103 protein-coding genes, 11 pseudogenes and 1 riboswitch (1 of these 115 only partly in view) are annotated in these 115,343 nt (G+C 39.6%); of the genes and pseudogenes, 86 read left to right on the forward strand and 28 right to left on the reverse strand.

Annotated features, from left to right (window positions below; translation table 11 throughout):
* The 9 genes from purQ to CZ382_RS22345 form a co-directional block, all read left to right on the forward strand.
* On the forward strand, positions 1-396 hold the 3' portion of the coding sequence (gene purQ, locus CZ382_RS22305) for a phosphoribosylformylglycinamidine synthase subunit PurQ (protein ID WP_088053263.1). The gene continues 288 nt to the left of window position 1, outside the view; the window shows 396 of its 684 coding nt (coding positions 289-684); its start codon lies off the left edge, out of view; the stop codon is at positions 394-396.
* On the forward strand, positions 380-2,623 hold the full coding sequence (gene purL, locus CZ382_RS22310; protein WP_088053264.1) for a phosphoribosylformylglycinamidine synthase subunit PurL: 2,244 nt from the start codon (positions 380-382) through the stop codon (positions 2,621-2,623). The genes purQ and purL overlap by 17 nt, the downstream gene beginning before the upstream one ends.
* Positions 2,599-4,005, forward strand: a complete 1,407-nt coding sequence (gene purF, locus CZ382_RS22315; RefSeq protein WP_088053265.1) for an amidophosphoribosyltransferase — start codon at positions 2,599-2,601, stop codon at positions 4,003-4,005. Before purL ends, purF begins: the two co-directional genes overlap by 25 nt.
* Positions 4,006-4,026: 21 nt before the next feature.
* Positions 4,027-5,040 carry a phosphoribosylformylglycinamidine cyclo-ligase gene (purM, locus tag CZ382_RS22320; protein ID WP_088053266.1) on the forward strand — a complete coding sequence of 338 codons (1,014 nt, stop codon included), beginning with the start codon at positions 4,027-4,029 and terminating at the stop codon, positions 5,038-5,040.
* Positions 5,040-5,615: a phosphoribosylglycinamide formyltransferase gene (gene purN / locus CZ382_RS22325; RefSeq protein ID WP_088053267.1), complete on the forward strand. Its 576-nt coding sequence runs from the start codon at positions 5,040-5,042 to the stop codon at positions 5,613-5,615. The genes purM and purN overlap by 1 nt, the downstream gene beginning before the upstream one ends.
* Positions 5,615-7,138, forward strand: a complete 1,524-nt coding sequence (gene purH / locus CZ382_RS22330) for a bifunctional phosphoribosylaminoimidazolecarboxamide formyltransferase/IMP cyclohydrolase (protein WP_088053268.1) — start codon at positions 5,615-5,617, stop codon at positions 7,136-7,138. The genes purN and purH overlap by 1 nt, the downstream gene beginning before the upstream one ends.
* Positions 7,139-7,283: 145 nt before the next feature.
* Positions 7,284-8,546 carry a phosphoribosylamine--glycine ligase gene (purD, locus tag CZ382_RS22335; RefSeq protein WP_088053269.1) on the forward strand — a complete coding sequence of 421 codons (1,263 nt, stop codon included), beginning with the start codon at positions 7,284-7,286 and terminating at the stop codon, positions 8,544-8,546.
* A gap of 117 nt (positions 8,547-8,663) precedes the next feature.
* Complete coding sequence (locus CZ382_RS22340; protein ID WP_088053270.1) at positions 8,664-9,752, forward strand: sensor histidine kinase; 1,089 nt, start codon at positions 8,664-8,666, stop codon at positions 9,750-9,752.
* Positions 9,753-9,754: 2 nt separating this feature from the next.
* The gene (locus tag CZ382_RS22345) at positions 9,755-10,438 is read left to right on the forward strand and encodes a response regulator transcription factor (protein ID WP_088053586.1); all 684 of its coding nucleotides are present in this window, start codon (positions 9,755-9,757) and stop codon (positions 10,436-10,438) included.
* Positions 10,439-10,624: 186 nt separating this feature from the next.
* On the opposite strand, the gene CZ382_RS22350 is transcribed toward CZ382_RS22345, so the two are convergent.
* Genes CZ382_RS22350 through CZ382_RS22360 form a run of 3 tightly spaced genes read right to left on the reverse strand, consistent with a single transcriptional unit; the run spans position 10,625 to position 12,720 of the window.
* Entirely contained in the window at positions 10,625-11,239 is a 615-nt protein-coding gene (locus tag CZ382_RS22350) for a DUF2306 domain-containing protein (RefSeq protein WP_088053271.1), read from the reverse strand.
* A 25-nt stretch (positions 11,240-11,264) separates the two neighbouring features.
* On the reverse strand, positions 11,265-11,699 hold the full coding sequence (locus CZ382_RS22355) for a hypothetical protein (RefSeq protein ID WP_088053272.1): 435 nt from the start codon (positions 11,697-11,699) through the stop codon (positions 11,265-11,267).
* Between the two features lie 16 nt (positions 11,700-11,715).
* Positions 11,716-12,720 (reverse strand): DJ-1/PfpI family protein, encoded by a 1,005-nt coding sequence (locus tag CZ382_RS22360; protein ID WP_088053273.1) that lies wholly within the window; start codon positions 12,718-12,720, stop codon positions 11,716-11,718.
* A gap of 295 nt (positions 12,721-13,015) precedes the next feature.
* Between CZ382_RS22360 and CZ382_RS22365 the strand changes: the two genes are divergently transcribed.
* From CZ382_RS22365 to rlmD, 28 genes and pseudogenes are all read left to right on the forward strand, one after another.
* The gene (locus tag CZ382_RS22365; protein WP_088053274.1) at positions 13,016-13,702 is read left to right on the forward strand and encodes a response regulator transcription factor; all 687 of its coding nucleotides are present in this window, start codon (positions 13,016-13,018) and stop codon (positions 13,700-13,702) included.
* 1 nt (position 13,703) lies between these two features.
* Positions 13,704-15,029 carry a sensor histidine kinase gene (locus CZ382_RS22370; protein WP_088053275.1) on the forward strand — a complete coding sequence of 442 codons (1,326 nt, stop codon included), beginning with the start codon at positions 13,704-13,706 and terminating at the stop codon, positions 15,027-15,029.
* Positions 15,030-15,544: 515 nt separating this feature from the next.
* Positions 15,545-15,952 carry a DUF6220 domain-containing protein gene (locus CZ382_RS22375; RefSeq protein ID WP_102415861.1) on the forward strand — a complete coding sequence of 136 codons (408 nt, stop codon included), beginning with the start codon at positions 15,545-15,547 and terminating at the stop codon, positions 15,950-15,952.
* Position 15,953: 1 nt separating this feature from the next.
* The gene (locus tag CZ382_RS22380) at positions 15,954-16,139 is read left to right on the forward strand and encodes a DUF5957 family protein (RefSeq protein WP_088053277.1); all 186 of its coding nucleotides are present in this window, start codon (positions 15,954-15,956) and stop codon (positions 16,137-16,139) included.
* A 205-nt stretch (positions 16,140-16,344) separates the two neighbouring features.
* Positions 16,345-18,087, forward strand: a complete 1,743-nt coding sequence (locus CZ382_RS22385) for an adenine deaminase C-terminal domain-containing protein (protein ID WP_188725427.1) — start codon at positions 16,345-16,347, stop codon at positions 18,085-18,087.
* A gap of 42 nt (positions 18,088-18,129) precedes the next feature.
* Positions 18,130-19,161: a DUF3048 domain-containing protein gene (locus tag CZ382_RS22390; RefSeq protein WP_088053278.1), complete on the forward strand. Its 1,032-nt coding sequence runs from the start codon at positions 18,130-18,132 to the stop codon at positions 19,159-19,161.
* A 62-nt stretch (positions 19,162-19,223) separates the two neighbouring features.
* Positions 19,224-19,535, forward strand: coding sequence for a YerC/YecD family TrpR-related protein (locus CZ382_RS22395; RefSeq protein ID WP_088053279.1), 312 nt, complete (start codon positions 19,224-19,226; stop codon positions 19,533-19,535).
* 522 nt (positions 19,536-20,057) lie between these two features.
* Positions 20,058-20,465 carry a YwqH-like family protein gene (locus tag CZ382_RS22400; RefSeq protein ID WP_088053280.1) on the forward strand — a complete coding sequence of 136 codons (408 nt, stop codon included), beginning with the start codon at positions 20,058-20,060 and terminating at the stop codon, positions 20,463-20,465.
* Entirely contained in the window at positions 20,466-20,747 is a 282-nt protein-coding gene (locus CZ382_RS22405; protein WP_088053281.1) for a YwqI/YxiC family protein, read from the forward strand.
* 57 nt (positions 20,748-20,804) lie between these two features.
* Positions 20,805-22,535, forward strand: coding sequence for a ribonuclease YeeF family protein (locus tag CZ382_RS22410; RefSeq protein WP_159457863.1), 1,731 nt, complete (start codon positions 20,805-20,807; stop codon positions 22,533-22,535).
* Positions 22,536-22,548: 13 nt separating this feature from the next.
* Entirely contained in the window at positions 22,549-23,010 is a 462-nt protein-coding gene (locus tag CZ382_RS22415) for an Imm30 family immunity protein (RefSeq protein WP_088053283.1), read from the forward strand.
* Between the two features lie 203 nt (positions 23,011-23,213).
* The gene (locus tag CZ382_RS24585; RefSeq protein WP_268811338.1) at positions 23,214-23,345 is read left to right on the forward strand and encodes a hypothetical protein; all 132 of its coding nucleotides are present in this window, start codon (positions 23,214-23,216) and stop codon (positions 23,343-23,345) included.
* 83 nt (positions 23,346-23,428) lie between these two features.
* Positions 23,429-23,719, forward strand: a pseudogene (locus CZ382_RS22425) (ABC transporter ATP-binding protein); the annotation flags it as partial.
* 270 nt (positions 23,720-23,989) lie between these two features.
* Positions 23,990-24,661 (forward strand): heptaprenylglyceryl phosphate synthase, encoded by a 672-nt coding sequence (gene pcrB / locus CZ382_RS22430; RefSeq protein WP_088053588.1) that lies wholly within the window; start codon positions 23,990-23,992, stop codon positions 24,659-24,661.
* Between the two features lie 263 nt (positions 24,662-24,924).
* Complete coding sequence (gene pcrA, locus CZ382_RS22435; RefSeq protein ID WP_407701335.1) at positions 24,925-27,135, forward strand: DNA helicase PcrA; 2,211 nt, start codon at positions 24,925-24,927, stop codon at positions 27,133-27,135.
* A gap of 15 nt (positions 27,136-27,150) precedes the next feature.
* Entirely contained in the window at positions 27,151-29,154 is a 2,004-nt protein-coding gene (gene ligA / locus CZ382_RS22440) for an NAD-dependent DNA ligase LigA (protein WP_088053286.1), read from the forward strand.
* 203 nt (positions 29,155-29,357) lie between these two features.
* On the forward strand, positions 29,358-30,599 hold the full coding sequence (locus CZ382_RS22445; protein ID WP_102415853.1) for a CamS family sex pheromone protein: 1,242 nt from the start codon (positions 29,358-29,360) through the stop codon (positions 30,597-30,599).
* A 115-nt stretch (positions 30,600-30,714) separates the two neighbouring features.
* Positions 30,715-32,268 (forward strand): L-glutamate gamma-semialdehyde dehydrogenase, encoded by a 1,554-nt coding sequence (gene pruA / locus CZ382_RS22450; protein ID WP_088053287.1) that lies wholly within the window; start codon positions 30,715-30,717, stop codon positions 32,266-32,268.
* A gap of 245 nt (positions 32,269-32,513) precedes the next feature.
* On the forward strand, positions 32,514-33,779 hold the full coding sequence (locus tag CZ382_RS22455; protein ID WP_088053288.1) for a helix-turn-helix domain-containing protein: 1,266 nt from the start codon (positions 32,514-32,516) through the stop codon (positions 33,777-33,779).
* A 13-nt stretch (positions 33,780-33,792) separates the two neighbouring features.
* A complete protein-coding gene (locus tag CZ382_RS24590; protein ID WP_268811339.1) occupies positions 33,793-33,927 on the forward strand; it encodes a hypothetical protein in 135 nt (44 codons plus the stop codon).
* 325 nt (positions 33,928-34,252) lie between these two features.
* Positions 34,253-35,773 carry a sodium/proline symporter PutP gene (gene putP, locus CZ382_RS22460; RefSeq protein WP_088053289.1) on the forward strand — a complete coding sequence of 507 codons (1,521 nt, stop codon included), beginning with the start codon at positions 34,253-34,255 and terminating at the stop codon, positions 35,771-35,773.
* 173 nt (positions 35,774-35,946) lie between these two features.
* Positions 35,947-36,237 (forward strand): Asp-tRNA(Asn)/Glu-tRNA(Gln) amidotransferase subunit GatC, encoded by a 291-nt coding sequence (gene gatC / locus CZ382_RS22465; RefSeq protein WP_088053290.1) that lies wholly within the window; start codon positions 35,947-35,949, stop codon positions 36,235-36,237.
* A 12-nt stretch (positions 36,238-36,249) separates the two neighbouring features.
* Positions 36,250-37,725, forward strand: coding sequence for an Asp-tRNA(Asn)/Glu-tRNA(Gln) amidotransferase subunit GatA (gene gatA, locus CZ382_RS22470; protein ID WP_088053291.1), 1,476 nt, complete (start codon positions 36,250-36,252; stop codon positions 37,723-37,725).
* Complete coding sequence (gene gatB / locus CZ382_RS22475) at positions 37,722-39,152, forward strand: Asp-tRNA(Asn)/Glu-tRNA(Gln) amidotransferase subunit GatB (protein WP_088053292.1); 1,431 nt, start codon at positions 37,722-37,724, stop codon at positions 39,150-39,152. Before gatA ends, gatB begins: the two co-directional genes overlap by 4 nt.
* Before the next feature lie 191 nt (positions 39,153-39,343).
* Positions 39,344-40,252, forward strand: a complete 909-nt coding sequence (locus tag CZ382_RS22480) for a diacylglycerol kinase (protein WP_088053293.1) — start codon at positions 39,344-39,346, stop codon at positions 40,250-40,252.
* 411 nt (positions 40,253-40,663) lie between these two features.
* Positions 40,664-41,218, forward strand: a complete 555-nt coding sequence (locus CZ382_RS22485) for a nucleotidyl transferase AbiEii/AbiGii toxin family protein (RefSeq protein WP_088053294.1) — start codon at positions 40,664-40,666, stop codon at positions 41,216-41,218.
* A complete protein-coding gene (locus CZ382_RS22490; protein WP_235000489.1) occupies positions 41,197-41,574 on the forward strand; it encodes a hypothetical protein in 378 nt (125 codons plus the stop codon). Before CZ382_RS22485 ends, CZ382_RS22490 begins: the two co-directional genes overlap by 22 nt.
* A gap of 125 nt (positions 41,575-41,699) precedes the next feature.
* A complete protein-coding gene (gene rlmD, locus CZ382_RS22495; protein WP_088053295.1) occupies positions 41,700-43,079 on the forward strand; it encodes a 23S rRNA (uracil(1939)-C(5))-methyltransferase RlmD in 1,380 nt (459 codons plus the stop codon).
* 378 nt (positions 43,080-43,457) lie between these two features.
* On the opposite strand, the gene CZ382_RS22500 is transcribed toward rlmD, so the two are convergent.
* From CZ382_RS22500 to CZ382_RS22515, 3 genes and pseudogenes are all read right to left on the reverse strand, one after another.
* Complete coding sequence (locus CZ382_RS22500) at positions 43,458-43,898, reverse strand: hypothetical protein (protein WP_235000490.1); 441 nt, start codon at positions 43,896-43,898, stop codon at positions 43,458-43,460.
* A pseudogene (locus tag CZ382_RS24460) lies at positions 43,898-44,716 on the reverse strand (SAR2788 family putative toxin). The gene CZ382_RS22500 and the pseudogene CZ382_RS24460 overlap by 1 nt, the downstream one beginning before the upstream one ends.
* A 186-nt stretch (positions 44,717-44,902) precedes the next feature.
* Positions 44,903-46,246, reverse strand: coding sequence for an IS4 family transposase (locus tag CZ382_RS22515; protein ID WP_088053299.1), 1,344 nt, complete (start codon positions 46,244-46,246; stop codon positions 44,903-44,905).
* A 129-nt stretch (positions 46,247-46,375) separates the two neighbouring features.
* On the opposite strand from CZ382_RS22515, the gene CZ382_RS22520 reads away from it, so the two are divergent.
* Positions 46,376-47,785 carry an ISLre2 family transposase gene (locus CZ382_RS22520; protein WP_088049780.1) on the forward strand — a complete coding sequence of 470 codons (1,410 nt, stop codon included), beginning with the start codon at positions 46,376-46,378 and terminating at the stop codon, positions 47,783-47,785.
* A gap of 248 nt (positions 47,786-48,033) precedes the next feature.
* On the opposite strand, the gene CZ382_RS22525 is transcribed toward CZ382_RS22520, so the two are convergent.
* Positions 48,034-48,957 (reverse strand): S8 family peptidase, encoded by a 924-nt coding sequence (locus CZ382_RS22525; RefSeq protein ID WP_140392762.1) that lies wholly within the window; start codon positions 48,955-48,957, stop codon positions 48,034-48,036.
* Between the two features lie 1,080 nt (positions 48,958-50,037).
* Positions 50,038-50,256 carry a hypothetical protein gene (locus CZ382_RS22530; protein WP_088053301.1) on the reverse strand — a complete coding sequence of 73 codons (219 nt, stop codon included), beginning with the start codon at positions 50,254-50,256 and terminating at the stop codon, positions 50,038-50,040.
* Positions 50,257-50,460: 204 nt separating this feature from the next.
* Here CZ382_RS22530 and CZ382_RS22535 point away from each other — a divergent pair, with 204 nt between their 5' ends.
* The 11 genes and pseudogenes from CZ382_RS22535 to CZ382_RS22595 all read left to right on the forward strand — a co-directional run bounded on the left by CZ382_RS22535 (position 50,461) and on the right by CZ382_RS22595 (position 58,302).
* The gene (locus CZ382_RS22535) at positions 50,461-50,703 is read left to right on the forward strand and encodes an RNA polymerase sigma factor (RefSeq protein ID WP_088053302.1); all 243 of its coding nucleotides are present in this window, start codon (positions 50,461-50,463) and stop codon (positions 50,701-50,703) included.
* Between the two features lie 445 nt (positions 50,704-51,148).
* Positions 51,149-51,439: pseudogene (locus CZ382_RS24465) on the forward strand (nucleosidase); the annotation flags it as partial.
* Between the two features lie 113 nt (positions 51,440-51,552).
* Entirely contained in the window at positions 51,553-52,164 is a 612-nt protein-coding gene (locus CZ382_RS24470; RefSeq protein ID WP_235000491.1) for a lysozyme inhibitor LprI family protein, read from the forward strand.
* Positions 52,165-52,206: 42 nt separating this feature from the next.
* Positions 52,207-52,329, forward strand: coding sequence for an NUDIX hydrolase (locus tag CZ382_RS24595; protein ID WP_268811340.1), 123 nt, complete (start codon positions 52,207-52,209; stop codon positions 52,327-52,329).
* Between the two features lie 57 nt (positions 52,330-52,386).
* A complete protein-coding gene (locus CZ382_RS24950; protein WP_407701336.1) occupies positions 52,387-52,659 on the forward strand; it encodes a MarR family transcriptional regulator in 273 nt (90 codons plus the stop codon).
* A 697-nt stretch (positions 52,660-53,356) separates the two neighbouring features.
* On the forward strand, positions 53,357-53,896 hold the full coding sequence (locus CZ382_RS22565) for a TetR/AcrR family transcriptional regulator (protein WP_088053304.1): 540 nt from the start codon (positions 53,357-53,359) through the stop codon (positions 53,894-53,896).
* 101 nt (positions 53,897-53,997) lie between these two features.
* The gene (locus CZ382_RS22570) at positions 53,998-55,125 is read left to right on the forward strand and encodes an MFS transporter (protein ID WP_088053305.1); all 1,128 of its coding nucleotides are present in this window, start codon (positions 53,998-54,000) and stop codon (positions 55,123-55,125) included.
* A gap of 239 nt (positions 55,126-55,364) precedes the next feature.
* Complete coding sequence (locus CZ382_RS22575; RefSeq protein WP_088053306.1) at positions 55,365-55,904, forward strand: TetR/AcrR family transcriptional regulator; 540 nt, start codon at positions 55,365-55,367, stop codon at positions 55,902-55,904.
* A 96-nt stretch (positions 55,905-56,000) separates the two neighbouring features.
* Positions 56,001-56,303 carry a transporter suffix domain-containing protein gene (locus CZ382_RS22580; RefSeq protein WP_088053307.1) on the forward strand — a complete coding sequence of 101 codons (303 nt, stop codon included), beginning with the start codon at positions 56,001-56,003 and terminating at the stop codon, positions 56,301-56,303.
* 427 nt (positions 56,304-56,730) lie between these two features.
* A complete protein-coding gene (locus CZ382_RS22585; protein WP_088053308.1) occupies positions 56,731-57,321 on the forward strand; it encodes a GrpB family protein in 591 nt (196 codons plus the stop codon).
* A gap of 249 nt (positions 57,322-57,570) precedes the next feature.
* Positions 57,571-58,302, forward strand: coding sequence for a class I SAM-dependent methyltransferase (locus CZ382_RS22595; RefSeq protein WP_088053309.1), 732 nt, complete (start codon positions 57,571-57,573; stop codon positions 58,300-58,302).
* Between the two features lie 111 nt (positions 58,303-58,413).
* Here the strand turns inward: CZ382_RS22595 and CZ382_RS22600 are convergent, their stop codons facing one another.
* Positions 58,414-59,127: a MerR family transcriptional regulator gene (locus tag CZ382_RS22600; RefSeq protein ID WP_088053310.1), complete on the reverse strand. Its 714-nt coding sequence runs from the start codon at positions 59,125-59,127 to the stop codon at positions 58,414-58,416.
* Between the two features lie 172 nt (positions 59,128-59,299).
* Between CZ382_RS22600 and uvrA the strand changes: the two genes are divergently transcribed.
* From uvrA to pepV, 6 genes are all read left to right on the forward strand, one after another.
* A complete protein-coding gene (gene uvrA, locus CZ382_RS22605) occupies positions 59,300-61,756 on the forward strand; it encodes an excinuclease ABC subunit UvrA (protein WP_088053311.1) in 2,457 nt (818 codons plus the stop codon).
* Between the two features lie 41 nt (positions 61,757-61,797).
* Complete coding sequence (locus tag CZ382_RS22610; RefSeq protein WP_088053312.1) at positions 61,798-62,136, forward strand: VOC family protein; 339 nt, start codon at positions 61,798-61,800, stop codon at positions 62,134-62,136.
* Positions 62,137-63,147: 1,011 nt separating this feature from the next.
* Complete coding sequence (locus tag CZ382_RS22620; RefSeq protein ID WP_088053314.1) at positions 63,148-64,023, forward strand: YitT family protein; 876 nt, start codon at positions 63,148-63,150, stop codon at positions 64,021-64,023.
* A 317-nt stretch (positions 64,024-64,340) separates the two neighbouring features.
* Complete coding sequence (locus CZ382_RS22625; protein WP_235000492.1) at positions 64,341-65,105, forward strand: aminoglycoside adenylyltransferase domain-containing protein; 765 nt, start codon at positions 64,341-64,343, stop codon at positions 65,103-65,105.
* 963 nt (positions 65,106-66,068) lie between these two features.
* A complete protein-coding gene (locus CZ382_RS22630; protein ID WP_407701318.1) occupies positions 66,069-67,025 on the forward strand; it encodes a tRNA dihydrouridine synthase in 957 nt (318 codons plus the stop codon).
* Positions 67,026-67,226: 201 nt separating this feature from the next.
* Positions 67,227-68,642: a dipeptidase PepV gene (gene pepV / locus CZ382_RS22635; protein ID WP_088053317.1), complete on the forward strand. Its 1,416-nt coding sequence runs from the start codon at positions 67,227-67,229 to the stop codon at positions 68,640-68,642.
* A gap of 115 nt (positions 68,643-68,757) precedes the next feature.
* On the opposite strand, the gene CZ382_RS22640 is transcribed toward pepV, so the two are convergent.
* Positions 68,758-68,949, reverse strand: coding sequence for a hypothetical protein (locus CZ382_RS22640; RefSeq protein ID WP_088053318.1), 192 nt, complete (start codon positions 68,947-68,949; stop codon positions 68,758-68,760).
* A 208-nt stretch (positions 68,950-69,157) separates the two neighbouring features.
* Complete coding sequence (locus CZ382_RS22645; RefSeq protein ID WP_088053319.1) at positions 69,158-69,442, reverse strand: hypothetical protein; 285 nt, start codon at positions 69,440-69,442, stop codon at positions 69,158-69,160.
* Between the two features lie 108 nt (positions 69,443-69,550).
* On the opposite strand from CZ382_RS22645, the gene CZ382_RS22650 reads away from it, so the two are divergent.
* From CZ382_RS22650 to gpmA, 6 genes and pseudogenes are all read left to right on the forward strand, one after another.
* Positions 69,551-70,816 (forward strand): YqiA/YcfP family alpha/beta fold hydrolase, encoded by a 1,266-nt coding sequence (locus tag CZ382_RS22650; protein ID WP_088053320.1) that lies wholly within the window; start codon positions 69,551-69,553, stop codon positions 70,814-70,816.
* Positions 70,817-71,093: 277 nt separating this feature from the next.
* Positions 71,094-71,961, forward strand: a pseudogene (locus CZ382_RS22655) (protein phosphatase 2C domain-containing protein).
* A complete protein-coding gene (locus CZ382_RS22660) occupies positions 71,954-72,439 on the forward strand; it encodes a hypothetical protein (protein WP_088053321.1) in 486 nt (161 codons plus the stop codon). The pseudogene CZ382_RS22655 and the gene CZ382_RS22660 overlap by 8 nt, the downstream one beginning before the upstream one ends.
* A 209-nt stretch (positions 72,440-72,648) precedes the next feature.
* Positions 72,649-73,530, forward strand: a complete 882-nt coding sequence (locus CZ382_RS22670) for a GNAT family N-acetyltransferase (RefSeq protein WP_088053323.1) — start codon at positions 72,649-72,651, stop codon at positions 73,528-73,530.
* A gap of 329 nt (positions 73,531-73,859) precedes the next feature.
* Positions 73,860-74,631: pseudogene (locus CZ382_RS22675) on the forward strand (nucleotidyltransferase domain-containing protein).
* 386 nt (positions 74,632-75,017) lie between these two features.
* The gene (gpmA, locus tag CZ382_RS22680; RefSeq protein ID WP_088053324.1) at positions 75,018-75,707 is read left to right on the forward strand and encodes a 2,3-diphosphoglycerate-dependent phosphoglycerate mutase; all 690 of its coding nucleotides are present in this window, start codon (positions 75,018-75,020) and stop codon (positions 75,705-75,707) included.
* Positions 75,708-76,061: 354 nt separating this feature from the next.
* Here the strand turns inward: gpmA and sstT are convergent, their stop codons facing one another.
* The gene (sstT, locus tag CZ382_RS22685; protein WP_088053325.1) at positions 76,062-77,291 is read right to left on the reverse strand and encodes a serine/threonine transporter SstT; all 1,230 of its coding nucleotides are present in this window, start codon (positions 77,289-77,291) and stop codon (positions 76,062-76,064) included.
* 376 nt (positions 77,292-77,667) lie between these two features.
* Entirely contained in the window at positions 77,668-78,057 is a 390-nt protein-coding gene (locus CZ382_RS22695) for an SLAP domain-containing protein (RefSeq protein ID WP_088053327.1), read from the reverse strand.
* 192 nt (positions 78,058-78,249) lie between these two features.
* Between CZ382_RS22695 and CZ382_RS22700 the strand changes: the two genes are divergently transcribed.
* The 3 genes and pseudogenes from CZ382_RS22700 to CZ382_RS22710 all read left to right on the forward strand — a co-directional run bounded on the left by CZ382_RS22700 (position 78,250) and on the right by CZ382_RS22710 (position 80,389).
* Entirely contained in the window at positions 78,250-78,663 is a 414-nt protein-coding gene (locus tag CZ382_RS22700) for a DnaA N-terminal domain-containing protein (RefSeq protein WP_088053328.1), read from the forward strand.
* A 29-nt stretch (positions 78,664-78,692) separates the two neighbouring features.
* Positions 78,693-78,995: pseudogene (locus CZ382_RS24955) on the forward strand (DnaA ATPase domain-containing protein).
* 284 nt (positions 78,996-79,279) lie between these two features.
* Positions 79,280-80,389, forward strand: a complete 1,110-nt coding sequence (locus tag CZ382_RS22710) for an AbrB family transcriptional regulator (RefSeq protein ID WP_088053330.1) — start codon at positions 79,280-79,282, stop codon at positions 80,387-80,389.
* An 863-nt stretch (positions 80,390-81,252) separates the two neighbouring features.
* Here CZ382_RS22710 and CZ382_RS24960 read toward each other — a convergent pair.
* From CZ382_RS24960 to CZ382_RS24600, 6 genes and pseudogenes are all read right to left on the reverse strand, one after another.
* A pseudogene (locus CZ382_RS24960) lies at positions 81,253-81,486 on the reverse strand (DUF4158 domain-containing protein); the annotation flags it as partial.
* A 524-nt stretch (positions 81,487-82,010) separates the two neighbouring features.
* Complete coding sequence (locus CZ382_RS22720; RefSeq protein WP_235000493.1) at positions 82,011-83,945, reverse strand: FtsX-like permease family protein; 1,935 nt, start codon at positions 83,943-83,945, stop codon at positions 82,011-82,013.
* Positions 83,929-84,732 (reverse strand): ABC transporter ATP-binding protein, encoded by an 804-nt coding sequence (locus CZ382_RS22725; RefSeq protein ID WP_284732549.1) that lies wholly within the window; start codon positions 84,730-84,732, stop codon positions 83,929-83,931. Before CZ382_RS22725 ends, CZ382_RS22720 begins: the two co-directional genes overlap by 17 nt.
* A gap of 158 nt (positions 84,733-84,890) precedes the next feature.
* Positions 84,891-85,925 (reverse strand): sensor histidine kinase, encoded by a 1,035-nt coding sequence (locus CZ382_RS22730; protein ID WP_088053332.1) that lies wholly within the window; start codon positions 85,923-85,925, stop codon positions 84,891-84,893.
* Positions 85,926-85,961: 36 nt separating this feature from the next.
* Positions 85,962-86,645: a response regulator transcription factor gene (locus CZ382_RS22735; RefSeq protein WP_188725832.1), complete on the reverse strand. Its 684-nt coding sequence runs from the start codon at positions 86,643-86,645 to the stop codon at positions 85,962-85,964.
* Positions 86,646-86,827: 182 nt separating this feature from the next.
* Positions 86,828-87,398: pseudogene (locus CZ382_RS24600) on the reverse strand (recombinase family protein).
* A gap of 140 nt (positions 87,399-87,538) precedes the next feature.
* Here CZ382_RS24600 and CZ382_RS22745 point away from each other — a divergent pair.
* From CZ382_RS22745 to CZ382_RS22755, 3 genes and pseudogenes are all read left to right on the forward strand, one after another.
* Positions 87,539-87,739, forward strand: a pseudogene (locus tag CZ382_RS22745) (DUF4158 domain-containing protein); the annotation flags it as partial.
* Positions 87,738-88,118, forward strand: a pseudogene (locus CZ382_RS22750) (GrpB family protein); the annotation flags it as partial. The pseudogenes CZ382_RS22745 and CZ382_RS22750, both read left to right, overlap by 2 nt.
* A 63-nt stretch (positions 88,119-88,181) precedes the next feature.
* Positions 88,182-88,529, forward strand: a complete 348-nt coding sequence (locus CZ382_RS22755; protein WP_088053334.1) for a DUF4260 domain-containing protein — start codon at positions 88,182-88,184, stop codon at positions 88,527-88,529.
* Between the two features lie 103 nt (positions 88,530-88,632).
* Here CZ382_RS22755 and erm read toward each other — a convergent pair whose 3' ends face one another.
* The gene (gene erm / locus CZ382_RS22760; protein ID WP_088053335.1) at positions 88,633-89,499 is read right to left on the reverse strand and encodes a 23S ribosomal RNA methyltransferase Erm; all 867 of its coding nucleotides are present in this window, start codon (positions 89,497-89,499) and stop codon (positions 88,633-88,635) included.
* Between the two features lie 612 nt (positions 89,500-90,111).
* Between erm and CZ382_RS22765 the strand changes: the two genes are divergently transcribed.
* The 4 genes and pseudogenes from CZ382_RS22765 to CZ382_RS24695 form a co-directional block, all read left to right on the forward strand.
* The gene (locus CZ382_RS22765) at positions 90,112-90,573 is read left to right on the forward strand and encodes a DinB family protein (RefSeq protein ID WP_088053336.1); all 462 of its coding nucleotides are present in this window, start codon (positions 90,112-90,114) and stop codon (positions 90,571-90,573) included.
* A gap of 251 nt (positions 90,574-90,824) precedes the next feature.
* A complete protein-coding gene (locus CZ382_RS22770) occupies positions 90,825-91,715 on the forward strand; it encodes an Rpn family recombination-promoting nuclease/putative transposase (protein WP_088053337.1) in 891 nt (296 codons plus the stop codon).
* A gap of 221 nt (positions 91,716-91,936) precedes the next feature.
* Positions 91,937-92,236 carry an aminoglycoside 6-adenylyltransferase gene (locus tag CZ382_RS22775; RefSeq protein WP_268811352.1) on the forward strand — a complete coding sequence of 100 codons (300 nt, stop codon included), beginning with the start codon at positions 91,937-91,939 and terminating at the stop codon, positions 92,234-92,236.
* Positions 92,237-92,938: 702 nt separating this feature from the next.
* Positions 92,939-93,109, forward strand: a pseudogene (locus CZ382_RS24695) (DUF6688 family protein); the annotation flags it as partial.
* A gap of 160 nt (positions 93,110-93,269) precedes the next feature.
* On the opposite strand, the gene CZ382_RS22785 reads toward CZ382_RS24695, so the two are convergent.
* The gene (locus tag CZ382_RS22785) at positions 93,270-93,755 is read right to left on the reverse strand and encodes a hypothetical protein (RefSeq protein WP_235000495.1); all 486 of its coding nucleotides are present in this window, start codon (positions 93,753-93,755) and stop codon (positions 93,270-93,272) included.
* 320 nt (positions 93,756-94,075) lie between these two features.
* Between CZ382_RS22785 and cyoE the strand changes: the two genes are divergently transcribed.
* A complete protein-coding gene (cyoE, locus tag CZ382_RS22790) occupies positions 94,076-95,011 on the forward strand; it encodes a heme o synthase (protein ID WP_088053340.1) in 936 nt (311 codons plus the stop codon).
* 60 nt (positions 95,012-95,071) lie between these two features.
* Here the strand turns inward: cyoE and CZ382_RS22795 are convergent, their stop codons facing one another.
* On the reverse strand, positions 95,072-95,272 hold the full coding sequence (locus CZ382_RS22795; protein ID WP_088053341.1) for a hypothetical protein: 201 nt from the start codon (positions 95,270-95,272) through the stop codon (positions 95,072-95,074).
* A 118-nt stretch (positions 95,273-95,390) separates the two neighbouring features.
* On the opposite strand from CZ382_RS22795, the gene CZ382_RS22800 reads away from it, so the two are divergent.
* The 6 genes from CZ382_RS22800 (at position 95,391) to CZ382_RS22825 (ending at position 98,537) form a co-directional block, all read left to right on the forward strand.
* Positions 95,391-95,672, forward strand: coding sequence for a GNAT family N-acetyltransferase (locus CZ382_RS22800; RefSeq protein ID WP_088053342.1), 282 nt, complete (start codon positions 95,391-95,393; stop codon positions 95,670-95,672).
* A gap of 194 nt (positions 95,673-95,866) precedes the next feature.
* Positions 95,867-96,097 (forward strand): excisionase family DNA-binding protein, encoded by a 231-nt coding sequence (locus CZ382_RS22805; protein WP_088053343.1) that lies wholly within the window; start codon positions 95,867-95,869, stop codon positions 96,095-96,097.
* Between the two features lie 76 nt (positions 96,098-96,173).
* Positions 96,174-97,025 carry an RluA family pseudouridine synthase gene (locus CZ382_RS22810; RefSeq protein WP_230856181.1) on the forward strand — a complete coding sequence of 284 codons (852 nt, stop codon included), beginning with the start codon at positions 96,174-96,176 and terminating at the stop codon, positions 97,023-97,025.
* Between the two features lie 132 nt (positions 97,026-97,157).
* Entirely contained in the window at positions 97,158-97,304 is a 147-nt protein-coding gene (locus CZ382_RS24965; protein ID WP_088053344.1) for a MerR family DNA-binding transcriptional regulator, read from the forward strand.
* Between the two features lie 77 nt (positions 97,305-97,381).
* Positions 97,382-97,723 (forward strand): hypothetical protein, encoded by a 342-nt coding sequence (locus CZ382_RS22820; RefSeq protein ID WP_159457865.1) that lies wholly within the window; start codon positions 97,382-97,384, stop codon positions 97,721-97,723.
* A gap of 163 nt (positions 97,724-97,886) precedes the next feature.
* Positions 97,887-98,537: a VC0807 family protein gene (locus CZ382_RS22825; protein WP_088053346.1), complete on the forward strand. Its 651-nt coding sequence runs from the start codon at positions 97,887-97,889 to the stop codon at positions 98,535-98,537.
* A gap of 36 nt (positions 98,538-98,573) precedes the next feature.
* Here CZ382_RS22825 and CZ382_RS22830 read toward each other — a convergent pair whose 3' ends face one another.
* Both CZ382_RS22830 and CZ382_RS22835 read right to left on the reverse strand, forming a co-directional pair.
* A complete protein-coding gene (locus CZ382_RS22830; protein ID WP_088053347.1) occupies positions 98,574-99,566 on the reverse strand; it encodes a DmpA family aminopeptidase in 993 nt (330 codons plus the stop codon).
* A gap of 97 nt (positions 99,567-99,663) precedes the next feature.
* Positions 99,664-101,022: an alkaline phosphatase gene (locus CZ382_RS22835; protein ID WP_088053348.1), complete on the reverse strand. Its 1,359-nt coding sequence runs from the start codon at positions 101,020-101,022 to the stop codon at positions 99,664-99,666.
* 366 nt (positions 101,023-101,388) lie between these two features.
* A riboswitch (FMN riboswitch) is annotated at positions 101,389-101,538 on the forward strand.
* 392 nt (positions 101,539-101,930) lie between these two features.
* Here CZ382_RS22835 and ribD point away from each other — a divergent pair.
* The 5 genes from ribD to CZ382_RS22860 all read left to right on the forward strand — a co-directional run bounded on the left by ribD (position 101,931) and on the right by CZ382_RS22860 (position 107,307).
* Positions 101,931-103,046 carry a bifunctional diaminohydroxyphosphoribosylaminopyrimidine deaminase/5-amino-6-(5-phosphoribosylamino)uracil reductase RibD gene (ribD, locus tag CZ382_RS22840; RefSeq protein ID WP_188725454.1) on the forward strand — a complete coding sequence of 372 codons (1,116 nt, stop codon included), beginning with the start codon at positions 101,931-101,933 and terminating at the stop codon, positions 103,044-103,046.
* Positions 103,027-103,614, forward strand: coding sequence for a riboflavin synthase (ribE, locus tag CZ382_RS22845; RefSeq protein WP_088053349.1), 588 nt, complete (start codon positions 103,027-103,029; stop codon positions 103,612-103,614). Before ribD ends, ribE begins: the two co-directional genes overlap by 20 nt.
* Before the next feature lie 29 nt (positions 103,615-103,643).
* Positions 103,644-104,843 (forward strand): bifunctional 3,4-dihydroxy-2-butanone-4-phosphate synthase/GTP cyclohydrolase II, encoded by a 1,200-nt coding sequence (locus tag CZ382_RS22850; protein ID WP_088053350.1) that lies wholly within the window; start codon positions 103,644-103,646, stop codon positions 104,841-104,843.
* 9 nt (positions 104,844-104,852) lie between these two features.
* Positions 104,853-105,332, forward strand: coding sequence for a 6,7-dimethyl-8-ribityllumazine synthase (gene ribH / locus CZ382_RS22855; protein WP_088053351.1), 480 nt, complete (start codon positions 104,853-104,855; stop codon positions 105,330-105,332).
* A 94-nt stretch (positions 105,333-105,426) separates the two neighbouring features.
* Positions 105,427-107,307 (forward strand): ABC-F family ATP-binding cassette domain-containing protein, encoded by a 1,881-nt coding sequence (locus CZ382_RS22860; protein WP_088053352.1) that lies wholly within the window; start codon positions 105,427-105,429, stop codon positions 107,305-107,307.
* A gap of 125 nt (positions 107,308-107,432) precedes the next feature.
* Here CZ382_RS22860 and CZ382_RS22865 read toward each other — a convergent pair whose 3' ends face one another.
* A complete protein-coding gene (locus CZ382_RS22865) occupies positions 107,433-109,148 on the reverse strand; it encodes a DNA-binding protein (protein ID WP_088053353.1) in 1,716 nt (571 codons plus the stop codon).
* 445 nt (positions 109,149-109,593) lie between these two features.
* Here CZ382_RS22865 and CZ382_RS22870 point away from each other — a divergent pair, with 445 nt between their 5' ends.
* Entirely contained in the window at positions 109,594-110,646 is a 1,053-nt protein-coding gene (locus CZ382_RS22870) for a C45 family autoproteolytic acyltransferase/hydolase (RefSeq protein ID WP_088053354.1), read from the forward strand.
* A gap of 35 nt (positions 110,647-110,681) precedes the next feature.
* Entirely contained in the window at positions 110,682-111,623 is a 942-nt protein-coding gene (locus CZ382_RS22875; RefSeq protein ID WP_371871331.1) for a DMT family transporter, read from the forward strand.
* Between the two features lie 362 nt (positions 111,624-111,985).
* On the opposite strand, the gene CZ382_RS22880 is transcribed toward CZ382_RS22875, so the two are convergent.
* The 3 genes from CZ382_RS22880 to CZ382_RS22890 are packed head-to-tail and all read right to left on the reverse strand — an operon-like array spanning position 111,986 to position 114,864.
* A complete protein-coding gene (locus CZ382_RS22880) occupies positions 111,986-113,002 on the reverse strand; it encodes an ABC transporter substrate-binding protein (protein WP_088053355.1) in 1,017 nt (338 codons plus the stop codon).
* Between the two features lie 17 nt (positions 113,003-113,019).
* Positions 113,020-113,781, reverse strand: coding sequence for an ABC transporter ATP-binding protein (locus CZ382_RS22885; protein WP_088053356.1), 762 nt, complete (start codon positions 113,779-113,781; stop codon positions 113,020-113,022).
* Positions 113,782-113,784: 3 nt separating this feature from the next.
* Positions 113,785-114,864 carry a FecCD family ABC transporter permease gene (locus CZ382_RS22890; protein ID WP_088053357.1) on the reverse strand — a complete coding sequence of 360 codons (1,080 nt, stop codon included), beginning with the start codon at positions 114,862-114,864 and terminating at the stop codon, positions 113,785-113,787.
* 253 nt (positions 114,865-115,117) lie between these two features.
* Between CZ382_RS22890 and CZ382_RS24045 the strand changes: the two genes are divergently transcribed.
* On the forward strand, positions 115,118-115,264 hold the full coding sequence (locus CZ382_RS24045; RefSeq protein ID WP_188725447.1) for a hypothetical protein: 147 nt from the start codon (positions 115,118-115,120) through the stop codon (positions 115,262-115,264).
* The last annotated feature ends 79 nt before the right edge of the window (positions 115,265-115,343 follow it).

Raw genomic sequence — 115,343 nt, forward strand, 5'->3', positions numbered from 1 at the left:
CTGCTTCCAGGAGCAATGCTGTGCAACAAAAATCTCGCGTTTATGTGTCATCAGGAAAAGTTAAGAGTTGCTAACCATACAACATTGTTTACCAGTGAATATGAGGAAAATGAGATCGTTCAGTTTCCAATTGCTCACGGAGAAGGCAATTATTTTTGTGATGAGGCGACAATTAAAGAATTACGGAAAAATAAACAAATCGTTTTCACATATGAAGCGAACCCGAATGGATCGACGGAGGATATTGCCGGGATTATCAACAGAGAAGGGAATGTCCTAGGCATGATGCCACATCCGGAGCGTGCGGTGGAGGCATTGCTTGGCAGTGCTGACGGCTTAAAAGTCTTTCAGTCAATCGTAATGAATTGGAGGAATTCCTATGTTGCAAGTGTCTGAGATCAGCCCGGAACAAATTGAAACGGATAAAATCTATCGAGGCATGGGCCTCTCCGAACAGGAATATAACATGGTGAAGGCGATTCTAAAACGCCGGCCCAATTTTACGGAAATAGGGATTTTTTCTGTCATGTGGTCAGAGCATTGCAGTTATAAAACGTCAAAGCCTTTACTGAAGAAGTTCCCGACGAAAGCAGCCAATGTTCTACAGGGTCCTGGTGAAGGGGCTGGAATCATTGATATTGGTGATAACCAGGCAGTCGTATTTAAGGTGGAAAGCCATAACCATCCATCGGCAGTGGAGCCATATCAAGGTGCAGCAACAGGTGTTGGTGGAATTATTCGTGATGTTTTTTCGATGGGGGCACGTCCTATCGCTCTGCTTAACTCGCTCCGGTTTGGCAATTTAACGTCGGACCGGGTGAAGTATTTATTTCAGGAAGTCGTTCACGGAATTGCCGGATATGGGAACTGTGTCGGTGTGCCAACGGTTGGTGGTGAGGTACAGTTTGATGATAACTATGAGGGAAATCCACTTGTTAATGCGATGTGCGTTGGGCTAATTAACCATGAAGACATTCAAAAAGGGGTTGCAGCAGGAGTCGGTAATACGGTTATCTATGCTGGTGCGGCGACAGGCCGTGACGGTATCCATGGAGCAACGTTTGCTTCCGATGATCTTGCCGAAGATGCGAATAAGGACCGTCCGGCAGTTCAGGTCGGTGATCCATTTATGGAAAAACTGTTAATTGAAGCTTGTTTAGAAGTGATTCATTCCGATGCATTAGTGGGCATGCAGGATATGGGGGCGGCAGGATTGACTTCATCAGCGAGTGAGATGGCAAGCTCAGCAGGAACAGGTATGGAAATGAATCTTGACCTTGTGCCACAGCGAGAATTAAACATGACCGCCTATGAATTAATGCTATCCGAATCCCAGGAACGGATGCTGCTTGTTGTTAAAAAAGGCCGCGAACAGGAAATCATTGATGTTTTTGAGAAATATGGGCTACAAGCAGTTGCGGTCGGTGAAGTGATCGAAGAAAAAACATTTCGCCTGATTCACCATGGGAATATTGTAGCGGATATACCAGTGGATGCTTTGGCGGAAGAGGCACCAGTCTATCATATGTTGTCTGAAGAACCGGAATATTTCAGGAGGTTCCAGCAGATGGAGGAAAGTATCCCCCATGTAGAAAATTTTACTGGAACACTAAAAGCGCTATTGGAACAGCCGACAATTGCCAGTAAAGAATGGGTTTATGACCAATATGATTCCATGGTCCAGACTAATACTGTTATTACCCCGGGATCGGATGCAGCAATCGTCCGGATAAAAGGAACGGATAAAGCACTTGCCATGACCACAGACTGCAACTCCAGGTACATGTATCTGGATCCGGAAACCGGCGGGAAAGTCGCGGTTGCCGAGGCAGCAAGGAATATCGTTTGTTCCGGTGCAACGCCGCTTGGGCTTACGGACGGATTGAATTTTGGTAATCCAACAAGACATGAGATTTTTTGGCAAATGGAAAAAAGTGTTGCTGGTATGAGTGCTGCTTGCCGCTTATTGAAAACACCGGTCATCAGCGGAAATGTGTCCCTGTATAACGAATCAAAGGGAAAAGCAATTTTTCCGACACCGGTTGTCGGAATGGTTGGTCTGATTGAATCATTAGACCATGTAACATCTAGCTTTTTTCAGCGAGCAGGAGACGTGATTTTCTTAATTGGCGAGACAAAGCCGGAATTTGGTGGTAGTGAACTACAGAACATATTGGCAGAAGGGGATACTGATGAAATCTATTCCGGCAAAGCGCCAGCCATTGATTTAGAAGTGGAGGCAAAACGGCAAAGCCAGTTGTTGGATGCTATCCGCCAAAGTATCGTTCAATCGGCACATGACCTTTCTGAGGGTGGCCTAGCGGTTGCTTTGGCTGAAAGTGTGTTTACGGATAAAGGTTTAGGTGTACGTGCAGCTTTATCTGGTGATATGACCGTTGAACTGTTTAGTGAAACACAATCCCGGTTTCTTGTTTCGGTAAAACCGGAAGATGTGGAACGCTTTAAAGAAATTATTGATGATGCACGGCAAATTGGAGTTGTCACAGACGATGGTCAGTATACCATATTCGGCAATGGCAAACAGGTAATTGCAGAAGATGCTGAGGCACTTTGTCAACGTTGGAAAGGAGCTATTCCATGCTTGCTGAAATCAAAGGTATAAACGAAGAGTGCGGCGTTTTTGGAATATGGGGTCATGAAAAAGCAGCCGAGCTTACGTATTACGGATTGCATGCATTACAGCATCGCGGCCAGGAAGGTGCCGGTGTTGTTGTGAGCGACGGTGAGGTGCTAAAGGCACATAAAGGCTTGGGATTAGTAAACGAAGTATTTAAGGATGCCAACTTTGCTGAACTTTCCGGACGTGTAGCTGTCGGTCATGTCCGTTACACGACACAAGGTGGCAGTAGCTTGGAGAATGTACAGCCGTTATTATTTCGTTCCCAGGCGGCGAGCCTTGCTTTGGCGCATAATGGTAATATTATGAATGCTCATCAGCTGCGCGGAGAGCTGGAGAACATGGGTAGTATTCTGCAAACAACATCAGACACTGAAGTGCTTGCCCATTTGATTAAACGTGATGGGCAAGACACAACGACGGAAACCATTGCCCGGGCACTTAATAAAATTGTTGGTGCCTATGCGTTCCTTATTTTAAAAGAGGATAAAATGTTTGCAGCGCTTGACCCTAGTGGGATACGTCCGTTATCCATTGGCAGGCTGGGGGATGCATATGTCGTCGCGTCGGAAACATGTGCGTTTGATCAGATTGGTGCGACATTTGTTCGTGAAGTTTTACCGGGAGAGCTTGTGACAATTAGTGATGCCGGCATTGAATCCGAGCGGTTTGCCATTCGTGAACAGCGAAAAATGTGTGCGATGGAATATGTTTATTTGTCAAGACCCGATAGTGATGTGAATCGGGTCAATGTACATGCGTCAAGGAAGCGCATGGGTATGGAACTAGCCAAGGAAGCCCCAGCCAATGCGGATATTGTGGTTGGTGTCCCGGATTCCAGTATTTCGGCTGCAATTGGATATGCAGAGGAAAGCGGTTTGCCATACGAAATGGGCATCATCAAGAATCGTTATGTTGGCCGAACGTTTATTCAACCATCCCAGGAATTGCGGGAACAAGGGGTGAAAATGAAGCTCGCGCCAGTTCGGGGAATTGTCGAAGGAAAACGGATTGTGATGATCGATGATTCGATTGTAAGGGGAACAACGAGTAGGCGAATTGTGCAAATGCTAAAAAGTGCAGGTGCTAAAGAGGTACATGTGCGGATCGCCTCCCCTTCCATTCAGCACCCATGCTATTACGGAATTGATATGTCGACGAGAAACGAGCTCATTGCAGCGAATTATACCGTTAATGAAATTTGCGACATCATTGGTGCGGATAGTGTTGCCTATTTATCGGAAAAAGGGTTGGAAAAGGCAATCGTCAAGGATAAAAGCCTTAATCAGGGTATCTGTACAGCTTGTATGACTGGCAATTATCCTGTTAAGGAACAGGGGCAGACACCTGTAATGGTAACACACTAAGGGGGGAAAAGGAGGAGAAACATGTCCAATCGGTATAAAGAAGCTGGGGTCGATGTGGAAAAAGGCTACCAAGCTGTAGAATTAATGAAAAAGCATATTGCCAAAACGAACCGTAAAGAGGTGCTTGGCGGGATCGGGGCATTTGCCGGATTATTTGATCTAAGTGACTTCCGTTTTAAAGAACCCGTACTTGTCTCCGGAACTGATGGTGTTGGCACGAAGCTGAAACTAGCCCACCAGCTCGGGAAACATGATTCGGTCGGTATTGATTTAGTTGCCATGTGTGTAAACGATATTGTCGCACAAGGGGCACAGCCGCTATTTTTCCTGGATTACATCGCCTGTGGAAAAAATGACCCAGCGATGATTGAACAAATCGTAGCGGGTGTTGCTGCAGGTTGTGTTCAGGCAGGAGCTGCATTAATCGGCGGTGAGACTGCAGAAATGCCTGGGATGTATCAGGATGATGAATACGATCTTGCCGGATTTACGGTCGGTATTGCGGAAAAAGCACAGCTGATAACTGGTAAATCAATCAAGGCAGGTGATGCGATCATCGGGTTGCCGTCAAGTGGAATCCATTCCAATGGGTATTCCCTTGTCAGAAAGTTAATCGCTGACCTTGATGTAACGCAAAATGCTGCCGGGATGAAGCAGCCTTTACAGGATGTACTGCTTGAGCCGACAAAAATATATGCTAAACCGATTAAAGCCCTCATGGAGAAAGTAGCGGTAAAGGGGATTTCCCACATTACCGGTGGTGGATTTTATGAAAATCTTCCCCGCATGTTACCACGAGGACTCGGTGTTTCGATTGATCGTGCAAGCTGGGATAAACCAGAAATCTTCACGTTATTGCAGGGTCTGGGGAATATGTCCGATGATGAAATGTTCGGTGTCTTTAATATGGGCATTGGTATGGCTGTTGTTGTCGATCAACATGATGCACTTCAAGCTGTTGATCTATTACAGGGAAATGGTGAGAAAGCCAACGTAATTGGGTTTGTTACAGCCGATGAAGGGGTGCAATTTTGATGGAACGCAAGAAGGCAGCAGTATTCGCATCGGGTGCGGGGAGCAACTTTCAGGCGATGATGGAAAATAAGCTTGTCTGTGACATTGTTTTGCTAGTTTGTGATAAACCCGGTGCAACCGTAATTGATAAAGCTAAGAAATTCGGTATACCCGTTTTTGTCTTTGACCCGAAACAGTATCCGACTAAACTTGATTACGAGCAGGAAATACTGGCAAAATTGCAGTTTGCTGAAGCCGAGTGGATCTTTTTGGCCGGATATATGCGGATAATCGGACCAACCTTACTAAAACACTACAGGAAAAAAATCATAAATATTCATCCATCATTATTACCAGCATTTCCGGGGAAAGATGCAATTGATCAAGCTTATGTGGCAAAGGCTAAAACGACAGGTGTAACGATTCATTATGTTGACGAAGGAATTGACACCGGTCCGATCATTGCACAGCGTCAGGTCGAGATTTTACCCGGTGACACAAAGGAAACACTAAAGATGCGAATTCAGCGGGTTGAGCATCAATTGTACCCACAAGTAATCAATCAAATTTTAGGCAAACAACAGGGAGTGTCTTGATGAAAAAGCGAGCATTAATCAGCGTTTCAGATAAAACAAACATCGAAGTTTTGGCAAAAGGACTTATTGACAATGATTACGAAATTGTTTCAACCGGTGGCACGTTAAAAGCGATCCAAAATGCTGGTATCAAAGCTAGGGCTGTCGAAGAAATTACCGGATTTCCGGAAATATTGGATGGCAGGGTAAAGACGCTTCACCCATTTATTCATGCGAGTCTTTTAGCAAAAAGAGAAAACAACCGTCACCAGGAACAGTTGCAAGAAATTAGTGTCACCCCAATTGATTTAGTCGCTGTCAATTTATATCCCTTCAAAGCAACTTTAGAAAAAGCGGGCGTGACGGAAGATGAAATTGTGGAAAATATCGATATTGGCGGACCTACTATGTTGCGTTCGGCTGCAAAAAATTACCCAGACGTAACAGTAGTTGTTGATCCTGATGATTATGAAGCCGTACTTGCGGCGATCCAAACAAATACGCTAGACGAAGCAAAGCGAAAAGAACTTGCCGCCAAGGTGTTTCGCCATACGGCAAACTATGATGCGATGATTGCAAACTATTTCACAGAAGAGCCTTACCCTGAAGTCCTTACGAAAACATATGAAAAGGTGCAAACATTGCGTTATGGGGAAAATCCGCATCAGACAGCAGCATTCTATCAGGATGTTCGTCATACAGCAGGAACACTTGCTGGCGCGAAACAGCTTCACGGCAAAGAGCTTTCCTATAATAATATTCAGGATGCCAATGCAGCACTTGAAATTATTGCCGATTTCGACGAGCCAGCTGCTGTAGCGGTTAAACATATGAATCCATGTGGGATTGGCATTGGTGATACGGCTGAAACCGCATTTGCCGGAGCATATGACGCTGATCCGGTTTCTATTTTTGGTGGAATTGTAGCTGTCAATCGTGAAATTGACGTAAAGATAGCGAAAAAACTGAGTAACATATTCCTGGAAATTGTTATTGCACCAGATTTTAGTGACGATGCATTTGCCATGTTAACGAAAAAGAAAAATATCCGGCTGCTGGAATTGGATAAGACGAACGGGAATACCGGCAAGCAAAAAATCACAAGTGTTATGGGCGGCATGCTCATTCAGGATTATGATACAGGAAAGGTGACCGAAGCGGATCTGGAATTCACGACGAAACGGAAGCCAACTGCACAGGAATTGGAAAACCTGTTATTTGCCTGGAAAGCGGTCAAACATGTAAAGTCAAACGCGATTGTGCTGGCAAACGATAAGCAAACGATTGGTGTTGGTGCCGGACAAATGAATCGGATTGGCGCCGCGAATATTGCCATTGAGCAGGCTGGTGAAAAAACAAAAGGAGCCGTCATGGCATCTGATGCATTTTTCCCAATGCCAGACACGGTAGAAGCAGCTGCAAAAGCAGGAATTACAGCTATTATCCAGCCTGGTGGATCGAAGCGGGACCAGGATTCAATTGATGTTTGTAATGAGTACGGCATTGCCATGGTCTTTACTGGAATGAGGCATTTTAAGCATTGACGAGGAAGTTCAAAAAGTGCCAAACGATAAGCGTTGATCGCTTCGTGGGCTTGGTTCTAATTTGGCGGCTTTTTGCACCCAACTTAAAAAGATATGCATTTTCACCAGATTTTTTAACACTCTATTGAAACCAAGGAGGTTGCAGATGAATATATTAGTAGTCGGTCGCGGCGGCCGCGAACATAGTATTGTGATGGCACTTGCTAAAAGTGAACGGGTGACAAAGCTTTATGCTGCACCTGGAAATGGCGGGATGGAAGAGCAGGCCACCTGTGTTGCGATTGATGAAATGGATATTGCCGGATTAGTCAAGTTTGCCAAGGAAAAGGCAATCGATCTAACCGTTGTTGGTCCGGAAAATCCACTGAATGCCGGGATTGCAAACCGCTTTCAGGAGAATGGTTTAGCCATTTTTGCACCGACGAAGGAAGCAGCCCTTTTGGAAGGAAGTAAACGTTTTGCAAAGGAATTTATGAAAAAATACGATATTCCAACAGCTGATTATGCTGCGTTTACCAATGCCGCTGATGCTAAGAAATATATTATGGACAAAGGTGCTCCAATTGTGATTAAGGCAGATGGACTTGCAGCGGGAAAAGGCGTTATCGTTGCGGAAACAGAGGTACAGGCTTTGCAGGCGGTTGATGATATGCTTGTTGGGCAAAAGTATGCCGAGGCAGGTGCGATGATCGTCATTGAAGAATGCCTAACTGGCCGGGAATTTTCACTAATGGCGTTTGTTGATAAAGGAGATGTCTATCCGCTGCTTCCAGCAAGAGATCATAAACGCGCATTTGACGGAGATGAGGGGCCGAACACTGGTGGAATGGGAGCATATGCACCAGTTCCCGATATTTCCGGAGATGTACTTGATTACACCTACAAGGATATCCTGAAAAAAGCAGCAGATGGGTTAATTGTAGAAGGACGTCCGTTTACCGGGATATTATATGCAGGTTTAATGATGACACCAGATGGTCCGAAAGTTATTGAATTTAACACCCGCTTTGGTGACCCGGAGACACAAGTGGTATTGCCATTAATGAAAAATGATCTGCTTGAAGTAATGGTGGACGTAATGGATGGAAGGGACCCTAATCTGGAATGGAACGATGGTTTCTGTACCGGGGTTGTTGTAGCTTCGAAAGGTTACCCAGGTTCCTATCAAAAAGGTGTGGAATTACCGGAAATTGCGCTTGGTGAAAATTCCTTTATCGTGCATGCAGGAACAACACGTGTGAATGAAACATATCAGTCCGATGGCGGCAGGGTATTGCTCGTTGGCGGCCAGAGTAACTCACCAGAAAGTGCTGCCAATATCGTATATCAGACATTAGCCAATGTGGAACCAATGGATGGGTTTTTTTATCGAAAGGATATTGGGAAACATATATTGGGCATCCTCTAGAAGGGTGTCTTTTTGCTTTGTGAAGATATTATTTGTAAAAACGGGTAACATGTTTCTGCAACTTAATAAATTTTTAATAAGTGTACTGTACAATGTATCATGAAAGCAGGTGAAAGCGTGTCGATAAAAAAGCGGCTAATTTTATCAAATATCGGTATGGTTTTGATCCCAATTGCTGCCTTTCTGTTAATTGAAATTCTGCTGGGGTATGTTGTATTTCATTTAGTTAACGGCAACGCAGATGGGAATCAATTACGATTTTTTATGATACTAAGGTTTATTGGGTTACTGGTTGTTTTAATTGTTACCAATGGGCTGCTGACATATTTCGTTGCCAGAAGTATTATTCTGCCGGTTAAGGAGCTGGTAAAAGCAGCAAACGAGATAAGCGAGGGAAATCTCGATTATCATATACAGCCAACAGGAAAAGATGAACTTGGACATTTATCGGAAACATTTGAGATGATGCGGCAAAGGTTAAAGGAAGCACGGGATCTCCAAGTCCGTTACGATGAAAACCGTAAGGAATTGATTGCCAGTATTTCACATGATTTGAAAACACCAATCACATCAATAAAAGGGTATGTAAAAGGGATACGAGATGGGGTAGCAAGTACTCCGGAAAAGATGGACCGTTATATCGAAACGATTTATTCGAAGGCAAATGAAATGGATCAATTAATTGATGAGTTATTTATGTATTCCAAGCTAGATTTACAGCAGCTTCCATTTGATTTAGAGGAATTAGATTTGCAAGCCTATTTAGCCGATTTTATTGAAGAGCTTAGTTACGAACTGGAGCAAAATAATGGATCCGTTTCATTTATGGTCAATCCGGAAGAACGTTATATTGTCAAAGCGGATCGGGAAAAATTGGGACGGGTCATATGGAATATAGTCCAAAACAGTTTAAAATACATGGATAAACATGAAAAAAAGATTAGTATCCGACTTACTCAGGAATCCGATCAGGCAGTTGTGCAAATAAGCGATAATGGAAGCGGGATATCGAAGGATGCTGTTCCTTTTGTTTTTGATCAGTTTTATCGTACCGATGCATCAAGAAATTCAGCAACTGGTGGAAGCGGGTTGGGATTAACAATTGTAAAGAGCATAATAGAGGCACATGGCGGCAGCGTTTGGGCGGAAAGTGAACTTGGGGAAGGAACAAGTATTTGCTTTACCCTTCCGAAAGGGGTGATGTGATGGTGCGGAATATATTAATTATTGAAGATGAGGCAGCTATTGCGGAGTTAGAACGTGATTACCTGGAAGTAAGCGGCTTTTCCAGTGACATTGCCGGAACTGGTGAGGAAGGATTACAGAAAGCTAAAGCAAATACGTATGACTTAATATTGCTTGATTTAATGCTACCGGGGATGGATGGATTTGAGCTATGTCAACAAATTAGAAAAATAAGGGATATTCCTATTTTAATGGTTACCGCAAGAAAAGAGGATATTGATAAAATACGCGGATTTGACCGGGGTGCTGATGATTATATTGTAAAGCCATTTAATCCAGCCGAACTTGTGGCAAGGGTAAAGGCACACATAGCAAGGTATGACCGATTAGTTAATCGAAAACAGCTAAAACATGAAATCCATGTCAGGGGATTGCACATTGATCAAAAGGCACGGAAAGTCTATGTGAATGAGGAAGAAAAAATATTAACTGCAAAGGAATTTGATTTGTTAACCTTTTTGGCAACACATCCCAATCAAGTGTTTAGTAAAGATCATCTTTTTGAACGGATATGGGGGTATGATTCAATGGGAGACATTTCAACCGTCACCGTTCATATCCGAAAAATACGGGAAAAAATTGAAGAAAACCCAGCTGAACCAGACTATATTGAAACCATTTGGGGTGTTGGCTATCGCTTTAAATAAAGAAGTACACTAGTGCCGGTGCCGGACATGGAATATCTGGGCAATAACTTAATATCATTAAAAATCATATGGAAAATGCTGAAGTTATAGTTGAACTTCAGCATTTTTTTCTAGACATTGGGATTATCGTGTGGAAAAGTTAGTATCACAGATTTCTTCAAACACCACATTAATATTAATATCCAATTATATAAATACTTTTTTTCGTATCATGGTTTCTGCAATGCATAAACTGATTATCCAGCATAACCATACAGCAATTGTGTAGGAGGTACCATATGAAAATTGCAAGGCATTGTGTGAAATGGCCACAATGATGTAGATAATCATATTGGCAAAGGCAAGAAAGAAGCTTCTTGACATCCATGAACTATGCTTTATCACGTTTTTTCTTCTAATATTGATATAGCCTAGAATTGTTGTACCAAACCATAGTGTATTTAAAACGAGAAATCCAATGGTGCTCAACCATCCTCCTGTTGCAAAAAAAGAAACGTAAACACCAGGGATAAAGTTTAACAAAATAGACAGCACATATACTCGACCATTCCAACGATGAAACTGGATATATTTCATACGCAATTTCTTAATTACGCCCAAGGGTCCAGTGATAAGGGAGATAATAGCAAAGATAATATGTAACCTGATCATCAGTACCCACAACGATTCGTTAGTTAGAACTTTATCTTTTTTAGCAAGAAAATCCTGAAAAGTGGGATCAACCATGAAGTTTTTTGAAAATGTATGCATGACCCACATGAACGACACGATTAAAAAAATGATCCAAATGTTCTTTTTCATTTATCGTTATCCTTTCCTCTTATATTTAGGCAAATAAACCATGATTTGTCATAACAAATACAACGGTAACAATAAGGAGAAATGTAAACCAGCCCAGTATATTTAGTTTGGCCATATTTCGTTGCAACACTTTGTCGGGATTCTTTGCTGGAATAACGCTTTTCAAGCCTTTTTGTATCATACCTATCAAGGCCCCAATAAGCATCAGCTGGATCAATGATAACACCACCCATAACAAGGAAGGATAAGTGGCATATCCCATTACCATCCATCCTCCAGTAATGATTAACAAAATTAATGCATAATGGCCAAAGCGGGTAAAGCCTACCAATGTTTTAACAGATATTTTTAATTCATTACCTGAACGTGACAAAAGAGATTTAAACGCAACTGGAAAAGCTAGAAAACTACCGAGCAATAAAGCACCTATTACATGAACAAATACAATAAATGAATACATAACTACAACTCCATTCTTAAGAAATACGATGTCCAATTAATTTTGATGAGGGAAGCATACCAGCCTTTGCTTCACCATACATACTGTTTCCATCTACAGAAACGATAAATTTTAAAGAAAGTCTTATAGGCTTCTTCACTTTCATAGACCACTTTAATTGATTCCCTACCTGTACAATATTGTTCAAAGTGACAATATCTCCTCCTTGCTTTGCAATTCCCGCTATACGACCATCTTCAGAAGATAAATCTAATAAAACGGAAAGATGGCCAATAGGAGTGGAAATTGTAGTATCCCATTTTCCTTGGAAATTAAAGCTCTTATCAGTTTGATTAGAGGAGCGGGAACTTGTCGCTTCCATTGGATTTTCATGTTTGCTTTCTTTAGGTGCATTTCCTTCAGCTTTCCAAACTGTGCCCCTGCGCTCGTACTCAAATAGTTGTTCCACAGCATGTGCTATACGGGGACCTAACTCTCGCTCAACTAAATAAAGCGCAACATCAAGTCCCGAAGTAACGCCACCACCAGTGATAAGATCACCGTCGTCTACAACCCGGGCATGAACTGGAATCGCATTTGTAGCTTGCAAAAGCCCTATACCCATGTGATGTGTAATTGCATGCCGATCTTCTAATAAACCACCCATTGCTAAAATGAGGGAACCACCGCAAACTGTAGATAGCAAAATATCTGGCTTTTTAATAGCTTCATTTAGTAAATTACTTAATTCTGTTTCAGTTACTTGTTGTAATTTAACTGGTATTGATTCTGGTCCATTGTCATGAACAGAACCAGATGCTCCCGGAACAAGAATAATTCCTTTACTGCTTAAATCAAGTTCACCACTTGCTTGAACCTGTAATTGATTTACTCCACTTGTCACCTTTCTCTGACCTTCAGCAGATACAAGTTTAACTGTTACTTCCTCGTTTGAGTACATTGCAGCAGCAGTAAACACTTCATAAGGAGCAATAGCGTCTAATAAATCAAATCCATCAAATAATACAATTTGAACATTCATACATATTACCTCCATTTTTCTAAATTTATATCAAGCCTTCTGGTGCTTAATTTGAACTTACGTGTCAAGGAAACTTTTTTTATTTATATAGTGGATACTCGTCTGATTGGTTCGCAATTAAAGAATAACCTTTAAGTGTCTCAAATGATGGTACATAAAGGTCACAAACTAATCACAATCCATCACAAAACATGTAGTGTCAGCTTGTTCCTTGGTGAAAAAATGATAAACTAAAAGTAGATTTCGATGGGAGATTCGTCTCTTTAGTGAGTGTCAAAGGGAAGGTGGGATTTTCGTGAGGGAATTACAGACGATTTTGGTGGTGGATGATGACAAAAGCATTGTCGAACTATTAAGAGACTTCTTGGAGAATGACGGTTTCTATGTAAAAACTGCTTATGACGCCGATCAAGCACTGTCCGCACTTAAGCAGGTTACAATTGATTGCATCATTCTTGACATCATGATGCCGGGACAAAATGGTTTCGAGTTCTGTCGGCAGGTACGAGAGGAAAGTAACATACCTATCCTTTTCTTGAGCGCCCTCAGTGATGATGTAGATAAGATTCGCGGGCTGGCACTTGGAGGGGATGATTATATAGTCAAAACCGCTACTCCGGGTGAGATAATTGCCCGAGTGAAGGCTGTATTACGACGTTCTGGTTCTCGGAAGGAGTTTAGCAGGAGGGTCTTGAATTATGGGAGCCTCACGTTGGATTTATCCACAAGAGAAGTGTTTGTGGAAGGAGGCTACATCTCCCTTACACCGAAAGAATATGAATTGTTGCGACTGTTTGCCGAGCATCCGCAAATTGTTTTTACATATGATCAATTACTGGAAAAATTTTGGGATGGGATTGGCGACAAGCATACTGTCCGCGTCCATATTAGCCGGCTACGTGAGAAAGTTGAGTCCAATCCAAACGAACCAAAATATATAGTTAACGTCTGGGGTATAGGCTACCGTTTTAAAGGAGAATAAAATGAGACCAATTCGCATTCGTACATTTTCTATACTTAGCTTGCTTTTAATCTTGATGCTGCCATGGGTATTTTACGTAACGGCCCACTTACTAACAACGAAATCACTCAGTTTCGATACGACTGATGCTCAGCAAGTAGATTTGAAAAAAATGAGTCAATTCATTGAAACAAATACAGAAAACTGGACTGATCCCAAATGGCAAGATGATCTAATAGAAAAGTTACAAGCATTGGACATGGGTGTAGAAATTTTAACAGAATCAAATCAAGAGATTTTTCGATTCTTCCCTGAGGAGGACCGCTCATTTATACGATCGGAACAGTTTTCAATTATGCAAGATGGTCGCCTATTTGGAAGAGTAATAATTTTTCAGCCGAATTCAAGAGTGGTTCAGATGATTATGGCATTTACGGGATTATTGTTAGCTTTTTTTATCATCGGTTATGTCATGAGAAGGTTCATTCTCAAACCGCTTGAGAAAATGAGCCTGGCAGTCCGACAAGTCGCAGAAGGGGATTTGGACGTCCAATTACCTGAGTCCCCGATCAAAGAAATTACGGAAGTTCATGGCGGAATTCAAATAATGACAGATAGTCTCCAAGAATCCATGCAAAAACAAGTGGAATTGGAGGAAGAACGCCGATTTATCATTGCTGCAGTCGCCCACGATTTACGGACACCATTATTCGCCTTACGAGGTTATTTGGATGGCTTGGAAAAAGGAATTGCTGATTCACCGGATAAACAAGCAAAGTATCTGGCGGTTTGTAAGGAAAAGTCAGCACAATTGGCCCGTCTTGTAGAGGAGCTTTTTACATTTACAAAGACGGAATATTTGGAGATGGAACTCAAAAAAAACACGGTTAATCTTCCGCTTTTATTACAGAAGTCGATTGACAGCCTGAATCCACTAGCTAAGCAAAACAACATCTCTATCATCGAAAAAAATTTTGGGGATGATTGTATGATCATGGGCGATTCGTATTTATTAGAGCGTGCCATGAATAACTTATTGGATAATGCTGTCAGACATACACCACACTCTGGTAAAATTTTTATCCAATGCTATAAGGACGGTAACAAAGTGGCCTTTACTATTCACGATACGGGGAAAGGTTTCTCTTCAGATGAGATTCATCATGTTTTTGAACCACTATATCGTGGTGAAGCGTCGCGAAATCGTTCAACCGGGGGGATAGGGTTAGGGTTGACTATATCAAGAAGGATCATTAGGCGACACGGGGGTGACCTTGTCGTAGATAACCATTCAGAAGGTGGTGCACTCATAAAAGGTTGGATACCAGCTCACTGTTCTACCATTTAAGGTGTTGGCTATCGCTTTAACTAAAGAAGAAGAAATACAGTAGCGCTGGAGCCGGACATGGAATTTCTGGGCAATAACTTAATATCATTAAAAATCATATGGAAAATGCTGAAGTTAATAGTTGAACTTCAGCATTTTTTTAAAGGGTAAGAAAGTATAAGAATCCCTACACTATTCCGCTCATGTCAGGGTAGGCCACGTCCGGCTCCAGCGCCCAGCGGCTAGTATGCTTCCTTCACCTCCGTACGATAAGTCAACATCGACTCCCTCTGGTCGTCGTGTTTCCTTTATCTCCTACGGCTCAGTCCAGCATATACGCCGCTAACCGGGCGCTTACGCCTTTGTTAAAGGCACGCAGGTGGTAAAACATCCCGGGAATTGGAAACACGATAAACGCATCTCCTTCCAAATATTTAATAAATCGTTAATAATTCCATAAGCAATATTTTAGAAGTGCCTTGTATGCTGGGAGTGTAGTTTAAAAGGAATGAACGATTTTGGAGGAGGAAGAGGAATTGAATGTAAAAAACCGGATTGGTCAAACGATTTATTTCGTTTTGGCGCTGCTTTTTTTACTATGTATAATGATACAAATTTTCTTAGCGGGTTTAGCCATATTTGCAAACCCTGTTCATTGGATAAAGCACACGATGTTTATCCATTTATTTGGATTTAATATTCCTTTGTTTATGCTTTTGTCTGCATACATTGGACGTATGCCCCGATGGAGTTACTGGTCCATTTTCGGAATGTTTGTTTCTGTGTTTTTGATGTATTTTACGGCAAACATGTCAGCACAATTTCCTTGGATTGCAGCGGCGCATCCGGTAGTGGCTATGCTGTTGTTCATTATTTCACTTGTTACCGTTTTAACAACCTGGAAATTAATAGTTAGTTCAGCAAGTAAGAAAGGTGGGGATTAAATTGAGAAACTTTTTGGCAATCATTGTTGGCTTAATTGGCGGCTTCATCTTGGGGATTGCATTGTCCAGTTTCATTGGGGTGTTTGGTATGATCGTGTTTGATAAACCTATTGGCATAAAGTATTTGCCATATTTCACCGCTCTTCTATGCGCTATTTTGGTACCGCTCTGGTCAAATAAGAGATAGCTATGTTTTACAATTTTATCAGGGAATAGGAGTGGCAAGGCTGGTTTTTGGGATCAGCCTTTTTGCATGTGCTCTTTAATAGGGGTAAAAAATCTTTAAGTAACGAAGTGTCACAAAAAATTCACTTCATTTAACAAAAACTTTACAGTATGAAAGCGGATTATATGGTAAAATAAAGGAAATCATAAATTTGGAGAGTTGTTCTATGCTGGAAAATGGTTATTACTGGAGAAATCGCGAACTGCGCAAACATGTTGCTGTGATTGATGGAAAAGTAGCACCTACTATTGTTTTAAAAAATAGTACTTATTTAAATATATTCACGAAGCAATGGCTAACCGCAAATATTTGGATTTCGGATGACCGGATTGTCTACGTTGGTGACAAAATGCCGGAAAAACAATTAACAACCGAGATCATAGATTGTAAGAATTATTATCTTGTTCCGGGCTATATTGAACCACATGCCCATCCATTTCAATTGTACAATCCCGAAGAGCTGGCAAACCATGCAGCGGCATTCGGTACGACAACATTGATAAATGATAACTTAATGTGGCATTTTTTGGCTAACAAAAAGAAAGCGTTTTCTTTGCTGGCGGAGTTTAATAAACTACCTGTTTCCATGTACTGGTGGGCACGGTTTGATTCGCAAACTGCCCTGCAGGACGAAGAAGCTTTTTTTAACAGTGAGGAGGTATTAGATTGGCTGTCCCACCATTCCGTTATTCAGGGTGGAGAGCTGACTGCGTGGCCAAGTCTGCTTGCTGGTGATGACCGGCTGCTCTATTGGATGCAGGAAGCGAAATCCAAGGGTAAGCCTGTCGAAGGGCATCTCCCTGGAGCTTCCGAACGAACCTTAACGAAAATGAAGCTGCTTGGTGTTTCAGCAGATCATGAGGCGATGACCGGTGCTGAAGCAATTGAACGTTTGCAGCTCGGGTTTCAGGTAGGACTGCGCCATTCATCTATCCGACCTGACCTGCCAAAGCTTTTGGATGAAATGCTTGCTGCAAATATAACCTCATTCGAAAACGTGACGATGACAACGGACGGGGCTACACCGGCGTTTTACGAACGCGGGATGATGAATATTTGTCTGGAAATTGCCATTGAAAAGGGGGTTCCGCTTGAAGAAGCGTACCGGATGGTGACATATAATGTGGCAAATCATTATAACCTGGCAGAAGAATTAGGAAGCATTGCACCTGGGAGAATCGCCCACATTAATATTTTGCAACAAAAGGATGATCCACATCCTGTTAGTGTGCTAGCGAAAGGCCAATGGATAAAAAGGAAAAACAATGGTAAGACATTGACAACCCATATCGATTGGGAGAACTATCAAATAGGACCGCTAAATCTTGACTGGGATTTGCAAATGAGTGATCTGCAGTTTTCAGTGCCAATCGGCCTTGATATGGTGAATGACGTTATCATCAAGCCATATGCGATTGAAACAGATGTTACCCTCGATGTGATACCTGAGCAATTTGCTGATGCCTTCCTTCTGCTGATTGACCGTGATGGCAATTGGCGGGTGAATACGACATTACGCGGATTTACCAATCGTCTGGGCGGGCTTGTGAGTTCTTACTCTACGACCGGCGATATAGTTTGTATTGGAAAAAATAAATATGATATCCAACTAGCGTGGAAACGGTTAAAGGAACTAGGCGGCGGAATTGTTTTAGCTCATCAAGGCGAAATATTATTTGAATTACCGCTTACACTTGGCGGAATTATGTTTGATGGAAAGATGGAGCAGCTTATTGAAAAAGAAAAACAGCTAAAGGCTACACTTAAAGAATTTGGCTATCGTTTTGACGATCCAGTTTATTCCGTGTTGTTCCTGTCAGCAACCCATTTACCGTATATCCGTATTACCCAGCAGGGCATCATTGATGTAAAGAAACGGGAGGTACTCTTTCCAGCAATAATGCGTTAGCGTATAATAGAAGAAAGACATAAATAAAAGGTGTGTTTTTGTATGAAAAAAACTTTCTTCTTTATATTACTTGGACTATTTGTACTCCTTGCCGGATGTTCCAAGGATAAAGAGAATGTGGAAAACAATGGTAAAGAAGAAAATGCGGCAGAAGAAATGAAATATGTCTACCCTCTGACTGGAATGAAAACAGATAAACCAGCTGATGACCGAATTGTTGGGGTGATGGTAAACAATCATCGGAAAGCACGACCGCAAACAGGTCTGTCTAAAGCGGATGTCGTTTTTGAAATTTTGGCTGAAGGACGAATTACTCGATTTCTGGCTTTGTTTCAAAGTGAAAAATCTGATGTAGTCGGTCCTGTCCGCAGTGCCAGAGAATATTATTTTGAATTGGCAAACGGATATAATGCATTATATGTTTATCATGGAGCAGCAAATTTCGTCAATGACATGATTGCTGATCGTGGGATTGAACATTTAAACGGGTCAGAGCATGATAATGATGGGAAATTGTTTAAACGGGAATCATTTCGGAAGGCACCGCACAACTCCTATTTACTTTTCGATGGCGTTGATGAAGCAGCCGAAGCTAAAGGGTATGATGTAACAGCATCATATAAACCATTACCGTTTTTAACAAATGATGAAACGCAGCAGCTTTCTGGTGAACCGGCACAACATGTACAGATTGATTACTCATTACGTGATATAATGAACATCGTGGAGTTTGACTATGATGCAGCAAATGAAAAATATACAAGATTTAGTGATCACGAAAAAACAGTGGAATTGGATACAGAAGAACCGATCCAGGTAGATAATGTATTCATTATCGAGACAAAGCATGGAGTGATCGACGATGCTGGCCGCCGTTCTGTGGATATTGAATCAGGTGGTGATGCCTTGTTGATCCGAAAGGGACAGGTACAACAAGTCCAATGGGAAAACAGAGATGGCAGAATCATCCCAGTTAAAGACGGGCAATCAGTTGGTTTTGTGCCAGGTAAGACATGGATTAATGTCATCCCGGAAAGTCCGGGACTGGATACTGCGGTTACGGTTTCCAATTAAAAAAATGTCCCAATTGAAAAGTTAGTTATGTTCTTATTTTTAAAAGGGCAGGAGGAAAAGATGTGCAAATTGATAAATTACGAGGAGAGCAATTAGATCAATTGTTTGACGCGATTTTGTCACTACAAACAAGAGAGGAATGTTATCGTTTTTTTGATGATATTGCTACAATGTCAGAAATCCATTCCATCGCACAGCGTCTGCAAGTAGCAAAAATGCTAATCGGTGGTCATACCTATAGTGTCATTGAAAAGGAAACAAAAGCTTCAACCGCAACCATTTCCCGTGTCCGCAGATGTATTAACTTTGGCAATGATGGGTATAAGATGGTTTTGGACCGTATTTTGGCGGAAGATATGGAAAGTGATGATTAAAAGTCGTACCTTTGATGGTGCGGCTTTTTTTAAAATAAGAAACCAACATGGCTCCGCTCCGCGTAGCTACCATCTATCATGAAAAGGAATATAGCCTAGATATGAGGTAAATCACATTCATTTATGCCAAACAATACAACCAGGTCGAAAATACTATGGTGGGTCCAGAAAGAGGATACCCTGTATAAGAAACGGGTTATGACAGTATAAAAGTACCATCTATTGTGACTATAGCGCGTTTTCCGGTCACCTCCTTAATAATGTACATGTTTTTGTGATTCTCCGATAAATGCCGCAAGTCGATTAGGGCACAAGAAAAATCAATCGAATGGTTTTTGACGACAGGGTACTATTTTAACGATCCCTGATTATATCCCTGTCACCAGTATAAATGTAATACACTCCAAAAAAACAAATAGTCCAAAAGACACCTCGCATGTGTACCGAATGTATCATATAATTTAGTATAATTGGTTTATTTTTCCCGTTCGGAAAATATCACGGTATGTAGAGGTGAAACTAATGGATGCGGGGACCCTTAGTAGTATAGCGTCAGTTCAAGGTTCAATCAGTAGCTTGAGTCTACAGTTAGGGGCGAAAAGAGAAGAAATGGAACGGCTTAATCAGGCTTCATCTGAATTGTTAGATTGCCAAGGTGACTTTCATGCGAAAAAACCGCTTTGTCTAAAACCAGAATTAACAGTAACCACCTGGTACGGGGAGTTGGCTGATAACTTTGACACCCTTAGAGAAGATGAATTGTATGGGAGCTATGTCGAGATCTCCGATGAACAATTGGACGAGGCGATTTCCAAGTTGGAAGCAAAAATCCAGGAAGTCAAACAGGAGATTCAGAGCTTGGAGGCAAGTATCGCAGCCCAGCGAGCCATGCTTGCCAGCTTGTATGCACAAGGAAAGGGGGCAAAGTAAATGGGTGAGGAGATTAAAGTAGTTCCGTTCTCAATTAAGTCGGCGTTGGCGGAATTGCAGGCGGCTGGTGAATCGTTGGAGACGGCCTTTGCCAAGGAAATAAATGGAGAGAACGTTCTTGAAATGGTCGATAAAATCAACGAGATGCAACAAACTTATGAAGCAATTTTAACCTCCTACAAAACGCTGCTAAAGAATAATGCTGACGAGACCGGGGTAGCAATCGATTCATTTGTGGAAAACGAAAAAGTGATTGCGGACGCCATTCAATTTATTAAATAGTTTTCAAAATTGTATCGGTGCCTGGCACGTGCATAATTTCGGAGAGGAGGGGAATTGGTGAAAATTTTAGATGCCGAGCATTTACATAAGGGGATTGATAATATAAAGAATGAGATCCCCGATTTTCAAAATCAAATCTCGGGCGTACAACAGGCTGTTAATGGCATTGTCTCATTAAATGATACACTAAAAGGAGAAGGCGGCGAGGCGATTCGCACTTTTTATGAACAGTGTCATCAGCCATTTTTAATTTATATGCAACATTTTTTAACGGATTATGAGGAGCTGTTTGATCAAGTTAAAGAAGCAGTATTATCCTTTGAACCGAATGAAAAAGCGATGATTAGAGAAGAATTTTTGGAAGATGATGTGACATCTGGGCTTGAAAAGGTAGAAGATGTGACTGTTAACCTGACAGATGAAGCAAATGCGATCATGGATAGTATCCGAGATATTGTGGCTTTGCCCAAAATGGATGATGAGGAATTTTTGCATAACGTCCAACGCGGGAAAAAGAAAACAAAGGAAACAGTTGAGGGACTTTATGATTTGGATGATTCGCAGACAAGTGCATTGGAATCGGTTGAAAAACAGTTGGAAACAATGAAGGGTTATATTACAGATATACAGGCCGTATTTACAAACGGTGAAATCTCATTGCAGAATATGGATGGATATACTGCGGAGGGCATGGGATTCTATCGTAACACGTTGGTAGATAAGCCAGCAGAATTCACAGCATTGCAAAAGCAGAACCAGTTCAATCGGGGTGCGTGGCCGTTTGTGGCGATGATGTATCCGAATATGATGTTTCCGATTACGTATCGGAATCATGGCAAATATATAAACAATGTTACGCCAAAGGATATAAGTGAACAGAGGTTTATTCAGGAGCTAGCGGAACAAAACAGGATGACAGACGAGGAAGCAATACAAATACAACAGTACCTGCAAAAAATAAGTGGAGAAGAAGTAACGACAACTGGGGTAGGAATTGCACCTCATAGTTCCTATAATCAGGAATTGGCACAAAAGGAAAAAGAGATAGAAGATCTGCAAAAAATGATCAACTCCTATCAAGCGTCAGCTTCACAAGGCGAGAGGGAAAATTATGCGAGAGAGCCGATTACTTTTGAGGATAAACGAAAGGTAATGGGTGGTAACTCGGACTTGGCTGGGGATCCGTATATGATGGGGCATATTGCTAGTGCGGGATTTGACTTTGCTTTCGATGATATTGAGACGATAGTTGATCCGGATGCAACGGCTGCTGATAAGATGATGGCTGGTTTGTTTTTAGGTGTAAAGCCAGCTAAATTAGTTGGTAAAAGTGCAGAGGCGTTTAAGGCTGGGGAAAAGGTTAAAGATGTCGGGGAAGCTAATAAGAGCATCTCAAATTCATTGTTGCCTTCAGAAGGAAAAGTAGATACGTTTAAACAACTCACTAAACAAGGTACAGCGTTTGACAATATTACACCGCACCATATGCCTTCCGCGAAAAAGATGAAGCAAGCCGGAATTAAAAGAAATAATGGTGTAGGAATGAATATGGAACAACCCCACCCTGGTGTAGGAGGAAGGCATAGAGAGACCTATACGTATGGTCTTAACGGAAAAAAACTAGAAGAATATTTAAATCTAACCTATCGCGATGCCCTTGCCCATGATATATTAGATGCTAGAAGAATATATATGAATGAGGGCTTGTACACACCACAAATAAGAAACGGGCTGAGTGAAGTAATTAGAAAAAATAATGAATTATATCCTGACCTATTTAAAAAATAAATGAGGTGTAATTATGAATGTTAAATTAGAATTAAATAAGATATATACTAATCGACTTTTACAAACTAGTGACGAAATTACTGAATTTGAACAGGCGTTGGAAAATGTTGTTAGCTTAGATGATGTATCGTTAATTAGTGATTTATGCTACAGTCTTGATGATGACACTGATAATTATGAGGTTATGTTCGGTTTAATTCATGGAATAGAGCATCTATATAAATATAGAATAGAAGAAGGACTTAATTTATTAGCATTGGCTGTTCCAAAGGTTATCGATAGAGCCGAGGAATGGATGGAAGTTCTACATTATAGGATATTAAATCATCCCAAGGTACGAGTTGCTTATGGAAGGGTTCTTTCTAAATTGGACGTTCAAACAAGAAAAATAATTATTGAATTATTAAATGATATTAAAAACGAGGATCCCGATATGTTTGGCGGTTCTGTAGATGAAGTTTTTAAAACCATGTAGATCTAACACCTTGAATGGCTTTATGCCATTCAAGGTGTTTTAGTGTTGTGTTGGTCAATATATAAGGTAGAACCTCACATTTTGTTTGATAAGGGGTAATGGGAAAGGATTTGTCCTCAAGCTAGGCTTGACAAGGTGAAAAACTGGATTTGGGGACAAAAAGGCATTATCTAATTTCTATTTTATACCCCGCTACGGAGGGCATGGGATTCTATCGTAACACGTTGGTAGATAAGCCAGCAGAATTCACAGCATTGCAAAAGCAGAACCAGTTCAATCGGGATGCGTGGCCGTTTGTGGCGATGATGTATCCGAATATGATGTTTCCGATTTAATCAGGAATTGGCACAAAAGGAAAAAGAGATAGAAGATCTGCAAAAAATGATTAACTCCCAGCAAACATCAGCGTCACAGGGCGATTATAATGCTGGATGAACATACTGCTGCTCTTGATCCTGCCCGGGCAGAACTGATTACGAATCTCACTGAAAAAGTGGTGAAACAATCGGGTTTAACAACAATAATGGTAACACACAATATGCAGCAAGCCTTAGATTTAGGCAGCAGACTCATTATGATGGATAAAGGACAAATTATTTTTGATGTACGAGGAGAAGCGAAACAAAAGCTGAGCCTGGAAGACTTGCTGCATGAATTTAGGCGGATACGCGGGAAACAATTTGAAAGTGATCGGGCTATATTAAGTTGATGTTTGGCACTGTAATTGCCAAACGAATAATGAAGCTAAACCCTGTCTAGTATGGCAGGGTTTTTGTGTAGACGGAATAGAGAATTTATGTAAGGATACTGTATATGGAACGTATATTCCTGTATAATGAATTTTATTATACTAGATGAATATTTCCCAAAATAATTTCCGCCAAAAACATTCATATTCACCCTAATCTCGAGGCAAAATTTTTGCTATAATAGACTAATGGGATTACGAAAATGGAGGTTAAAACCTTTGTATAAAGAGATGAATGAATGGAAGCATATATTCAAGCTGGATCCGGCGAAGGAAATAACGGATGAAAACCTGGAAAAACTTTGTGAATCCGGGACCGATGCAATTATTGTCGGAGGGACGGATAATATTACATTAGACGGGGTGCTGGATCTACTATCGCGAATTCGCCGTTTTACGGTCCCATGTATATTGGAAATATCTGATATGGATGCCATTACTCCGGGATTTGATTTTTACTTTGTCCCTATGGTGATGAATTCAACTGAGAAAAAATGGATGATGGATATACAGCATCAAGCCATTAAAAACTATAAAGATATCATGAACTGGGACGAAATTTTCGTTGAAGGGTACTGTATTTTAAATGAAGAAGCAAAAGCTTTCAGAAAAACCAATTGTGAACTGCCAGATACAGATGATGTGACTGCCTATGCTTTTATGGTTGAGCACATGTTTCATTTACCAATTTTTTATTTGGAATACAGCGGCACATATGGTGATCCACAGCTTGTCCGGCAAGTAAAAAATGAACTGAACAACACATTGCTTTTTTATGGGGGCGGAATTGAAAATAGCCAGCAAGCAGTTGAGATGAAAGAACATGCTGATGTGATTATTGTAGGAAACAGTATTTATACAGACTTCAAAAACGCGTTAAAGACAGTTAAAGCAGTAAAGTAATGTGTGCAGATAAAATATCAAGGAGTTTGGATAGTATTTTGCAATTTCGGATAGTATTTGTCCAGTTTTGGATAGTATTTCGCAATCTCGGATAGTATTTGCCCGGCTTTGGATAGTATTTACTCATTTTTGGATAGTATTCCGCAATCTGGATAGTACTACCCCATTCCGGAAGTTACCGACAGGCAGTTGTACAGTGTCAGATTACTTGAACAGACTCTGACAAGAAATAAAATAAGGTGGTGTCACCCGTGAGTCAAACAATGAACGATCTACTAAACGGATTAAATAAAGAACAGCAGGAGGCTGTCAAGCATACAGACGGACCGTTATTAATTATGGCGGGAGCAGGAAGTGGAAAGACCCGCGTACTGACACATCGAATTGCGTATTTATTAAGGGAAAAAGATGTTGCCCCCCGGAATATTTTAGCGATTACGTTTACCAATAAGGCTGCACGAGAGATGAGGGATCGTGTCCATAGACTGGTTGGCGCGGGAAGTGAACAAATTTGGGTATCTACTTTCCACTCGATGTGTGTACGAATTCTGAGACGCGATATTGACCGGATCGGGTACAACCGGAATTTTACCATTTTGGATAGCAGTGATCAGCTGTCCGTTATCAAACAGATACTGAAAAACCTAAACATTGATCCGAAAAAAATCGATCCTCGAGCCATGCTAGGGCAAATAAGTTCGGCAAAAAACGAACTTGTTACGCCTGAAGAATACAGTAATAATGTTGGCAACTTTTATGAACGACAGGTTGCGCAAATCTATCAGGCATATCAAAAAATGCTGCAAAAAAACCAATCACTCGATTTTGATGATCTGATCATGCAAACGATCCATTTGTTTAAGCGGGTTCCGGAGGTACTTGAATTCTATCAGCGCCGGTTCCAATACATTCATGTGGATGAGTATCAGGATACCAACCATGCGCAATACTATTTAGTAAAACAGCTAGCAAGCAGGTTCCAGAATCTTTGTGTGGTCGGTGACTCTGACCAGTCCATTTACCGTTGGCGCGGTGCGGATATTCAGAATATCCTCTCGTTTGAAAAGGACTATCCAACAGCACGGACTATCTTTCTCGAACAAAATTATCGTTCAACCAAAGCGATCCTGGAGGCAGCCAACAATGTCATTCATAACAATCCAGGACGCAAACCGAAAAATCTGTGGACCGAAAATGCAGACGGAAAACAAATCAGCTATTTCCAGGGAGCAACGGAGCAGGAAGAAGCATTGTATGTAACGGATAAAATTCAGGAATTGACACGCGAACAAGGTTTTTCGCCCAGAGACATTGCCATCTTGTACCGGACAAACGCTCAATCCCGGGCCATCGAGGCAACCTTGATGAAATCGACCATTCCTTACCAAATGGTTGGCGGGCAAAAATTCTATGAACGCAAAGAAATTAAAGATTTAACCGCATATTTACGGTTAATTACCAATCCTGACGACGATATCAGCTTTGAACGAGTCGTAAACGTACCAAAACGCGGTATTGGCAAAACGTCTATTGACCGGCTGCGTGCTTATGCGACTGAACATGGTTTATCTTTTTACGAGGCAGTGAAGGATGTTGACTTAACCGGTGTTTCTAAAAAGGCTGCTAATCAATTAGAGCAATTTACAACGTTAATCCGATCACTAGCACAGCAGCAGGAATTTTTAACGGCAACAGACATGGTGGAAGCGGTACTGGAACGAACAGGCTATGAAAAAATGCTAAAAAACGAAAATACAATTGAATCACAAAGCCGGCTGGAAAACCTGGAGGAATTCATGACGGTTACGAAGGACTTTGAAGCGGGAAGTGAAGACAAAACTCTTGTTGCATTCTTAACCGATTTGGCTTTGATCGCGGATATCGATCGGGTTGATGATGACTCCGAGCAGGATGAAAAGGTTACACTGATGACACTGCATGCCGCGAAAGGACTGGAATTTCCAGTTGTCTTTTTAATCGGGATGGAGGAAAACGTCTTTCCACATAGCCGTTCCATGTTTGATAACGATGAAATGGAAGAAGAACGCCGCTTAGCCTATGTCGGCATTACCAGGGCGGAACAAGAGCTTTATTTAACCCATGCCAAAATGCGAACGCTATACGGACGGACAAACATGAACCCAATCAGCCGCTTTATTCAAGAAATCCCGGAAGAACTGATTGATGGGATCGAGCAGGCAAGAGAAACCATGTTTGGTGGTGGAATGTTTGCCCAAAAAAACAACGAGCAGCCGAAACAGCTCAAAAGAAAAGCGGAAAGATTACAGAAGACAACTGGTGCTGAAAGTCAAACCTGGATGCCGGGCGATAAGGCCAACCATAAAAAATGGGGTGTTGGCACGGTCGTCAAGGTACAGGGGGAAGGCGAGGCAATGGAGCTTGATATTGCGTTTCCGGCCCCGACCGGGATTAAGCGGCTATTGGCAAAGTTTGCACCGATCACGAAGGAGTAGGATGGTGTTTGATGGATGAACAAACAACAAGCACAAGAAAAAATAGATGCATTAAAAGAACTGTTGAATCAATATGGATATGAATATTACGTACTCGATAAACCTAGTGTTCCAGATTCTGAATATGATGAAAAGCTACAGGAACTGCGAAAACTGGAAGAGGCATACCCGGAGCTTATTACCGCCGATTCCCCGACCCAGCGTATCGGCGCAGAACCGCTTGCTGCTTTTCAAAAAGTCCAGCATAATGTACCGATGTTAAGTCTCGGAAATGCCTTTAATGCGGGTGATTTACGTGACTTTGACAGACGGGTAAGGGAAGGAACCGATCAGCCGGTAACCTATGTTTGTGAATTAAAAATTGATGGATTGGCGATTTCTTTACTCTACGAAGACGGCAAATTTACCCGTGGGGCAACCCGTGGAGACGGAACGACCGGTGAAGATATTACGAGCAATTTACGAACGATCCGCAGTATCCCGTTAACCATTAAAGATACCGAAACAATTGAAGTTCGCGGGGAAGCATATATGCCGCATAAATCGTTCCTTGCTCTAAATAAAAAGCGTGAGGAAAACGGGGAAGAACCCTTCGCTAATCCACGAAATGCTGCGGCAGGTTCACTACGGCAGCTTGATCCGAAAATTGCCGCAGAACGCAATCTCGATATCTTTTTATACGGTGTTGGGGAATGGGAAGCTGGAGCAATCGAATCCCACAGTGAACGGCTGGAGTATTTGCAACAATTGGGATTCAAAACAAATCCCGAATGGCGCAGATGTCAAACTATTGAAGCGGTCATTGAATACGTGGAATATTGGACAGCGGAACGTCCAAATTTACATTATGAAATCGATGGCATTGTTGTGAAGGTGGATAATTTGGACCAGCAGGAAGAGCTAGGCTACACAGCCAAAAGTCCACGCTGGGCAATTGCCTATAAATTTCCGGCTGAAGAAGTGATCACAACGTTACGAGATATTGAACTAAGTGTCGGACGCACAGGAGTCATTACCCCCACAGCGGTATTAGATGCCGTTAAAGTTGCTGGAACAACGGTCAAACGTGCATCATTGCATAATGAAGATCTTATTCGTGCCAAAGATATTCGCATTGGGGATAAGGTTGTTATTAAAAAGGCTGGCGATATCATCCCGGAAGTTGTTCGGATTGTTGAGGAAAAAAGGACGGGTAATGAGCAAGAGTTTCACATGCCGACCGAATGTCCGGCATGTGGCAGCGAATTAGTTAGACTTGAAGGAGAAGTGGCGCTTCGCTGTATTAATCCGAATTGCCCCGCCCAGTTGAAGGAAGGGCTTATTCACTTCGTGTCACGGAATGCGATGAATATTGATGGGTTAGGGGAAAAAGTGATTATCCAGCTTTTCCAGGAGAAACTGATCCATACCATTGCGGATATCTATCGGCTAAAGCGCGACGAATTATTAAACTTGGAGCGCATGGGTGAAAAATCAGTCGATAATTTACTACAAGCAATTGAAGCGTCAAAAACGAACTCACTGGAGCGACTTTTATTTGGTCTGGGAATTCGCTTTGTTGGAGCCAAGGCAGCCAAAACGCTTGCCGAGCAGTTCGAGACAATGGAAAAATTGCAGCATGCTACACTTGATGATTTGATTGCGGTTGATGAAATCGGCGAAAAAATGGCTGATTCCATTGTGCAGTATTTTTCCGAAGAGGAAGTGATGGATCTGCTCAAGGAGCTAAGCGGACTTGGTGTAAACATGGAATACAAAGGGATAAAGCGATCGGAACAAACGGCCGATACAATTTTCTCCGGTAAAACCATTGTGCTGACAGGGAAGATGGAGCATTATACACGCCCGGAAGCAAAGGAAATTATCGAGAATATGGGTGGAACTGTTACAGGTAGTGTCAGTAAAAAAACGGACATTGTCATTGCCGGAGAAGATGCCGGATCGAAATATGAGAAAGCACAAAAACTTGGTGTAACCATTTGGGATGAACAACAGCTAAAAGAAGCCTTAGATGTATAATTTTTGGTTAGCGTATCAATGGAAATGGAAAATAAACACATCCAGCTCCAGCGCCCAGCGGCTAGTGTGCTTCCTTCACCTCCGTACGATAAGTCAACATCGGTTCGCTCACGCTCACCGTGTTTCCTTTATCTCCTACGGTTCAGTCCAGCACATACGCCGCTAACCGGGCGCTTACGCTTTAGAATTAGGGAGTTGAAATCGTGAAGAAATTATGTGTAAGTCTCCTCTGCACGCTGCTTTTACTTGCGAGCTGTGCACCGAAAATGAACGAGGATGAAGTAGTTCAAAAAAAGAATGAACAGGCAAATCAGGAAAAATCCATTGTCCCAAGCTATCAATTGTCTGAGGAAACCTATAAAATGATCCTGCCATACAAAACCAGCGCCGCCAGAGGAGTTATAACGAATCAAATGGGGAATCGCCTCGATATCGATGAAATGGAAGAAGGACTAAGGCGCCATTCCAAATCCGTTTACGACCCGAAAAAGTATTATTTTCAGGAAGGCCAATATTTAAAAGAAGACATGGTTTATAAATGGCTGGGCAGATCACTTACAAAGGAACAATTAAATGAAGCAGCCAAGGACAAGGTTAAATCGCTGGAACTAGGAAAGGGCAGAAAAGCAAGTAAAGACGAAATAGAAGAGGTTAAACAGGATCTGCAGCTTGGTTTGAACCCTCAACTTGCAGATGACGATGAGTATAGTGAGGAAGCAAATAGGAAAAATCCGACATACCTATCCCATATTCTGGAGCAGGATTATTTGAAGAAAAAGGAAGATAATAGTGCTGAACTAGTAGGAATTTCTATTGGACTTGCCTTGAAGTCAGAATATCGTTTTCAAAAGAAAAAAGACGGTCCATACTATTATGAAAAAATTTCAGAAAAACGAATGCTTGAGCATGGGAAAGAGATGGCAAAAACTGTCCTGGAACGTATTCGGAAAATAGATGGATTACAAAACGTTCCGGTTATGATCGGCTTGTACCGTGAAGAAGGCCAAGGTTCACCTGTACCTGGAAACTACGTAGCCAAAACCGTTGTAAATGGGGGCGAATCGGCAATTGACGATTGGGAAGCCATCAAGGAAGACTATGTTTTATTTCCAAATGAACAATCTGCGGAGAAATACTTTGATGATAACAAGCTTGTGGAAGACTTCGGAAAAGAAATTCAGCAATTTTTCCCTAACTATGTTGGTGTCATCGGAGAAGGGTTTTATATTAATAAAGATTTAAAAAAGCTGACACTGGAAATCCCTATTGAATTTTACGGAAAAGGGGAGGTTATCGGGTTCACCCAATACGCGTATGGCCTGATAAAGGAAATGTTCCCAAAATATTATGATCTGGAAGTTAAAGTCACCGCAAATAATGAAACAGAAAGTTTGATTTATCGTAGCGCTGGCGTTGATGATCCTACTGTTCATATTTTTCATTAGATCATTTCTAATGATTGAACTGTTTACAGAGTTCGGGTAAAATATGGGATGGACATACTCCATCCCATATTTTACTGAAAACGGAGTCACAGGATAATTTAAGGAGGTTTTTTTAATGGCAGTAGTACCATATAAACATGAACCTTTTACGGATTTCTCGGTAGAAGAAAATAAGCAAGCTATACGGGAAGCTATTAAGCAGGTTGAAGCTGATCTTGGCGGGGAATATCCGTTAATTATCGGCGGTGAACGCATTACTACCGAGGATAAAATTGTTTCGGTAAACCCTGCTAATAAAAAAGAAATAATCGGCTATGTATCCAAAGCAAATAAGGAATTAGCCGAAAAAGCGATGAAGGTTGCCGATGAAACATTTGAAACGTGGAGAAAATCAGATCCAAAATTTCGTGCAGATATTTTGTTCCGAGCAGCCGCAATTGTCCGTCGCCGCAAACTGGAATTCACTGCTCACTTGATTAAAGAAGGCGGAAAACCTTGGAAAGAAGCGGATGCTGACGTTGCAGAAGGCATTGATTTCATGGAATACTATGGCCGGCAAATGCTTAAAATAAAAGATGGTGCCGAAGTAAACAGCCGCCCGATCGAACATAATCAATTTCATTATATTCCGTTGGGCGTTGGTGTTGTTATTTCCCCATGGAACTTCCTTTTTGCGATTATGACTGGTACAACGGTTGCCGCAATGGTTACCGGAAACACAGTACTCCTAAAGCCGGCAAGTACAACACCAGTTATTGCGTATAAATTAATGGAAGTATTAGAAGAAGCAGGTATGCCAAAAGGTGTTATCAACTACATTCCCGGACCAGGAAGCGAAGTTGGGGATTATTTAGTTGATCATCCTCGTACACGTTTCGTAAGCTTCACCGGTTCCCGTGATGTGGGAACACGTATTTTCGAACGTGCGGCGGTCGTACAGGATGGTCAAAAATGGCTGAAACGGACGATTATTGAAATGGGTGGGAAAGATACGATCGTTGTGGATAAAGAAGCAGACTTGGAGCTTGCTGCAGAATCGATTGTGCAATCTGCATTTGGCTTTTCCGGTCAAAAATGTTCAGCATGTTCACGTGCGGTTATTCATGAAGATGTTTATGATCAAGTGAAAGACCGTGTTGCAGCGTTAACAAAGAAATTAACGGTCGGTAACACTTCAGATCCTTCCAATATCTTTATGGGCCCTGTCATTGATCAAGGTGCATATGATAAGATTATGAGCTACATCGAAATCGGTAAAAAAGAAGGCGAACTGCTTGTCGGTGGTACAGGCGAGGATAGTAAAGGCTGGTTTATTAACCCGACCGTATTTGCTGATGTTGATCCGGAAGCACGCATCATGCAAGAGGAAATCTTTGGCCCTGTTGTTGCATTAACCAAGGCTAAGGATTTTGACCATGCAATTGAAATTGCCAACAATACGGATTATGGGCTAACTGGTGCAGTCATTACGAATAATCGCGCACACCTGGAACAGGCTCGTGAGGACTTCCATGTCGGTAACTTATACTTTAACCGTGGCTGTACAGCGGCTATTGTTGGTTATCAGCCATTTGGCGGTTTCAATATGTCCGGTACAGATTCCAAAGCCGGTGGTCCGGATTACCTAATCCAACATATGCAAGGAAAAACCACATCTGAAATGTTGTGAGTAAATAGACACAATTTAACAAAAAAATTACACAAGACCTTTTTCTGGTAAAATAATGCAGAAAAAGGTCTCTTTTTTGCATAACTTTCCTCATTTTAGGAAAGTAGGCAAGTTTTTAGATGGATAATCGCCCAAAATACCCCTCAACTTTCCCAATATGAATTTTTGGAAATTCATGCTATTATATAAGTATAGAAATATCATGTAACGCCTTTTCGGATTCTGTTAGTGAGGTGGGTAAATAGATGGAAATTGGTTCTTATATCAAATTACACCGTATCAAACAGGAAATGACCCAAGCAGAACTTGCTGAAGGAATTGTATCTTTTGCCTACTTATCCAAGATTGAAAATGGGAAAACCGAAGCAAGCCCGGAAGTTATCAGCTTACTATGCACACGGCTTGGTATTCAGCTTGATAATGAAAAGGACATTACCATTAAGAATAAGTGCCAGGAGTGGTACAGCCAGCTATTTGAGGTCAATGACAAGGATGAAATTGAAAGAGGTTACAACGAGCTTGAGGCATTGATGGAAGACACGCATTCGGAAAGCATGGTAATGTTTGAGATACATAAGATTAGATACTTCTTAATATTAGGACAGTATGAAGCAGCATTGACGCAAATTAACAGCCTTGCTGATTTGTCAAGCACGTTTGATAGTTTGCATCAGTTTTATTGGTATAAGTTTAAAGGGAACTATAACTCCCAGGTTGGTGAGTTTAACCAAGCGATGCGGATGTATAAGCTAGCAGAAGAAAAGTTAAATCATCTTGAACTGGCTGAAAGTGAAATTGCTGACTTGCAGTACACAATTTCGGTAACACACAGCAAACTGCGAAATACGCTGGATTCGATTGAGTATGCGAATAAAGCATTGGATGTTTTCCAGAGGAATTATAACTTTTTACGATGTGCACAATGCCATATTTTGCTTGGTATTTCTTATCGCAGGCTTATGATGTATGAAAAGGCAATCAAGAATTATAATTTGGCCTTGCACTTGGGGAAATTAAACAATAATAGGCAGCTTATCCAATTAACAAACCAAAATTTAGGGAATTTGTACTCAACAAAGGGAGAAGCAAAGCAGGCGATTCAATATTTTGGGAAAATAGTTGATGATGATAAGGTGATTTTAGTTGAACGACTTGCTGCGATAGCCTGTTTAATAAGAGAATATTATAATGTTGAGCAATACGACAAAGCCAAAGGGATTATAGAGAAAGGTCTTAGTTTAATGAAAGACCTTGATGATATAGAGCCATTTCGGTTGTTATATTATATGATTTATACCTATCACTTCGCATTGGGTGATGATCATGAAAAATTTGAAAATCTGGTAATTAATGAATTTATCCCATACTTGAAAAAGCATAAAGACTATGCAAACCTTGTTACCTATGCAGAGCTTATGGGACAGCATTATGAACGATTATACAGGTACAAGGATGCAACTAAATTTTATAAGCAAGCTAACTTAGCTTATGAGCAATTTACAAATATTTAAAGGGGGCGATAAAATGAAAAAACTAATAGCATCAGTAGCATTAGGGGCTCTTTTAGCTGTAGGATTTTTATTTACTCAAGATAATACTTCAGATTTGGCAATTGATAGGGAACCTAGCGTTCTTTCAATCAGCAACACTTATTTTTAAGATTTAACCAGTTTGATCTTTTTTTACCCTATTACTATGATTTGCCTGAAACGGTGTGGAAAGCTGTTTCGGGCCTTTTTTTGTTTCTGGGAATAAGCTAACCCGGTCGTAAAAGTAACATGATGAATTGGATCGTAGTATATGCTATTATAAAAGTACTATTATGTTAATTTTATATTTGTGAATTATTCAGAAAGGGGTGTCAAGATGCAAGAGACAGAGTATGCGATTGCGGGCATTACATGGTTTTGGATATTTGTTCCAATGCCACTGTTAATTTTATTATCCATTGTAACGTTATTTACAGAGAGGAAGTGATTCAATTATGGAAATAGAAACATTGGTTACCTTTATTGTTTATTTGATTGGCATGCTTGTTATCGGTCTTATCATGTATTTTAGAACAAATAATTTAGCGGATTATGTTCTGGGCGGGCGTTCGCTTGGCGCGGGTGTTGCAGCCTTAAGTGCGGGGGCCTCGGACATGAGTGGCTGGTTGCTCTTAGGTCTGCCGGGAGCGATTTATGCTTCAGGCCTATCAGAAGCATGGATGGCAATAGGCCTCTCGATAGGTGCTTATTTAAACTGGCAATTTGTTGCAAAACGTCTGCGTGTGTATACAGAAGTTTCCAATGACTCGGTTACAGTTCCAGACTTCCTGGAAAACCGTTTTAAAGATAAATCACATATGCTGCGGATAATTTCCGCATTAGTCATATTACTGTTCTTCACATTTTATACATCATCAGGTATGGTAGCCGGGGCAAAGCTGTTTGAGGCATCATTTGGCTTATCCTATCATACTGCCCTTTGGATTGGCACGATTGTCGTTGTTTCATATACACTTCTAGGAGGATTCTTGGCTGTAGCCTGGACAGACTTTTTCCAGGGGCTGTTAATGTTCCTGGCATTGATCGTTGTTCCGATTGTTGCCCTCAATCAAATGGGGGGCTGGGATGCAGCGGTTCAAGCTGTTGGTCAGATCGATCCCACCCACCTGAACATGGTACAAGGGGTTGGCCTGCTCGCAATTATTTCCTCTGTTGCCTGGGGATTGGGCTATTTTGGACAGCCGCATATTATTGTCCGGTTTATGGCATTACGATCAGCAAAAGACGTTCCGAAAGCTCGTTTAATCGGGACAACGTGGATGATCTTGGGGCTTTATGGAGCAATTTTTACCGGTTTTGTTGGTCTTGCGTTTATCAGTACGCAGGATGTATCTGTTTTAGGGAAGTTTGGTATTGATGTTACAACGGAGGGCGGGTTGCAAGTACTTGCTGACCCGGAAAAAATCTTTATCGCATTTTCCCAGATTCTATTCCACCCGATTGTGGCAGGTGTCCTGTTAGCGGCAATTTTGTCTGCCATCATGAGTACCATTGACTCCCAGCTGCTTGTATCATCTTCTGCGGTGGCTGAGGATTTTTACAAGGCACTTTTCCGTAAAAAGGCATCAGATAAGGAGCTTGTCTGGGTTGGCAGAATTGCCACGCTAGCCATCGCCATCATTGCTGCCTTGCTTGCCTTAAATCCGGAGAGTTCGGTGTTGGAACTGGTAAGTTATGCCTGGGCTGGATTTGGGGCTGCTTTTGGGCCAATTATCCTGTTATCCTTATTTTGGAAAAGGATTACTCGCAATGGTGCACTGGCAGGAATCATTGTTGGTGCTGCAACCGTTATTGTTTGGGGAGGATTTTTGTCAGGTGGAATTTTCGATTTATACGAAATACTTCCCGGCTTCTTGTTTAATCTAATTGTTACAATCATTGTAAGTTTGCTGGAAAAACCATCTGCTGAAATTGAAGCGGAATTCGATGAGACATTAGCGAAATTAAACGAATAACAAGTTCTTTTAAACACACTTCACACCTTTCCCAGGCTATTCCTTTGTCAGGCTGGTTAGAATAGTGAGGTGTGAAGTTTTTTTGTGTAGTAAAATTGGCCGATCAGTTGCCTATAGTCAACGAATTCTGCTATTATCAATAGTATTGTAAGAGTACTACAGGAGGTGTGAAAATGGCGGATATTTCAAGCGATCAAGTAAAACATGTTGCCAATTTGGCTCGACTTGCGATAACAGATGAAGAGGCAGAACGATTTACCAAGCAATTAAGTTCGATTCTTGAATATGCAGAACAATTAAATGAACTGGATACAACTGGTGTAGAACCGACTACCCACGTATTGGATTTGAAAAATGTCCTGCGTAAAGATGAGCCTAAAAAGACGATTACCCAAGAGGAAGCGCTGAAAAATGCACCAGATAAAAAAGGTGACTATTTTCGCGTACCGTCGATTTTGGAATAGGGAGGGAAGTACATGTCATTGTTTGATAACAGTATAAAGCAATTGGAACAAAAGCTACATAATAAAGAAATTGCAGTGAGCGATTTAGTCGATACATCCTACAAGCGGATAGCGGAAGTCGATGATCAGGTAAAAGCATTTTTAACATTGGATGAAGAAAATGCCCGCAATCAGGCAAAAGCTTTAGACACGGAGACTCCTGATTTCACAGTACATCCGTTATTTGGCATACCAGGCGGGATTAAAGATAATATTGTTACAAAGGCACTTCGAACGACGTGTGCAAGTCAATTTTTACGGAATTTTAATGACCCATTGTACAGTGCAACAGTGATTGAAAAACTTGATGAGGCAAAAACCGTGAAGATTGGTAAAACAAATATGGACGAGTTTGCGATGGGATCATCGAATGAGAATTCAAGTTTTGAACCAACACGCAACCCGTGGCATACCGATTATGTTCCAGGTGGCTCCAGTGGTGGATCAGCTGCTGCTGTTGCTGCTGGTGAAGTCGTTTATGCATTAGGCTCTGACACTGGTGGCTCAATCCGCCAGCCTGCAGCATTTTGTGGTGTTGTCGGCTTAAAGCCGACGTATGGCCGTGTGTCGCGTTTTGGACTAGTTGCATTTGCTTCATCATTCGATCAGATTGGCCCGATTACCCGCAATGTTGCGGACAATGCCCGCGTACTTGAAGTTATTTCTGGTCAGGACAAAATGGATTCTACAAGCGCGAATGTCGATGTGCCTGCTTTTACGGAAAGCCTGACAGGTGATATAAAAGGATTAAAAATTGCCGTGCCAAAGGAATATCTTGGTGAAGGTGTTTCCCCGGAAGTTAGGGATTCGGTAATGGATGCCTTAAAAGTTTACGAATCACTAGGTGCTGAGTGGGAAGAAGTTTCGCTCCCACATACGAAATACGCGGTTGCAACCTATTATTTACTTGCATCATCAGAGGCATCTGCCAACCTGGCCCGTTTTGACGGCGTGCGTTATGGCGTGCGTTCCGAAAATGCGAAAGACATGCTGGACATGTTCAAGCTTTCCCGCAGCGAAGGCTTTGGCGAAGAAGTGAAACGCCGCATCATGCTTGGAACCTATGCATTGTCATCTGGCTATTATGATGCATTTTATAAAAAAGCACAAAAGGTACGTACATTAATCAAAAACGATTTTGATGAAATTTTTAAAAACTATGATGTTGTTATCGGGCCAACCACACCAACACCAGCATTTAAGATTGGCGAGAAAGTGGAAGATCCACTAACGATGTATACAAATGATATTTTGACAATCCCGGTTAATTTGGCTGGTGTACCGGCAATTTCGATACCATGCGGGCTATCAAAAGGCGGATTGCCATATGGTCTGCAAATTATCGGTAAATATTTTGACGAAGGTACGGTTTACCGGACAGCTCATGCGTTTGAACAGGCAACCGATCATCATACAAAACGACCTCAGCTAGGGGGTGCAAGCAAATGAATTTCGAAACAATCATTGGACTCGAAGTACATGTCGAGTTAAAAACAGCTTCTAAAATTTTCAGTCCCAGCCCGAATGCATTTGGAGCTGCCCCGAATACGAACGTGAACCCGATCGATCTGGGATATCCGGGTGTGTTGCCGGTTTTGAATGAAGAGGCGGTAAACTTTGCGATGAAAGCAGCAATGGCACTAAACTGTCAAATTGCAACAGATACGAAATTTGACCGGAAGAACTATTTTTATCCGGATAACCCGAAGGCCTATCAGATTTCGCAATTCGATCAGCCGATCGGGGAACATGGCTGGATTGAAATTGAAGTAGGTGGAAAGACGAAGCGGATTGGTATTACCCGTCTCCATTTGGAGGAGGATGCAGGGAAACTAACTCATGGCGATGACGGATATTCACTGGTCGATTTCAACCGGCAGGGAACACCGTTAATTGAAATCGTATCAGAGCCTGATATGCGTTCTCCGGAGGAAGCATATGCGTACCTTGAGAAATTGAAAAATATTATTCAATATACTGGTGTCTCTGACTGTAAGATGGAGGAAGGATCCTTAAGATGTGACGCCAACTTGTCGATTAGGCCCATTGGACAAGAGGAATTCGGGGTTAAAACAGAGTTGAAAAACTTAAACTCGTTTGCCTTTGTACAAAAAGGGCTTGAATTTGAAGAAAAACGCCAAGAAAAGGTTTTACTGTCAGGCGGAGAAATTTTACAGGAAACCCGCCGCTATGATGAGAAGACCAAAGAAACGATTTTGATGCGGGTTAAGGAAGGTTCCGATGACTATCGTTATTTCCCAGAACCGGATCTTGTACCATTATATATTGATGAAGAATGGAAAGAGCGGATCCGCGGGGAAATCCCAGAGTTGCCGGATAAACGTAAAAAACGGTTTATCGATGAACTTGGATTATCCGAGTATGATGCAGCAAACTTGACGGGCGCAAAGGAAATGGCCGACTTTTTTGAAGCAACAGTTGAGTATGGGGCTGATGTCAAACAGGCATCGAACTGGCTGATGGGTGAAATTTCCGGCTATATGAACAAGCACCAGAAAGAATTGCATGATCTGGCACTCACACCGGAATCACTTGGCAAAATGATTAAACTTATCGAGGATGGTACGATTTCATCGAAAATCGCCAAAAAAGTCTTTGCCGAATTGGTTGATAAGGGCGGTGACCCGGAGAAAATTGTCAAAGAGAAAGGGCTTGTGCAGATTTCCGATGAAGGTCAGCTCAAGGAAATTATTACCGGAATTTTGGATGTGAATGAACAATCGATTATTGACTATAAAAACGGTAAGGATCGCGCATTAGGCTTTTTGGTTGGACAAGTGATGAAACAAACAAAGGGACAAGCAAACCCGCCAATGGTTAATAAAATTTTGAAAGAAGAAATGGATAAGCGTTAACGTTTCCTAGCGTATTCTCGGCCATCTCAAGCATTATTTGCTATTGGGATGGTCTTTTTATTTCGGGAAATTTTATAAGAACCTTTTCAAAAAGGGGAAAAAGGGCTATGATAATGGTTGTATGAAAAAAAGTGTGACGTGTTTATTGGACAAACGATATAGAAACGGTCGATGCAATGGAGGGGTATATAATGAAGAAAGCCCGGATCATCTACAATCCTACATCTGGACGAGAAGCATTTAAAAAGGAACTGGCAAATGTGCTGGAACGATTTGAAGTAGCTGGATATGAAACATCGACACATGCGACAACATGTGAAGGCGATGCGATTAAAGCTGCCAAAATAGCTGTCGAGCGTCGCTATGACGTAGTAGTTGCCGCTGGTGGAGATGGAACGATTAATGAGGTCGTAAATGGGCTGGGAGAACAGGATTACCGCCCAAAACTAGGTATCATACCTGTAGGGACAACGAATGATTTTGCGCGAGCATTAAGTATTCCTCGCAACATCATAAAGGCTGTTGATATCATTCTTAACGATCAATCAATTCCACTTGATATCGGCAAGGTAAACGAACATTATTTTATTAATATCGCTGGCGGCGGCAAGCTTACCGAGTTAACGTATGACGTACCAAGTAAATTAAAAACAATGCTGGGACAGTTGGCATATTACATAAAAGGGATCGAAATGCTTCCTTCTCTTAAGCCAACCAATGTCCGAATCGAATATGATGGAGAAGTGCTGGAAGACGATATTATGTTATTTCTCATATCCAATACGAATTCGGTTGGTGGATTCGAAAAACTAGCCCCAACTGCCAAACTGGACGATGGCTACTTTGATGTGATTATTTTAAAAAAGACCAATCTGGCAGAATTTATTCGTGTTGCAACATTGGCATTAAGAGGGGCCCACCTTGATCATAAAAATGTGATCTACACGAAAGCAAGGCATATTAAAGTCGAGACAGACGAAAAAATGCAGTTGAATATTGATGGTGAATTTGGTGGTCTTCTACCTGGTGAGTTTATCAATTTAAAACAGCATGTGGAATTGTTTGTTCCAGATGAATTTGTGAAGAAGAATGATTGCTGATGGATCGGCAGTCATTTTTTTGTAGTGTTTTGCGACATTACCTATATGGTAAATTGACAGCATATCGGTGGCTTATTCTGTTATAATAGATGGAGAAATGTATTTGAGCGATAAGCTTTATGTCCTAAGTAAAGAAAGTATAAAAATTTAGGCTCTATTCTGCTTACGTCAGAGTTGGCCATGTCCAGCTCCAGCGCTAAAGCCAAGCAAACTTCACACTCCTTCACTACGATAAGTCAACATCGGTTCGGGTAGGAAGGAAGGCCGACTAAGAACGGGCTTTGCGCCCAACGTCGGCATACCCCTTTTGCAGGGGCATGTTTCCTTTATCTCATTGCGGAGTGCTCCAGTTTGTACGTTGCTAAACGGGCGCTTCCGCTTTTCTTAATTAAAAGGATGTGAGATAGTAACATGGGAAAAATAACAAAGGAGCTCTTTTTGGAAGTATTGGAAGTTTTAGATGAGAAGCTTGAGGAAAACAGGTTGGAACTTACGTTAAATATCTATGGTGGAACGGTTATGATGGCTTGTTTTGATGCAAGACCTGCGACAAAAGATATTGATGCATTATTCGATACATCTCCTCTTATTGACACTATCTTAATCGATATAGCAGAAACGTACGGCTTAGCTGAAGACTGGATTAATCAGGATATCAGAGAACCATTAAAATATATGAAGGATGAACACTTAAAAGAAGTATATCAGTTTAAAAATCTTAAGGTATTAGCACCAAGTGCTGAGCAAATGCTGGCAATGAAAATATTATTTGCCCGCCCTGAACCATACAGGGATTTTATGGATGTGGAATATTTGGTGAACTATCTTGAAATAGAAACATTAGAAGAAATCATTGAATTATACGATAAATATGTTGGCAGAAGGCATTTAAGGGATAGGCAAAAAATGTTTCTAAATTATGTTGGAAGGGACTTGAATAAGGATTGGAAAGAGTTTTCGATATAATAAACGCGGATGATTTTAATTTTTCCCTTACAAACCTGCTGATTGATCTATATTCCTCGAAGTATGAAATGTATTTTAACGAATTGGATTTTGATGAAAAAGCAATCGATAACCTGGATAGTAAACAACTTGATAAATTAACCAAGTTGGCAGCAGTTATTGAGTATGTAGGGAATAGACAGCCAAAAGCTAAACTGTACCCTTGGATTTTTTCCGGAAAATTAAAGCTGGAATATCCTTATACTCCTGGTGTAGAGAAGGGGAGTATTGCAAGAGTTAGACGGATTTTTTCTGCGCCAAAGGAATTTGCTTTAAGAAATGTGTTTTATGATGAACATACATTAAAACCCATATAAAAATAAATATGTAACATTAATCCCTTTTCAGTTCGTTTGTGAACAAAAAGGGTATTTTTATAAAATCGAAACAAGATATGATAAGATGATAAGCATAACATAAACGAGCGTAAAGGAAGTTAACAATGCCGAAGCAGACAGCACCAGTGAAAAAGAACGAAACCATTACCCTGACATTTGAAGATCTGACCCATGAAGGAAATGGGGTAGGGAAAATCAATGGCTATCCATTATTTGTCCCAAATGCACTTCCTGGTGAGGAAGCAAAGATAAAAGTGGTTAAAGTAAATAAGAATTATGGGTTTGGCAAGCTTCTGGAACTAACGAAGGAAAGTCCCGAGCGAGTAGAGCCAGTATGTGATGTTCATTGTAATGGATGCGGCCTCCAGCATATGAGTTACCGGCTGCAGCGGAAGATGAAACAAAATCAGGTAAAGAACGCGTTGAAGAAAGTTGCCCATCTGGAAAACGTCCCGATACATCCGATCATTGGCATGGAGAATCCACTAAACTACCGTAACAAAGTGCAGATTCCTGTAGGGGAAAGGGACGGCCAACTTATCACAGGGTTTTATCAGAAACGGAGCCACCGCATTATTGAGAATACAGATACATGTATCACACATAACGATGTAATCAATGAGGTAGTGAAGGCTGTCAGAGACATTGCGAACCGGCTTGGAATTGGGGCATATAACGAGGAAAAGCATCGTGGTGTATTAAGGCATATCATGGTGCGGACGGGACAAGCAACAAATGAAATCATGGTCGTACTTGTTACACGGACAGAAAAACTGCCGAATAAAGATGTTTTGGTAGAAGAGTTGACGAAGGCATTTCCTAATATGAAATCCATCATGCAAAACATCAATGATAAGCGGACAAACGTTATTTTAGGCCGAAAAACGAAACTGCTTTGGGGCGAGGAATATATTTACGATCGGATTGGTGGCCTGACTTTTGCTATTTCAGCTAAGTCATTTTATCAGGTGAATCCGGTGCAAACCAAAGTTTTATATGATAAGGCCCTTGAATATGCACAAATTGGTGGCAATGATGTTGTCATTGACGCATACTGTGGAATTGGAACGATTGCATTATTTTTAGCGCAACAGGCTAAGAAAGTTTATGGTGTAGAGGTTGTTCCTGAGGCGATTAGCGATGCGAAAAAGAATGCCAAGCTAAACGGCATTACCAATGCAGAATTTTTCGTTGGAGAGGCAGAGAAGGTAATGCCATGGTGGAAGGCGCAAGGGCTAAAACCGGATGTTGTTGTCGTTGATCCACCACGAAAAGGCTGTGATGAGGCATTATTGAAGGCGATGACGGATATGCAGCCGAAGCGGATTGTGTATGTGTCGTGTAACCCAAGTACCCTGGCGAGGGATTTGCGGATTTTGGAGGATGGCGGGTATGATACGCAGGAGGTGCAGCCTGTTGATATGTTTCCGATGACTGGGCACGTGGAGTGTGTGTGTTGGTTGGAGAAGCGGTTGTCTAACTAAAGTAAACATTTCCCAAACAAAATAAACATTTCCCAAACAAAATAAACATTTCCGATACAGAGCCCGATTTCGTGAAAAAACAGGTGGGAAACAGGCGGAAAACGGTCATTTTGAACCAGAAAAGTGTGAAAATAGGGGTTCGGTCGGAAAAATTTATTTTAACTCCGACGGTGGAATGCGGGTTTTGTTATTACTTTACAGTACATACTATTCATTATTCAATGAACTAGTTTGAATGTTAACATGTGTAGAAGCCCACTGTAATAAAAACAGAGCCGTATCAACTAAAGCTGAAGCATGTTGAAATTGGCCCTATTCGAAGACAGTATTAACCGGTTAAGAGTATTGGTTCTCTATGGGTGGACTATATAAGTTTGTTCATGAATTCAAATCATTCAGTGTATCTGTTGCAGTTTGATTAGAATTATCAAGTGATAGTATTTTTTTACAAATTCTTATTGCGTGTTGGTCGCTTACTAGTTTATCAGGAATGCTGTTTAAAAATAGTAGATTTTCAAGACTTCCTATTTCTTTTTCTGCTGTAAGCATTACAGATTGTTTAGCATGGTATAGTGCAGAATTATATGCTCCTTCTATATGGCATAATGGGTTTACTAGAAGATCAAATGCTAAATCGTGTAACTCATTTGATTCTCTTTTGTTGATTAAAAAATTTATAAAACTATAATTTGCAATACTTTCGTTTTCATAAGTAATTTCTAATATCTCTTCTGAAAAAACATCAAAACTTAGATTGCTTGTTATTTCATCTGCTTTTTTAAAATCTGCATGTAGAATCAATTTTTCCAAGTTCTTCATTATTTATTCACCCACGCATCACTAATTTTAATTTTTCCTTTTACTCTTTTAAAAGTCACGGTTACCGTTTTACCGCTCATTTTCAAGGTCTTTTTTCTAACGCTCTTATACGCCGACTCTTTTCCGTTACGCATAACATGAGAGATTACCTTGGAGACATTGCTCCAGTTAGCTTTGGTTACTTTATTCCAATTATGTTTTGATTGCATTATGTGATTTATCTTATTCTTATTTAGACTAGTAACCGAAGATAGTACCTTTCCATAGCTTTTCTTCTTTACTGCGTTTTTGGCAGCTTTTTTACCATACTTTTTTATAGCATATTTGATTCCATATTTTGCAACTGCAGCTATAATTACCAGTGGTCAAGCCGATGCTTGAGCTTCCAGAGTATTCATGTCGTATATTTCGCCAGTCTCCGTATCAATAAAGGTAGCCGCAAATTCTTCTCCTTCTACTTGGTGAACCACGACATCAAGTTTTGGCTTTTCTTTGTGCCGTCAGTCTCTTTCATGATTCCCTCAACTGTAATTGCACCGCTTTCCGTGTCATACTCGACCTCTGTAGAAACAGTGATATCTTCCGTATTTATATCAGTATTAACAAATAAACTTATCATCAACCGTTTTTACTGCATTCATATCCAATTCTTCTGTAACTTCAATACCAAAGTCTTTTTTGATTTCTTGCTCGACTTTGGCAGAATTTATTTCTTCTGAATCATTACTTGCATCTGATTTTGTAAACACCTCATTAGGATTTGGAATTAAGGAAAACAATAGTGTAGCAACCATAAGATATATCAATAATTTCTTCATTTATAGTATCACCTTTTCTATTTAATTATAATTACACCATTACCATAGTCTCTATCAAAACCTTTTTCACCTAAATCTTTTACATAAGGAGACAAAAATCATAAAGTTCATTATTAGTAACTCAAGTATCGGACATGATAAATAAACCTCAACCTATGGTATAAATAGAACAGAGGTGATTTTATATCATGCTGCACCTGGATTAAGTAACGGGTTACGTAAGAATCCAGGTAATTTGTTAAAAAAGCGATCCAGAAATTCATTAATTTGTTCATCCGTTAGAAGACATTCTTCCGCAAGCATGGATCCTAATACTTCCAGTATGGTCATTAATGCTTCGGCAAAGCGAAGATCATCAAGCTCATCACAGCACATATAGAACAGCTGTCCAAGAGTTTTGGGATCTTCTTCCTCACGGGCGCTCAATGACAACATCATGTAACGCAGAAAGACAATCGTTGTATGTGCAGTCATGGAATCGTAGCTTTGACATTGAAACTCCTTGGCCAGTCGCAAATGAGATTTGACCACCTTGAAAAAGCACTCAATTTCCCAGCGCTTTCCATAAATTCGGATGGCATCTTCTTCCGTATGGGCGAGGTTGGTTGTTAAAAGTGCAAGCCACTTTTTGGAACGGTTTCGATCACGTACGAAAACAATCCGCGCCTGAATTTCATTGCCATTTTCGTCATCGTGACCAAGTCCAACTACGATGCTTGCAAGAATTTTGGCGCGACCACGCTTTTTGCGAACCTTTTTGTAAAGTTGGTTCAATGTGTAAGACTCTCCTTCATATGTATAGTGAATCTTTGGAGAACGTTTAATCATACAAACAACATGGAGAGGGTAGTTTTTCACGATTTTCGATATGATTGCCGGATAAGCAAACCAGCTATCAAAAAGAACGGTTTTCGCGCCAAGCTTTTTTGGATGAATGGAGTCCAAAAGATTGAACATTGTTTCGGTGCTCTTTTGTGTTGCCTCTTGGCGTCTATGATAACCGACTGTTCGCTTGTCTATTTTCGAGTCCATCTCTCGATAACGAGAGGCAACATTTTTGGAGCTTAAAAGCGAAAAAGCAAGTGGCATAAACGTAGCTCCATCAGACCAACCGAGTGTAAGCATACGGAAGCCTTTGAAATATCTCCCGGTTGTGTGATCTTTAACACGTGCAAGCAATTCAACGACCTTACTCCGATTGCGACTAAATAGAGAATCATCAAAGATCAGCACACGATCCCGGTCCTTGGACGTTAATGGGAGAATGTACTTTATAACGAGGTATGATCCAACACATGCAAGAAACTTACGCCAGTTATACGTAGGGTTTTTCAAAAGGTCGTATACAGTATCCTTTTGAAAATGCTTTGGAATTCGTTCGGATTCGAGTGCCCGGGAAAAGCCCATGCCATGAAGAACGAGTGCAAAAATGAATTGAACAATAATACGAGCAGAAACTCCCTTTTCCTTATGAATATTGGACTGATGCAGGAAAGTTCCAATTTTTGCTTGGGTGAAAAAACGCAGCATACGTGAGTATGTGTAAAATTATACTCGGTAGTAATTGCGGTACTTTTTGATAGCCAAAAAAGAGAAGGCGCTCTATCATTAAAATGTATGCTTTGCACGGCATAATACATTTTAGAAAGAGGCCTTCTCATGGATCATATTATATCAAAGCTGTATGAATTAATAAAGAATACAACGAATCTGGTGGAGTTTGAAGAAAGAGCTCAAATTTTAATGTATAACTTCTTTTCCTCTTTGATGGGGCGCATGTTCAGTGAATTAAATCAAGTCATTGTAGCACAAAGACGTGCAGATGACTGGAAAGTGGAAACCACAGATTCAAGAAGTGTACAATTTATGTTTGGGACGGTTACCTTTGATCATACGTTGATGAGGGATAAAAAAGGAAAGGCAGTCTATCCATTGGATGAGTGGATTGGTCTGCGGGATAGGCAACGATACAGTCCATTGGTGGAACTGAAAGTAGCCGAAATGGCGAGTGAAAGTACTTACCGGCAAGTGGCCCGTACTCTCAAGGAATGGACACCTGTAAGCTTAAGTCACCAAACGGTAGGAAATATGGTAAAGACTGTGGGTAAAGCCCAGGCAGAGATGGATCAAGAGATGGTGAAAGAGTTGGATGAAGCAGCGTCCCTGCCAGAAGGAAAAAAGGTTGATTTCTTTTATGCGGAGGCAGATGGTGTTTTTGTCCGCGGACTCCAAAAAAAACAGAGTATGGAAGTGCACCATGCGATCATGTATGAAGGATGGGAGAAAAACGGGAAACGTGTATCCCTTAAGGAACCGACAGTAATTATGACAACGCAATCTACAGATGCATTTTGGGATGAAACGCAGGCGATGGCATCCAGCCGATATACACTGGAAGACGCACAGGTTGTTACTAACAGTGACGGTGGCCCGGGTTATACAGTTGAAAGGTTTCAAGCTGCTTTTTCCCAATCGAATAAACCGATTTTAAACCAACTGGATGACTATCATATCTCACAAGGATTTAACCGTGCATTTGGCAGTGCAGGAAATGCCTATAAAGATGCAGGAAGAAAGGCACTGAAGGAACATGATTTAGAAGCATTCAAGCTTCAATTAGATACATACGAAAGCACATTGGAAGACGATAAGCAGATGGAGAAAATCAACGTCTTTCGCAGTTACATTCTCAACAATTGGGAACGCATTTACGACTGGCGGGATATTGTAACAGACAGCCCTAGAGATGCCAGGAAACTCGGTGCTATGGAATCCAACCAGCGGCATGTGTCTTTTCGTATGAAAAAGCGTGGAATGCATTGGAGTAATGATGGTGCGGAGGCAATGGTGAAAATCAAACAAGGCATGTTGAATAATACATTGCGTAACGCTTATCTGAAATGCAATGAACGGAGTACCAGGAAACAACGGGATGTAAAAAAAGCTGTCAGAGTGGCCCAATTATTACGTCAGCCAACACAACCATCTATTGGTGTAAAACAAGGTTCTGTCGCTTTATATGCGGCTCATTCAACAGCCATAGGTAACTTATTTAAAATATTACAATAAACCTCGTTTTTGATGGAACGGTCTTTGGTTTTTAAGACCGTTCTGTCAAAAATGAGGCCAGCAAGCGACAGCGCGGTAGCCGAACAAGGTGTACAAAATGGGAGCGCCTGAAATATTGGTATGAAAGCAACGTCGAGAAAAACTTGACACATACCATACGTGAATTTGATTTTTCATTTTCATTAGAATTTGGTAAAATAGTAGACAAGGAAAACATCCTTTCTTTGGTTGGTGTCGTTACCTATATTTTACCAAAGAATAGGGTGTTTTTTGTATTTTTTTGATTTGTTTTTGATAGTAAACCCTGATTTGATATGGGTTTGAACGGATTTTTTTACTCCGAAACTTGAGTTAGTAATTTTTCTTTTTGCTTTCCCCAACAAATTTGCGATTGAACCAGTTACAAATGCTGTGGCAAAAGAAGTACCATTAAATTCGCTATATTTATAATCATTGTCAGTTGATAGAATCATTACCCCAGGTGCAGCATAGTCTATTTTTCCTTTGCCGGAGATACTGGATCTTTTTAAGTTTGGTTTTAGAGCTGCAACAGATATTACACCCTTATATTTTGCTGGATAGTCAACACGCAGACCTAAATTGTTACCAGATGAAGCTACAATTATTACGTTGCTATTCAAAGCCCTTTGGATAGCTTCTTCCAGTTGTCTATGATTAATCTCAAAACCAAAGCTAATATTTATTAAATCTACATTTTGTTTTATGCTCCAATTGATTCCATCTATAACTGTCTCGACATTACTCTTTCCATTCTCATCTAGCACTTTGACATCATATAATACTACGTTGGGTGCTATTCCTACATTATTTGACTTGGAATTTCCTGTAATTATTCCAGCAACTGCTGTACCGTGATTGAAATTGTCGTTATTTTTTTCATCAGGATTTATAGCATTATATGTCTTCGCTACTTTGTCTTTTAAAGCACGGTGTCCATTATTGATACCACTATCTAATACTGCTACCTTAATACTTTTTTTAAAAACAACGTTCCGATTATTCTTTGGGTTTATTAGCCTAACTCTCCAGCTTTTTTCGTCTACGTTTGGAGAATATGTATCGTGGTGAACTTTTCGAGCTGTGGAGCAACCCATTAACAAAAATAAGATTAGAAATATTGTTATAAATTTATTACTTCTTAAATTAATCACTCTCTATTCATTTAATTCTTATTCTTGGTTGTTAATGGAAAAAATAAAAAAATTCAATCAGTTTATTATGCCATGATTCGGTAAGTTAAGCAATTTATATCTGTACGGGCTATCCATATGTTCTACCCTAAAAGTCAAATTGAGCATTTACAAGTAATATATGATGACACCATAGTTTGAAAAGCATTATATAGTGCACTATGCCAACTATTTTTCATTAAAATTCAGTATCTTTTCCATTCATTTTTCATCCGTTCTTTTCGCCGCTATCCCTTGCCATTTCCGATAATCACTTCAATGGCATCCAATATCTTTTCAATACCAATTCTGTTGTTCCTTTTGCTAAAATCCTTTTCTTCTCACGGTCTTTTCTTTCCTCTACTATCGAAGATCTTTATTTTAAAACCGAAAAAAAGGTGAAAAAATGGGTGAAAAAAGTATGGAAAAACAGCCAATTTTGAACCAAAAAATGTCCAAAATGGGGGTTCGGTCGGAAAACTTTATTTTATAGCCGACGGTGGAATGGGGGTTTGAGGTGGGAGATTTCGGAAGAGTTTATTTTAATTGCACAGATTTGTCTAGTTTAAAAATCCTCCTGCTAGTAAAAATAAACATTTGCTAATCCAGCACCCGTTTTGTTAAAATAAGCTTTGGCTTTTCGTAGCAAAATCCAATAATTTCTCGGGTTTTTAAACTTATACAATAGTACGATGCCTAATTACATTTAAGATAGACAATCCAAGCTAGACGCAGAGTAAAACATATTAGCGTATTGAGAATTAGAGTATTTTTTTCGATCGGGTGCGATGGTGGAAGAAACGCTAATACAAAACATAACAAAAGGAGCTTGATAAATAAGCTCCTTTTTGTGTGTTAGATGCACCGCTAATTGTGGTGCTGATTGCCTGGTAATAGTCCTGTTATTTCTGCCACTTTTTCCAGTTTTCGATCTCTGAATCGAACTACTTAATGAATACCGCTCTTTTTCTAATTGTGTCGTTTGTCATCCGCCAATTTTAATACCTACTTCTCATATAATAAACTGTTTGCCAAAGAATACAAGGCTTATGCTGTTTATATTCATTGGTCAACAAAGGCTTTATTTTTTTTCTCCGTTGACTTCGTTTTTGTGTAAAACACATAAACAACGTTCGCAATAACTAATATTATTGCAGCGGTTAAAAAGCCTAGCATGGTGTATATATTAAGATCGAATATTAAGGTCAAAATAGTTCCCACAACAAACGCACCCAAGCCTACTATACTAAGATACCACCTCGATCTATTTTTAGAAGACATATTAAATTTTCTCCTTTCCCCCGTTAAGAAGTATTCGTGTCTGAGAAACTTACAACTGCATTTGAATCCTAAAAATATTTTTCTGTTTCGTTAGATAAGTCATATGATTCATATAATTAATTTTCCTACTTTATTATTATCTGTGATTATAACAAATTATTTGATGATGCCCCACCTTATTTTTATAAAATTAGTGTCTTGACAATGGGGTCCACCTTAACATATGAAAATGAAATTTCAAATATGGAAACACCAGAGAATATTTATGAGAAAAAAGAAGAATCGGTTTATGTGTTACATGCTATAAAGAAGCTAAAACAACTGCAACAAGAGATAATTATTTTACGTTTCTATAACCAATTGAGTTTTAAGGAAATTGGAGAAATATATAATCAATCTGATACCTGGGCAAGGGTTAATTTTTACAATGGGATGTGGGTTGGTTAAAAGAAAATATGTTCAAAAAACTGAGGTCATGTAGGGAACTACAGCTTCTTACTTATGATGAAAATTCCGATGTACAAAGTTTAGAGGTAGTTAAAATACCTGATACGTGTTTAATTATGATTGAAGGAGTATTCCTGCAACGTACAGAGTGGAGAAGGTTCTATGATTTTATGATTTACTTGGATTGTCCAAGAGATAAGAGATATAATCGTGAAAGTGATGCTACACAAAGTAACGTGGAAAAGTTTAAAAATAGATACTGGAAAGCTGAAGAATATTATTTGAAGACCGAAACTCCACAGAAACGAGCTGATTTGGTCTTTCAGAATTAAATGTAAGAAGACGGCTTGCTTATTCTAAGTGCTAAATTAAAGATGTGTAGTGGAAGGGAGTTGTAAAAACCCCTCTCTGAAAGAATGAACTCATTAAACAATTCATCAAGCGATTCGACAGCTACACTAATTGTTCCATTTACATAGCAAGTAATGGTTTAACGGATTATTTGAAAGCAATTGTGAGTTATTATAATTTGGATGATTGGGTTGCTGAAACATTTAGTATTCAACAAATTGAATCGTTGAATAAATCAGGCTTAGTCCAGAGTATTGTAAAAAAATATGTTATTACTAATGGAGCTGTAATAGGAGACCCTATCAGATATAAATGCGCCTAAGAAAATGATTTAGTTTCAATAGGATGTAACTTTGATTTTGTAAGGGAAGATAAACTTTCTTAGGCCAATATAGTAATAGATGACCTGATTGAGCTAAACAATATTACCTAAATTATACAAATAGTTTGTTGAATTAATGTATCTGGTATCTTACAAAACAGAATGGAGTTATAAAAGTGAGTAAAAGTAGAATTTTTATCGTTGCATCTTTATTAGTAGTTGTATTGGTCGTATTTACTGGTTGTAATAATTCATCTGATACGTCTAGTTCAACAACATCAAGTGATAGTTCAACAGCTATACCAAAGAATGAGGATGAAAAACAAAATAGTGTCAAAAGTGATTCACCAGATGATACTGACACCACCGATTCAAATGATCAAGGAGATACTTTAAAAGAGGATGAAGAAGACGTACCTATAAATAATACGACAGTGAGTCTGAAGGAAGAGTATCTCAAAAAACTAAATGATACTAAAAAAGAAACGGATGAAATGGAAGCAGAAGATACATCAACATACGCTTTGAAAAAAGTGGAAAACGATACATGGGATATTTGGGATGAATTGTTGAATGAAATTTATGGAGCTTTAAAGGAGCAACTGCCACCAGAAGAGATGGACCAATTAAGAGAAGAACAACGGAATTGGATAAAATATAGAGATGATAGTGCATTGGAAGCATCACTTAAATATAAAGGTGGTACACAGGAGCACTTAGAATATGTGACTGTGTTTGCAAATCTTACAGAAGAAAGATGCTTTGAATTAGTTGAAGACTATATGTAGTAATTTTTCCTTCACTGACGTATACACGAGAGGAACTTTTTAATGGATTACATACAACATTTGAGGTCAATTGTTGGTAATGAAAAAGTATTTATGGTGGTGGCAGGTGCGTTTGTTTTCGATAAAGAAAAACGTGTTCTTTTACAGCAACGTACCGATAATTAACAAAAAAAGAGAATGTGGCAAGGTTATTAACTTGTTCATTAGCTTATAAAAGGAGAGATTTATTATGAACTTACTAGTGCAGACTATAAAACCTTGTTCTTTCTGTGTGAAGAAATGAATCATGATAACAATATAACATATATAAAACAAAAACAACTTGCCGAACATTTAGAAATGAATAAAGGTAATATTTCAAGGTCTATAAAAAAATTAAGAGAGAAACAATTTATAGTAAAATGTGAGAATGGATTCATGATTAATCTCCATTTATTTTATGTTGGAAGAAGAGGTTTGCAAATGCGTTTCGAACTAAGGGATAGATTTGATTGATACTTTAGTAATAGATACTGGAGTGTCCACTAGATTTGATTTAAATGAGGATGATCATCAATTAGAAGAGTTGACGGTTGAGAAAATCACTAAAGAAGATGACATTAATCCATAAAAGGTGGAAGAGGGCTTAAAAGGTATGTTTTAACGTTTTCCCACAATCCTGATCAATGTTGAATAACTATCCTTGTATAGAAAAGTATTAAATGAAGTATCGTTTAAAATTTGAAACTTAATAGGTGAAAATATATGCAATTGCCGAATAACGGTAAAGAACCACAAATTCCAATGTGATACTTTGAGTGGATATGAAAAGTAAAGAACATTTTTTAAAAAAGCCGCATTTTCAACGGAAGAATGCGGATTCACAACGTTAAAAGTAAACGACTTTATTTTCTTTCACTTAACAATACGTTGAATCATGATAATAAAGTTGTGTAAAAAATAATAAAGTCGTATAATTCATGAAAAAGTTATATAAAAAACACTTAGCTGATGTTCCGCAATCGGGTCGATTGTCGAAGATCACGGCTATATAATGATCAAACTTTAATCTAAATCCATAGATGTTTACTGAACAATAATGTTCTTTTACGGTTGTAGCTATTAGGAAAATGTTTGTTGACAACATTGCAATAGGAATGGTCTTATGTTATTTTTATAATGATCGTTCTATATAAAAGGGAGTGTTCTTTTTGTGAGTAAAAAGAAACAAGATCTCATTGAACATGCGGAGCAGTTATTTTATGACCATGGTTTTCACGCCATTGGCTTAAAACGAATCGTCAAAGAAGCAAATGTTGCTCTTATGACATTATATAATCATTTTAATTCGAAAGAAGATCTGATCCTTGAAGTCCTTAAAAGACGAAATGAAAAATACTTTTCTATCTTGAAAGCATCCGTGAAAAATCCAAAATACTCCATTGTATGGTCTTTAGCGGAAGCCCATAGTGATTGGATTCGAAAACATGATACGAATGGATGCATGTTTTTAAGGGCTAAAGAAGAGTTTTCTTCTAATGATGACCATGAGATTGTCCAATACGTAAATGAGCATAAAAGATTATTGCTTGCTTTTTTTGAAGAACTCGGCTTCAACTATAGTGAGGCTACACAATTAGTCCTCTTGTTCGAAGGAGCCACTGCTTTAGCAGAAACTTTAAATGTGGATGATGTGGTTACAGCATTTATGCATTCCATAAAGTCTACGGAGCTCCATATGAGGGGCGAATGAGACAGGGGCATACAAGGGAAAATCTTAGGGCGGTATCTGTCTGGGTTTTTTCTTTTTACCAAAAACATAATGATCGTTCTATATAAAAAGAGGTGTTGTTAATGGATTCAAAAAGGTTAATCATGGCTGGTTTACCCATGATTGCAGTAACTTATGGTTTTGCAAGGTTTAGTTATGGATTGGTTCTCCCTTATTTACGGGAGTCTCTGGATATCAATCCATCAGTGGCAGGAATGATCTCTTCATTATCGTATTTGGCATATTGTATAGCAATTATAATGGCGATGTTGTATATGCGGAAAGTTGGTCCCCGTATGCTGATTTTAATAGCAGGGATTACAGCAGCAATGGGAATGGGCATCATATCGATGGCTAACGGCGCAATCGTACTTGGCATTGGTATCTTTATTGCTGGCTTAAGTACGGGGTTGTCTTCTCCACCTTATGCAGATGTAATTAAAGAATGGGTGGATCACGAAAAACGTTCTCCAACGAATACATGGATCAATGCAGGTACTAGTTTGGGAACAGCATTAACAGGCGTTATGGTCATTTTTTTAGGCAGCAACTGGAGACTGACGTACCTTCTATTTACACTTATAGCGATCATTATACTGATACTTAATTATAGGGTCATTCCGCAAACCAAGGATACGGACAAAAATTCCCAGGCCCAAGCCTTTCATGTGACAAAAAAGGATCTTGTTAATGCTTATCCCTTAATTTTATCTTCTCTGCTATTAGGGATTTCGAGTGCGGCTTATTGGACGTTTTCAAGGGACTTGTTGTTTCAAATGGAGAATGTTCCTGAAGCTCTCACGCAAGGATTTTGGATCATAATTGGCCTAGCAGGAGTGTTAGGGGGATTCGCCGGATATTTTAGCTCGAAAATTGGATTATTATACTCCTACCGATTGAGTGTCATTTTGCTGGAAGCTTCTTCCTTATTATTAGGTTTATTTACAAACGTCTTCCCTGTTGTCATATCAGCCATTTCATTTGGAAGTTCGTATATATTCATGACAGGTGTTCTGATCATTTGGGGCATCAATATCTTTAAAACAAATTCTTCATTTGGTCTTGGTTTACCATTTTTACTATTAGCTTTAGGTCAAGTGTTTGGTTCATTAATTGGAGGAGTGGTTGCTGGGCTTACAGGTTATGAAGCCATGTTTATCATATTTGCTATGACCGGTTTTATTGCTTTAATTTTTAAACCAAAAAAATAATTTTAACTACTTAAGGATTGGGTTAAATGTCGTTGTCTATACGAAATTCGAAATAGAATTAATCTTCCTATTCTACGAACGGGCGCTTAACTGGAATAAAGGTTAGCGTCCGTTTTCCTTTTTAAGGCTATACTGTTGAGGAAGGAATTACTTGTAAGTAAAAAAAGAGAAAATATCTTGACGAAGGGACCGTCTGGACGGTACACTAAAATAAGCAATGAATTGAAGGGGATATACAGATGTCTAAGAACGATACAAAATATAAAATTCTCAAAGCTGCGGCAGACATCGTTCAAACAGATGGAATCTTAGATTTAACATTGGCAGCCGTAGCGAAGAAAGCTGGTGTAAGTAAGGGCGGGCTTCTTTACCATTTTTCTTCTAAGAATGCACTAATTGAGGGAATGATCCAACACTCCCTGCAAAGTTACACTGAGAGAATTAAAAAGGAAGCGGCTCATGATTCTCTGAAGAAAGGAAAATGGACCCGTTCCTTTATCAAAGAAACGTTTCAACAGAGTACGTCCAATGAAAACATGGATGCAGGATTAATGGCAGCTGCTGCACTTAACCTTGGTCTATTAAAACCGATACAAGATGCCTACAGGGAGTGGCAAGATTATATCGAACAAGATGGACTTGACCCGATTCACGCAACAATTTTAAGACTAGCAATGGATGGTCTTTGGTTTTCTGAGATTTTCGGTTTGGCTCCTTTAGAAGACGACCGCCGCAAACTTGTTCTGGAGAGACTTATTCAGTTAACACAAGAGAACTGAAGATAGGCGTACCTTTTGCCATCTTTCATTAGAAATGGCATTTTTACTGAAACGAGCTGCCCGGTTTAACGATTTAGGGGGGATGGGGGTATCCTTATGGGTAAGTATCAAAAAAGAGGAAAATTTGCAAAAAGTCAAAGGACGCCGAATACATTGAAAAGGGTTGGCATTTTCCTTTTCATACTTTCCTGGATTTTGTATGGCATCGCTTTCGTTGTTCCCTTTACTCCCCTTTCCACAAACACAAAAGTCATCATGGCTTCTTTATTCGTAGTGTTAGGAGAATCTGCATTTTGGATTAGTTGTATCATTGCTGGCAAGGAAATGATGAAGCGTTATAGAAAACACTTGAATCCTGTAAATTGGTTTAAAAAGTCAAGGGATAAAAATTCTCAATAGCAGAATATAGAATGTTTTGGTATTCAGTTTTACTAGCTAATACAAGAAAAGATTATTCAGGAACGGGTGCCTATCTGGAATAAGAGGCGCTCTTTCTTGATTTAGGGGTATATAGCAAGGGCTTATTTGCTAACGACAGTTTAGTTTAAGGGAGGTAAAATAGAAAGTGTAATGATATTTAAATATGGAGGATTACAACATTAAATGAATCTTAGGGGAAATATCTACTATTGTTTAAGTGGGAAACAGTAGAATTAAATACGTTGGATTTTAGGTACCTATAATACTGACAATATATTCAGCAATCGGACCACATTATTGAATACGGTAGATCATGGAGAAAAATGGAATTGACTGTTGTAACCTTATAAATACTATGATATGTTTAAATGCTAAGCGAAAAAACTGTTACATGGAGGTGGAGCAAATGCCATCAATTCAGGATGATCCAAATTCAACATCTAAAAGTGACGAAGAGCTTCAGAGGGTAACGGTTGGAGATGCTAAACCTCACAATGCTCCTATCACCCTCCTAGAGTATGATCCATGTTGGCCGAAGCTATTTGACCGAGAGGCTAATCGGATTCGTTCCGTACTCGGCACCAAGATATTGCAATTGGAGCATGTTGGATCTACCTCAGTGCCGGGACTTTGTGCCAAGCCAATCATTGACATTTTAATGGTTGTAAAGGACTCTGCCGATGAAAAGAACTATGTCTCTGACTTGGAGGAAGCTGGCTACACTTTACGTATACGAGAACCTGAATGGTTTGAGCATCGTCTACTCAAAGGTCCAGATACTGATATCAATCTGCACGTATTTAGTAAAGGAGCGTCTGAGGTCGACCGGATGTTACGTTTCCGCAATTGGCTACGATCCGACAATTCTGATCGAGATAAATATGCAACCGTCAAGCGTAAACTAGCTGGGCTTGAATGGCGACATGTCCAACACTATGCGGATGCTAAAAATTCAATAGTCAAAGAAATTATGGAGAGAGCAAAAGCATTTGAATAGAATGCTTGATGATACTGTTCACGGTTATACTCTTGAAACATGGCTTGTTTAATATTACCCATAAAAAAATAAAAAACCCTACCCGGCCGTTCACTTTCGTCTTCCCCTGTAGAGAATAATGTTAAAATAACAACGGTTATTAGTGATAGCCCAAGTGATTTAAAAAAAGCAATGCTAGAATTAAAACAGGCTTGGGAGATTGAGGACTAGACTTGCGTTGTGGAAAAGTTTTATAGGAAAGGATATATTATGAAACAAAACAAGTATGATGATGTTAATTTCTTTTCAGAATATGAAAAAATGCCAAGATCAGTCAAAGGGCTTGAAGGTGCGGGAGAATGGCCAGTTTTAAAAGCATTATTGCCAGAGTTTAAAAATAGAAGAGTACTTGATTTGGGATGTGGTTTCGGTTGGCATTGTCGATATGTACGTGAACACCAAGCAAGTTCAGTAATTGGAGTAGATATATCCGAAAAAATGCTTGAAATAGCCCGTGAAAAAACAGACGATCCTTTAATTACGTATATTAAAATGCCAATTGAAGACATAAATTTTTCGGATACACAATTTGATGTGGTGATTAGCTCGTTAGCTTTTCACTATATTAAATCTTTTGAAACAATTTGCGAAAAAGTTTATCAATATCTAAAACCTGGAGGTTCTTTTATTTTTTCAGTTGAACATCCAATTTTTACTTCTCGGGACGAACAGGATTGGTATTATGATGATCAAGGAAAACGTCTTCATTGGCCAGTGGATAATTATCAATCAGAGGGAGTGCGAGAAACAACTTTTCTAACAGAAAACGTGATTAAATATCACCGTACGTTTTCTACCTATATTAATGATTTAATTCATGCTGGTTTTAAAATAAATGCAGTTAAGGAACCTATGGCTACTGAAGAAATGGTAAAGAATGTTCCGGAAATGAAAGATGAAAACAGAAGACCAATGTTTTTAATCATCTCAGCAGAGAAGTAATTATTTATTTGGTGCAAGTCTATTCTTACCCGATTTACTTGCATGGTTCTTTGGCAATAGGTAGTTAAGGAACTTAGGGAAAATCCGAATAAAAAAGGAAATGATTCTAATCTAAGATTCATTTCCTTTTTGTTTAAGTAACTCAATTAATTTATATAAATAATGTGCACCACGAAGCTGGTGTTCAATTTGATAATCCATATATGCCAGTGAATCCATCGTGATTCTTCTCGCCTGTGTGACACTTTGCTGGTTGATTTTTTCCATTACATCTCTTACGATATCAAGTAAGTAAACGGATGATTGGACGGTTCGAATGATTAATAAACGGCGAATATCTTCATGATTATACTTCCGATAGCCACTTTCAGGGTCTCTGTTAGGTGTAATCAATCCTTCCTTTTCCCAATGCCTAAGAGTTGTAGCAGGCACTTCTATTTCTTGTTCCACTTCACCGATTGTATACCATTTTTTACTTCTCTTCTCTAAAAAACTTTCCATATTATCGGGTTTCAATATTTCCAAAGCCTTTAATGCTTGTTGCTTTCTTTGAAATAAATCTGCTTGAATCTTATTTACCTCCCATAAGGCCTCAGTAAATTTATTGTTTTGAATCATTGGCATGATTTTTCTAACGGTTGCCATCCCAAAGCCGGGATACATTGCCCGTATGCATTGGAAATAAGCCTCATGTTCTTCTGTATATATACGATATCCATTTGGCTTTCTCTGCGCCGGCGGAACAATACCCCATTCTTCATAATGACGTAAAGCACTTGTCCCAACATCCAATTTCTTAGCAATATCTATTGGTCTTAGTTCCATATGAACCTCCGAAAATCATTTTATTTGTTAAAGATTACATTAAAACATTAAAGTAGCGTGGCCGGGATTAATGGTTTAAAACCCCGTCATAATAGTAACATAATACCCAAAACCTTGCACTTGCATAAATGTTATATGCTTATATTAGAAGATGTAAAGGAGGAGTTCGGTTTTGAACAATGTAATGATTGTAAAAGGTGCCAGAGAAAATAATTTAAAAGAGCTGTCTGTATCGATTCCCAAAAATAAACTCGTTGTGCTAACAGGTCCATCTGGCTCAGGAAAGTCTACGCTAGCGATGGATACGTTATTTAATGAATGTCAGAGACAATATTTAGAATCTATGGGTTTACAAGGGATAAATAAGCCAAAGGTTGATTCAATAAGAGGACTTTCCCCAGCTATTAGTATCAACCAACAGATTACAAATAGAAATCCGCGTTCAACTGTAGGTACGGTAACAGATATGTACACGAGCTTACGGATGATTTTTGAAAAACTTGGTAAGAGAGAATGTCCGGTTTGTCGTCATGAGATTCATCCGACATTCAATACAGAGGAGATTGAAAAAGAGGAGGGAAGTTTTAAGGAGTTTATTTACTGTTCTAACTGTCACCATCGAATGGAAAAATTGACACGAACCCACTTTTCTTACAATACGACAGAAGGGGCTTGTCCTACTTGTAAAGGTCTTGGTGAGACAGTCGACATTCATCAAGAATCTGTCTTTCACCAACAACTTTCTATTGAGGAAGGAGCCGTTGATATATGGAAAGGACGCTATGCAGATTATCAAATATCAATTGTAAAAGCTGCCATGTCTTATTATGGTGTGCCAATTGAAGATGGGCTTCCTTTGAGGGAATACAGCCTTGAACAGAAGGCGATTCTATATTACGGTGTTGATAGTGATGAAGTAAAAAAATACTTTCCCGATAAGAAACCTCCAAGGACTATGGATAAAGGAAAATTTGAGGGTGTCCTAACAGGAATGTGGAGAAGGTTTGCAGAAAAGTCCGGTTCGTCTGCCGAGGCAGAAGCGTATTTTTATTCTCAAGTATGCCCTGATTGTCAGGGTGATCGATTAAATGAAATAAGTAGAAGTGTGACTGTAGAAAATATAACAATTCCAAAGTTAGTAAATCATTCTTTGGAAGAAATGCTCAAATGGACCCTTCATCTTGAGAAAGCATTAGATAAAGAAGGTTATTTGATTGTTGAAACCTTCATACAAGATTTGCAAACGAAACTAACCCGAATTACGAAAATTGGGCTAGGTTATCTGACATTGGATCGTCAGGTGATAAGTCTTTCAGGAGGAGAAGCACAAAGATTAAGATTATCTGCCCTTCTTGATTCAGCATTAACAGGTGTGCTTTATATCATGGATGAGCCAACTGTCGGTTTGCATCCAAAAGATACGTTAGGTCTCGTAAGTGTTCTAAAAGGGCTTAGAGATTTAGATAATACAGTATTAGTCATTGAGCATGATGCAGATGTGATGAAAGAAGCAGATTACATTGTTGATATGGGGCCTGGAGCAGGTAAGGTAGGCGGAACAGTAGTTGGACAAGGTACATTACAAGAACTAATAAAGCAAGAAAAATCTGTGACAGGGAAATATTTACGTGAAGAAGGAGAAGTTAATAGAACATATCGAGAAGGGAATGGACAAGAAATAACCGTTCATCATGCAACTGTTCATAATTTAAAGGATATCACAGTAACTTTCCCCATCGGGTGTCTCACGGTGGTGACAGGTGTGTCTGGTTCAGGAAAATCATCACTTGTTTTTGATGTTTTAGCAAAAGGGAATGACAAGATTCATCAAGGTTTTGATCAAGTAACAGGACTTGACCATTTTAATCAGATGATCATAGTTGGTCAATCTCCACTCAGTAGGATGAAACGATCAAATGTAGCAACATATATTGATGTGTTTACGCATATTCGAAATATTTTTGCTAAAGTTAAAGCTGCAAAAGAAAAAAGGCTAACTGCTAAGCATTTTTCATTCAATACAGTAGGTGGACGCTGTGAAAACTGTCAAGGACTAGGTTATGTAACCACGAATATGCTTTTCTTTCCAGAGCTGGAGGTTGTTTGTCCAGTATGTCATGGCAAACGATTTCAACAAGATATTTTGTCGGTGAAATATAATGGGTACTCCATTAATGATGTACTCGAAAGCTCTATTCAGGATTGTTTACATTTCTTTAAAGAAGAGAAAAAAGTCAAAGTAGTTCTCGAATTACTTGTTGAGATTGGTTTAGGCTATTTAAAGATGGGACAGTCTTTAACGACACTTTCAGGTGGAGAAGGACAACGGCTAAAACTAGCAAAAGAACTAATAAAACAAGGAAATAAGAGCTCGCTATATTTATTAGATGAGCCAACAACTGGATTACATCCAAATGATGTCACTCAATTATTAAAATTATTGAACCGACTCGTAGATGCCGGAAATACCGTTATTATGGTGGAACATAATAGCCAAATGATAAGAGCTGCTGACTGGGTTGTTGATTTAGGTCCTGAAGGAGGAGCCAAAGGTGGTCAAATTATTGCTGAAGGAACACCGGATTCAATTGTAAAAAGTCCAGAATCTTATACAGGTCAGTATCTATAACATATATCTTATTAATGGTATTAAAAGAGGTGAAACTATACATGAAACTTAATCATTTGAATTTAACTGTTAATGATGTTGGGGTTTCCAAAGGGTTCTTAGAAACTTATTTTGGTCTGACATGTGTAGGGAGCGGTGGGAGTGGGTTTGCTGCAATGTTTGATGATGAAGGCTTTGTGCTGACTTTAATGAAAGGTAAGAACGTCCAGTATCCTCAAACTTTTCATATTGGATTTCCACAAGAGAATAAGGAGAAGGTAGACGAAATTAATATGCGTTTGAAAAACGATGGTTATGACGTTGATCCTCCTATGGAATCTCATGGCTATACCTTTTATGTTAAAGCACCTGGAGGATTTACCATTGAAGTATTAGCATAATATTAATATAAAAAAAGAATAAGGGCTTCTTTTTTACCAGAGATGATTACACATTTCCCCTACTGTTAGTCATCTCTTGTTGTACTAATTGGTGCTTCAATGGAATAGAGAGAAGACCTATAGGACTCATTTCAGAGCATATTGTTATTACAAAAAATATTCCTGCGAATGTAATATCATATGTACCCGCTAAATTCCTCTTCCTTCGGCTAAAATGTTGGTAGCTATTGTTTAATAGCTTGTCGCCAAAGAATCGGGAGGAACACAATGTATGAAATCTTATTCAATCGTTTTTTTAATACAACTTCAGGCTGGATCCAATAGTGTTTCAGTCTTTTTTCTTGATCAAATATTTCTCCATTCCCTTGCCAATACTGTACAGGGGTCTGCAGTTGTCTTATTCAGTTGTTTTCTCCGCCACATAATTCGGATCTTCCAACCATTACACCATCCCAAAATCGCTACAACTCGACCCTTTTCTCTGGATTCTTTTTTCTGTTCCGGGAAGAACCTAGTTCCATTTCTATGAGGGAATAAAGAGGGGGGTGGAGTCTTGGGAGATAAGGGCTGGGGCGGACTTGGGGTAGGGAAAGAGGGAGTTCCAGATAAGTAAAGTAGAGGGAAGAAAAAGATTGGAATTAAGATAACAAAGACAGTAATGTTGTTCTATGAAAGGGACCTGATTTCTGAGTTATACTTCATTAGATTAATGGCATCTATGTTAAAATGGTTTATAGAATGTGAACAAATCTACTTAAAGTCTAAAGGGCAGATAGTACAATTAATCAAAATAGACACTGCAGGAAAATTATTGGGAGGAGCTTTATTCGTACTTGAAAATAAGAAAGTAATAGTAAACTGGAGCAGGTGCAGAAATTGGAGAAGAGAAATTAAAAAATTAATTTAGTACAAGATTCAACTAGGAATGGAAATGAAATTAATAATATGATTATATAAATGAATGAAAAATGTAAAAGCGAAAGAGAAAAAAGTTCGGAAAGAGGAAATGAAATGAGTACAATCACGAAGCAAAAAAGAACCAGTAGACTTAAAAAGGTATTACGAGCCTTAGCAGTTATTATTGGGGCATTTATAACCGCATATGGACTAGAGGCGATATTAATTCCAAACAACGTATCAGATGGCGGTGTGACAGGTTTGAGTATCGTTGGTTCACAATTAATTGGATTACCTCTAGGACTTCTGATTGCAGTACTAAATATCCCATTCATATTTTTAGGGTATAAACAGATTGGGAAAAGCTTTGCTATCTATTCCGTTATCGGTATTGCTTCACTAGCATACGGGACAAGCATTATGCACCATATACCAACCATTATTCAAGGCGATACACTGTTAGTAACCGTTGTTGGTGGTATTATCATTGGTTTCGGCATGGGGTTAGCATTACGAAATGGCGGTGCATTGGATGGCATTGATATGTTAGCCGTATTACTTTCCCGGAAGTTGCCTTTTGGAACAAGTGACCTCATTTTATTCTTAAACTTGTTTGTGTTTATGATTGTTTCAACCGTCTTTGGTCTTCAAGGGGCTTTCTTATCGGGGATCGCTTATTTTATCGCTTCCAAGGTGATTCACACCGTTGAAGAAGGTTTGAGTGGTTCCAAAACCTTTAAGATTATAACAAGTCAACCCGAATTAATGGTAGAAACCATACGTGACCGCTTAGGTCGTAGTGCAACGTATAACATAGTTGAAGGTGGTTATTCAAACGAACAATTCAAAGAAATTACTTGTATCATTAACCGTTTAGAGGACAGTAAAATGAAAGAAATCATTTATGAAATTGACAAACATGCGTTTGTTGCTGTATATGATGTAGCAGAAGTGAAGGGCGGTAACTTCAAAAAGCATGATATTCATTAGCAAAAAAGTTCTAAGAGGGTTATTATCTCCCTGAAACTTTGGCGGTTTTGACGGAACTTTGTTCTTCCATACTGTAACTTAATTTCTGGCTAGCAGATAATCAGGACAGAATAGCCGGAGGAGTGCATAACATCTAAATGCCAAAATTGAAAAGAGAGCTGGATTGAATCAAATTTAACAATAATTGGAATATGCGGCAAAATAATATAGGCTCATGGAAGTGAAATTATGTATTTAAACAAAGGATTAAGTTAATTGGAGAAGGTAATGGATGGGGTTTATATATGACTTATAATTGGGTAACGTGCTCGTCTGATGTGAAAGATTTTGTTTTCCATCTTCTAAGTGAAACTAAGGAAATTATAAAGGAAGACTTTATTGGTTTTTACATGCACGGTTCTTTAGCAATGGGAGGTTTTAATCCGAACAGTAGCGATATTGATATTGTGGTTGTTACGAATAAATTAATGACTGTTGAAACCAAAAGGAAATTGGCACAATTATTTTTAACCTGTTCAGAAAATCCATATCCAGTAGAAGTAAGTTTTTTGAATGAAGAACAATTAAAGAATTGGAAGCATCCCTGCCCATTCGATTTTCATTACAGTGAATTTTGGAGGGAACGTTATGAAGATGATTTGGCGGTTGGGACATATCAACATTTAAACGAAGAGATTAAGACTGATGCTGATTTAGCTGCACATATAACTATAACGACTAATCGAGGAATTTGCATAGAAGGAAAACCAATTGTCGAGGTTTTTCCTTTGGTTTCCCGTTCGGATTATATGTCATCCATTATGGGGGATTTTCAAGAGTGCTTAGAAAATATTGAAAAGGATCCAATATATTGTACATTAAATTTGATTAGAGTAGTTTGGTATCTAAAAGAAGGTGTTATTTCATCAAAGCAAGAAGCGGGTAACTGGGGACTGGCCTCATTACCAAAAGAGATGAGCTTTGCTATGCAGAAAGTGGTTTATAATTATTCGAATGAGAACCCAGCTTATGATTTTGAGAAAAATGAACTACTATCAATAAGAAATTATATTGCCACTAATGTACAGGAATTATTAAGCTAACAGTAGGATTGTTATACAAGAGTAATTACCCTTGTGACAGTTTAATTGACTGTTACTGTTTAAATTTCCCCAATCTATCCCAAAAGGTGAGGTATAAAGTGAAATAGCTCAGTGCTTAAAAGAGTGGGCTTTTCAACAGAAAGATGTTAAAGGTATTACAGCAACAAACATTCATAATAACTATACAAAGTCATTAGTGTTGCATAAAAATTTATAAGCTTTGTCAAATCACCCCTAATTACCATTAAATGTCTATACAAAATATTCAGTATAATTTCTCCTGCTTTTTTAAATAAAGTCAAAGGGGACATGAACGGTAGCTCTTATCCGCGATTTACAGTTGAGGGTTAAAAAATAATGGATCGTACGTTAAGTCGGCCGTTAAATCCAGAGCGGAAAAACGGGTGTCGCCATATATGAAATTAATCCAGCGTATACCAGTCAGGTCGGGAAAATAAAATACATGAAACGATATGGCATATCCATTCATCAGGCAGCAAGTTATGTCATTGCCACTAAAATAAACATTTGCTAGTCCGACCCTAGTTTCGTAGTAATAATCATTTGCGAATTCGGAGTCTTTTCTTTCCCAAACCATTCAGTCCTTTCTCGATTTTTTTTATTCCATTATGGCAAAAATTTAGTTTAATAGGCGACAAAAACAACGGGCGAAAAACACCCAAAAAAAGTCATTTTTGAGCCGAAAAGGTGTAAAAAAGAGGGCTCCGTAGCAAAACTTTATTTTAACCGAAATAGTGGAATGCGGGGGGAGTGGTTTGGAAAAATCAAGAGTTTATTTGTGTTGTACACGAATGTCTGATTAAAATGAACATTTCCGATCCGTTTGATAAAAAGTGGTTAAACGTGGTATAAGTGTAAAGGAAGTAGGGACATTATTGCTTTTTATTTTTGAGGACATGAGCTTGTCCTGACGTCCCATAATGAAAGGATATGAATTCGATTATGATAGATAATTTTTGGCGTGATTTACCACGACCGTTTTTTATACTGGCACCAATGGAAGATGTGACGGATGTCGTTTTCCGCCATGTTGTGAGTGAAGCAGCCAGACCTGATGTGTTTTTTACAGAGTTTACAAACACGGAGAGTTACTGTCACCCAGAGGGGATCAATAGTGTACGTGGGCGTTTGGCTTTTACAGAGGATGAACAACCAATTGTGGCCCATATATGGGGGGATAAGCCCGAATACTTTAGACAAATGAGTATTGGAATGGCTAAACAAGGATTTAGAGGTGTGGATATCAATATGGGCTGTCCTGTACCTAATGTGGCAGGGAAAGGGAAGGGATGTGGCCTTATCCGTCGTCCAGAAGTTGCAAGAGATTTAATACAAGCAGCAAAAGCAGGAGGGCTGCCCGTAAGTGTGAAGACAAGGCTTGGTTATACTAATGTAGACGAATGGCATGACTGGCTAACACACATATTGAAACAAGACATTGTTAATCTTTCCATTCATCTGCGTACAAAAAAAGAAATGAGCAAGGTAGATGCTCACTGGGAACTAATCCCGGAGATTAAGAAACTTCGTGACCAGGTGGCACCGGATACGCTTTTGACGATCAATGGGGATATCCCTGACCGTCAAACTGGCTTGACGCTCGCTCATCAATACGGTGTTGATGGGATTATGATTGGGCGTGGTGTTTTTAAAAATCCATTCGCCTTTGAAAAACAGTCGAAAGAACATAGTAGTAAGGAATTGCTTGATCTCTTAAGGTTGCAGCTGGACCTTTTTGATAAATATTCAAAAGAATTAGAGCCACGTCCATTCAAACCTCTTCGTCGCTTTTTTAAGATATATGTCCGCGGCTTTCGGGGGGCAAGTGAATTAAGAAATCAATTGATGAGCACAGAGTCAACAGATGAAGTGCGTGCATTGCTTGAGAACTTTGAGTGAAAGAGTGTTGATGGTACAAGGGGACAGGGGAAGTGTCTCAATTCAAGGTGAAAGCGAAGTGGGACGTTAAACCGTATGGGGAGTATTTAGGAAAATGTCCGGGGAAGTCTAGGTATTTCAATGCCGGGAGGTTCACTACCTATTGAGGAATGATAAACTTTTAAGGAAAAATAAATTGGCTGCAAAAGGAGATATTGCCACATGAGTGAAATCAACTGGATGGATGAAGTATTAAAAAGGAAAGACTCATTTTTAAAGGATTTGCAAGGACTTTTGCAAATTAAGAGTGTGCTGGATGAGGAACATGCTCAAGCGGATGCACCGCTTGGACAAGGGGTTAGAGATGCATTGCAATACATGCTGGGTTTAGGAGAGAAAGACGGGTTTCGTACAAAAAACGTTGGAAATCTGGCTGGACACTTGGAAATGGGAGCAGGGAAAGAGCTTCTTGGTATTTTAGGCCATGTCGATGTTGTTCCGGAGGGTGATGGATGGAGTGTTGATCCGTATAACGCGGTTATCAAGGATGGCAAAATCTATGCCCGTGGTTCCAGCGATGATAAAGGGCCGACAGTTGCTGCTTATTATGGCATGAAGATTGTAAATGAATTAGGACTTCCCCTCGGAAAGCGGGTGCGCCTGATTATTGGAACCGATGAAGAGAGCGATTGGCGAGGTGTCGCGCATTACTTTCAAGAAGAAGAGATGCCAAGCACCGGCTTTGTACCAGATGCTGATTTTCCGGTTATCTATGCGGAAAAGGGCATTGCCGATTTCGATATCGTGCAGCCGCCGCGGCTAGAACAGTCCAATGTAGCACTCGTCTTGCTGTCATTTCAGTCTGGACGAAGATACAATATGGTACCGGATTTTGCAAAAGTTCATGTGAAATTGTGGGATGAAGCTGCTGGTTTGATACAGAAATATCAAGATTTTCTAAAGGGTTCCGAATTGGATGGAGATGTTTCTGTAAATGAAGATGAACTGGTTTTGACATTGGCTGGAGTGAGTGCCCACGGTGCCGAACCACGTAATGGAAAAAATGCTGGTATTTTTATGTCGCAATTTTTACAAACACTGAATTTGGATGCATCAGGCAAGAAATTTATTGACAGTATTGCACAGTTTTACAACCGTTCACGCGGAGAGACATTTGCTATTTCTTATCGAGATGAGGATTCAGGTGATTTAACAATAAATGTCGGTATCATGAATTACAGCACGGAAATGGGTGGCCGTATCGGATTGAATATGCGTTATCCTGTTACGTTTGATATCGAAGCGGGAAAAGCAAAAATACAAGCAGAATTAGCAGAAAACGGCCTTCAATTGGAAAACTTCTCTGATTCCAAGCCAACTTATGTGAAAAAAGATGACCCGCTCATTCAAACATTGCAAAAGGTATATGAAGAACAAACCGGAGACAAAGCGGAACTGCTGGCCATCGGTGGCGGGACGTATGCTCGTGCATTGGATCATGGGGTTGCTTTTGGTGCGTTATTTCCCGGCCGTGAAGATGTCATGCATCAAAAAGATGAATACGCCATTGTAGAAGATTTATTACGCGCTACTGCAATATACGCACAGGCGATTTATGAATTGGCTAAAGCGGACTAATAAGTTTAATACGGTGAATGTTAATAGTACCAGGTTGTAAAGAAGAGTGGAAGAACAGATCCCGGGCGGTCTGTTCTTTTTGAATGGAACTACCAAGTGCGGAATTTTGAGTGATCTATTCCGGGAGCGTTACTTGACATGCGAACTTGGTGGTATGATAGGTTGTGATGGAAGGAGAGAAGTGATCCTTACATTCTTCTTTTTTTTCAGGGAAACCAGTTTTTTCTCCCATGCTTGGTACTCGAAAACTTTTAGGGTCTATAGTAGCTGAAAAACCAGCTTCGCCATTGACCGTTCCTCGTATCATTAATCCTCCCATTCCACTTATATAATCATCGTCGTTAAATTCAACTGTTTCTATGTTCTGGTAGTTATTGCATATGAAGCTTTCTTTACTTTTGCGTGATCAATTGTCTTTTCATTATAACCTCCATTATTCTGAAGGCAGTCACTTAACAGAATTATAAAGAAAAGAGTGTAAAGTAAATGAATTTTTTTCAATCTAAACACTCCAGTTAATAATCACAAACTTCTTCTTCACACTCCGGTTTTACCTCGGGAAACCCAGTTTTTTCCCCCATGCTTCCTACATGAAAGGTTTTAGGGTCTATACTAGCCGAGAAACCTGCTTCGCCATTGACCGTTCCCCGTATCATTAGGCCACCCATTCCACTTGTATAATCATCATCATTAAATTCAACTGTTTCTATGTTCTGGTAGTTATTACGTATGAAGCTTTCCACTTTTACTTTTGCTTTATCAATGGTTTCTTTATCATAATTGTCTTTATCTTTATTCACAAAGCATCCTCCTAATAGTATAATAGCAGTAAGAATAATAAGTAGACGGATTATTCTCAATTTAATCACCTCTTACATATAGTTTACAATATAATGGAGTGAATCGCCATGGGAAGTTTGACGGGGTGGGAAGCAGTCAAAATTGCAGAACAAAGTTACGAAGCAGATTTAAAAAATATTCCAGTAGTAATAAATGGAAAACGTATTACCTGGGAGAAGGTAGAGGAGCCAATTATAGATAAAGAAACCGGCCTTAAAGGATATGTTTTGCAAAATAAAGACACTGGCAAGGTTGTCATTAGTTTTGAAGGAACACAAAAGGACCGCGGTATGGAGCAGTTAGTAAATGACTTAGAAACGGATGCTTTCGGTATATTTCTAGGGAATCAATCCTATACAGGAAATGATTCAGATAAATATACTGGATCACCGATTCAAGATATGAGGATTGCAAATGGTCTTGCGGAAATAGATGAAGATGGCAATGTTAGAACCTTAACTGAAAATCAATTTACCAAAGCGGCTCCCATCGTCGATAAATACATTGAAGAGTACGGCAAAGATAATGTTACATTTGTCGGGCATTCGCTTGGTGGAGGGTTAGCTGAATACTTTGCTGTTCAGCATGATGCAGATGCCATTACATTTGCAGCTGCTGATGTTTATAATCTTCTCACTGACAAGCAACAACAACGTGTGAAAAATGGAGATTTCAAAGATCAAATCATTACCTATACATATCCCGATGATATAGTTGGTACTTACCGAACACAACCAATCGGATCTTTGTATTATATGAGTGATCCATCTGAGATTGGGATTAGGTGGTTTGAGACGCATGGAATCAGTAAGAACTATGTTATTGAAGAGCTATTTGATGAAAATGGATACTTAAAACCTGGAGTATTATACGATGCTGAACTCGGAATACAACTTAAGAGTTCTCCGCTTGAAATGAAAAATAATGACGTTCATGGCTTTAGTATTGTAATCCAATCAGAAATTATCAAATCATTTGCTAAAGACTTGGAAGAGAACACCGACTTAATTAAAAATACGGAGAAGTCATTTGATAATTTTTATGATTATTACATACAGACGCTCACCGACATCAAAAGTAAATATTTAAGATTAGTAGGTTCAGGTAATTTTGATAAGCTAACAGGAGCAGACGTGGAAGAAATCTTTCAAGGATATGGAAAAATGGAAAATGGAGTACCAATTATATTCGATATTGGCGAATACGAAGAAATTTTGACTATGTTAAAAAGGGGAAAATCAGATACTGCTGAAATCGCCTTTAACATGAACAAAATGGGAAATGACTTTGAAGAAACAGACCAATTGCTTGCAGATTGGTTGGGTTTCAAATAAAGCCCGGGGTGTAACTGCTGATGAAAGCGGATAGGGCAGGAAGGGGTGAAAGCATTTGGCGTATGATGGATACAGTATTGTTGGAGACAGGGAGCTCAATGATTTTTGGAAGGAGCAAATGGAACGGGCTGCCCAAAAAGCTGAACTTGAAGCTCGGATAAGAAGCGACATACGGGAATCTAAGCAACTTTTTGGAGTCTATTTGGAGCATGGTTTCGCCACAGGTACCATACCGGATCATCACGATAAAATCCTTAAAAGCATCAACGCCTTTCTAATGAAAAACCAATGGAATAATATAGAAGTTGATAAGAACTGTCAAAAATTTAAGTGGAGTGGGAGAGAAAGTCCTTATGTAAATGAAATAAAAATAGATAAATGTGATCAAATCTTAATAGGAAGATATGGAGGGTAACCTGAAAGCAGGTGCATTTAAGAATGAAGATGGTGCTTTGGTATGGCAAGGTAAAGACTGGGAGCTTTCTATGGTATTAGATGGTCATAATAGTTCTGAAAGTGTTGACTTGGTTATTCGCACCATTGAGAAGGAATGGAGCAGGATTTTAGAGATAATACATATACCTATGAAAAATGTTTTCCAATCAATAGAAAATCACTTATTATCAGTCTTTCAATCACGTGATTTTATGAATGAATGCCAGAATGTCCAAGGTGAAACCGCATGTCTGATATGCATGAGAAAAGAGAATTATCTTTGGTGGTTTTCGGTAGGAGATTGTGTGGCTTATCTTTTTCATGAAGAATTACATAGGTTAGGACAGCATGCACTGAATCAACGCCAATTCTATGAATGGATTGGTTCTGTCAATACGTTTTCTTTACCTGTACCTTGTTAATCATCTGGTATAAGGGAGTTAAGGCCAGGCTATAACCTAATACTAATGCTGACAGATGGTATTTTGGAATGTGGAGATAGGTACTATGAAGTTGCAACAAATTTATACGAAGAATTTTTTATGCAGTTTGATGATAGTAAATTAGAGAGCAGCGTAAAACACATTTTAAAATACGTACATGAGAACGTGGGAAGAGATAGTGCAACATTGATTTGTTGGGAATATCATAATTCTTTTCCTGCGCAACTTCCAAGTGATCAACCAAGAGGGGTGGATAGATTTGTATAACTTTATTGAAAAAGAAGTGGTCAGAAAGAATCAATCTCTCATTAACTATACATGGATTCGTGGAAAACAAGAAAATAAAAATATTTGTGTCATGCTGCCAGGACTTGGGTACTCAACGCAACGCCCACTTTTTCATTATTCCACGAGCGTATGTATGAATAATAACGTTGACGTTCTTCATGTCAATTATAACTATGCAAATAACGCTGAATTTAAAAATCTTAGTAATCAAGAGCAGGATAAATGGATGTATGAAGATGTTTTATCCGTTATTAAAACTGTTTTAAATAATGTAATATACGGAAAAGTTCTGAGTAAATCTATTGGAACGACTCCTATGGCCTGTGAATGGAATGAAAAGGAATTTATAAATCAACACAAAACATATGGGATATGGCTGACCCCTGCTAAAAGAGGAGATAGTATTTCAATCACTATTGAAGTCGGAGATACCGTCATTATATGTTATAGGAAATGAAGATCCTGATTTTAGTGAAGAATTAATTGGATCCCTTAACAATGAACTTGTTTCGGGGCTTATTATACCTGATGCGAATCACGGCCTGGAAGTAAAGGGAGACATAAAAGCAACAATTAATGCTGCTATGCAGGTTATTACTTCTGTTTAGGATTTTCTTAGGAAATACAAAGATATGAACTCAGGTTTCGAATAGGATAGGTGAACGCATGAATACATATATACAAAAAGCAAATGACATTGAAGAGCTCGCACAATTTCTTTCAGATTTGAACAATATTAAATCATCACATATAGGTTATTGTGGTAAAAGCTCTGGTGAAATTTATCAAACGTTACAAGATGATTTTTTGGAAAAAAACGGCGAACTGGCTTTTATGATTGCGAGAAATGAAGCAAATGAAATAATCGCCGCAATTGGAGTGGATATTGATGAACAGACTGCCGAGGTGTGGGGTCCATTCAATAAAATGGAATCAGATTCTATGGTAACTCAACTATGGGAACAGTTGCGCAAAGCATATCCTAACATACGTACATTCTATTTCTTTATCAATCAAGAGAATACTAGTCAATTAGCTTTTGCAGAAAGTTTGCAGGCTAGAAAAACAGGAGAGCATTTAATTTTGGAAATTCAAAAAGCGAGTGCCCGGAGTGTATCGAGTAAAAGAAGTGTACGATATAGTGAAGCTGATTTTGCAGCATTTGAATCATTGCATAGTCATATGTTCCCTAATACATATTATGATGCAAAGACAATTGATTCGCGTTTAAGTGAGGAAAATGTTTTAAAGGTTCTTAAAACGGAAGATGGCCAAGTACAAGGGTATGCCTACTATGAAATAGACAAGGAATGTGCAGAAGCATCTTTAGAGTACATCGCCATAGCTCCAACCTTTCAAAATAAAGGGTTGGGTACATTATTGTTAATAGAAATCATTGATGAAATATTTTCGTACCCACGTATAACCGAAATTAAATTGTCTGTAAGTAATACAAACCGTTCTGCTAATCATATTTATTTCAAAGCCGGATTTGAACAGCAGGATATTTTGGTAAGTTATGTGCTTTCATCTGCTAGCTTATCCTGAGGTCAATAAGCGCCGGCAACTTTAACATCACGAGGTTTATACAGACATCTGCTTGAACAATAACGATGCCAAATGGAGATTGCAAGGACCGTATCAGATGGGTGAAGGGACGAGGGAACAGACGACTGTCATAGAATTATGTTCTGTTCAGACTGAGAAATCTGTCCCATCACCTTCCAGCCTCTGTCCAATTCACTTCCCTGCTAAAGCCCGCTATATAGGTCTTTTTTTTCGAACAATGTAGATTCAGCCAATTCATCGAGGTACAAATGGTGTCTGAAAATGAGGAGGTGTATTTATTCCTCCATTCATGAAAGTGGTGTGTACAAATGAAAGAAACAATCCAAAGTAAGTTAATTGAAATTGAAGAAAGGTTTCAAGTAAAGGTTTTATACGCAGTAGAATCTGGTAGCCGGGCTTGGGGTTTTCCTTCAAAGGACAGTGATTTTGATGTAAGATTTATTTATATCCATCAGCCACAGTGGTATCTTTCTATTGACCCGCAAGGAAGACGTAATTGAAATTCCAATCAACGATTTACTGGATATAAGCGGTTGGGAAATAACAAAAGCTTTACGGCTGCTGAGAAAAAGTAATCCCCCACTTTTAGAATGGATGAGAAGTGGTATTGTTTATTTTCAGCAGTACGCATTTATTGATAAGTTGCGATTATTGGAATTGGACTGCTTCCACCCAAATGCATGTTTATACCACTACTTAAATATGGCGAAAAATAATTATCGAGGGTATCTGCAAGGATCAAAGGTGAAAATCAAGAAATATTTCTATGTGCTTCGCCCGGTAATGGCTTGTAAATGGATTGAAAAATATCAAACAGTTCCTCCAATCCTTTTTAATGAATTATTGCAGACTATGATTCCAGAAGGTAAATTAAAAAACGAAATTGAAAGTCTATTAAAACGAAAGATAATAGGGGATGAATTGGATTTTGAACCGCGAATCGATATGATTAATGACTTTCTGGAAAACGAAATAAGACGTATCGAAACGCATATTAAAACGCTCTCGGTAAAAAATGAAGATCCTACAAAAAAACTGGACAATTTATTTAGAGCTACATTGGGAGAAGTATGGGGATAAAAGGTGGATGAAAATTTGGGCGTGATTATGAATTGCCCGATGCGATATACAGATGTCATAAAAGTTTATAAGGTATTACAGTATAAGGGTCGAAAGCGGAACTGTAAATAAATACTTGTGACAATGCTAAATAAACTACATTTTGCTTTTCGGACATAATAACAATGATCCTATACAGTTCTGTGCATGAATAAAGGGGGGCGATCATGTTCAAAGCATATCAATTCATACACCAAGTAACATGGGGAAAATACGTACCGCAACTCTATATAAAATCTCCTATCTAAACAACTCCTTCCATATTTAGATAGCGGAGAAGCATTATTTAATGGTCAAAGAGCAAGAAGATCAATTTCTAAAAACTTTAAATACGAGGAGGTTTTCTCATGAAACTAACCATTGTCAGACACGGCCAGAGTGTCTTTAATCAATCTAATATATTTACCGGCTGGGAAGATGCCGATTTGACAGAGAAAGGCATAGAGGAGGCGAAAGAGGCCGGCAGGAAATTGCAAAAGTATGGGCTGAAATTCGATATAGCTTTCACGTCAGTATTGACACGGGCAATGAAAACATTGTACTACATTCTCGAGGAAACGAATCAGCTGTGGATTCCAGTCGAAAAGAGCTGGCGCTTGAATGAACGACATTATGGTGCGCTGCAAAGGTTGAACAAAGCGGAAACAGCCGAAAAATACGGGGAAGAGCAGGTACATCAGTGGCGCAGAAGCTATGATGTACTTCCACCACTTTTGGAAGAAGACGATGAACGTCAAGCGAAAAAAGAGAGACGTTATCAGCTTCTGGATCAAAAAGCGATCCCGTCTGGTGAGAATCTGAAAATGACGCTGGAACGCGTGACACCATATTGGATGGACACGATCGCACCACAGATCAAGCAGGGCAAGTATGTCATCATCGCTGCACACGGCAACAGCATTCGCGCGCTCGTCAAGCATTTGGAAAACTTGTCGGATGAAGACATCGTCAACGTTGAGATCCCTACTGGCATCCCGCTAATTTACGAACTCGATGACAAACTGAAACCAACAAATAAATATTTTCTGGAGAACTAAGCTAGTGGTAGATGAAAGAAGTATGCTGGAAGCAATTCGCCAGGAAATTGAATCAACCGGAAAAATGAAATGAATTATTATGAAAATGCTATCCCCCTTGCCTGTATTGGTGAGGGGGATTTTTGGTGATTGTAATGTTTGACACTTACGTCACAAGGCAGAAAAATTGTTCTTAATAACTATGCTGGCTTCCATCTCGCAGCAGTCTTTTCATATGGTATCCCGGCTACCTTGAAACTTTTTTGCAACAATGGATTGGTCACCTTTACTAATAGCTTCGGCAGTCTTGGCTAAAGCAAAACGTTTATCTGAGCCTTTTATTTGTTAATCATTTCGTACAATACATCTTTTTTTCTACGTATTAATAATTTCCTTGCCTTCTTTACGCCTTTTAGCATATTCAGCTGTTGCTGTAAAAAGTACGTCGGTGGATGAATTAAGTCCAGTTTCACAAGAGTCCTGTAACACACCAATGATGAAACCAACACCAACAACCTGCATAGCAATGTCATTTGAAATTCCAAATAAGCTACACGCAAGGGGAATGAGCAAGAGCGACCCACCAGCCACACCTGAAGCACCAGCTGCCGAAATAGCTGATAAGACGGTCAGAATAAGCGCAGTACCAAAATCCACTGGAATCCCTAGCGTGTGAACTGCAGCAAGGGTTAATACAGAAATAGTTACGGCAGCACCAGCCATATTGATGGTAGCACCTAATGGAATAGATATCGAATATGTATTCTGATCCAAGTTCAATTTTTTACAAAGGTTCATATTTACTGGAATATTTGCGGCTGAGCTACGAGTAAAGAACCCTGTAAGGCCACTATCCTTTAGGCATGTAAAGACAAGTGGGTAGGGATTTTTGCGAATACATATGAATACGATAATTGGATTAACAACCAAAGCTACAAAAAACATACAACCGAGTAGAATAAAAAGTAACTTTCCATAGTCAAGCAAAGCCGATAGTCCACTTGTCACAATTGCATCAAAAACCAGCCCCATGATTCCGATCGGAGCCAAATTTATTATCCATTTTACTAATTGTGATATGGCATCCGAAAAATTGGCAAGCGCGTCTTTTGTAGTGACAGAAGCATTTCTTAACGCAATACCAATAAGTATAGCCCAAGTTAGTATGCCAATATAGTTGGCATTTAATAGAGCATTTACTGGGTTGTCCACAATGTTATGCAGTAAGGAATTAAATACTTCTAAAATACCTCCAGGAGGATTAAGATCTTCTGAGCCTGTTGTAAGAGATAAGCTAACCGGAAATATAAAGCTTGCAACAACTCCTACTAGCCCTGCCAGAAATGTACCTACCAGATAAAGAATAAGAATTGATTTCATATTTGTTGGATGACCACTTCTAGGCTTAGAGATGGCATGCATAACTAAGAGCAAGACTAAAATTGGTGCAACAGCCTTTAATGCATCTACGAATAAAGTGCCGAAAATCGAAATCCACTTTACGTTAGCAGGGATTGTTAAGGCTAAGATAATACCAATAATCAAACCAACGAGTATTCGTTTTACTAGACTTATCTGGTTCCAATTAAGAATTAATTTTTTCATATATATATCTCCCTGAAAAGTTTTTATAATATTAGTATAACAAAAAAGTATAGTAATAGTTAGCTTATCGTGAATTTTAGCGTCGTTAAATAAATTATTATGTTAAAATATTTGGTAGGGAAATTCTATTATAAAAACGAACATGGTTTGAGAGCGGATAAGATTTATCTGCATACGGACAATGTTGTCGGCCGGGAAAATATGTATCATACACTGCTATCCGCGAGAAAAAGAGGCTTTATTGATGAAAATATTAAAATTCATTGCAATGCCATTACAGAAAATAGCTATTTTGGAAGTTGATTTTATCTGAAGGGTTTTCGCATTCAAAAATAGTTACCAAAAGCCTCCAGATTCTAAGTTTTGCTTTTTCATTTCATATAACACTATCTGCTATAACCAAATTACCGTTTGTGAACTTTATCCCCTCATACAAACCATCAGTCGGAAAAATGAACGTCCAAGGCATGCTGGTATTTGGTTTAATTATTAATGTAGGAAGTGTAAATGAATATTCCGCAACTGTTTTTCCGTATTCGATATATTTCAGATCCGTATGATGAAAAGAAAAGATTTGCTGGCTGCTGTTATGAACGAGGGCCGTCACAAGTAATTCTTTTTTGTAATTCAACGCTTGCCATAACAGTGTAAAGTGAGCAGGTGTATTTTTAGGGATTATTGTTTCGGAAAATACCTGTTCAATTCTATTACGATCTTTCACTGATAACGCTTTTTCCCATGATGATTCAAACGTTAATTTTTGCATTGTATCCGCACCACCTAAAAGAGATTATGTTCATTGTAAATACAGAGTGCGTAAATAACAAACTATTAGCATAAAAACCAAAAATGTATGTGAAGCCAATTCTAAAAGCTGTTTAGCTAATGGAAGGGTATTATTTAAACGAGATCGGTACATTTAAAGTCATAAAGCCATAATCTGAAAAGGGGTGATTGGATGGAAAATACGTGGAAAGAAATTCTGGAATTCATACATCAACGGGTAAGCGAGCCTACCTTTGAAACTTGGTTTAAGCCATGTAAGACAAAAAGAGAAGAGGGAAGCTGGTTTATAATTGCACAGAACGAATTTGCCAGGGATTGGCTGGAAATGAAATATTTGTCCTTAATGAGGGAGGCAATTTACGAGGTCACCAGCGAAAATCCGGAAATCGTGTATATTCTAGGAGGAAGAGAAGAAGCTGTTCCTAATTCTGAGAGTAAAATAAATGCTATTCTATCACGGATTAATGCATTAAATGCAACTGAAAAAGAAAAGCTCTTTTATATACTAAAGAAGAATTATTCATCGGTTTCACAACCCAGTAATGAAATTCAGGAGAGCAAATTTGATAGAAAACAAAACGTTTAATAATTTTGTAGTTGGTAAAGCCAATCGTTTTGCCTATACGGCAGCCGATACGGTGGTATTCATCTATTGGAGAAGCGTATAATCCGCTCTTTCTCTATGGGCCAACCGGGACAGGTAAAACCCATTTAATTCAGGCGATTGGTAGTGAAGCGCTTAAACAAGATCGGTGTAGGAAGGTAATATTTTTAACCGGGGAACAATTTTACAAGATCACCTCGGCAGTATTGAAAAAAATAATGTAAAGGAGTTCCGGGGAAAAATATTGTCAGGCTGATGTTTTGCTCATCGATGATATTGAATTTCTGTCAGGAAAAAAGCTATTGCGGAACTAAAAACCCAATTGGTTACATTAAATAACAAATTGGATTGTAATCATTATTAGGGGATTAATTGTGATCATTGAAGACTGTTAGCATAAATTATATTGAAATTCTTTTTTGTACTGTACCCAATCCTGTGTGTATCTTATTCGTAGGAATTGGGTGCTTTTTTTATGTTATTGGGGATCAAAGCCTGGTCAAATTTCTTGTGCTGCTATACACCTAACAGTAGAATGGAGACATTGGAGTTTTTAACGAACCCTTAAAATTTTACCAGCTAAAGAAGGACTATGAACATGAAGGCGAACGCACCACATCTCTTCACTCAATTTATCTTAACACTTATTACCGCCGTCATTGGAGGTGTGCTGTTTACACTGCTCCATGTCCCGGTTCCATGGTTACTTGGACCAATGGTTGCAGTAGTCATCGGTACAAATGTAATGAATCGTGTTTACGTATGGCCGAGCTCCATTCGTAACACGGGCATGATTATTGTTGGTTACACCATTGGCCTATCCATGACTTCCACCGCACTAAAGCAAATGGCACTTCAATTACCGACCATGTTACTCATGACTTTATTGTTAATGCTATTATGTTCGGGGATTGCCTTTGTTATCTCCAGGTTTTCCGGCAGTGATTACAGTACCTCGCTGTTAAGCAGTATTCCTGGCGGGCTTACACAAGTAATTATGCTGGCAGAAGAGACGAAGGGAATCAACTTGGCTGTAGTTACTGTTACCCAAGTCATCCGTCTAATGATTATCGTTATTATGATGCCATTACTTGTTATGATTCCGATATTTCAACAGGGAGAGGCAACTGTAAATGCTCCAGTTTCCGCCACAGTTCCAGCGAATTGGGCTGGGCTATTTCCCAATATTATTATTTTCGCATTGGTGTGTATCGTATTTGCTCTTGTCGGATCTAAAATAAATTTTCCGACAGCATTTCTATTAGGTCCCCTTATCGGAACAACATTGCTGCAATTATCCGGTGTGGAAGGCCCAAAGCTTCCACCGATTGTTGTCGATGCAGCGCAGTTGATGATTGGCACTCATGTAGGATCAATGCTTAACATAAATCAGCTGCAAAATAAAATGAGAACAATAGGCTTGGCAATTGCGAGTGGGGTTATGCTTGTAATTGGTGGTGTTATCTTAAGTATGGTCCTCACAAAACTTTATCCGATATCCAATGCAACGTCACTGTTGAGTATGGCTCCAGGTGGCATGGACCAGATGGGAATTATCGCACATGAGATTCACGCAGATTTGTCAATTGTCTCCGGTTATCAGCTGTTTCGTACCCTTTTTATTTATTTCGCAATACCGCCAGCAGTAAAATTAATGTTTAAAATAATGAATAGAAGGCGGACAGGACAGCGGAAGTATAGCCATTAGGTTTGGGGTGTTCGGGTTTTCGATTCCTCATCGGAGAATATGTTTGTTTTACGGATCCATTGAGAAATTTATTTTATGAAAACACTGGTTCTAATAGGCTTTTTTGTTATAATATATGTAGATCAAACACCCCAGTTAATTCCTTTCTCTCCATTTCCCCGTAAAGGATGTGCTAACGTGTCAGTAGCGACATTAGTAAAAGAAAGCACTACTGTCTACACTATGCACGATCAACTATTCAAGCAATTAATCACCACATTTTTTGAAGAGTTTTTGGAAGCTTTTTTTCCTTAAGTATCTGAAATTGAATGAAGAAGAGGAGGAAGAGCTGATGGAAGAGATTAAACAGCTTGATGAGGCTGATAAGGTTTTGGAGATTCCGATCTCGTATGAGGAAAAGGGGAAAAAAGAAGGAAGAGAAGAAGGAAAAAGAAGTCGCGCTTGAAATGTTAAAAGAAGGGGCATCAATTGAATTTATTGCAAAGGTAACTCACTTAGATAAAAAGGAAATTGAATATCTGAGGAAAATACTATAGCAAGATAGAAATAGTCCCAAGATGGGGTAGCATCAGATAAATGCGGATTTACAACGTTAAGCAAATTATAGCGTGAAAAACCGATTTCCTTACAAACGTCGGAAATCGGTTTTTAGATCGGGTTTATGCAACAATCGCGCCCATTTGCGGTATAGTCAAATCAAGGTTCTTAAGCTAACGCACTGGTTAGCACAACAGATACTTAACTAATATATTCAACTCGACTTTTACTTTCCCCAACCAATCTAAACATCATATAGCCTACAACATTTAACACAGAAAAAATAATAATCCAGCCGAAATTTAATCTTCTTTGATGATATGAGTTATTTGTTTAGCTACATATGAAATGAGGTTCTCAGGGATTTCTAGCATATTATTTAAAGTGCATCCTGGGTGTCTTAAAATACATAATTGGATAGCAAACCCCAGTCGATTATGATCTCGTCTATGTTTATTTATAACATCAATATCAAAGTCTGAAAGGCTATAATAAGTTGTGAAGTCAAATTCAGATAAATTATTTAGGCCTAAAATGTCTTTTTTTGTTCGGGTGTTAATAAACTTTTAACACTCAAGTGAAACCAATCCTTATTATTATTTTATTAGTATCTAATTTACCTTTTCCAAGTGATCTTCATTATAAACCCCTCCTTTCCAACAATATAAAGTATGACACGATGTCAATGTAAAGAGGAAATGTTTTAGTTCAGTTTTTTTAAGCAAGCTCTATTCAACGAGCGCGATTGTAAAACAAAAAAATCGATTCCCTGTACGATAAGGAATCGATTTTTTTATAGGTAAAGAAAGTATAAAAATTTAGGCTCTATTCTGATAGCGTCAGAGTTGGCCATGTCCAGCTCCAGCGCCCAGCAACTAGCAAACTTCACACTCCTTCACTACGATAAGTCAACATCGGTTCGCTTCCAGCTCACCGTGTTTCCTTTATCTCATTGCGGAGTGCTCCAGTTTGTACGTTGCTAAACGGGCGCTTGCGCTTTTCTTAGGTTGGAAATATGCTTAGCGTACAAAGTGTCCGAAATGTTGGCGGTACCCCATATAGCTTACCCCCCTTTAAGTGATGGTTATGACATAGCGTTTTTTACAATGTTGCGGTAGTAGCCTATGGTAAACAGAGCGAATACAAAATAGATAACCGTGTAAATCGCCATGGCGATGGATGCCGGAAACGTGGTGTCCGACCGGATCATAAATGAAGCCGCCTTGATAGCAAAGATCGAATGCAGCATACCGATCGATAGAGGGAGAAGGAACACGATGGCCTGCTTTCGTATAATGCCTTTCATGATCATATCCACGTCAAATCCGAGCTGACGCAACGTCTTAAAGCTTTGCTTTTCCTGCTCGGCTTCGGTCATTTGCTTGAAGTACAAGATGCTGCCGGTTGAGATCAAAAAGATAAGTCCAAGGAAAGCTGCGATGAAAATGAGCAAGCCTGTCGTCTGCAGCACTTCTTTGTACTGCGTATAGAAATCATACGTTAATCGTTCGTCACTGACGTATTTTGCGTTGTATAGAGAGGAAGCTATGGCGAGCTCTTCCTTGTTCGGAACTTGAAACGTATCAAAGCGAATTTTTTTATAACCGGGCGTACCGGCCATTTGTTCTGCGATTTTGTCCATCGTCGCCTCTGACACTAGCAGCTGCTTGCCGGGAGCATTTAAATTCATGATGTTCCTTTCCATCAATGTCCTCAATGTATACATAACGGTCTGTCCATGCTGCTCCAGCTTTATTTCTGTTGGATATCGCTTCGACTGCTCATCTAAGTCTCCGGCAAGTGAGGCCCCAGCATTGTACAAAATGGCTTCGCCATCTGGCGGCACGTTGAGGTCTGCGCCTGTTTGTTTAAGCTGTTCGGCCGGAAGCCATAACAAACTTTCTTCAACCTTGCGGGATTCGTCATTCGGATCAAGGATGATGCCCATCGTCAGAACCGCTTGAACGACGTGGTGATTAACATCGATGCCTTCCTTCTCCAACTCCATCTTGAACGACAGCGCCTCCTGCGGCTCGTTTTCAAACATAAAATCATAAGGGAGATCGCGGCGGGTCTCTTGCTCTACGGAGTAGTAGAAGGAGTAAGCCATGGAAATCAGCGTGATGGCCATGGCCGACAACACCGTAATCAAGGTAAGAGAGTTGGCATTTGCTTTCATATGGTGCATCAGCGGAGCCATCGACAGGCTGTTTGTTAAGCCCAGGTGTCCATCTTTACGTTTGCGGAATCGGTAAAAGCACCATCTGATCGTAACGCGAAACAATAAGTAAGTCCCTGCAACGATGGATCCGAGCACCAATAGTGCGTTGAGGAATAACTGTTCATTGATATGACCCGATAATTCATAGCCGTATCCAATCAGCGCCAGACCGAGCAGGGCGAAAATAGCAGATGCCACCGCTTTGGGCGGCTTAGTGAGGTCAGGCCGCTTGTCAGCTTGAAACAGATTCAGAAGGGTGCTGCGATAAACCTTCAGCATCATCTGAATGGAAGTGATGACGATGATGAGAAGATAGACCATCAACGTTTTAAAAGCCGCTGGTACGGAGAAGCTGATGTCGACAATCCCTTCTAAGCCGAGCAGATTCAACAAAATCAGGACGAACAGCCTTGAAATCAACGCGCCGCAAATGATCGCAGCAAGTAGTGCACCTAAGCCAAGCAGTATATTCTCGATCATTAGATATCGGGCTACCCAGCCTTTGGAAAGACCAATCAGCTGATATAGTCCGATTTCTCGACTGCGCCGACGCAAGAAAATGCCGTTGGCCGAGACGGTAAAGATCCCAACGATCACAATCAGCATGACTCCCGCAATTTGAAACCCGGCAGAGAAGTCAACGCTCGGATGTGTCATATTCTGAACAGCCTGATCGTGCTGTAGTGAGGTGAAGACAAAATACAGGCTCATACTAAAGATCAGTGCAAAGAAGTACAAATAATAATGCTTCACATTTTGCCGCATGCTGCGAAGCGCTAATTTAAAAACCGTCAACATGGTCGCCCCCCAGTACAGCTTGCACGTCCATAATTTCATTAAAGAAGGCATGTCTTGTTTTATCGCCGCGGTACAGCTCGGAATAAATCTTCCCGTCTCTTAAAAACACAACACGGCTGCAATAGCTGGAGGCTACCGGATCATGGGTCACCATGACAACGGTAACGCCTCGCTGCTGATTGACCTTCTCCATCACGTCCAGTAACGAGGAAGCGGATTTGGAATCCAGTGCACCGGTCGGTTCGTCCGCAAACACGATCGAAGGCTGGTGGATCAGAGCACGCCCGGCAGCTGTCCGTTGTTTCTGGCCTCCTGATATTTCATGCGGATATTTGTGCGACAGTGCTTTAATGTCAAGCACATCGGCGATGGCTGTGAACTCGCTTTCCGCTTTCCGCTTGCTCATTTTGCTAAGGGAGATGGGCAGCAGTATATTTTCCTTTACTGTCAACGTGTCCAGTAGATTGTAATCCTGGAAGATGAATCCCAGCTTGTTGCGCCGAAAGGCGGAAAGCGCGGTATTACTCAGCTTGGAGATATCTGCGTCATCGATTAAAACCGTTCCGTCCGTAGTATGATCAATCGTGGCTAAGACGTTAAGCAATGTCGTCTTGCCTGAGCCGGAAGGTCCCATAATGCCGACAAATTCACTGCGGGTGACGCGTAAATCTATTCCTTTTAATACATGCTGTGCATTTCCTTTGGTACCAAATGTTTTGTGGACATTTCGTGCTTGTAAAACGGTTTCTCCTACATTCAACTGATCCATAACGTACCTCCAAATCATAATTGTTGCTTGATGATAGCTTTATTATACGGTTGGATTTTCCGCTTGTCGTACGTTTTACATGACAATCTGGCAAGACAACGTGACAATATTGTCAGGTTCACTATTCCACACCAAAAAACAGCCAGGAGCAATCCTGACTGCTTCATAGCTGGATATTACTCGCCCGCCCCTCTTCGGACAGCTTCGAATGCGTTGGGATCGACAAAGATCATTCGCATCACCGTACCTTTCGTTTGACCGGGTTGCGCTTTGAGGGTAATTCCTAATTTATCTGCAACGGTTTTTGCAAGATAGAGCCCAAGTCCGGTCGCTGCGTTTTGAATCCTGCCGTTTTCGCCCGTGAAGCCTTTGTCAAAGATACGCGGCAATTCGTGCGGCTGTATTCCCGGTCCTTCATCGATGACATCCAAAAAGACTTGGCCTGTCTCCGTTACATCCGTCACGATAATAAGTGCCGTATTCGCAGGATTATATTTCACGGCATTCGTCAACAGTTGCCGAAGGATGAAGCGGCACCATTTTCGGTCTGTAATGGCCTTTACATCCGTTCCTTCGATACTGACCGCCAGATTTTTTTCCATACACCATGGCGCCAGCTCCCGTACTTCTTCCGCGGCAAGGCGCTGTATGGAGGCCAATTCAAGAACATAGTCTGATTCGATCGCGGGCAGACGTGTCATATGCAGCTGACGGTCGACCAACAAATACACCCGCAACCATTCCGCTTCAATTTTACGTATTTCGGGATCACTTGGCCGGGCGTCCAGGATTAGCTTCATGGCGGTGAGAGGAGTCTTCACCTCATGGATCCATGAGGCCGTGAATTCATTCTCGATCAGTTGAGTTTCTTTATAGTCAGAAAGCTTTCGTTTGAACTGAAGGGAGGCCTCCCGTAAGATGTCGTTGGTCATCTGATCTAGGCCGTCCCCAGGCTCAGGAAGTGTCTCGATCCAGTCTAAGGCCATGTCTTCCTGCAGAGCAGCCAACGCGGCGACATATTTTGTCTCTCTTTTGAAGCGCCATATAAAAAACAGGAGAAAGGACAGAATAAATAAGGCGTTAAAATAAAGGAGAGAAGTAGATGTGACCTGGATGCCTTGATCAAGCAGGATCAGAGCATTGGCTAAGCCGAGCAAGCCGGCAAACAGTAAAATCCAGCTTTTCCTTGCATCAACGTAACGGATAAACATGGCACGGTTCCCCCTATCAGTACATGTTCATAATCTCTATAAAGTGATGGCCATATAACCAAGCCCTTTTTTTGTCACAATAGCGTCTGCCAAATCGATTGTCTCCAGCTTCTGCCGCAAACGGGTTATATTCGCCGTGAGGGTATTGTCGTTCACGAACTGCTCGTCCTCCCACAGCTTTCGCATCAAGTCATGGCGCGAGATAATGACATTGTTCGATCTCACGAGCGTGATCAGTATAAAAAATTCGTTTTTTGTTAAATCCACTTCTTTCCCAGCGTTTCGAATTACACCTCGATTCAAATCAATCAAGGCGCCGTTCCATTCAAGAAAATTCGATTGCTCTTCGCCATAAGCATATGTCCTCCGGAGAATGGCTTGAATTTTGGCATAAAGCACGTCTGTATGAAACGGCTTCTGGATGAAGTCATCCGCCCCCATGTTCAGCGCCATGACCATATCCATTGGGTGATCGCGGGAGGAAAGGAAAACAATGGGTACTTTGGATACAGCGCGAATCTCGCGAGACCAATGAAAACCGTCAAATTTCGGGAGTATGACATCCATGATGACGAGCTGAGGCTGTTGTTCAAGAAATGAACGCATCACACCTTCAAAATCATCTGGTCTCGTGACCCGGAACGACCAAGCCTCTAGACCTTTCTTCAACGCAGCAAACAAAGCATCATCATCTTCAACAATAAATATGTTTATCTTCATCGAGCCAGCCTCCTAGTGTCGCAAATTTGACTGTTGTAAATAAAATAATTTGAGGTAACAAAGAATTACTCCTCATTAATATATCACAGATTAATGTTTCACCTATGGTGGGGGTACGGAAACGATTCGAGGATTGAAGGGCCACTATGGGAAATATTTACTTTTTAATGTGGTTAGCTTCTTTACTTCCTTTCTGCCAATTTTCTGTACAAAGCCGATCTTGACACATTTGTGATTTTACAAATTTTTTTAACAGTCATATTTCTCTCTCTGTAAAGTTCCACTGCATAGTTAATGCCTTCATGTTTCGAAGGATATTTTTTTACCCGCCCCCGATATTTCCCCTCTTTTTTGGCAAGTCCTATTCCTTCACGCTGACGCATTCGAATAAGATCACGTTCTAATTGATTAACGCCTCCCATGACGGTCATTAAAAACTCACTATAGGGATGTCTTCGGATAAATCTAACCAGGTATCTTTCAAGGACTTCAATTTGCCTTCTTTTGCTTGATGTCATCGACCAATTCAAATAAATCTCTTGTGCTCCGGGTAATCCGGGTAAGGTCTGTAACAAAAATCGTATCATCTGCCTGTAGTTCATCTAACATTTTTTGTAGCTCTGGTCGGCGTTGTGTAGCTCCGGATAACTTTTCTTCAAATATGATATCCATTCCTATTTCTTCGAGTTGCTTGTATTGTCTTGCAGGATTCTGATCAACCGAACTGACCCTTACATAACCGATTCTTCTCATAATTTCCATTCCTATTTTGAAACAAGTCACATGGGACATGTGGAAACCTCATTTTACCACTCATTTACGTTTGTTCCAATAGAGTAGAATCTATTGATATAATTGAGTAAATAAAATTTTTATTGAAAAGAGCTGATAACATGACAATAGCAAGAGGAAGGGAATTACTCACAACAAACCAAAGGCAGAGTCTTATGCAGGTTCCTGAAGATGAGTGGATAATGGGAACCTACTACACATTTTCTAAACTGGATTTAGAAATCATATCTAAGCGTAGGAGAGAAGAAAATCGTTTAGGGTTCGCAATTCAGTTATCTATTCTTCGATATCCAGGATGGCCGACCGGTTATTGATATGATGATGCTTGTTCAAGATATCCGGAAAATTGATGCATTCAACGAGCGCATGCGGTCACTTGGATACGATGTCGCTGGTGAATGGGGGATACAGGGAAGAAGGTTGTTTCGAAAGGGAGGGGAGAACAGAACCCATCATATTCATGTGTATCAATTCGATAATCCGCAAATAAAGCGGCATTTGGTATTCCGAGATTATTTGCGAAGCCATCCTGAAGAAGCCGAGCGGTATGGACGGCTTAAAGAGGAACTAGCTAAACGTTATAATGATACAAGCTTTTACAGTAAAGCAAAAAAGGCGTTTGTCCAAGCGTTGGAACAACGGGCGCTGAATTGGTTAAACAAAAAAGAAGAGGATGCTTAGGCAAGTTATGGAAATTTTCACGACGCTGATTCTATTGAATTAAGATAAAGGGAGTGGGGAAAGTTGAATAAAATTTTATTACACTTAGAGGGGTTTGCTATCTTGGTGTTAAGTCTATATTTTTACGGATACAACCAATTTAGTTGGTTATGGTTTTTTGTCTTCCTGTTAGCACCGGATATTTCAATGCTTGGATATGCGCTTAATAACAAAGCTGGTGCCATTATTTACAACATATTTCATACATACAGTTTATCAGCTGGCACTATTCTCATTGGACTAATAGGATCAAACCAAACGATCTTAGCAATTGGGTTGATCTTGACCGCTCATATTGGAATGGACAGGATGTTTGGATATGGGTTAAAGTATCCGACCGTCTTTAATGATACACATTTAAATCGTGTTTAAGATTTATAGAAGCAATTTAGATTGCCCCTCTCACCCCTTAGAATTCTTAAAAGCAGGATGGGAAGGGCAAAATCAGTGCACGGACGAATCCGCCATCTTGACGTTATCGAAAACGACCCGGTTTTTTCTTTCTAATTCTTGGCCATAGCGGTTTTGGAACATGCTGCATCATCGTTTCAAAGACAATGCCCCATTGAGATTCTGTTAATGAAGCAATTAAAGTGTCGGTCTTCAATTTCGTGTTTCTTTTCAAATGCTTTATCTGAGGTGGCGTAAATATACCTCTTAATGCTGTATCTATCGTTGCTTTTGGTTCTCTAAGTGCGAATTCTGCAAGTCCTCGGAAAGCGGTATGGTGCTTATTTGGTATCACTGGTTTTGTTTTTCTGCTAATCGATATTATTGCTGAATCTACTTTTGGTGGTGGCGAGAAATTTTTTCTGGAAATTTCTTTAACATAGTTTATGTCAAACTGCATCCTCCAAGCTAAAACATAAGCGTTTTTTATTGTCCCTGATGTAAATCTTTTTGCTGCCCCTTTTTCCAGGACAATAATCCCTCTTTGAAAGCCGCTTGAAGGGCGATCAAGCAGCAGTCTCATAATAGGAGTTGTAATGGCGTAAGGAATATTGGAAACGACAACAAACTTTTCATTTGGCAAATGTAATTTCATAATATCCTGATGGATGATTTTTGTATTTGAACTTTGTGCTGTTTTTTGTTTCAGAATATCGATAAACTTGGCATCGTATTCAACTGCCAATACTTTTCCAGCCTTTTGATTCAATATGGTTGTTAAAGCACCTTTGCCGGCACCTAATTCTAACACTGTATCTGTTTTGCTAATATTTGCTCGATTTATAATTTCGTGAAGCAACTTTTTGTTATGCATCAAATGCTGCCCCGAAAAATTGGGAGGCTCCCCACGGCTTAATTTTTTCCCGCTATACTTATGAATTTTTTTGGTCATGCTATCCCTTCCTTTCGAAAATAAAAAAATCACAGGCATCTGCCAGTGATTCAAAGTAAAAGGGGATAGCCCACCATATTCAATTAAGGGTTAACCAAGGTAACTGCCTCCATATAAACTCTTTTTATTCTAGGCAAAAAAAGAAAATGAAATATAAATAAAAAGAAAGACAGAATGATCCGCCTTTCCACATACCATATTTATTATACGAAATGAAGATTATTAAAAAAGGACAGACTGCTCCCATTTACTCTGCATACACAAACAGAGCCTTTGAACGTATTTAGTTACGGGTTCAAAGTTACGAAACGCAATCTGACTGAATACATATTTACAATAATCCTCCTCGTTAAATCTTAAATTATAAGGCTTATTATAAAGGCATTATTTGAAAATGTCAAAGAAAACCAGGAACAGTTTTGTATCTTTTCTGAAACCAATTTTTAAATCAAACGTAGATGATGTGAGAACAAATTAATCAAGTGCAGGGAGGGAACCATATTTAAAAATGGAAAATCCTTGGTAAGGCAGATTTGGTGTTCCCGAGGTTAGTCGTTTATAAAATTGGATGTTAGAAAGATTTAAAAACGAAAAATTTTAAGGAGGAGACAAATGGAAATTAAATATGTCTTTATTCAGCAATTAACAGCTTGCCACGATCAAAATACTTGGTTTGTGTCGTTAAGGAATGCAATCGATGGCATATCCGAGGAACAGGCATCATGGAAAGACAATGAGTCCACAAATTCGATATGGGAAATCGTTAATCATTTAGCCTTTTACAATCAACGATATTTAAATCGCTTCAATGGGATTCCTAACGCTAAGGGAGTAAATTCCAATGATTCCACGTTTTATAATAATGGTGAAATAAGCTGGCAATCAACTATAAAATTAATTGACAAGATAATGACCGATTGGAGAAGTTCAATTAATAATTGTAACGATGAAAAAATGAATGATTGGTCTTCGGAAATTGCCCATCTCACGCTTCACAATGCATATCACATTGGGCAAATTGTCCATATTCGTAAACAAATGGGGGCTTGGGACCGGGAACAAGGTGTTCATTAGCCAGGTTCCGATTCCTTTGATGTTTCCTACGCGTAATATTTACCGGAGTATGCTCAAAAGTCAGGCAAAAAGCACATATTGAGTCTATCCGTTGGCCAATCCTGTTGCGTAATCAAAATTGAAATTGAATATAACTGGGAAACGGTCAAAAAATCCGGAAACGCTTGTTCTTATTATACTTTTTGATATACTGAAGGTAGTTAAACACCTCGGTCACTTCCACTTCATACCCCCATAAAGGACGTGTTATAATGACAGTAGCTACATTAGTAAAAGAAAGCACACCTAGCTATACCAAGCATGATCAACTATTCAAGCAATTAATCAACACATTTTTTGAAGAATTTCTGGAGGCCTTTTTTCCGGAAGTCCACCACTACGTAAATTTTCAAGCCATCAAGCCACTCTCCGAAGAAGTATATACCGATTTAATCGAAGGAAAGACTCGAAGACTGGACATTATTATGGAGACTAAACTGAAGGGTGCGGAGACAGTCATTATTGTTCATGTCGAACCACAGAGTTATGTTGAGACAGGTTTTCATAAACGGATGTTTCATTACTTTAGTCTTTTGTATAACAAATACAAAAAGCCAATTATCCCTATAGCCGTTTTTAGCTATGATGGAAAATGGGAAGAGAATACGTATACAATGGAATTTCCTTTCTTTCATGTGCTAACTTTTAACTTCATGACACTGCATTTGCGCAAAAAGAATTGGCGCGACTATAGTAGATTGGATAATCCAGTAGCTGCGGCATTACTAAGCAAAATGGGGTATAAGGAAGAAGAAAAAGTTCATGTAAAAATGGAATTTCTGAAAATGATAGCTAGAATGGAAATCAACCCCGCTAAGCAAAGATTGATTTATGGATTTTTTGAAACGTATTTGAAATTGAATGAAGAAGAGGAGGAAGAATTAATGGAAGAGATTAAACAGTTGAAAGATGCAGATAAAATATTGGAGATTCCGATATCGTATGAGGAGAAGGGGAAAAAGATTGGAAAAGAAATTGGAAAGGAACTTGGGATTAAGGAAGTTGCGCTTGAAATGCTAAAAGAAGGAGCTTCAATAGAATTTATTGCAAAAGTAACTCACCTGAATAAAGAGGAGATAAAAAATCTGAGGGAAACGTTATAATACTGGAAATAATTCCAAGATGGAGTGCCGTCTTGGGTTTATTTCGTTTCCTTAAATAGTTAACATTTATTAACGTAAAATGGAAAATTGCTGGTGAAGAAGCCAATAAATTTGATGGTTAGTAACTAACGGAAGCAGGTTTTGAGAATTGGAGGGAGGAAATGAATCTATGCGGAATGAAAAGGAAATGATGGATTTAATTTTGAACACTGCATGAACAAATTAATCGTAATGTGCTAATCCGCATGATTGAATGGAATATAGGTATTAAAACAGATTTTTTAAGAAGCGCGGGTAAACACGGTAAGTATTTTGAAGATTTTTTTGAAAAAGATGAATGGAGGGAATTTATCGAAACATACACAAATGCAGATTATGAATGCATATGGGACTCGCTTTTTATAATGAGTGATCTATTTCGAAAAGTAGCATTATTGCCGATCATTTTGGATTTATATATCCGTATGATGATGACAAAAATGTTACTGCTTATCTTAAACGTATTAAAAAATTGCCATTAAATGCTCAGGATATGCACAGGTAAAGTAGTAACATTAATGATTTTTATTTATGTATGTAAGGATGTTATAATTCTCTAATTAAAAATGAGGTATAAAAAAGAAAGTAAGATTTTTGAATAGAGAGGTGGGGAAGCGTGTTGAAAGTAACAAAAGAATATACTTTGAATTCCCATTACGGTTTTAAAGATAGGTTGGAAGGATATGTTATTGTTAATATCTCGATTGGCTCACAGGGAGAGGTATGCGTTCTTGCCGTCGATAGAATACCGGATTATGTGGATGATATGTTTCCACAGATTCAAACTGAAGAAGAACGTCATTATAAGATTATTATTCAATCACAAAATGAAATACAGGAAATATCTCTATCTAACCAGAAATGGGATTATCACTTTATTCAGCCAATAGAAGATGGTAACATACTATTAGCCTCAGCGCGCTCCTATTTTTACAACAGTAATAAGTATGATTTAAATGCGAGGATCTTTGATGCTAAAGGAAATTTAATAAGACAATTCCTGCTCGGTGACGGAATTCAGGATCTGTATGTTACACAACAAAACATCATCTGGATCAGTTACTTTGATGAGGGTGTTTTCGGGAACAATGGCTGGGAGGTACCAGTTGGCAAAAATGGTTTGCGAGCTTGGGATGAAAAAGGTGCTACGTTATATAAATATTCAAATACGTTGGCACCGAACATATGGCTATCCAATCAGCAGACATATCAATTCACAATGGTCCGCGGACATTGTCTATCTTTTGATGAAGCCTTTGGAATGGTTTTTTCTCATTGTGCTGTACACAGTGGATAAAAATCCGGAAAACCGGATTCATATCCAATATAGTGATTGGTGTAAACGAGGGAACTAGGGCAGTAATCCTCGTAAAATGTTGTGAGCTTATAATCCGAACTGTAAACGCGCAATAGGTGTAATGACTACGTGATCCCAAGACATAGGCCGCTGCCTGGTAAATTATTTTAAACAGAGAAAATTAGAGGGATTAACTGAGGGCTACTTATAAAAGCTTCTTAATTGTCCTTCAACTCTACATCATGCTCATCTGCCAATTTGTTAAGTTCATGCTTATAATCACGTATATGCTTTTTCGCTTCATCGAGCATCCCGTTTGCCTCCTCAATCATGCTCGGATCCTGTTTTTCCAATGCATGTGTAATTTTGACAAATGCATTGTATTGCGTGTCTGCCCCCTTAATGTATAGTTCGTGGATTTTTCTTAATTCATCCGTTTCTACATGTACATAATTTAACTCATTGATGAATTCATTGTAATTTGGAAGTACTTCGTCGACTAGGGCAGCATACATCGTTTGATCATCTGAATAGTTGGCACCCGACACATTGTCATAGGCAGATATAGCGACATTTTCCAATTCGAATGCAGGGCTCATTTCTTTGTTTACATAATTTAGCAGATCATCCTGCACCGCATCATTAAAGCATCCAGCCAATAAGATAACAAAGGGAAATAGTACCGTTAAAACCTTCTTCAACACTTTTCACCTCCTTATACCCCACCATATGTAGCAATGGACGTCCAAGATCACGTAAAAGTGTTATTCTTTAATAATTTTTACGGCATTGAAACGCTAATCACAAATCGGTAAAAGGACTTTCTTCGCGTTTTGATGATTGTAACTAAGAAGGGAAAAACGAAAAGCGAACATACCCGAGCGAGTCACTCCATCCTTTGGTAAAGTAAAATATATTATGACTATTGTTTCAAGTTCTTTTGACTTAAATAATTTTGCTAAAACCGTTACAATAGTAATAACACTTATTATTAGGGTGGATTCCACTTTTAGGAGGAAACGAAATGAACAAAGCGGATACACCTTCTTCATTGAAGATTGGAAATGCTCATGTAGCAACGAAACCAAATTCCTTAATCGCTGATTTTAAAGAGCTATTTAAAGCGATTGTTTTAATATCAAATGTGTTACCTGTTCTTACGGGGTTTTGGCTTGCTCTCCATTTTACTAATTCAACCTTTGCCGAGAACTGGGAATTGTTTGTACTTACGATAGTCGGCAGTACCTTTGTGATGGCAGGGGCGCTTATCCTGAATAACTGGTATGATGTCGATATCGATGCGGTAATGGATCGGACAAAAAAACGGCCTACAGTAACAGGTCATATTTCACTAAAAACTGTGCTGATACTCGGAATTGCTCTTTCTGCAATTGGGTTAGTTATCTTGCTGTTAACAACACTTGAAGCAACAATTTATGCTTTCATCGGCTGGTTTACGTATGTCTTTTTGTATACCATGTGGTCCAAACGAAAATATACGTTAAATACCATTATTGGAAGTATTTCCGGGGCTGTTACGCCTTTAATTGGCTGGGCAGCAATCGAGCCGGCATATCATGTCGTACCAATTGTCTTGTTTTTTATTTTATTTATTTGGCAAATTCCACATACTTTTTCGATCGCTATCAAAAAATATGATGAGTATAAGGCAGCAGGGGTTGCCATGCTTCCGGTTGTGCATGGATTTAACTTTACCAAACGGCAAATGGTTGTGTATATTGCCTGCTTATTACCATTGCCATTTCTGTTAGCGCCGCTTGGAACAACATTTATAGTAATCGCCACCGCTCTAAACGTTGGCTGGCTTATTTTGGGTATTCGCGGTTTTTCTGCAAAAGATAATTGGCAGTGGGCCCATAAAAACTTTATTTATTCGTTAAGTTATTTGACCATACTATTCTTGATGATGATCGTTGTAACCTTGCCTGCAGCTGGTTAAGTTGTTCCGGATCTAAACTAAAATAACCAGGGGAAGCAAATTTATCCCCTGGTATCTTGTTTAATGTTTACCGGCTGAATTGTTATCCAGCCTGTTTTCCTCTTTGTTTTTTAATTTGTTTACGTAATGAGCATTTTTCGTATTGTTAAAGTCATCTCGTACGCCCATTTGTACACCCGAAGGATCATGGGCAATAGAATCACGTCTGCCATCAAAATGGGGAGAGGGTTGAGATCCGGTATTGGCAGTCTCTCTAGGCATGTTAATCACCCCTTTCCTGATTAGAATAGGAATATGGATGAAAAATATGTATTAAGGATTTTACGTCTTCTAAAATGTTAACGTGATCATTTTGTATAAATTAAAAGGAGAGAATATGATGGTTACTATTAAGCAAGGTAAAAACAAGTTTTTTGTAGGTGAGAATGAAGAAGAGCCATTGGCAGAAATTACATTTACACAGTCTGGCGATACCGATTTAATTGTTGACCACACGTTTGTGCAGGATGAACTACGTGGTGAAGGTGTTGCTGGAAAGCTAGTAGAACGAGTGGTAAAGTACGCGAGAGAAGAAGGGAAGAAGATTATTCCAGAGTGTTCATATGCAAAAAATAAAATCGAAAAAACACCGGAATATCATGATGTGCTTAGTAAGAAGTAATTAGGATATTCCCGAATTGATAGGGGGGAGGGGAAGATAACCGCCTCCGTCTCCTGTCTCTTCTTCGGATGTTCACTCTCCCGACTGCCTCTTGTAGAAGGGCTATTTTATCATATAAGTTCCTGTCAGAATTAGTTATTTATCGTAAATTACCGTATAATTACATATATCAATTAGTCGGAAAGGATATTCACATGTACCTCACCATAAAGGAAACAGCAGAATATTTGTCCATTGATGAAGTGGAAATTAGAGCATTCGTCTTACAAAATCGAATTCGCGCAGTGCATGATGGGGAACAATACTTCATAAACAAGGAGCAATTCACAACCCATTTCGAACAGGTAGAAAACTATAGAAAACAGATTCAGGAATATTTAAGCGAGCCAATTCCTGAGGACATCGATGTTAAAAACGAGGACTAATGATAAAGGAGTTTACAATTTGCGGTAAAAACACAAGTATCCCAGCAAGCGACAGGAAAAATCCCTCACGTACAAAGTGGAATATCCGTCAGAACTTTTACCATTTTTATTAAAGGTCATGGCAAATCGCAGCAGAAATTCCGTTAAATCCATTCTTTCACGGGGGCAGGTTACGGTTAACAATCACATCGAAACAAAATATAATTATCGTCTCCAACCTGGTCAAACTGTTACCATTTTAAAAAATAAAGCGGCTGTCAAAGAAAGTACATTTATCGGCATGTCCATACTTTATGAGGATGGTGACATCATCGTGGTTAAAAAGGATGCTGGTCTATTATCAATCGCAACCAAAAAGGAGAAGAAAAAAACTGTCTATCACCAATTAATGGACTATGTACGTCGGGAAAATTCCCAACGCCGTATTTATGTCGTTCATCGACTTGATAAAGAGACATCTGGTGTTATGATGTTTGCCAAAAATGAGCAGGTGAAGCAGGCCTTGCAACATGCTTGGAAGGAAAATGTGAAGGAACGTACCTATGTTGCACTTGTGGAAGGAAAATTAACAAAAGATAAGGGAACGATAGCGTCTCGGCTAAAAGAAAGCCGCACACACCTAATGTATTCCAGCGGGATAAAAAATGACGGACTGCATGCAATTACACATTACCACGTCATCCAATCGAATAAAAACTTTTCCTTATTAGAAGTCCGTCTTGAGACTGGACGGAAAAACCAAATTCGTGTCCATATGCAAGACCTTGGGCATCCGGTTGTCGGAGATAAAAAATACGGGGCGACTGGAAATCCTATTGGGAGACTTGGACTTCATGCGAAGGTGCTAGCTTTTGAGCATCCGACTACAGGGGAGTTATTGCGGTTTGAAGCCGATGTGCCAAAAAATTTTTTTGATAAGGTGAAATAAAAAGCGGATTGATCCCAACTCGATATTCTTGTACTTGTACATGAACAATCGGATTATTAAAAAAACACTTGCACCTTACGTAACGTAAACCTATATAATAAAACTTAATAGTTGTTACAGGGTGAAGTATATATGTGTTCGATTGGACAGTTAGCTGGGATGAATGATGTTACTGTACGAACGTTAATGTACTATGATGAAATTGGTTTATTGTCTCCCGCTGAGGTGGGGAGTATGATTCTAAGAAGGCTGCGAAATTACAAGTTATTATCATGTTGAAAGATCTTGGGTTCAGCCTCGATACAATACATGGAATATTGGATCAACAAATCAGGACCCCAAAGGATTTGCTTTGTATGCGTCTGAAAGTAATTGAACTGGAGCAACAACAGCTTGAAAAGTCGAAGGAAACAATTCGTTCGCTTATTCAAGTGATGGAATTGGAGGGGAAAGAGGATTGGGACAATCTATTTACAAAGTTTTTCCCTCCCCAAAAGGATAAAAAGCAAATGAGAGAAATCTGGAATCGTCATTTCACTGCAAAGGAACAGCGTTTATTAAAAAACTTGCCAAAGGCCGGCAAAGATTATGAAGAAATAAGTAAGTGGGTAGACATTGTAAACGATATCCGCAAAAATCTTGATAAGGATCCCACATCAAATGAAGCACAGAAACTGCAAGACGATGGCTGGATCTAGCATATGAGATGTACGATGGAGACCGGGATCTTGCGCACAAAACTTGGCAAGTTAACCTCGAAAATAAAGTACCAGGATTCTATCAATTTGATGAGGAAATTGTGCAATTCATGAATGAAGCATGTGAACATTTGTTCCGCGGTTATGAACAAGGTGAGAGCCTATGAAAAAGAATATCATGGTGCTGGATATAGTTTGTTATGCTGCTATTCCATATTTGCTTTGGGCGCATGGAAGAGATATTTTTGGAGATTATCTTGCTTTACTATTATCAACTGTTCCCGGATTTATTTATACAGTGTATCGGTTTATAAAAGAACGACAATTTAATATAGCAGGCCTGTCTATCATTGGATCATTGGTGATAAGCACAACCGTAAATCTCCTGTCAGCAACTGCTGAAAGTATGCTTTGGAATCAGGTATATTTAGGATTTGGCTATGCTGCATTCTTTCTATTGTCCATGGCTATCAGGAAACCATTAGCACTCTATTTCGCTGTGGACTGGGCTTATTTGCAAGGTTACCGGCGAAAGGATAGTCTGGCTTTATATAATACTAAAGGAATTTTTGTGTGGTATCAATTACTCACGTTAGTGTTTGTGTTCCGTTGTGTTTTTCAAAACTCCCTGAAAGCCTGGTTAATTCAAGCCTATGGAGTGGATGCATATGGCCAGCTATTAATTTACATGAACATAAGCGGCTTTATTTTTAGTGGGATCATTTTTGCTGGCTTCATTTTTGTAGGTGTAAAGATAAACAAATTTTTAGAAGCAGGTCGGCATGAGCAGACCGTTAAGCCATTAGAGGGGTAGTATTAGCAGACTAAAAAACGAGCATCTGCCCGTTTTTTAAACAAAAGGGGCCTTCTCGACCACTCGTCCCTTTCTGCCTTTTGTCGTTTCCGCTTTTTTGAGAGAACGAATCACTGCTTCTTCCGTGACTTCTACTACCGCTTGAAAAAGCTTATTCATAGCCGGATGATCATCACGTACAAACGTCATGGATGCTACATGCTCGTTACTTTCATGGCTGTATGGATTGGCTGTTGAAAAGGCGATTGCGATATCACCACTGCCATTCGCAATATGGCTTCCAGTTCGGCCTAATCCTGCGGTACAACGTTTGGCTAACCGCTTCAACTGCCTGTCATAAAGCGGGGCATCGGTCGCAATGATCATCATGATCGAGCCATCGGGCATAGTAAGCTTTTCTGTGTCCCAGCTAGTGAAAAGAGCGTCTTCTCGCTTGCCGAAATTACTTAGTACGAGACATCCAACCGTATATTGCACATCATCGACCGCAACGAGGCGGGAAGCAGTGCCGATTCCGCCCTTATACCCAAAGCAGACCATCCCTTTCCCAGCACCAACAGCACCTTCTATTACGGGTTTACTTGTTGCGTTTCGGATCGCTTCTATTGCATGCTCCGGTTTCACCGCTTGCAGACGCATCGAATTTAAACAACTATCATTACACTCACCCACAACAATATTAATCGAACTTGCCGAATCGCCAATTTCCTCGTTTTCATTCAGCATGTATTGTAGTGTTCCTTGCAAGACTGTGCCTACACTGAATGTGTTGGTTAACATAATCGGTGACTCCAGTAGCCCAAGCTCATCAACTTGGACAAGTCCAACCGTTTTCCCGTACCCGTTAATAACAGAACTTGCTGCACGGACTTTTTTCGTAAAAAGATTTCCACCATGCGGCAGGATAGCTGTTACGCCAGTACAAATGGTATCCTGTTCATCGATTTTTTCATATAGCGTTACATGTCCAACCTTGATACCGGAAACATCCGTAATACAATTCGAACTGCCTTTTGGTAGAGATGTCATTTTGTTTGCTCCTTTCAAGCTTTTACCATTATTATACCGATATTCAATGGATAAAAATAGACTTGCACCATTCTAAAGGAGCAAGCCTATGAAATGTTTATTTTAAAAACCTGAAAACTTCATTCGCAATGTCCGTGTTTTCGATCAATCCGGAAAATCGTTCACTCTTTGGACCGTAAGCATATACTGGTACATCGACCCCGGTGTGTCCGCCAGTAGTAAATCCGACACCAGCCCGCTTATTAAATACCTCCGAAATTCCATGATAGAGGGTATCAAAATCGTCGCTGTCAGCAGCTTCCCTAATTGACTGCAGCTCATTTTCTGTGAAATCAAATTCAACGTACTCATCTAACACGTCCTCAACTGACGCTCCATTGATTATTTGCTGAGCCATAAATTCAGGTGTGCGTTTAGCTGCTTTGATTGCATCTGGGTTGAAATTATATCCCCCGTCACGCCCAATCGAGAATCCTCCTGTTGCATGATCGGCAGTTAAGACAACTTGAGTATGCTTGTTTTCTTTGGCAAATGCAATGGCTGCTTCGAATGCCTTTGCGAAATCCTCCATTTCACTCATGACACTAACGGAATCGTTATCGTGTCCGGCCCAGTCGATTTGGCTGCCCTCAATCATAAGGAAAAATCCATCCTTATCTTTACTTAATTTTTCTAACGCTGCTTTCGTCATATCTTCTAGTGAAGGTGTAGATTCATCACGATCAATTGCCTTTGGCAGACCTACCGGAGCAAATAAGCCAAGTAACTTCCCATTTTTATTTTCTTCCATTTCGCCAGCAGATGTCACATAGCTATAGCCGTCTTCTTTAAATTCTTGAATTAGATTTCGATCATCACGATCAAAATAATTGGTACCGCCTCCAAGCATGACATCTATCTTATGTTTTCCACTGATCATTTCGTCAAAATAGTCATCAGCAATTGCATCATAGTTTTGTCTGGAAACATCATGTGCACCAAAAGCTGCTGGTGTAGCATGGGTTATTTGTGATGTTGAAACAAGCCCAGTTGCCTTTCCTTTTTCTTTTGCGGCCTCTAGTACGGTCTTAACAGGCTGTTTATCTGTATCAACAGAGATAGCACCATTATATGTTTTTATTCCCGCTGCCATCGATGTTGCTGCAGCTGCTGAATCGGTTATATTCTCTTCTTCGTCGTTAGAATACGTCTTTGCCATTCCTGTAAAATAGGTATCAAAAATAGTTTTCTCCATCTCTGGGGTGGAAGGATCATCTTTCATGTAACGATATGCTGTGGTATAAGCAGGGCCCATACCATCACCAATTAGTACGATTACGTTTTTTGCTTTGCCTTTGTTGTGAGGTGTTTCTTTGTGCTTTGGGCTATCAGCATAAGAGCTTACACCGTTTGCTCCAAGCAATCCGCCTACAGTAAGGATACAAATAACTACAATCAGCCATACTCTTTTTCTCATGATTCTCCTCCTTAGTAAAGTTATAATAAAACTATGAAACTACTTTTATAGTAGAATAAAATGTTCTTTTTAAACATAGTCGATTAGTTGTGAATTTTTAATGTATTCTTAATAGAGTTTAGAGATTCTTTAAAAGTAGTCGAAAATAGTTAAATCGAACTGCAAAAGTCTACATAGGGCTAAACCAGAATTATTTTCTTATCAAAAAACAGTATTTTTAGCGCGGTTCGAACGTCATAAATCCATTCTTTGATCCAAAATGCACGGTAACAGCAAAAATGAACACGCTGGAATAAAAATATAAAGTTCAAAAAACTTGCGATCAAATCCCATTTACGTTATAACTAACATACAACTTCATATCGCAATTTCCTTCGGGGCAGGGTGCAATTCCCGACCGACGGTAAGGAACTCATTTTTGTTCTAAGTCCGTGACCCGTGCGGTTTGAATACCAAACGGTGGATCTGGTGAAACTCCAGAGCCGACAGTTATAGTCTGGATGGGAGAAGGAATTTCGGATAGAAGCTATCTGTGTATAGAAAATACTTATAGAGATGTATGTTTTTTTACGTCCAATCTATTAGTATACCTTTTTTTCAAGGGATAGGAAAGTATAAAATTTTAGCCCTATTCAGCTTGGATCAAGGTAGGCCACGTCCGGCTCCAGCGCCCAGCGGCTAATGTGCTTCCTTCACCTCCGTACGATAAGTCAACATCGGTTCGCTTCCAGCTCACCGTGTTTCCTTTATCTCCTACGGCTCAGTCCAGCACATACGCCGCTAAACGGTCGCTTGCGCCTTTGTTCATACATAGGTTTATTGCTTGTTGATGAAAATTCTGTTCTTACGCCTCCGAAGCTTATTCGGGGGCTTTTTTAATGAAAAATAAAAGGAGTGGAGTGATGTCATTGAAGGATGAAGATTATATGCGATTTGCTCTGAAGCTTGCTGGTAAAGTTGCCGGTCAAACAAGCCCAAATCCTCCGGTTGGGGCGGTTGTTGTTAAAGAAGGACAAATAATTGGGTTTGGCGCCCATCTGAAAGCAGGCGGATCCCATGCAGAAGTTCATGCATTACAAATGGCAGGGGAAAAGGCCATTGGTGCAACAATTTATGTCACACTGGAGCCGTGCAGTCATCACGGAAAAACCCCGCCATGTGCAGATTATATTATTGAAATGGGGATCAAACGGTGTGTCATAGCTGTTTCGGATCCAAACGAAAAGGTTGCAGGGAGAGGAATTACAAAGCTTCGCGATGCCGGCGTTGATGTGGAATTAGGCTTACTTCAAGAGAAGGCTGAAGCGGTCAATGCAGCATTTTTTCATTATATCAAAACAAAAACACCATATGTCACGATGAAATCAGCAGTTAGCCTGGATGGAAAAACTGCTACCGCTACTGGTGACAGCAAATGGATTACAGGGAAGAAGGCGCGGCTGGATGTGCATGAATATCGACATAAGCATGATGCCATTCTTGTTGGGGTGAATACGATCATTGCTGATAACCCATCACTTACGACAAGGCTTGCGGGTGGCGGTAAGAATCCGGTTCGTATTGTTTTGGACACAAGTCTTAGAACACCAGTAGATGCCGCTGTTATTACCGATAATCAGGCAGACACATGGATTTTTACTGGCAAAAATGTACCTGATGAGAAAAAGAAAGCTTATCAGCAACGGAATCGTGTAACCATCATTTCATTGGATCGTGACCAGATTAATGTATCAGCTGTTTTGCAGGTGCTAGGGAGTAAGGGCATAATGTCCCTCTTTGTGGAAGGCGGTGCTGCAATAAATGGTGCTTTTTTGCAGGAGAATCTGCTGAATGAAATCATTTTTTATATTGCCCCTAAATTAATTGGGGGGAAAACAGCTCCGACCGCTATTGCTGGGCCGGGATTCCAGTCCATTGCTGAGACCCTGTCACTTCGCATAAAGGATGTTGAGATGATTGGTGAAGATATAAAAATTGTCGCAGAACCAAAGAAGGAGGAGTTAGATGTTTACGGGAATCATTGAGGAGAAAGGTACGATTAAGCAGCTGCAACAGGTATCGGAACAAGCAATCCAGATGACAATTGCAGCAAAAAAGGTGTTAAACGATGTACGGATAGGCGATAGTATTGCCGTAAACGGAGTCTGTTTAACGGTTACTAATTTTATGGTAAGCAATTTTCAAGTAGAGGTTATGCCGGAAACAATTAAATCAACTTCACTAAAATCGCTGAAACCGGGTTCCAAGGTAAATCTAGAAGGATCGATGCCTGCTAATGGCAGGTTCGGTGGCCATTTTGTTTCCGGACATGTCGATGGAATCGGAGAAATAGTAAGTAAGAAAAAGCGGGAAAATGCCATTTACTATGAAATCGAAATTCCGGAGAGCCTGACAAAATATGTTGTGCTGAAAGGCTCGATTGCACTTGATGGTGTAAGCTTGACTGTATTTGGGGTTGATGAAAATAAGCTAACCATTTCCCTTATTCCCCACACCGCATCAGCAACGATTTTAGGTGCTAAGAAGAAGGGGGATGCGGTCAATATCGAGTGTGACATGCTCGCTAAGTATGTCGGAAATATGCTTAGTTAACGATTAATGAAAAAGAAAGGATGGGTAGGATGTTTCATTCCATTGAAGAGGCGATTGTCGATTTAAGGAAGGGGAAGCCAATTATTGTTGTTGATGATGAAACCAGAGAAAATGAAGGAGATCTTGTTGCATTAGCCGAAAAGGCAACCCCTGATGTGATTAATTTTATGATTACCCACGGAAAGGGGTTAGTTTGTACCTCGATCAAAGCAGATTTAGCAAAGAGATTAGGCCTTTCGATGATGACGGATCAAAGCACAGACCCGTTCGGAACTGCTTTTACGGTGAGCATTGATCACAAAGATACAACAACCGGTATAAGTGCTGTGGAGCGTTCGAAGACCATTCAATCATTACTCAGGCAGGATGTACGTGCTGAAGAATTTAAACAGCCTGGGCATGTTTTTCCGCTAATGGCCAAAGACGGCGGTGTTTTGACGCGTCCTGGTCATACCGAGGCTTCTCTTGACTTGGCTAACCTAAGTGGTGCTTTTCCTTCCGGGGTCATTTGCGAGATTATTAAAGAAGATGGCACAATGGCCCGCGTTCCGGACTTGCTGAAGATGTCCAAACAATTTTCGCTGAAAATAATTACGATCAAAGCATTAATTGATTATCGTAAAAAACACGAAAGACATGTTAAACGTGAGGTTGAAACGGTATTGCCGACTGAATTTGGCACGTTTAGTGTAATTGGCTATTCCAACGACCTTGATGACAAAGAACATATTGCCCTGGTTAAAGGTGATATTCAGTCAGATATACCAACATTAACCCGGATCCATTCCGAATGTTTAACGGGTGATGTATTTGGGTCTTACCGCTGTGATTGTGGATCACAATTACATGAAGCACTTGCTAAAATTAATGAAGCCGGACGTGGCGTTTTAATATATATGCGGCAAGAAGGACGTGGCATCGGGTTGATGAATAAACTGCGAGCATACAAGCTGCAGGATTCTGGAGCAGATACGGTGGAGGCGAATGAACAACTCGGGTTTGCTCCGGATTTACGGGAATATGATCTCAGTGCTCAGATTTTATTGGATTTAGGTGTAAAAAAAGTCGACCTGCTGACGAATAATCCGGCAAAAATAACCAGTTTGGAGCCACATGGAATCACCGTCGAACGACGCATTCCACTCCAAACACCGCCTCGCAAAGAAAATGAGAAATATATGCATACGAAATTTGCTAAATTAAGTCACTTGCTAGAATTGCATCATTAATGGAAGGGGATGAATAAATTGGGAAAAATATATAAGGGAAGTTTAGTAGGAACCGAACTAAAAATAGCAATTGTTGTTGCACGTTTCAATGAATTTATTACGAGTAAACTACTAACCGGAGCAGTGGATACGCTAAAAAGACATGGGGTAAAGGAAGAAAACATTGATGTGGCATGGGTGCCGGGAGCTTTTGAAATCCCGCTGGCGGCACAAAAGCTGGCAACAAACCATGATTACGATGCTGTCATAACATTGGGTGCCGTCATCAGAGGGGCGACCGCCCATTTCGATTACGTATGTAATGAAGCTGCTAAAGGGGTTCAGGCAGCTTCATTACAATCTGGCAAACCTGTTATATTTGGTATTTTGACGACAGATACGATTGAACAAGCAATCGAGCGCGCTGGTACGAAAGCCGGAAACAAGGGAGCAGAGGCAGCTGTGGCAGCGATCGAAATGACAAATCTCACAAAAGGTATAGCGGAATGAGGGGAATCAGGGTAAAGCTGTGTGAACAGCTGTTACCCTGATTTTTATGATAGAATGGGAGAAGAGACGATACGTTAAGTTAGGATGAAAATCAATGCTTACAGTGGAAAATTTATATAAATCATTTGGCGAAAAAATATTGTTTAACCATGTTTCATGTGTGATTGCACCGCATGATCGTATTGGCTTAATCGGGGTAAATGGTACAGGAAAGTCCAGTTTCTTAAAAGTAATTGCCGGGCTTGAGTCCGCCGAAGAGGGAACGGTAAACTATAAAAAGGGTTATAAAATCGAGTATCTGGCCCAAGAGCCTGAATTAGATCCACATTTGACGGTAATCGAGCAAATTTATTATGGGGATTCAGTTGTTATGAAGGCAATCCGTGAATATGAGCAGGCCCTGAGCCAGTTAGCCCAAAATCCGGAAAGTGAACAAGCGCAAGAAAACGTGCTAACGCTGCAGCAGCAAATGGATCTCCATGAAGCATGGGAAGCAAACACGCTTGCGAAAACCATTTTGACGAAGCTCGGGATTACGGAATTTGATAAAAATGTTACCACGCTTTCCGGCGGTCAGAAAAAACGGGTTGCGATCGCCAAGGCATTAATCCAGCCAGCCGATTTGCTCATTTTAGACGAGCCGACAAACCATCTTGATAATGAAACGGTGGAATGGCTGGAAAAATATTTAGCATCGTATAATGGCGCATTACTCATCGTTACCCATGATCGCTATTTTCTGAATCGGGTTACGAATCGTATATTTGAATTGGATAAAGGAAACCTGTATACATATACGGGTAATTATACGTTATTTTTAGAGAAGAAAGCGGAACGCGAAGCATTAGAACATAGCCTTGAACAAAAACATAAAAACACACTTAAACGTGAGCTTGCCTGGTTGAAACGCGGGGCCAAGGCACGTTCCACCAAGCAAAAGGCGCGCATTGACCGTGTACAGGAAATGAAGGAAAAGGAATTCGACACAGTGAAGGGTGATCTGTCTTTCCAGGCAGGATCCACAAGGCTGGGAAAAAAGGTTATCGAATTAGAAAACATTGACAAGTCATACGATGGCAAAAAGCTGCTTCATGATTTTAATTATTTGGTTGTTCCTGGTGACCGTCTTGGCATCATTGGCCCGAATGGTTCCGGGAAGTCAACATTGCTTAATATGATGGCGGGGCGCATTTCCCCTGATAACGGGACAATGGCCATTGGGGAAACGGTTAAAATTGGTTATTATACGCAGGGTGACGAAGAGCTTGATGGAAACTCGCGGATTATCGACTATATAAAGGAAGTCGCGGAAATAATTCATACGAAGGACGGAGATGTGATAACTGCTGAACAAATGCTGGAACGATTTTTGTTTTCCCGAAGTGAACAATGGACATATATTCGCAGGCTTTCAGGCGGTGAAAAAAGACGGCTGTATTTGCTGAAAGTGCTGATGACTGAACCAAATGTTTTGTTATTAGACGAACCGACAAATGATTTAGATACCCAGACACTAAGTGTCCTGGAAGAATATTTGGAGCAATTCCCGGGTGTCGTCATTACCGTTTCCCATGACCGCTACTTCTTAGATCGGGTAATTGATCACTTGCTTGTATTTTCCGGTAATGGTAATGTTACGCGTTTTTACGGCAATTACAGCGAGTATTTGGAGAATGAAAGTGAGAAAAATGAGGATGCTTTAACGGCACCGGTTAAAGAAATAGGTGAAAAGCCCGCTCTGAAAAAGAAGAAGTTATCCTATATGGAGCAAAAGGAATGGGATAGCATAGAAGATGAAATTACTGAATTGGAAATGCATATTGAGAAGCTGCAGGAAGGTGTCGCAGAAGCTGGTAGTGACGTAGAAAAAGTGCAGGCACTTTATCAGGAACTCGGGGAGATGGAAGAATTACTCGAGGAAAAGATGGAACGCTGGACTGAGCTTTCCTTGTTAGTTGAGAAACTGAAAAGTTAATAGTTGATAGAAAAAGCCTAAGAGCACATCCTTAGGCTTTTCTATAGCTATTGTGTAATGGAATTAATCGACTGAAGTGCACTCCCCTAAAATTCATGAAAATCAGGCATGTACTATCCTGCACCCTACTCCGTCAATCCTTCAATCTCAATTGTATCAACGATTCCTGTGCCATTATCGCGGATGTTAGCCTTCAGCTTCACCTTATCTCCTTGTTGCAGAAATAATGACAATGGAGCTTTTCCGGCATTAATTGTATAAACGGTTTTATCCCCTTTTAACAGAAACTGAATGACCTGGCCTGCTTTTTGGGTCGTAACGATGGCGCGATCAACCTCGCCGGTTATTTCCTCCAATGCGCTTTCTCCAGTTGCTTCCACGTTACTTGGGTCCTGTGCTAATGCAAGGCGGTAGGATTCCAACGTTTCTCTTGCTGTATCACCGAATACAACAAAATCAGAGTCAGCGGCCTTGATGTACGCATATTTTTTAAATAAACCATTCGGATCCAGAACATTCACAACCCATGTAGGGTTTCCGTCAATGTTGTATAAAATCGGCATGGATCCTTCCCATTTTTTCTCCGGAAATTCCTTATTAACAATTTCCTTAGCACCTTTACTATCCATAATGCCGCTATTCTTTTTACTGTTGTAATAGGTTAATTCACCTGTACGTGCATTAATTAACGTATAACCAAGTGCAGAATCAATGTTTTCTTTTGGTGATGCCATATCGGTAAAGTAATACATATCCCCATTTTCGTCGAATACCGGCGTTACACTGCTTTCTGTTCCGGAGTCATTTGGAATTTTTACATCCTTTTTACCAAATAAGGAGTTTAGCCATCCATGAACATATTTACCAAAATAATTGTTTTCGTCTGTTGCCATTTCTGAACTTAATGGACTGTCAATGAAGTCCGGTGCTTTGTTCATATCGTATGCAACTGTTTTACTCGTAACCGGATCAACCACAGCTACTTTCATGTCTTTCATATCCGGTTTATTTGTCACGCCGATAGGTTTATATAATGTTTGCACATACCAGGGCTTTCCATCATCATCAACCTCAATTTGCGGCTCACCACTTTGAATATAATTGGGAAATTCAGCATAAATCGTGCGTTCGATATTATGATTAAAATAGCTTGAATTGGTATATTTCATTTTGCTGTCATAAAACTTCGGCTGGGCATTAATATCAGTTGCCGATATCATAAAATACCCCGCTGTTTCTTTTCCACGGAAATATTTCCATAATCCTGTGAATTCAACGGGTGCAACGAAAACAATGTCTTCACCCACTCTTTGCACCTGTAATTTACCTAAGTCGTAAAATTGTGTATTAGGTACAACACTCATCGATTTTTGTACTTTGTTTCGCGCGAATTCAGGAGATACAGTAATGGGCGTATCGTCTTTGTTTAATGGTTTCGCTTCTGCAACTTCCTGTTTGTCGATAGATTGATACGTATCATCCACTGTAAAAATTCCAAGCACAAAAACGGTTGGTATAGCGATGACTCCTAAAAGAATCACCAGGCCCAATGCTGCTTCATAGGAACCTATTTTTTTCTTCTTCGTTTTTACCGATGTAACTCCATATAATAGAAAAATCCCGACAAGTGCAATGCCGGTATTGGCAATTACCATATTTGGTACTGTTATCGGTAATAATATAATGTAATTAGAAACACTTCCTATAATGAAAAGAAAGATAAAAATAAGTAATGCGGCCTTGAACGTACCTTTGCGATGACTGTTTTTCGCAATCAAAATACCTGCTAATACAATGTACATGATGAAAGCTAGGATAGTTGTTGTTAAAATTCCTGTCATAGTCTCAGCTCCTATAGTGTTCTTACGCCAGATTCATACGAAAACGAAGCTTGATTGGTTTCACTTTTCCCCGATTTCTTATAAACTTGTACTATTAACAAAAGTGGAGGTGCCCGTTTAGCGGCAGGAGCTGGACGTGGCACATTTAAGCATATTCGGTATTTATAATTTCCGAGTTTTAAGTACGTGTTCAAAAAGGAGGATAAAAAGGACCAAGAAGTTCGAGGCGGTGTAGTTTCGAGCAGCGCAGTGTATGCAAATAGATACATGAGCAGCGCAGAAACAAGCCAACGAGCTTCCACAGGATGTGGTGACTTCGACGTTCGACACAGGACGTGTCGGAACTGAGTCGAAGATCCCCTATCCCGAAGTGTCATTTTTACCGGACTTTTTGAACATCCTCTTTAAATTAATTGAAGCCAAAATAATAAAGGGGGTTGTCGTTTTGAAGAAGATTTTTAGCGATATGATTCAATTTCGTGGTACACATTATGCGTTTGGATACAAACAGGGTGTACTGTTAAAGGATTCATTAACTGTAAAAAATCGGGAAAAACAGTGGAAGATTAGAAGACCACGTTTTACGATTGATATAGAGGAGACAAAGCAGGCCATACAAGCATTTGCCCCTGGTATTTGGGATGAACTGCGTGGTTTGCAGGATGCACTGGAATGGACAATGGAGGACGTACTGAAGGAATTTGGCGGCTACCGGCTGGAGTATGTGAAGAGTGGATGTTCTATTTTTACTGGTTCTAATTATATGATCCGTAATTATGATTACCATCCGAAAACATATGAAGGGCGCTACACTGTTTTTCAACCTTCTGATCAAGGGTATGCAGTCATTGGGCCGTCACAGCGCATAACAGGACGAATGGACGGTATGAATGAAAAAGGTCTTGTAATGGGTTATAATTTTATGCATCGAAAAAAGCCTGGAGACGGATTTATTTGTAATATGATTGGCAGAATCATTCTGGAGAACTGTGCGACGGTTGATGAAGGAATTGCGATGCTGAAAAAGATTCCACATCGTCATTCGTTTAGTTATACGTTGCTTGATCAGAAGGGAGAAACGTTTATCGTTGAGGCAACACCAAGAAAGGTAGAGGTACGTCAATCAAACGTTTGTACAAACCATTTTGAATTGCTAAAAGATGAAAATCGTCACCACCTTACCGATTCGTATAAACGAATGGAGGTAATGGAGATGCAACAACACACTATTATAGATGGATACCAGGCGTTTCGTATGCTGAATGGTACGGACAACGGTGTTTTTTCCAAGCAATATAAAAACTGGTCCGGGACAATTCATACATCCGGGTATTTTCCGAAGCAAAAAAAGGCATGGTTTGCGTTAGGCGGCGATCGGGAGCCGGTTATATTCGATTTTGCCAAATGGCTTGAAGGGGAAGCGTTTACGATCAAGCGGGTTTTAGGAGAGGTTGATACCGATTTGCCGTTTGTGCATATGGATGAGAATGTTCGCTAACGGTGTTGATAGCGTGAATGTGGGAGATGGATGATTTGAAGCATTATTTAACACAAAAATGGATCGTGATAAGCATTGCTATTTTTTGCTCAATTTTGTGGGGCAGTGCTTTTCCGGTTTTAAAGATAAGTTATGAAGAATTACAAATGGCTGCGGATGATACGATAGCAAAAATCGTGTTTGCTGGAATGCGTTTTTTACTTGCTGGGCTTATGTTGTTAGTCGGAATGCTGATTGCCAAACCAAAGGCCCTGCTCGTTACAAAAAGGCAGGCGATGTTTCTCGTTATTTTCGGGGTTGTGCAAACGGCTTTGCAATATTTTTTCTTTTATAATGGATTAGCAAATACATCCGGTATGAAAGGAGCGCTCCTATCAGCAAGCGGCACATTTTTTACCGTATTGCTGGCACATTTTTTCTATTCCAATGATCGCTTGAACTGGCCAAAAGCAATCGGCCTTGTTGCTGGTTTCTGCGGAATTATTGTTGCCAATTGGGGACAGGAATTTCAGCTTAGTTTCACATTAACTGGGGAAGGGTTTATGATTTTAGCAGCACTTACCGGAGCCATCGGTGCGATTATGGCGAAGGAACTGGCACTGGGAATTCATCCGTTCGCACTAACAGGCTGGCAGCTTACGATTGGTTCTGTCCTTATGCTGTTGATTGGTGTTCCGCAATTGAAACCTGGCGCTATTAGCTTTACACCACTTGGATGGGGGCTGCTCGGGTATGCGGCGCTTCTATCGGCGGTAGCGTTTGCGTTATGGTACTCTATCCTAAAATATAACAAAGCCGGGGAGGTCAGTATTTATAAATTTGTGACCCCAGTATCGGGAACGATTCTTTCGGCAATTTTTATCCCTGGGGAACAGTTAACGATTTTTATTATCGGAGCTTTGGCACTAGTTGCAGTTGGGATTATTTCTGTTAATTATAAACCTGGAAGGAAACGGCAAGCTGAAGTAAAAATGTAATTCGTTTAAGTTCTCTATTAATGCACCCATCTTCATAATCGGACACAATACTTTACAATTGGGCCGAAATATAATAAAGGTCGTTTCATATAGAAGGGTGGCACCAAATTTGCTAGCCAAAGTTTCGGCAGTTTTTGATAAAAACCCATCAAAAACTGCTTTTTCATACTTCAAAACGTTGAATTATAAACATTTGTGTTTTTGAAAATACAAATAAAAAATGGAAATCCCGTCAAAGGTTCAAGTCGAAACTTGGGCTAGGTATTGAATTTACATCTGAATCATCGACTGAAATCTTGAAAAGTATTTGATCGACATTAGCAATTAATATTGTGTCGACAACACTTCAACGTATTAGCATTCTATTTAAATAAGTCTGGATACATTTCTTTAGCTAAAATTTCCATTCCATCAATTGAGTTATAGCCATATCCAAACATATAATTGTAATCAACTGCATATATTTGCTTGTTTTTTATTGCTTTCATACTTGATAGTTTTGGATTGGCATAAAGGCCTTCTTTTACCTTATCAGCTTTTGCCGGATCATTATCCACCCACATTGGAATGATTAATACATCTGGATCAGCTTCAATAAGCATTTCGATACTAATCTCCCCGTTCTCATCTTTGAACACATTATCTAATTTAATCATACTGAATACGTCATTAAAGAATGTTTCATCTTTACTACTAGCCGAATAAATAGTAATGTCATTTGGGTCGGTTGTATGTAAATAAGCAAATGTTTTTTCCTCTTTAATACTATCTAATTTAGAAGTAATAGATTCTTCTCTATCCTTTAACTCTTTTATAAAACTATCAGCTTTATCTTGTACATTAAAAATTTTACCTAAGTTTTCAATGTCTTTATAGATTGAATCATATGTTGCTCCACTAATAGAAGATTCAAGTACATACGTATTAATTCCCATATCGTTAAGAGTATCAACTGTTCCTACTCCCCAATCAGCATTTTCAAATAAACCACCTCGTCCATAGACTAAATCAGGGTCTGTTCCTAATGTAACCTCTTTTCCAACATATGCATCACTTAATATATTTAATTTTGAGTATTCTTCTTCTACAGCTTTATCCGGTGCTCCAAAGCTTGCACCTACCCCAACAATTTTGACACCTAATCCTAAATGTAATAACAATTCTGCTGCTGGTCTAGTATTTGCCATGATTCGTTCCGGTGCTTTATCAAATACTTGATCTTTCTTTTCCCAAGTGGTTCCGCCTTCCGCTTTCGTATAATTTTCAATCGTAAGTGGGTAATGCTTTTTGGTTTGCGTTTCCTCTTCTGAACCACTTTGCGTTCCACAAGCTGTTAATATGACTATTAAAGTAACCCCAAGTAATAATTTCTTTATCATTTTCGTATCCTCCTAGTTTATATTTGATATGCAAAACCTAATCCATTTGTAATAGGATTAATATACGTTTGGCACTTTATTCGATATAAAGCTTCGATGGTTTCAGGTGTTAATACCTCTTCTGGTGTACCATGTGCATATACTTCGCCATGTTTTATGGCATAAAGATAATCACAGTAATGTGCTGCCATTTCTAGATCATGAAGGGCTGCCAGCACACCAATATTTAATTCCTTAACACATGTTAATATTTCAATTTGATATCGAATATCTAAGTGATTTGTGGGCTCATCCAAAATCATAAATTTTGGTTGCTGAGCAATTGTTCTTGCTAAAATAACTCTTTGTTTTTCACCACCGGACAGTGATAAAAAACTACGATCCTTGTAATCAAGTAAATTTGTTCGTGTTAAAGCTTCCTCCACAATCGTAAAATCTCCCTGTTTATCTGACTCGAGCAATTTTTTATGTGGAGTTCTACCTAACATAACCATTTGGTGTACGGTCAAATCAAAATTCATTTCATTAAATTGACCCACTACACCTAGTCGTTGTGAAATCTTTTTTTGGGAAGTATTTAATACATCTAGATCATCTAAAAACACTGTGCCTTTATGAGGAATTAGACTTTTATAGATACTCTTTAATAGCGTTGACTTTCCACATCCATTTGGTCCAATAACTCCCACAAATTGTTGTTTTCTAACTTGAATTGAAATATTTTTTACAATTTCTTTTTTACCAATTCTTACTTCCATTTCCTTTGCAACCAATTCCATTTTCTACCCTCCAAAATTATAGCCTTTTTTAACTAATATATAGATGAATAATGGCGCGCCAATCACGGATGTAATGATTCCAATTGGCAATTCAACATTATGTATTAACGTTCTAGACAAGATATCGCACCAAATTAAAAATAGACCCCCTAACAGAAGCGTTCCTGGTATTAATCGTTTATGATCAGCACCAAAAATACCTCTGCATATATGAGGGATGATAAGCCCGACAAAACCAACCATTCCTGCATATGCAACCATTGTTCCAGTGATAAGAGCGGTGATAACCATGTAAAGTTTCCGATAGGCACTTAAGTTAATTCCAAGTGTAATGGCGGATTCATCCCCTAACAGCATTGTATTCAACACCCGATGTTGAAATAGAAACAAAAGACACCCACCTAAAACTACTACCGCCATGATAGGGGTTTTTACCCAGCTTGATGAAGCCAAACTTCCCATGGACCAAAAGGTAACTGTTTTAATTCCTTCAGCATCATTAGCAAAATATATAATAAGGCTAGAAAAGGAACTACATAACGCACCAATCACAACCCCTGATAAAACGAGTTTCACCGATGTGGCTTTACCACCTATGCTGGATAATATAAGGACTGCAATGGTAGTAATCATCGCTCCGATAAAGGCTCCAAATGCTACACCAAACTGAGATAAAAGCGCGCCACTTCCAAATCCAACAAGAATAGCAAAAGTTGCTCCTAGAGAAGCTCCAGATGAAATACCAAGAATATACGGATCAGCCAGCGGATTTTGCACCACTGCTTGCAGGACAACTCCACACAACGAAAGCCCCATGCCAATAAGGAGAGCGAAAATAACTCGGGGCATCCTAACTTGTAAAATAATATTTAAGTATGCTTCACTATTGCTATTACTTAAGGATCCAATTTTTCCATTTGTCAGTGCATGCAATAACATCTCCATCGATTGCTTGAATGGAATATTAACTTGCCCGATTGAAACAGAAAAAATAGCAGAAAATACAATTGCGCATATCAAAATAAAAATAGTTGGATAATAGATGTATCTCAGGCTTATTCTGTTTCCATTCTTATTACGCAAAAACCCACCTCCAATAAAATACTATAGCTATAAATAACGATGATAATGATTATCAATATCAATTATATTACAATATAAATGAATAAATAACAACGAAAATTTAAAAAAAATAGCCAAGTTTATTTAAAATCCGTTTGCATTAATGGGCAGGCAACTGCTCAGGTATGCGGCAGTTCTGTCGACGGTCGCGTTTGCGCTGTAATACTCTATTCTAAAATATAATAAGGCCGGAGAGATTAGCATTTATAAGTTTGTGACACCAGTAACGGGAACAATTCTTTCGGCAATTTTTATCCAAGGGGAACAGTTAACGATTTTTATTATCGGAGCTTTGGCACTGGTTGCAGTTGGGATTATTTCTGTTAATTATAAACCTGGGAAGAAACGGCAACTAAGTTGAGGTAAAAACATAATTCGTTCAGTTCTCTATTATTGCACCCTTCTTCATAATCAGACACAATACTTTACAATTGGACCGA

The sequence above is a fragment of the Virgibacillus dakarensis genome, assembly GCF_900155625.1.
Taxonomy (GTDB): Bacteria; Bacillota; Bacilli; order Bacillales; family Amphibacillaceae; genus Lentibacillus_C; species Lentibacillus_C populi.

Excerpts from the sequence above, each read along its gene's own strand:
- purD (WP_088053269.1), top strand. The coding sequence starts at position 7,284 with ATGAATATATTAGTAGTCGGTCGCGGCGGCCGCGAACATAGTATTGTG.
- purF (WP_088053265.1), top strand. The coding sequence starts at position 2,599 with ATGCTTGCTGAAATCAAAGGTATAAACGAAGAGTGCGGCGTTTTTGGA.
- CZ382_RS22885 (WP_088053356.1), bottom strand. The coding sequence starts at position 113,781 with ATGGAATTGGTTGCAAAGGAAATGGAAGTAAGAATTGGTAAAAAAGAA.
- CZ382_RS22620 (WP_088053314.1), top strand. The coding sequence starts at position 63,148 with ATGAGTACAATCACGAAGCAAAAAAGAACCAGTAGACTTAAAAAGGTA.
- CZ382_RS22500 (WP_235000490.1), bottom strand. The coding sequence starts at position 43,898 with ATGAAGAACTTGGAAAAATTGATTCTACATGCAGATTTTAAAAAAGCA.
- gatC (WP_088053290.1), top strand. The coding sequence starts at position 35,947 with ATGGCGGATATTTCAAGCGATCAAGTAAAACATGTTGCCAATTTGGCT.
- CZ382_RS22385 (WP_188725427.1), top strand. The coding sequence starts at position 16,345 with ATGCTGGAAAATGGTTATTACTGGAGAAATCGCGAACTGCGCAAACAT.
- CZ382_RS22535 (WP_088053302.1), top strand. The coding sequence starts at position 50,461 with ATGGGGTCCACCTTAACATATGAAAATGAAATTTCAAATATGGAAACA.
- CZ382_RS22575 (WP_088053306.1), top strand. The coding sequence starts at position 55,365 with ATGTCTAAGAACGATACAAAATATAAAATTCTCAAAGCTGCGGCAGAC.
- CZ382_RS22400 (WP_088053280.1), top strand. The coding sequence starts at position 20,058 with ATGGATGCGGGGACCCTTAGTAGTATAGCGTCAGTTCAAGGTTCAATC.
- CZ382_RS22585 (WP_088053308.1), top strand. The coding sequence starts at position 56,731 with ATGCCATCAATTCAGGATGATCCAAATTCAACATCTAAAAGTGACGAA.
- pepV (WP_088053317.1), top strand. The coding sequence starts at position 67,227 with ATGAGTGAAATCAACTGGATGGATGAAGTATTAAAAAGGAAAGACTCA.
- CZ382_RS22670 (WP_088053323.1), top strand. The coding sequence starts at position 72,649 with ATGAATACATATATACAAAAAGCAAATGACATTGAAGAGCTCGCACAA.
- pruA (WP_088053287.1), top strand. The coding sequence starts at position 30,715 with ATGGCAGTAGTACCATATAAACATGAACCTTTTACGGATTTCTCGGTA.
- CZ382_RS22480 (WP_088053293.1), top strand. The coding sequence starts at position 39,344 with ATGAAGAAAGCCCGGATCATCTACAATCCTACATCTGGACGAGAAGCA.
- sstT (WP_088053325.1), bottom strand. The coding sequence starts at position 77,291 with ATGAAAAAATTAATTCTTAATTGGAACCAGATAAGTCTAGTAAAACGA.
- CZ382_RS24590 (WP_268811339.1), top strand. The coding sequence starts at position 33,793 with ATGAAAAAACTAATAGCATCAGTAGCATTAGGGGCTCTTTTAGCTGTA.
- CZ382_RS22795 (WP_088053341.1), bottom strand. The coding sequence starts at position 95,272 with ATGCCTAGAGAGACTGCCAATACCGGATCTCAACCCTCTCCCCATTTT.
- purL (WP_088053264.1), top strand. The coding sequence starts at position 380 with ATGTTGCAAGTGTCTGAGATCAGCCCGGAACAAATTGAAACGGATAAA.
- purM (WP_088053266.1), top strand. The coding sequence starts at position 4,027 with ATGTCCAATCGGTATAAAGAAGCTGGGGTCGATGTGGAAAAAGGCTAC.
- CZ382_RS22710 (WP_088053330.1), top strand. The coding sequence starts at position 79,280 with ATGAAGGCGAACGCACCACATCTCTTCACTCAATTTATCTTAACACTT.
- ribE (WP_088053349.1), top strand. The coding sequence starts at position 103,027 with ATGTTTACGGGAATCATTGAGGAGAAAGGTACGATTAAGCAGCTGCAA.
- CZ382_RS22580 (WP_088053307.1), top strand. The coding sequence starts at position 56,001 with ATGGGTAAGTATCAAAAAAGAGGAAAATTTGCAAAAAGTCAAAGGACG.
- CZ382_RS22725 (WP_284732549.1), bottom strand. The coding sequence starts at position 84,732 with ATGATTTGGAGGTACGTTATGGATCAGTTGAATGTAGGAGAAACCGTT.
- CZ382_RS22650 (WP_088053320.1), top strand. The coding sequence starts at position 69,551 with ATGGGAAGTTTGACGGGGTGGGAAGCAGTCAAAATTGCAGAACAAAGT.
- CZ382_RS22850 (WP_088053350.1), top strand. The coding sequence starts at position 103,644 with ATGTTTCATTCCATTGAAGAGGCGATTGTCGATTTAAGGAAGGGGAAG.
- CZ382_RS22350 (WP_088053271.1), bottom strand. The coding sequence starts at position 11,239 with ATGAAAAAGAACATTTGGATCATTTTTTTAATCGTGTCGTTCATGTGG.
- pcrA (WP_407701335.1), top strand. The coding sequence starts at position 24,925 with ATGAACGATCTACTAAACGGATTAAATAAAGAACAGCAGGAGGCTGTC.
- ligA (WP_088053286.1), top strand. The coding sequence starts at position 27,151 with ATGAACAAACAACAAGCACAAGAAAAAATAGATGCATTAAAAGAACTG.
- CZ382_RS22530 (WP_088053301.1), bottom strand. The coding sequence starts at position 50,256 with ATGTCTTCTAAAAATAGATCGAGGTGGTATCTTAGTATAGTAGGCTTG.
- CZ382_RS22360 (WP_088053273.1), bottom strand. The coding sequence starts at position 12,720 with ATGAATGTTCAAATTGTATTATTTGATGGATTTGATTTATTAGACGCT.
- CZ382_RS22405 (WP_088053281.1), top strand. The coding sequence starts at position 20,466 with ATGGGTGAGGAGATTAAAGTAGTTCCGTTCTCAATTAAGTCGGCGTTG.
- CZ382_RS22735 (WP_188725832.1), bottom strand. The coding sequence starts at position 86,645 with ATGAAGATAAACATATTTATTGTTGAAGATGATGATGCTTTGTTTGCT.
- cyoE (WP_088053340.1), top strand. The coding sequence starts at position 94,076 with ATGAACAAAGCGGATACACCTTCTTCATTGAAGATTGGAAATGCTCAT.
- CZ382_RS24585 (WP_268811338.1), top strand. The coding sequence starts at position 23,214 with ATGGGATTCTATCGTAACACGTTGGTAGATAAGCCAGCAGAATTCACA.
- CZ382_RS22520 (WP_088049780.1), top strand. The coding sequence starts at position 46,376 with ATGGATCATATTATATCAAAGCTGTATGAATTAATAAAGAATACAACG.
- CZ382_RS22825 (WP_088053346.1), top strand. The coding sequence starts at position 97,887 with ATGAAAAAGAATATCATGGTGCTGGATATAGTTTGTTATGCTGCTATT.
- CZ382_RS22730 (WP_088053332.1), bottom strand. The coding sequence starts at position 85,925 with ATGTTTATCCGTTACGTTGATGCAAGGAAAAGCTGGATTTTACTGTTT.
- CZ382_RS24965 (WP_088053344.1), top strand. The coding sequence starts at position 97,158 with ATGTGTTCGATTGGACAGTTAGCTGGGATGAATGATGTTACTGTACGA.
- CZ382_RS22390 (WP_088053278.1), top strand. The coding sequence starts at position 18,130 with ATGAAAAAAACTTTCTTCTTTATATTACTTGGACTATTTGTACTCCTT.
- pcrB (WP_088053588.1), top strand. The coding sequence starts at position 23,990 with ATGAATGAATGGAAGCATATATTCAAGCTGGATCCGGCGAAGGAAATA.
- CZ382_RS22820 (WP_159457865.1), top strand. The coding sequence starts at position 97,382 with ATGCGTCTGAAAGTAATTGAACTGGAGCAACAACAGCTTGAAAAGTCG.
- CZ382_RS22800 (WP_088053342.1), top strand. The coding sequence starts at position 95,391 with ATGGTTACTATTAAGCAAGGTAAAAACAAGTTTTTTGTAGGTGAGAAT.
- CZ382_RS22485 (WP_088053294.1), top strand. The coding sequence starts at position 40,664 with ATGGGAAAAATAACAAAGGAGCTCTTTTTGGAAGTATTGGAAGTTTTA.
- CZ382_RS22595 (WP_088053309.1), top strand. The coding sequence starts at position 57,571 with ATGAAACAAAACAAGTATGATGATGTTAATTTCTTTTCAGAATATGAA.
- CZ382_RS22835 (WP_088053348.1), bottom strand. The coding sequence starts at position 101,022 with ATGAGAAAAAGAGTATGGCTGATTGTAGTTATTTGTATCCTTACTGTA.
- CZ382_RS22700 (WP_088053328.1), top strand. The coding sequence starts at position 78,250 with ATGGAAAATACGTGGAAAGAAATTCTGGAATTCATACATCAACGGGTA.
- CZ382_RS22865 (WP_088053353.1), bottom strand. The coding sequence starts at position 109,148 with ATGACAGGAATTTTAACAACAACTATCCTAGCTTTCATCATGTACATT.
- CZ382_RS22860 (WP_088053352.1), top strand. The coding sequence starts at position 105,427 with ATGCTTACAGTGGAAAATTTATATAAATCATTTGGCGAAAAAATATTG.
- CZ382_RS22720 (WP_235000493.1), bottom strand. The coding sequence starts at position 83,945 with ATGTTGACGGTTTTTAAATTAGCGCTTCGCAGCATGCGGCAAAATGTG.
- CZ382_RS22355 (WP_088053272.1), bottom strand. The coding sequence starts at position 11,699 with ATGTATTCATTTATTGTATTTGTTCATGTAATAGGTGCTTTATTGCTC.
- CZ382_RS22640 (WP_088053318.1), bottom strand. The coding sequence starts at position 68,949 with ATGATACGAGGAACGGTCAATGGCGAAGCTGGTTTTTCAGCTACTATA.
- putP (WP_088053289.1), top strand. The coding sequence starts at position 34,253 with ATGGAAATAGAAACATTGGTTACCTTTATTGTTTATTTGATTGGCATG.
- CZ382_RS22515 (WP_088053299.1), bottom strand. The coding sequence starts at position 46,246 with ATGCTGCGTTTTTTCACCCAAGCAAAAATTGGAACTTTCCTGCATCAG.
- CZ382_RS22765 (WP_088053336.1), top strand. The coding sequence starts at position 90,112 with ATGGAAATTAAATATGTCTTTATTCAGCAATTAACAGCTTGCCACGAT.
- CZ382_RS22415 (WP_088053283.1), top strand. The coding sequence starts at position 22,549 with ATGAATGTTAAATTAGAATTAAATAAGATATATACTAATCGACTTTTA.
- CZ382_RS22455 (WP_088053288.1), top strand. The coding sequence starts at position 32,514 with ATGGAAATTGGTTCTTATATCAAATTACACCGTATCAAACAGGAAATG.
- CZ382_RS22630 (WP_407701318.1), top strand. The coding sequence starts at position 66,069 with ATGATAGATAATTTTTGGCGTGATTTACCACGACCGTTTTTTATACTG.
- gpmA (WP_088053324.1), top strand. The coding sequence starts at position 75,018 with ATGAAACTAACCATTGTCAGACACGGCCAGAGTGTCTTTAATCAATCT.
- CZ382_RS24595 (WP_268811340.1), top strand. The coding sequence starts at position 52,207 with ATGGATTACATACAACATTTGAGGTCAATTGTTGGTAATGAAAAAGTA.
- CZ382_RS22830 (WP_088053347.1), bottom strand. The coding sequence starts at position 99,566 with ATGACATCTCTACCAAAAGGCAGTTCGAATTGTATTACGGATGTTTCC.
- CZ382_RS22610 (WP_088053312.1), top strand. The coding sequence starts at position 61,798 with ATGAAACTTAATCATTTGAATTTAACTGTTAATGATGTTGGGGTTTCC.
- erm (WP_088053335.1), bottom strand. The coding sequence starts at position 89,499 with ATGACCAAAAAAATTCATAAGTATAGCGGGAAAAAATTAAGCCGTGGG.
- CZ382_RS22805 (WP_088053343.1), top strand. The coding sequence starts at position 95,867 with ATGTACCTCACCATAAAGGAAACAGCAGAATATTTGTCCATTGATGAA.
- CZ382_RS22770 (WP_088053337.1), top strand. The coding sequence starts at position 90,825 with ATGACAGTAGCTACATTAGTAAAAGAAAGCACACCTAGCTATACCAAG.
- ribH (WP_088053351.1), top strand. The coding sequence starts at position 104,853 with ATGAATAAATTGGGAAAAATATATAAGGGAAGTTTAGTAGGAACCGAA.
- gatA (WP_088053291.1), top strand. The coding sequence starts at position 36,250 with ATGTCATTGTTTGATAACAGTATAAAGCAATTGGAACAAAAGCTACAT.
- CZ382_RS22695 (WP_088053327.1), bottom strand. The coding sequence starts at position 78,057 with ATGCAAAAATTAACGTTTGAATCATCATGGGAAAAAGCGTTATCAGTG.
- CZ382_RS22600 (WP_088053310.1), bottom strand. The coding sequence starts at position 59,127 with ATGGAACTAAGACCAATAGATATTGCTAAGAAATTGGATGTTGGGACA.
- purN (WP_088053267.1), top strand. The coding sequence starts at position 5,040 with ATGGAACGCAAGAAGGCAGCAGTATTCGCATCGGGTGCGGGGAGCAAC.
- gatB (WP_088053292.1), top strand. The coding sequence starts at position 37,722 with ATGAATTTCGAAACAATCATTGGACTCGAAGTACATGTCGAGTTAAAA.
- purH (WP_088053268.1), top strand. The coding sequence starts at position 5,615 with ATGAAAAAGCGAGCATTAATCAGCGTTTCAGATAAAACAAACATCGAA.
- rlmD (WP_088053295.1), top strand. The coding sequence starts at position 41,700 with ATGCCGAAGCAGACAGCACCAGTGAAAAAGAACGAAACCATTACCCTG.
- CZ382_RS22570 (WP_088053305.1), top strand. The coding sequence starts at position 53,998 with ATGGATTCAAAAAGGTTAATCATGGCTGGTTTACCCATGATTGCAGTA.
- CZ382_RS22370 (WP_088053275.1), top strand. The coding sequence starts at position 13,704 with ATGAGACCAATTCGCATTCGTACATTTTCTATACTTAGCTTGCTTTTA.
- CZ382_RS22880 (WP_088053355.1), bottom strand. The coding sequence starts at position 113,002 with ATGATAAAGAAATTATTACTTGGGGTTACTTTAATAGTCATATTAACA.